This is a genomic window from Paenibacillus sp. NPDC058367, from assembly GCF_042723305.1.
Classification (GTDB): Bacteria; Bacillota; Bacilli; order Paenibacillales; family Paenibacillaceae; genus Paenibacillus_AQ.
Genome location: NZ_JBHXIZ010000001.1, coordinates 115,344 through 230,686 on the forward strand (window position 1 = coordinate 115,344; position 115,343 = coordinate 230,686).

Genomic DNA, 115,343 nt, shown 5'->3' on the forward strand with positions numbered 1-115,343 from the left:
GATCAGCATGTCCATATGGGCCGATTTATCTAGCATAGTCGTTGTAAACTTACGGACTTCCTCTTTCGACCAATCGTATTTTGGTTCTGCCAGTAAATGAGCATATCCTGTGATTGAGGATAATGGGGTTTTCAAATCATGAGTAACACCAGCGATCCATTCTTCGCGTAAGCTCTCCGTCTCCTCCCGCATGACTTGATCTCTCTTCAAGGTTGCCGATAATTTCTCAATTGAAACCATCACATCAGCAAAAACACGGTACCTTCTCCTCCATTTTAAGGCGGGTGTTCGACTGCGACGAAGTCCTTTACGATCCGTTGGCTCTGTATAAATGGCATTTCCGATGGAATCGAGCCATACGAGCATATGCAGCATTGGCGCACCAAAACGATGTGCTTGCCATAAGGAAAGCAACACAAACGCGATCAATAATGCGATAAGCATGGCAAATGAACCGATGATCACGACTTTAACTTCTTCTGGTACCCACATTTTTTTGCCTGGATCTGTCCCTTTGATATTGGGTTCTCCCACGATCCAAGTACGACCTGAGTCCTTATCAAAAGAAGAAAGAACATGGTACCCATATCGTTCACTGTACAGGGTGCGAAGTGCAAGCTCTTGAACGGAGTACTGAGTGGGTATCACATTAGGTCTATTATAAGAAACCACTTCATTGCCTGATGAATCTATAAGTTGAACAAAAGCTTGGGCCGATTTAATTTCTTTTTCAAGTTCATCAGGAAGTACTGGCTCCCCTTTCGCAGCAGCGAATGTCCCCTCACTCACTTTCTTTAATAGTGGACTTAATACATTAGGCGCACCATACACCAGTGCGAGCTGTTTACCATCCTTTTCTTGAATCCATAGTGCCAGATTATAAGGAAACGGCTGAGTGCCCGTCCAATAAGCAACTACTTCGCCAGGGCCATATTGAATGGGTACATCTTTAGGTGTATTATAGGCACTCTCAACTTGCCCATCTTCATTTAGACTTTGTAGCCAGCCATTATTTTTCTTCACTTGCTCCAGTAAACTCGGAGAAAAATGTATGCCATCCTTATCAATCTTAGAAGATTCTACCAATTGTTCAAGACCCACATTGGCAAAATCACGCGAGAGACTAATATCAAGAAACCGCAGCAAAATCCAAGTAAATGTTATGGCAGAAATAGCGAGTACTACCATGCCCGTAATTGCGAGCTGAAGAACAAACTTAAACGTTAACCGGCGCTTAATATTCATGGCGCAGACAACTCTTGACGTTCTACTTTAACCAGTTTGTACCCAAGACCTCTAACATTAACAATAAACTTCGGATCGGATGGGTCTGCTTCTATACGCTCTCTTATACGGTGAATATGCACCATGACCGTATTATCATCACTTAAGGCTTCTTCACCCCAAACCTTTTCATATAATTCACTTTTGCTGAATATTTGATTGGGGTGTTTACATAAGAACAGCAGCAATTGGAATACAAGTGCCGGACAAGAGACCGACTCACCCTCAACCAGCAGCTCCCCTGCCGTCTCATCCAGTTTAAATCTCCCGTAATCGTAAACGTTCGCAGATTTGCTGTGAACTGTCGCTGTGATCTTATCAGTATCTGATGGAGCAGGTGAACTTAAGTACCGCCGCAACTGCGCTCTTATTCGAGCGACAACTTCAAGTGGATTAAAGGGTTTAGTGATATAATCATCTCCACCTATAGCAAATCCGGTCAGCTTATCAAAATCAGAGGTTCGAGCCGTAAGAAACAGGATAGGTGCGTCCGTCGTCTGCCGGATAAAAGGACAGATTTCAATTCCACTGCGCCCTGGCAACATCACATCCAATACAATCAAATCATATTTTTTGGCTTCGCAGGCGCTTATCGCTTCTTCACCCGTCACCGCAGTATCAATATTTAAATAACCCTCTTTGCGTAATACAGTCTCCATAATCTCCAAAAGCGATTGTTCATCATCTACAAGTAAAATCGATGCTTCATTCATTGTGAAATTCCCTTTCCAAATAGCCCTTGTTTTTATCATCATAGCATGATTCTTGACGCTATCAATCGCACTTACCTTAACAGAAGCTTAATTCGTATTCGTCTACTACACCAAAAGTTAAGATCGTATTAATGCTGTGTTTCAGAAGAGCTAAGACTCATTTGCTATAATTTGACTAATGGGAGGCGATATTCTTGAAAAAAAGCTCTAAAAAAATAATCAGCATACCGGGAATGTCAGCAAAAACAGTTTTGGCAATAGGATCACTTGCCTTGCTATTAACAGCTTGTGGAGGAGGAAAAACGGATATGAACAATAATGCGAAAGTGGAGCAAACATCCAGTTCAGCTGTAGAATCAAACGAAACAATGTTCCTGCCTGATGATCTGCCAAATTTTCTGCTTAAAGGGAACTATAAAGAAATGTACGCCCACTTTAGTCAGCCTTTGAAAGATGAGGTTAGTGAAGCTGAATTAGCTGAGACCGCTAAGGAATTCACAAAGGATATCCAGACACTGAATAAAGCTTCTGATATGCAGCTTAATGGATTTGATCGACGTACTTGGGTGAGTGATGCAGGTAATAAAGGGCTTATCGGAATGTTTGATCCGGATGGAACCATTTCATTATTCCAGATTCAAGAACTGACATCCTCCCCTGAAACCGACTCGAAACTTAGCAAGCAGGAATACGCGTTGCCTTTCGAAGGTGACTGGTTTGTATTTTGGGGCGGAAAGAATATTCTCGTAAATTATCATTATGAAGTAGAGATCCAGCGATACGCTTATGATTTCATCAAAGCCAAGAATAACTATTCTTATAAAGGGGATCCGCTAAAAAACAAAAGCTATTATGCCTTTGGCGAAAAAATTCTCGCCCCTGCGGATGGTACAATCGTATCGGTTGTGAATGATATTAAAGATAATGAACCTGTCGGTGTCATGAATCCAAACCAGGCAACCGGCAATAACGTGATCATCGACCACGGTGGTGAATACAGCCATCTAGCTCATCTAAAGAAAGGCTCGATTACAGTTAAGGCGGGCGATATAGTTAAAAAAGGCGATGTCATTGGACTGACAGGTAACTCAGGCAACTCTAGTGAGCCCCATTTGCATTTCCAGATTTCTGACGGAGTAGATTTGTTCAACTCTCGTTCAATCCCTGTTAGGTGGGAGAACGGATTGAATCCAATCCAAGGCGAGACGATTACCGCCACTGAATAGCGATCATTTTGGGTTGATAAGGTTGTCTCTCCTAGGAGATATTCGGACGAGACAACCTATACCTAAGCTTGAATACATACAAATAGGTCGATTTACAAATATTAATAGGCCTATAGTGACTAAATACTGATCTCTTCTCTGAAGAAAGGAAGTGTTACACCAGATGACTTTACTCCTTGGGTCACATGTATCCATGACTGGACCAAAAATGCTCCTTCGAGCTAGTGAAGAGGCAGCATCTTATGGAGCGACCACCTTCCTAATATATACCGGAGCTCCTCATAATACTCGCCGTAAGCCCATTGAAGCTTTGAATATTGAAGCTGGACAAGCTCACATGAGAGATAATGGCATTTCAAATATCGTTGTACATGCTCCATTTATTGTTAACTTAGGGAATACGCTATCCGCTCAGGTCTTTGAACATAGTATTGAGTTTCTTCAATCAGAGATTATTAGAACGGAAGCTTTAGGCTCTACACAAATTGTCCTGCATCCCGGTTCCCATGTGGGTGCGGGTCCACAGGCCGGAATTTCTCGAATTGTAGAAGGCTTGAACGAAGTGCTGTCCGATAAACGAAATGTTCAGGTTTCATTAGAGACCATGGCGGGAAAAGGTAGTGAATGCGGAATTACATTTGAGGAATTAGCAGCGATCATTGATGGAGTTACTAATAACGAGCGCCTGTCTATTTGTCTGGACACTTGCCATATCCACGATGCTGGTTATAATGTGAAGGAAGATTTTGATGGCATATTGGATCAATTTGATCGCATAATTGGAATAGAACGCCTAAATGTCATTCACGTAAATGATTCAAAGAATATCATCGGCTCGCGAAAAGACAGGCACGAAAATATCGGACATGGATATATCGGCCTTCAGGCGCTTCGATATGTAGTCCACCATCCACAGCTAACAACCATTCCCAAGCTCCTGGAGACCCCCTCCATCGGTGAAAAGAAATATGTCAACCCGCCCTATAAGCATGAGATTTCATTGCTACGAGGAGAAACGGATGAGCCGATAAAACAAGCATAAACGCCTTCGGCGTCCTTATTAGGACGGTAAGCGTTTATGCTATAAACTATAATCAATTTATCCTTTTGCAGGATCATTCGTAACAGGTGCGGTTTCGTTCACTTGGAGTTTCTTTAGCGAGTTTTTCTTTGCGGTTAATTCTTTTGACAGATCAGCTTGCATACGATTTAAGGTTTTTATCTCATCATTCAGCTTTTTGATTCGCGACATTTTACTGCTCAAATCTGTGTGAGACTTGCTAAATTTCATATCCTGTTCTAATTGATTAATTTTAAATTTAGATTTTTCTTTTTTGTTCTGTGTGCTCTTGATTTTGTTTTCGAGCTCGGTAATTTCTTGTTGTAATTTAGTGATCATTGGTTTAGTAAAATTAATTGCCATTCTTACACCTCATATCATATTGTGTTGCTGAGAGACTATTCTACTATAAAAAGAGCAAAAAAGCACACTCATTAGAGTATGCTTCAAAGGTTCACATATTTTAAAAATAATCAGAGAAATAAGGATGCTCTGGTCTAATCAGTCCTTCCAGCAAATGAATCGTGGCTTCATCCGTCTGAATACGTCCGATGCGAGCCAGGTAGGTTGGCCGCTTATAGCCCATTAACAGGGTTGTTAAGGTAGGAATATCAATCGTAAGTGAAGGATTTAATCCCCCTTCTCGCAGGGTCCCCTTCCCTTCTTTATCTACAGTTAGTGAAAATGTCCCTCGATTCCATTCCAGCATCGGATCGCTTAAGTTGAAAATGAGCTCACAGTCTTTGTCCTGCCGTTTAAAAGGATACTGTTCGATAAATAAACGAACATCTACAATCCGTGCCATAAAGTATGGAGCGATCGTTTCCTTGATATCCCCATCATCTAATATGAATGACAACGGTTCTCCTTTATAAATATCCCCTTTAACCAGCTTAATCATTGAAAAGTGCGCACTAATAAAATTCCACAAGCCCGTTCGAGCCTCTTCAACAATGTATACCATCTCTTTGATATAAAATATTTCTTCGGCGACCCAATACAACAAGTACCCCATGGGTTCATCGTTGTTATTGTAATAAATACCTACCGTCATATCATCTAAATCCCACCGCAAATATTCTTCCCAAGCTAACTCATTACGAATCATCGCCCCATGATGCTGCACGGCAAACTGATCATAAATCACTTTGATATCTGGATGTTCAATGGATACACGTTCCACATTTCCTGGGACATTTCTCATTTTTGGCAACTGTGTATCCGGCACTTCAAATGAGATCTTATCAGTGATGATTTCCCAGCCTTTTCTTCTATAATAAGGGATTGAATACGGATAAAGATAAGATATCGATTGTTTACGATCCCGCATTTTAGTTAAAGCATGAAGCATCAGTTTATTCATTAAACCTAAATTGGCATATTCGGGATAGGTTCCAACACCCGTTAATCCACCCATCTCATAGATATGCCCAAAAATATTAACCTGAAATGGGTATACGGCTAACTGAGAGATGAGCTTGTCTCCATCAAACCAACCTACAACATCAGCATACTTAAGAACTGGCAACTTAGCCTGAGTGATTTCACGATTCTCCCAGCCAAAGATTTGCAGATCACGATTGGTCACTTGAAATACATAACGTAATAGATTATTAAATTGTTCTGCGTGCTTAGTCTCGACATTAGCTAATCTGATTCTATCCTGTAACTTACTGCGACTCACTGTTATTACCTCCGATAAATTGACCACTTTTTAAGCTTAGATCACTAGCTTGATCACATTGACTCAACGCATAGTATTCTTTATATACGTTGAATCAATGCATAAGGTGTCCTTTATCTTGAGATTTCTTGATCCTTACCCAATGAGTTCCTTTGTAATCTAGGGATCAACGCGTAAGCAAACGTGATGAATGGACTTAACCATAAGAAAGTTGCATAAGGCGCATATTCTATCACGGGCACACCCAGAGTCACTGCGAAGAAGGCACCACTGACACCCCATGGAATTAATGGATTAACGAGAGTGCCGCAATCTTCTAGCGTACGGGACAGTGTCTTCGCTGGAATACCACGGCGATTATATTCATCTTTGAACATTTGACCTGGCAAAAGAATCGAAAGATACTGTTCACCAGTCATGCCATTTACCGCTATGGATGACGCTCCGCTCATAAGTACAATGCTGCTTTTACGCTTGAGTGGTTGAATGAGTTTACGGAAAAAGGCCTCAATGACACCGCAATGCTGAATCAAACCACCTAAGGATAAGGCAATTAAGATTAGAGATACAGACCACATCATCGATTGCATTCCTCCGCGGTTCACGATAGAAGCAACCATTTCATTCGCGATATTACTGTTATATCCACTCTGCATTACACTAAACCAGACATCGATTTCAGTCTGCTGCTGAATCAAAGCCGTCACAAGAAGACCACTGACAATACCAACAACTAACGTAGGCAGGATCGGTATCCGCTTGATCGAACAAGCGATGACAGCTAGCGGAGATAGCAGCGTTAACCAATGAATATGGAATCCATCTTGTAACGCATGCTTAATGTCTTTAATCGAGGATAAGTCGATCGAATTCCCCTTTGGAGCGAACAGAAAAAAGAGAGTGGTGATAACAAGCGCCGGCACCGTAGTGTATGCCATATTACGAATATGTGTAAACAAGGATATACCCGCTACTGCAGGTGCAAAATTCGTTGTATCGGAAAGTGGCGACATTTTATCACCAAAACAAGCCCCACTGATAATTGCTCCAGCAGCCAAAGTTGGGGAAATCCCCGTAGTTACTGCAATTCCCATTAAAGCAACGCCGATGGTGCTAACTGTCGTGAAGGAGCTTCCAGTGAACATCGAGACGATGATCGTGACATATAATGCGCTCACCGCAAAATAATTCGGATTAATATAATCCATACCATAATATAAAAGCGACGGTACAGTACCGCTCATCATCCACACAGCGATCAGAATTCCAATCAGCATGAGGATAAGAATTGGCATTATGGCCGTTTGTATTCCTTGAATAATGGCTGATTCGATCTTCTTCCAAGAGAAACCAAACATTCCTAGTAAGACGGCCGTGCCTATTGTAGTTACGAGAAGCGGTAGATGCGGCTCCGCTTTCAATAGAAAGATGGATACAAATAGAAGTGCTAAAATAAAAACGATGATGATCATGCTTTTTGAGAAACTAAGCTGTCGTTCCATGAAAATAATGCTCCTTAACATTGTATTGGGTATAAAAATAATGATCGAACGCTTCCGCACTTTTAAGCTTTTTTGCTTTTTGGCATTGAAGCGCAGAGGTAATCTTAACGAAAAGACTGAGAACAGTCAATGTAAAGAACATACATTGAAGGAATTTCCATAAAAAGTTCATAAGTATAGGCGAGAAATAAAAAGAGTGCTGGCAATTATGCCAACACATTTGACTTGGTTCTTAACCCAGCTCACTACAATTTTAATTGCCAGTGTTTTTAGGTGTTCTCTGTTCTGATGAAACGTAATTTAACGGGTAAGACTGACTCCCTAGCAACATCCTATGACCCTGAAACTCATCATATAGATTTATACGAACGCTGCCTCCCCTTAATATTTTGTGGAAGTTACTATTAAATGAGGTTGAGTATGATTTATTCTTACCCATTGGCAAATCAGACCCCAGCTGCAAAGTCTTCTCCATGGATTGTCCGTAAGGGTCAATAATTTCTAAGACTAGCTTATGCTCATAGGCACCTGCTTCAAAAGCGTCTTTTTCGAATAAGCTATAATTCATAACAATATCTAATGTACCTTTCTCTTCAGTAATCGTACCCACTGCATTTGCAACCGAAAGGTTGTAAGGGAATAGATCGACACTTGTTAGATTATTCTGTGAGATTGCTGTCATAGGGGTAAGTGCTAATTTAACACTATTGATAAATCCAGTGGATGTTCCCCCTAAATCTGTAAGCTTACCGTCAGCAACCCCTTCCCCAATATAAAGCACAAGCTCAGACGTATTCACCCCTTGCGGAAGTTTACTCCAGATTGTAACCAGGTTTTTACCATTTGGGCTTGTTGGAGTTGTCGATTGGCTAACCACCGCCTTGAAAAATTGGTTGTCAGGTGTTTTGTAATAAGCCACAAGCTGTGCCTGTTTCGACTGACGTGGTTCTTCGTTAATCATTTCCAGTTCCGTATAGATCAAGCTAGAACTGTTTTCATTATAAGTGGTTGTCCAACGCTCGCGAACTTTTGCTTTTCTGCCTAACGAGCTCATTTGGTAAGATTCACCAGCAGCAATCGTATTGATCACATTATTTAGCGAATTTGTATTCATAGAGAGAAACTTCGTGATTTCATCACCAGAGGTATCTTGTAACACTATCTTTAGCTGATTGAAACTATAAGTATATGGAACTCTCGCTATCACATAGATCTCTGTCGCTTCATTGGGAGCAAGCATCAATTGCGTATTTGTGGTCACGATCTGGGCTGTACTGCTAAGATCACTCATTCCTGCTTTAACTATAGCTTTTAAAGAAGGTAGCTGTACTGAGGTTAAGCCGGTGTTACGGATGCTGATAGTAGTTACGATTTGATCACCATCATCCCAAGGCAAACGCTGATAGGATCCAAGTTTCACCATGAATTTCCCGTAGCTATTCTCGACCGAATACCCTTGTCCTATCAGATTATTGTTTTCTAGAGCATAAGGTATGTTATACAGCGCAGTTGGGAAAATAACTTTGTCGTCAACAGCAGGTTCCGTCCACTCTAGCTTTAACGTACCTTGATTAAGTATTAATGGCACATCCGCCCTGAGACTGACGATCTTCTCTTCAAGCGGTTTCAATGTTAAATTGGCAAGTGCTTTTGAGTCTACTGGAATACTAAGTCCTTCAGCTGCTTTAACCGTAAGCTCGTATGCAGGTAGAGTGATAGGTTTATTCCCAAGATTCTTAAGTCGGAATTGAAGATTCCATTTCGCGGAGTCATTCTCCGAATATACGGAAGCACTCTTCAATTGCGTTTCAACTGTATTATTCTTTACAGAAATCTTCTTAACAGCATAATTAGCCACAGCAAAGTCGACAGTTGTTAATGCAGGAAGCTTAAACGATTTAACAGGTAGCATTATTTTCAAAGTTTCATCTTCTTGCGCAAATTGCAATATCATATGTTCAGTCTTCATATAGGAAGGGACTTCTGTTAAATAGTAAACCGTCTTCTTCTCTTGGGACTGTACATTGATACTGCTTCTCGCATCCTCCTGCTTAAGTTCGAACACCGAGCCACCGGCTGATTTCAGGTAAGCAATATAAGTGGAGCCGCTTAGCAATTTTTTACCCAAATTCGTGAAACTAACGCCTACTCTCATATATACTTTTCCATTCCTTTTAAGCCTTTGTAGACTTTCCGCTTTGATGTTTACTAGCAGATTATCCATCGTGAGCTTCCTGCTCTGGCCTTGTGGAACGACAACTGAATAACTTGCCGGAATAGCGAATTCACCTAGCTTTTTCTGATAATCCTGGCTACTGAAATCCCACTTCAATAGGGACACTTTGGTGCCGTTTAATTTTGTAGACTCTCCAATATTCACGTAGTTAGTTACAATTTGACTACTCATTGAAGGAATATTTTTTTTAGTAACATCTCTCGTGACAGGTTTACCTTGTATGACTGTCCCCCCAGTTGTAGTAACCCTTGAGAAATAATCTACGTGAGCTACACTATTGGTACTACTATTGCTATAACTAAGTGTGTATATAAGTATATTACCGCTCGGTTGCTCTAAAATATCCATATCTATTAGCTTCACGTTGACATTGTTTTTTAAAGCGATCGACCCAAGTTTGTCAAGAGTGAATACCGCTGCAGTTGAAGCACTTGTCGGTGCTGCGTAAATGCTGTTTGCAAGAGGTTGGCTTAACATCATTGCGCTGAGCAGAACTACAGCATATGTCTTTAGTGATTTGTGCATGAGTCCCCCTCCTTATACAAAATCCTGTTTAATACATCTATTCATTTAGAACGATTGTTACTCGATTCTGGATCAGCTTTGCAACAGCTTCCGCAGATTTTTGTCCACTGAAGAATGATGAGGACTCCTCTCCAATAATAGAAAGCACTTTAGTATCCAGTTCCGCATATTGATCTACCGTATGAATGATTTCTTTAAACTTAGTAAATTCTTCATCAGAAACCTTAGCTACTTTTCCGGTTGGAAGCTTATATGCACCACTTTTCATCTTTTCCTGAATATCGTTTAAATTCTTATCGTTCACGGATTGGAGCAGTGAGAATCCTTCTCTATCTTGCAATGACTGTGCTTCTTCAGATAACAAGAAGGTCATAAACTTATAAGCTTCTTCTTTCACCGGAGTATTGGCTTGTATGGCGAGCGATGATGAAGGAATGATTCTCATACCACCAGTCTGACCTGCATGTGGCTTTTGAAGGTACACCGGATTTTCAAAGTAAGAATATGGACCATCGATAAAGTCTGTTGGTGACCATATAACGATGGAGTTAAAAAGCTGATTACCTATCTCCGCTGGCTCCGAAGTCATAACTTGTTCTTTATACATTTTCTTGACTTGTTCCAACAGCTCCACAAAATCAGGCGAGTCGAACTTCGCTTGTTTCGCTTCACTATCAACAAACAAATTATAATTATCAATAGCCATTTCTTGGAGTGTCATTTCCGCTGGGTACTCCGTTAGGGCATAAAGTTTGTTTTTAGCGTCCTTCCCAGTCAGTTGTATAATTTCCTTCGATTGCTCCCCAAACTCTTTCCAAGTCCAATTCTTATCGTCAATCTTCACATTTGAGTTCTTAATCATATTTCCATCACCTATGAACGCTCTAAAAGCGTACCCGGTAGGAATGAAGTATAGACCGTCGCTCACCTTCATTGCGTCCAACACATTCATTTCTAAATCGCTCTTATTTACCGTTTTATCGTGTTCAAATATATCATTCATGTTCACAAGCAACTTTTTACTCACATAATCATTGATTGAAAAGGCGCTTACATCAAAAATATCTGCACCTTTTCCAGAGAGTAGGGCTGTATTCGTTGTTTTTTTATATTCTACATAACCATTCTCCCCCCACTCGTTTCCCTCTTCTTTATATGCCTTAATTTGTAGGTCGATATCCGGGTATTTCGCTTCAAACTTTTTCTCTAGCGCCTGATAGAATGCACTCGATTCTGCTAGAGATAGAGTTAAGATTGTCTTCCCCTCTTCAGTTGTCGTTTTCCCCTTACTTTCCACTTTCTCATTACCTCCGGAATTACATGCCGTTGTCACTATCAAAGCACCCATTAATAGTACAAAAATAGATCTTTTAATCATTTGATTTCCTCCTCCTATTTTCTCGTTTATATGATTTCTTATTGCAGTCGAACTCGGTTCCCGTCTTCAAGAGGTTCATTACTTTCCAGAATAATTGAATCCTCCTCATAGAGAATATCCGATTGAATCATCGTTTCTTTCTCGTTCTTTTCACTAGAGTGAATACGGACTTTTTGAGCGACAAAAACATTGCCTAATGCCCCCCGCTGCTCGTCAACTTTATAGACAAACAAACCTTCGCGATCCTCATGAATAGCTTCATTGGATAGGAGTAATCCTTCTTGGAGTGAATGTTTTTCGATTTTGATCCGAGCCTGTTCACCTCCTTTAAGTTCTGGATCAACGACTTTTATTCTCAGATTCTTTTGAGGAATGGTTTGAATCTTCCCGGACTCATTACTAGAGGGGCTATCAGTACGTGACTCTGAATTCGCAACTTCTTCAATGGAGCCGTTTAGGGTCCGGGCTTCTTGTCCATGATTCATATCAACCTCAACCTCTATCTTTTCTCCAGCAGAAATCCCTAAACTGGACAAATGCACGGAATCCATAATAATATCCAATCTGTAACCCCGACTACTGTTGGATACAATTACATCCGGTTCTCCCATTGGAGCTAACCCTTCGACGGCATTTAGTTTTGAAATCAGACCATCGAAAGGAGAAAATAGTTGTTTTTCAGTTGTTAGACGATTTTTTAACCCGTTAATCTTATTTTCCTGAGCTAAGATATCTAATTTACCTTTTTCGATATCACGTCTTGCATTTCTGATTTTGAATTCATCCTCCTCCAGCGCGGATTGGATGTACTGATCTTGCCTATTCTGTTGATCAATTTTCTGCTTTTCTAAATTTGTTATTTCATCTTTCAATTCTTGCTCAGCCGTTTTGCTCTCATAGATAATAAGCTTTTGTCCCTTTTTTACACGTTGTCCTTCTTTCACTAGAATTTGTTCGACCTTTAGTCCGGAAGTACTCGAAAGTTTAACTTCAGCAAGTGGCTGCAATATCCCACTACCTTCAATCGTAAATAAAAGATTTCCCTTTGTTGGTTTTTCGGTTCTAACTTTCGGCAAGGTCAAAGTTTGTATCGTGTTACTGAACAATGTAAAAAACAACAATAATCCCATAAAAACCATGAAGACGATTTGAATATTTCGTTTACGTCTACGATCAGTCGGCTTTATACCTAACTCCATATCCCGTCATTCTCCTCCAATCAACCTTTGATACCAGACAATTGAACGCCTTCAATAAAATACGATTCCGCATACAGAAACAGCATCACCATCGGAGCCATATAAAGTATGGATGCAGCAAAAGCAATGCCTCGCTCGCCTTCATTGATCCTCGATAAAAAGACTGACAATGGCTGTTTAAACGGATCATCAAGAAAAATAAGCGGCTGCTCCACCATATTCCAATAATCCACAAACAATAATATGACTAGTGCTGCCAGACCAGGTTTAATCATCGGAATTATAATCTTGTAGAAAATCAGAAAATGTCCAGCACCATCCATTTTGCTTGCTTCGATATACGCATACGGTATATCTAGCATGAACTGTCTGAGCATGAACACACCAAAAGCTGCGAAAATTCCAGGCAATATAATTGCATATGAACTATTTAATATTCCTAGCCTATCCGCCATAATATAGTTCGGTACTAGCGTCACTTGGAAAGGCATAAGCATCGTTAGAACATAAATAAGAAACAAAGGATCTCGTCCCCGGAATTTCAGCTTCGAGAATGCATAGGCAGCGAGTGCTGCTACTAATGTTTGTCCTGCAATGATGGGCACAACCATGAATACTGAGTTCCAGAACATCGTCAGATATTTAGGGTTGTCTAGGAGAACCTTAGTATACTGGTCCAAGGACACTTGATCCGGCAGCAATTTTAAATTTACAAAAGGATCTTCTCTCCCTTCAATCACCTCATTCATCTGCCCGATAGGTCCATAATTGATCTCAATTTCTTTCTCTGTCATAAGCGAATTTGTGAATGTGATCACAATCGGGAATAATAACAAGACTGCAATAATAGCCATGACGAATGTTAATGTCCCTTTTCGCAACACTTTGACAACTGGCACAACCTTTTCACCCCTATTCCATGAATTGTCTATGCCTCCGTTCAAATGCAAACAATCCCAACACGATCAATAAAATACAACCAAACATTAAGGTCGCCGCGGCAGTCAGCTTCTGAACATCGAGCGACATGAACATATTGTTCATATAATGCTGCAGCATGTAGATACTGTCATGCGGATACTCGCCTGCGATCAAATACGTTTCTCGAAACACTTTGAATGAATTAATGATCGACATGATGATTACAAAAAACATCGAAGAGGTTAGATAGACAAGCGTAATACTGCGAAACTGCCGTAATCGTCCAGCACCTTCAATTTGAGCTGTTTCATAATAATCCTTTGGAATTTGCTGCAATCCCGCCAAGAATAAAATCACGTTATAACCAATGTTCTTCCATAAATAAACAACAATGATTACATTTCTAGCTGCATCCGTCTTCATCCAATCCACACGACCGATACCGAAGTTGTTCAGCCAGGCGTTAAGCGAGCCATTCCAATCGAAGAGCATCTGCCAGATCAGAATGATGGAGGCGACAGGTACGACAAGCGGCAACACGTATCCAGTCCTCAGCCAATTCCGAAGATATGTATTTTTATTCAATAGCATTGCTAATCCTAACGAGAGTACAAGCATTAGTGGAACACTTATCACGCTAAAATAAAATGTATTAGATGCTGCTTTACGGAAAGAATCGCTATCTAGCAGCTCTCGGTAATTATCAAACCCTACAAAATGGCCCTCGATCGTGCTGTCCATAAAAGAATAGAATACTCCCATAACAAACGGTATAAGGTAAAACATCGCGAAGCCGATACCGCTTGGTGACAGGAATATTATTGCCGCTGAAACATCCTTTCGGAGCCATTTCTTCATACTTGGGTTTATCATTCTTTCAATAACCTCCTTCCTGTACTTAGAATAGGTAAAACTTTTTAAAAAGAAGTACGGTATATATTAAGTATTTCTTAAATTTCAAAGAATGAATTCTCAGAGAACACAAAAAAACCGTTGATGAAATATCAACGGTTAATCGAGTACAGCTCCACAGCCTGCGTATCCATAATTGGATTTATATATCTCTCTAACGTAATCGTTAATGGCTGAGGATAGTTCTTCGCATCCGTGCCAAAATTATATCCAAACTCGTTCACGGCTGAGCCATCCTTAGAAGTCGTATAGCTGCTGAAGCTACTTGTGGAAGGTGCTCTATTATATACCTTCCCTTTTGCGTCAGTAAAAGTCTCAGCAAGTCTAGTAGAGCCTTCTAAATATTGAGCATTCTCAATATTACGAATTAAGAGGATTTCTCCTTCCTCTACGTTATTCTCTTGCTTTGGCGTGACTAACTCAAGTCCAGTTCCGGGCGCTTCAATAAGCTGATATTTGTTAAGATCCACGACAATTTTCATTTGATCCTTTTCGACTGCCGAAATTCCGAATGCTTTCAACGTCACAGAATCCGGCTGCTGGCTGCCCTTACTATTCTTGAACACTAACGTGAACTTGGAGTTGTCAGAGTAGACTTCGGAATTGTCAGAATTGATGATATCGGGGTAATACAACTTCTCAACTGCTTCCCCTTTTTTACTAATCAGTACTGGATTAATTAATTGAAAAATTTGTTTATCATTATTTTGATCATACTCCAGATCTACATAAGTGCTAAGCGGAGTATATTGAACTTGATTCACTTTAATCTTTTGCCCGTCCACTGTCAGTGTTCCGTCTGTATCCAGCATTCGTTCCTGTGCTTTAAGCATGTCAGGATCAAGCTCGAAAGCAACATCTAGGCTAGTCCGATACTTATTACTACTGGATAGGAGAGCCTTATCTGAAGTTTCGGTAAGAATTATATTATAGTTTACTTTATTTGGATATTTTACCAATGGTGAAAGTTTAGTGGAGTATATAAAATCCATAGACTGCCCAGGTTGAATTCGGCTCTCGTTAGCGAGCATACTTAATGATGCGCCTTTGTGAAGAGGCGACTCCTGTATCCCTTCAAATTTAAGCTCAAAATCCGCGTGTATAACTACTTCGTCCGTATTGTTCTGAACACTGTATAAAACATAAACCTTCCGCCCATCTGTAACGGCACCTGTCACATCTATCCGGTAACCCTTGTTTTCCGCACTTTGACCGACCGGCACAACGAGATTCTGCTCAAGAGCACTGGCTAGCGCAGGCTCTAACCTTGAGAACGAGCGATAAGCTTTGAAATTATCCGTGTTTTTAGTGCTTGCCGATTGTACTGAAGGTTGTGCCACTCCCTTATTCGGTAATCCGATTGTTGAGTATGTAAACAGTAACGCAACCGCTGCAGCTGCAACCACGCCCATACCTGTAGTATAGATGCGTCGTTTTTCTCGCTTCTTCCCTTCCACAATTCCCTTTTTCATAGCGTTGTAGATTTTCATCTCCTGTATTGTTTCGACATTCTGTTGCATATCATCGATGTTCTTACGTAGAATACGTTCTTCTTTTTCTGTCATTCCATTCACCTCCAATATCGCTATAGATAACTTCGAAGCTGTTTGAGTCCTTCGCGCAGCCAAGTCTTAATCGTACCTTCTGGCCTTTTTAGTACTTTGGCAATTTCAACAGTGGTCATGTCATGGTAGTATTTCAGCGTTACGACATGCCGGTATTTAGGTTTTATCCGATTCATCGCACGCTCCAGGTCAATTCGGTCATTACTCTTCATTTCCTGTGCCGCTTCCTCCACCAGCTTCTCCGCTACAATCACACGCTTTTTGCGCCGTAGCTCATCCATGCAACAATTGATCGTTATTCGGATCAGCCAAGGTGTGAAGGACTGTTCATCCTTTAATTTTTTACGTTTCATCCATGCCCTGCATGACGCTTCTTGGATCACCTCCAGCGTGTCTGCCTCTGTTCGTAAATAACTGTAGGCAATAGCGTACATTTTTCGATGCTCCACATACAATCGACTAAAAAAAGCTTCTTCATCCATTTGCGCAAAATCTACCATTCTGACTTCATCCATTGTGTTTTCCACCTTCCACCACCCCCTCTATCTTCTATCAGGAAGATGCATCCACCTCATATATCTATAAGTAAGACGGAGTTGAACGTAAAAACGATTGATTTTTTTCAAATTCATTTCATATGTAGTAAAATAGTAACGTTAAGTACAACCTTTAGAGCATTTTGTGAAAAGAGGTGGATCAGTGCTAAAAGCTGACAGACAGGCGTATATCCTAAAAAAAGTAGAGACCGAAGGCCGCGTCGTTGTCCAAGAATTAACACAGGAATTAAATGTAACAGAAGATACCATACGAAAAGATTTACAAAGCTTGTCGAAGCTGGGACTTCTCAAACGAATTCATGGTGGTGCTCATAGCCTTATTAGTGACATGAAAGATTTCAATTCACGTGTAGAATTTAATAGCCAGACCAAAGCTGACCTAGCTAAACGAGCTTGCACACTTATTGAGAATGCAAAGGTTATTTTTATTGATGGCGGGTCCACAAATTTAAAAGTAGCTGAGAACATCCCTGAGCATTTTGATGGAAGAATTATAACCAATTCCCCCTCAATTGCGTTATCGCTGTGCCGGCTGTCCAAAGCTAGTATAACCTTGTTAGGTGGCGACCTCGATAAAAAGAACCAAGTCTTATTCGGAGCCGCAACGCTTAGAGCGATACAACAAATTCATTTAGATCTAACAATCCTTGGCGTATCCACGCTGGATTCAAAGGTGGGCATAACTGTTCCCTCTTATGAGGAATCCATTATTAAGAATCAACTTTTTGAACAATCTTCCATGGTTATCGCCATAGCTACGAAAGAAAAGCTGGAGAAAATATCCACTTTTTTTGTAGCCAAGGTATCCGCGTTAGACTATTTAATCACTGAAGGTACAGTAGACAATAAAATTGTTGATACATATAACAAACTCGGCGTTAACGTAATTACAGTATAGATACTTTCTAAATTTGTACAAAAAAAGATGAACACCTTTGAAGCTTGTGCTCATCTTTCATTTAAAAAGCTCTCAATAGCCTCATAAGAATCTTGATTATGTTGCTTATTATTGATCGTTTTCGAAGTAATCTCAATAAATTTAGCGTTTGGGATATATTCTGAGAGTAATCTCCCGTAGGTGTATGGATGAATAGGGTCAAGTTGACTAGCAAGGATCAATGTGGGCAGCTTTAAGTTCTTCCAAGCCTCACGATCATGATTAGGACAATCCATTGGCAGCTTCACAAACTTCATCGAGGTTTCTTTTACATAAGGATATTTAAACTGCCCTAATAGGGATTCACCCGCATAAGTAGATAATGAATTTATGGATTTATAGACCTCTGAATTTTCGTATCTATTTTGGGCAGTCAGAGGATCTGTATCCTGCAGTACATCATGAATTCTTGCAAAAGCTTCACGAACCAACTTCTCTTGCGGTTTATCTTCCCAAGCTGGACGTGACAAAATAAGCTTCTTAACGCTATCCGGGTACCTCAATGCCAAATGAAGCGACACCCCAGCACCTGTGGAAATCCCCCCAATATTGAATTGACTGATATGAAGGTATTCCGCTAAAGCCATCACATCTTCGGCGAATTGTTTAAAAGAAAAATCATCCGCATGGCCGAACGCCACAGTCTTTCCATGACCTCGAAAATCTAGTGAAACCCTTCGGATGTGATTTGATTGCTTCATTAAACCGAAAGTTTGATTAACGTCACCGCCCAGACCATGAAGAAAAATAAACGGCTCTCCATCCTCTCCATCATCTTCATAATAAAATCGAATGTGCTCGTAGGTAAAGTAAGGCATATTCTCCCCTCCTTTACAAAGGACCAGAAACGTCACTTAGATAAATCGTATTTCCGGTCTTCACCGATTCTTCAACAGCGAGCATCGCTTTCATCGTAGCAATCCCGTCTTCAATCGTTGCACCTACACCTGGCTTATTATGCAGAATTGAATCTGCAAAACCTTCAATCTGCAATCTATAAAAATGACCATCTGCTCCAAGCGGTCTATGGTAGCTGTTATCACTAGCTTTGAAAATTTCTACATCGCTTGATTTTAATGTCCACGGGTTGTATGTCTTTCCTACTACTGATCCGAATTCACCATAAATTTGGAATCCTTCATGCCAATCCATCCGAACCGCAATGGTCAAATCCAATTGAGCTACAAAGCCGCTTTCAAACTCCGCAGTAATAAACCAACAATAGGCACCGAACTTTTGCGTATTCCATGCTTTCACACTTACAATATTTCCACCTAGATATCTTGCGGTATCGAACAAATGGCTTCCATGACCTAAAATATAATAGCGTTCCTTGTTCGCTTTTGGATCTCCAGCAGGTCTCTTTATATTTTTACCGGATATAATCACTGGCTGAACATTCTCGGTAACGGTATACCGATAGGTGGAATCACAATACCAAGCTTTTAGGCCAATAATCTCACCCATTTCATGATCTACAAACTCTTTAGCTGCTACTATACCGGGGTCAAATCTCTTCATATTCCCCACTTGCACTTTGAGATCGGTACGATCCACTAGCTCTTTTAATTCTTCCACTTCTTCGATGGATACACCTAGAGGCTTTTCTACCAAGACATGTTTACCTGCACGCACCGCTTGTTTAGCTGCCTCCACATGAAATTGATCGGCAATCCCAATAACTACAGCATCTACGCTAGGGTCCGACAGCATTTGATCATAATCCATATATACCTTGTCAGGTTCATAGATAGCATTCATTCTTCGAAGTAAGTATTCGTCTACATCGCATATTGCGTAAAGGTGAGCATTACGTGAACGCCTTATAGCGTCAAAATGCGCCGCTTGTGAAATCTGACCGCAACCTAATACGCCGATGTTCAACAATTGGTTTTCCTTTTTCATATTCATGTCCTCCTATTCTAGTTAAAGAAATTCAAAGCAAGTGCTACATCGTCCTCAGCTAACCCATGCATAATAACAGGACCGTCATAAACCTTACTTAATTCATTTAGATATTCCTTTAAGGGCAAGTTTCCTTTTCCCACCGGTGCAAAAGTGATCTTCTCTTCGGATACAAAAGCATCTTTGCAATGCGCAATGGCAATGTGCTTCTTCAGCGCTGTTAGCGTTTTTGAAATCTTACCTAAGAGGTCCTTATGATCCTGTGGGGTTACTAGATTTGCTGCATCATACAAAACCTTAAGATAAGGTGAATCTAGATCTTGTAATAGTCTCAAAGCATCTTCTGCCGTACTCACCACATTGGCTTGTTCAGGTTCAAATATTAGCGTTCTTTGGTTGTCTTCTGCAATTTTCAGCATCCACGCAAGACTTTCATGCAATAGTGACCATGCCCTCACTGTATGATTGTCAGGATGAGAACTCCAGAAATCTTCTTGGTTCAAACTACCCGTAGAAATCGAAACATACGGAACAGCTAATGCAGCTGCAGCCTCAACTACATTTTTAAAACGCTGCTGATTTTCAACTTTCTTCTCCTCATTTAGCTCTAGCGTATTAAACGTTCCTGAGATCACAGCAATGCTAACTCCACTGTTCATTACTGCTTCTCTGATTTGATGGATGGTCTCCTGACTAATCTCTTTAGGCAAGCTTTCCAGTCCTACATTAGCAAAATTGAATTGAACGCTACTCATGCCTTGCGCTTTGATTTTGTGTAAGGCGATCTCCAGTTCATAGTTCAAGTATACTTTCGAGAAAATTCCTAGCTTCACAAGTTACACCTCCTTTATCTATTTTCAACTTCATCATACACGTAATTTCGATTATAAACAATAAAATTCAATTATCAAAAAGATCTAATGATCTGCATAAAAATATAAAAAAGTGTTGGCAATAATGCCAACACTCTACAAACAATTATCGATTTCGATTAATCATGTAATTCAATAAATGCTTCAGAAAAGCAATATTACGAGGGATCTCCTTTAACGCTTCCATAGCGAGACAGTAGTGTTCCCACATCTCTTTTCTTGCGCCGTCAGCACCAAGAATAGATACAAACGTTGAATTGTTATTCTCCACATCCTGACCTATCGGCTTACCTAGTAAATGATGATCTCCTTCCAAATCGAGCAAATCATCTTTAATCTGAAAGGCAATCCCCGCATGATAGGCAAATTTTTTCAAAGCCAGAACTTCAGATTTCTTAACCTGAGCCAGAATCGCTGGCATCACTAGTGAAGCTTCAAATGCAATTCCGGTCTTATAAAAGCAAATCATATTTAATTGCTCTAGCGTCAATGCTTTTCCCTTAGAATTCAGATCCATTGCCTGACCCATACATGTATCTTCTGCTTTTTGGGCTGAATATTGCATCAAGGCTAGCACTGCTTTTGCATCAAAAGAATGAAGTGACGCCTGTTCCTCGATCGACTTCTGAATCAGAAATAGTCCGGTTAACTCCGCCGTTGAACTAGTATACATTTCGTGTAGAGTTGCACGACCTCTTCGGGTTGAGGCATTATCCTGGGATGGAAGATCATCAAAGATTAGAGAAGCGGTATGCATATATTCCAAAGATCTCAGAAGCGGCACAATTGCGGATGCATCTAGACCATATTCGTTAACACCCATGACCCAAGTCAATATAGGTCTTATCCGCTTGCCGTCGCCTGCTAGACTATAATTAGCCGCATCAATAAGCAACTCTTTCATTTCTGGCGTCCCGTCTGGCTTGGCTATCAGCAATTGTTTATTGATTTGATCGCGGACCTTTTGGATCGTATCTCGAAATTCCACTTTTTCCTTCTTGCTGTTTTTTAGATTCAAAAGCAACTGATCCCGAAGCAGTTTATCGAAAAAATCCACATCGTCCGCTTTCTGCACCATCTGCTGGACAAGCCGATTAAACGCTGGTTGACCAGAAGCAAAAATCTCCATGATCTCTTTATACTTCTCATTTCCTACACGTTCTTTACATCGCTTGAGTCCATTAATGGCGCGATCTAATATTACTTCACGGGTTTTAGGATCAGAGCGATACACAGTGTGTATTAAATGGGAAATGACCGTCCAGTATAATTCAAAAGGATTGATCAGATCTGTACGTTGACTACGGTATTTTAAATAATAAGTATAGGGGGTTACCGCTCCCGCTTTCATATCGTCAAACATATCCGCAAAATCATCAGCCAGCTGATTATATAACCCATAGAAAAAGGTATGTTGATCAAATCCGTCATCTGCTGGAGCACTAATTACGGATCGGACAATTAAACGGGAAGAAGAGGATTTTAAAATGATGGGTATGAAAAGCTCTTCATTGCTGTATTCAGAGTTAGAAAGATCCTTCATACGATCCAATTCCTGAGAATGGAAAAATACAAAAGACTGCTCGAAAAATGCATCCTGCATTTCTTCCCGCTGATACCCTCTAATATACTCAAAAGCCTCCTTGAGCTCCGAATGTACAAATCGAATGAACGGCATGTTCTCTCCGGACCATTCACCCAATTCCGGTACAACTCTATTAAGGATCGCAGTGCGTATCATATGAGAATACTGTTCTTTCTCTTGGTCGGTTAAGACACTGGAATCAAGGAGATCATCAATGAATGGATAAGTTAGGCCATATGAATAACCAAGTCTAATGGCTTCACCAATCCTCTTGGATCGCTCCACAGGTGGTACGTCATCGTCCATCTCTTCCATCACATGGAGAATCACCCCAATAATGATCTTGATTAATTTACGCTGTGCTTGCTCGGGATTCATTTCCTTCGGAAGATGTGCTGATACCCGCTTAAGTTTGTCTATCACCCAAATCGTGGCCGTTTCAACGCCTTCCTTCTGAGCCCAACGGTAAATCCCGGTGAAATTCATGAAATCTGACTGATCCTCCGAACTTGTGGAGCCTGGAAGAATCATCTGATTTCTAATATCGGCAACCATACGCTTAATCCGGAGCTGTGTATTCGGCGAATCCAAAGCTTGCCCCAGATCTCTCATGTAAAGATAGGAAACACTTCGATCCAAATAATCATCCAATTTACCGGTCTGATTCAGCCATCCTAGATATCTATGATAATCCTGAGAATCAGGTTTCCTCTTGCCTCTTGATAAAAAGGACAACCATGAACGGCGATGAATATGGTTCTTCTTCCACAATTGAAAATCTTCAATTAAGGTAGACACATAAGTTTTTTCTTTGAACTGTTCACGAAGAGATGCAAAATACTGAGCTGCCTTCTGCTCAGCAATCGAATATCCTGTATCGGCGTAATCTGTAAATTTTTCATTCATAGGTGATGACCTCAACTTCTCTTTTTGTTAACATGACCCATTAGGGAAGAACAGAATTTCTTCCTGAATGAAATGTTCATCAGTTAATACGGTCAAAACTCTTTTGGGTTACGAAAAAGAAGCTTGACTAATCAAGCTTCTTTCAAAATAACTATACACAAATTATTCTATTTAGATTAATCTGCATTATGCTACTTTACTTGGATCTTTAGCGAGAGCGTCGATCCTAATTCCTTTTGTATATATGCTAAATCTGTTATCTGCTCGATATGATAAACGCCGCCTGGAAATGAAGAATCATAGAGGAGCTTTGATACTGCTGCTGTCACTTTTGCAGTGATGATGGATTGATTCTTTCCTTGCAATATTAAATCAGCATGCATTGGCTTCCCCTCTCGATTTCTTCCACGAGCCTCAACCTTGATAGCGAACTGGTCGCTCCCAATATGCAGCCGCTCCATAGCACTAACCATCCACCTGTTCACCCAGCTTGTCTTTAACAAACGAACGGCTCCTGTTTTTTTGGCTATAGCCAGCATTTTAGTAACGAAAACTGAGTCCAGACAAAATCGTGTGGAGATGGACGATGCTTTGAGCGTTCGGGCAAGCGTCTGTTGATCTGAGAATGGGAAACGATAGGCATGGCGATTCCCTAAATCGTCACCAAAGTGATATGACTTTCTATCGGTGAAGCTCTCTACCTCTACCTGACGATTCTTCTGCTTAACTTCAAACTTTTCTCCTAAACTATTCACTGTCCATTCGATCGCCGCCTTACCATGAGAATCACCAAGTCCGAGCATAATCGCGATTTCGATGTCCTCCGTCTGTTCTATCAATCTTTCCGCTTCAAGAGCCATTAGATTGGTTATGCCGGGTGCAAGCCCTACACTAAGAACGGCACTAGATCCATGTCGTGCAGCCTCTTCGTATAACACCTCAATTTGAGATAAAAACGGACCGCTCGCTGATACATCCACATAATACGTACCGCTACGAAAGCAGGCTTTTACAAAATCCGTATTCGTTTGATCCAAACACATGATGATTAGCTTCACTTGATCTAGTAAATGTGGAGGTATCGGCTTATTAATATCTAACTGTAACGGCTTGATCCTGCCGTGGGTATATTGACAGAACCGCTCTGCTTTTTCAAGACTTCTCCCTGCAGCAAATACTTTACCTGGATACTTCTTCTCTAATATTTCGCATATGGTACGCCCTACATGTCCATAACCACCAACGACAACAATATCTTCTTTTCCCTGCATTTTTATCACCGCATCCTATATAATAGAGTTGATTAAGAATCATTCTCAATTATACGGATTTCGCTTCCGTTCACTATCCCACAAATGTGGGAGTTGATATAATCCATTAAGGACTAGAGGGCTACTCAATGAATACCAATAAACAATTCATTCTAATAAAGAAACAAATCGTTAAACTAGGTATGGTTACTGATTCATCTCACAACTACCGTACTTCCTTGCTGACTCTTTTACGTGAAGCAGTTCCCTTTGATGCTGCCTGCTGTACTCATGTTGATCCACAGACATTGCTTTCGACAGGTGCGGTTACTGAAGACAATGTAGAATCCATTCATCCCCACTTGTTCCAGATCGAATACGGTCAGGATGATGTTAACACCTATGAGCAAATGGTTCATAACAAACTCCTCGTCGCTACAATATATGAGGCGACCAAGCAGAAACCCGAGCGGTGTACACGCTATCGAAAGGTATTGTCTCCTGCAGGTTTTGGGGATGAACTACGTGCAGTCCTTATTCTTGGCGAATCTTGTTGGGGATATTTGACGCTGTACAGGAATACAGATCAATCGAAATTCTCACAAGAGGAATGTGATTGGATCACCTCGCTCATCCCTCTGATTGCAGCTAGAATGCGGGCTTTCAGTCTTGAGCTTCCAGAGAAAGATGAGACTTGGCTTGAAGATCATTACGGTTCCGGCATTGCAGTTTTATCTGATGACTTGGCTCTTCTCTCTTCCAATCCCACAGCGGATCGCTGGTTAGGCAAACTCCGCTCATTGGAAATGATTGAGGCTCATGTTCTACCTCGTCCAATCCGTGCTGTAAGCACGCAAGCGTTAAACAGCCCTTCCGAATCTATGGGGATAGCGAAGGCATGCATTCGTATGACTGAGGGGCCCTATTTAGTCGTTCGGGCAAGTCTTCTTAAGGCTTCCAACGGTCAGAACCAAATTGCCATTTCATTCGAACCCGCGCGTCCTGCTGACATGCTCCCCATCATTGCTGAAGCTTATGGTTTGACGGAACGTGAGCAACAGCTATTACACGGAGTAATTCGAGGATTATCCACTAAAGAATTGGCTTCTGCACTGCATATTTCTGCATACACCGTCCAGGATCATTTAAAGTCCATTTTTAGCAAAGCAAATGTCAGCAGCCGTAGAGAACTTATTTGGTATTTGCATTCACGCTACAATATTGCTCAAGCTTGAGTAATCCGAGATAAAGGATATACAAGTTGTATGTCCTTCTCTGTAATTAGTCCTTCATATAACGAATGATTATGGTCTGCACCTACAATACACAAGATTCTTTTCTCTGAGTGGCCTTTTATGGCATTTTTGATTCGTTGAATCATTATAAGATGTCTACACAACCACCTGAACTGATGCGCTTGAGGATTGATTCGTTCTAACCATTCATACTTCTGTCTTGTAATAGTGTCATATTCTAATGAATTAAAGGGAATTGCACTTGAATCCACTGTTGAAAGCTGTCTTTGAAACCATTGCTCTAACTCATATTCCAATTCTTTTCTCTGATCTTCTTTATAGCTATTAAAAGGATCAAAATCTGTCCAAACATCCAATTCAACCCAATCAATAGGGACAAATTCATAATTCTCTTCTTTACACAAAGGAAAAATGAGATCCCAATATTCACTTGCAGGTTCTCCCCAATATCCACGGTAATTACTGTCCTTCTTATAATGTTCCCAACTACTAGGAAGGACTTCTCCACAAATAATATCTGGATTAAACTCTAAAATTAAATCCTTTATGAACTCTAAAGAAAAATGATATTTTTGCCTAAGTTCATCATCGTGAACCACTCCCAAAATACCTACAATTGACACGAAAAATCCTCCTACCTTCAATTAATTCTAATATCATCTAATTTTACAATCGTCAAATTTGATAATATTACAATAGGAATATAATGTAAATAATTATTTAAAAAAATAGACTGAGCACCTATGAATAGAGGGCTCAATCTGTTTAAATGTAACATTTCACTAGTGCATTCGTTAATATTGCAAAGCAGCCATCCTTTAATGCGAAGCCGTATACTCTCCCAATTCAGAAGCCGGATCAAACTTTTCCTTACTCATCACAAATGCAGCCAGTAGAGCTATAACAGACGGAATAATTGCCCATGCAAAAGTGTGAACAAGCGATGAGGATAATCCCTCTGTAATCTTATCAAGAACTTCCGTAGGGATTTTCTCACGAGTATCCGGAGTCAAAATAGTACTTGGATCGCTTAAATTTACCCCTATAGGTGTTGCACCACTGCTACTGAACATGGATGCTAATTTATTCGAAAACACATGACTTTGGATAATACCGAATACTGTTATGCCGAGTGTCATTCCCAGCTCCCTTGTAAAACTAAGTGTCGAACTTGCGGACCCACGCTGCCTTGCTGTAAATCCATGAATGGCTGCGTTACTTAGAACAGAGAATGAAGAACCTATTCCAAGACCTACTAGAAACATAAATATGGTGACCATGAACCGTGAAGAATCTGGTGTTAATGTGGTTAGCAAGGCGATACCTAAAACAAGCAGTATTAACGTCGATATCATGATGGCGCGATAATTGAACTTCGAGAGCAGGAATCCGCCCCCCGCTGCAGTGATAACGGAGCCGAGCATCATAGGAAGTAGAACAAGACCCGAATTCGTTGCTGAGCCGCCAAGCACCCCTTGAATGTAGATTGGAATGTACACCGAGGCTGTAATAAATGCTGCTCCACTAAATATAGCCATAACATTACTCGTAGAATAAAGACGATTCTTGAACATGCCGAAAGTAATGATGGGTTCTTCTGCACGACGTTCGATAAAAATAAATCCCACGATAAACACTACAAAAGCTAAGAACAATCCTAAAATCATAGCAGAGTCCCAAGCATATTTTTTACCACCCAGCTCAATCGCAAACATGAGACATAGGATGGAAGCTACAAGTGTAAACGCACCTAGGTAATCGATCTTTTCCTTGGAATGCTCAACAGACTCTTTGTAGAAGAAAGCAATCAAAAAGAAGGCAATAACACCTATAGGTAAGTTGATGTAAAAGACCCAAGACCAATGAATGTAATCCGCTATGTAAGCGCCAATAAGGGGTCCGAAAATACTTGATATACCATAAGCTGCTCCGAATAATCCACCGATCTTCCCCCGTTTTTCCGGAGCAACCACATCGAACATGATGGTGAACGCAATTGGAACCAGTGCCCCTCCACCAATACCCTGAATCGCACGATAAATACTCAGCTGAACTATAGAGTTTGCGGTACCACATAAAGCAGATCCGATCATAAATACAATAATTCCGAAAATAAAGAAACGCTTGCGGCCATACATATCCGATAATTTTCCGAAAATCGGCATTCCTGCCATCTCAGCTATCATATAAGCAGAAGTCACCCACATCAGTTTGTCAAAACCGCCAAGTTCCCCTACGATTGTTCCCATTGCAGTTGCTAATATAGTGTTATCCATGGATGCCATAAGTGTGGCCAGTAATAGAGCCGCTATAATAATCCCTACATTATTTTTCTTCTCCAAGTTCTTTACCATTCTCTTTTGTTCCCTCCACTTTTCCTTAATTTCGAATTTAATCTTATCGTTATAAGATCGCACACCAACCTCTCTCTAAACTTCTTGATGCATTACCTTTTGCAAAACTTTAATAATTCCGATAAAATGAATTCAATTAATCGCACGTTTATCGAGTATCTTAATTGTCTAATATCTCGATTATCAAGATATAAATATTTTAAAAGGAGGGCTCTCTTTTGTCAAGAGATCGACACAATCAAGTGAAAAATCAGCAGGAAGACTTCACCTTGCGTATGCGGGGCCTAGGAAGTCGAACGATACTATATCAGCAAAATGTGGCAGCATCACTTGGGTTATATAATAATGATTATCTATCCATAGATATCCTCCATGAAAGAGGTCCCATCACCGCTGGTGAACTGTCCAAGCTAACCGGACTGGCTACAGGCAGTGTTACGGCATTAATTGATCGACTTGAAAATAACGGTTTTGTTCGCAGACAAAATGACCCCAGTGACCGTCGTAAGGTAATTATTGTCCCTTTGTATGAAAATAATGAGGTCGGGAATGCCTACCTTCCCCTGCATGCCGAGATGCTTAAATTAGCTTCCACCTACTCGGATGAAGAGCTTGAACTTATTACACAATTTGTTGGCAAAGCAAGTGCGGTTCTGGAAGAGCAAATTCATCGTCTAAGCTCCGCAACAAACAATAATTCTTCTACTTAAGCCTTAATTATTCATCAAAAAAGGACAATACCCATTGTCTAATTACAATGGGTATTGTCCTTTTTTTTCTCACATTATTCGAATGTTACTTCGTATCTATGGAAATAGACAGCTTTCCATTGGATTCAATTAAAGAAATTTTGGCATTATCCGTCTGCCATACCCTACGAAAGTTTGTACCTTCGCCTTCTTTTTCTATATCTGCTGTGTTACCTTCACTCTTAGTCGTAAGCTCTCCAAGCTGTTGCGTTATCTCTTGCGTTAATTTTTCCTTGGTAGCTTCTTCAAAATGAATCGTCTCTCCAATCACTTTTCCAGTGTGATCATAGGAGACCTGAAGATTTGCTTTGTGATTCACAATCTTCTCGTTATATTCGCGGGATAAAAGAGTAGAATTCGTACCTTCATTACGATTAGGTGCGCCTTTGCCGAGAGCTTGGACAACTTGAGCATCCTCTTTTCCAATCAAAGTGGCAAGTTCCTCAAGGCTAAATCTTTCCTCAGCTCCACTTGGCACAACCGTTGGAGGTGGTAGCTGGGATTTATCTGCTACTGGTCTTGAGCATGCACTAAGTGCAAGGACCGTAAGCAGTAGCAAACAAGTTTGTTTTAATATCTTCATGGGTTTCATTCCCTTCATTGCTAGCTCTTGATGTATTTTTCACTATTTATTGAATGATTATGTATTGATGGAGCCAAATTCGTCCAAAAAAGACGATATCCCATGAAGTCAAATGACTTTGAGATACCGTCCTACATCATGAATCTTGCAATTAAAGGGAAGCTGAGGATTGGCTAACCCAAGCCACTAATTGAGCCGTATCCACTGTATCCCCTTTTCGTAGTTTCAGTGTTTTTCTCTCCGGAGGGCCCTCGAATATCCCTTCTGGAAACTCAAGCTCATTCGTATTAAAAATAACAAAGCTTACCGCATCTTTTGAAGTTGAAATAGCTGCTGCGTATTTACCATTTTTCAAAAAATGAGGCTTCTTATACTGAATTCGTTCCTGTACATCTGGGATTGCTTGGTGAACAACCTCACGAAGATTAGTAGATAACTCCACCTGCCATGGTTCTTTTAATGCTTCAATAAAATCGATGACTTCTTGATTCATTTTTTTATCTCTCCTTTATGTACGTACCGGTTTAAAATAATATTGAATTAACTACGATGTTCCTAAGTTACACGCTGCCGCCCGATTCAGCAAAAGAATCCTTTCACGTTCATTCCCAGTCAAGGATGCGGCACGTTCAAACTCTGTACGAGCCTCATCATATCGACCCAGCTTCAGCAGAAGATCACCACGAACGCTGGGCAGCAGATGATATTCCCTCATAGATGGTTCAGTATTTAGCTCATCCACAATTTGCAGTCCAAAGGTTGGGCCGAACGCCATGGATATGGCGACCGCTCGGTTTAATTCGACAATCGGCGAAGGCATGACTCTCGAGAGCGCTTCGTACAGTGCAGAAATACGGATCCAGTCTGTCTCTGCTGCAGTAGTCGCCTGTGCATGACAAGCAGAAATCGCAGCCTGAAGCGAGTAAGGTCCCGGCGGACGACCAAGCTTTCGGCTACGCTCTAAAGCAGCCAGGCCACGACGGATCAGTAATTGATCCCACTGTGCCCGGTTTTGATCCATTAGTAGAATAGGTTCCCCTTTGCTATTAACCCTTGTCCTAAAACGCGAGGTTTGAATCTCCATAAGGGCGACCAGTCCATGAACCTCAGGTTCATAAGGGTTAATCTCAGCTAGTACCCGTCCTAATCTCAGCGCCTCCTGGCATAACAGCGGACGGATCCAATCCACTCCAGAGGTTGCAGAATATCCTTCATTAAACATTAGGTAAAGGACTTCAAGCACCGTAGACAAACGGTCTTTAAGCTCTTCTTGAACGGGTACCTCAAAAGGAACCTTGTTAGCACTTAGGGTTCTCTTCGCCCGAACAATTCGCTGAGCAATCGTTGATTCGGCGACTAGAAAAGAACGTGCGATTTCATCTGTCGTCAATCCACATAACAGTCGAAGGGTCAGGGCTACTCTGGCATCTTGTGACAACACCGGATGACAGGTCATAAAGATCAGACGAAGGAGGTCGTCACTGATCTCCTCATCTAACGCATCATCTATGTCTACCTCAGTGTATAAATCCATGCTATGTGCAACCTCTACGTATTTCTGATCTCGAAGCTTGGTCCTGCGAATAAGATCAATCGCACGCCGTTTCGCGGTGGTCATCAGCCAAGCACCTGGATGATCTGGAATCCCCGTCTCTGGCCATCGATTAAGGGCAATTACTAATGCGTCCTGAGCAAGATCTTCTGCGAGACCTACGTCCCGTACCATGCGCGTTAAACCCGCAATGATTTTTGCCGATTCCATTCGCCATATTGTATCAATCGTTCGATGCGTATGGGAGAAACTCACGTTTGCTTATGCTCCTCAACCTGTTTACGAAGTGCTACTTCTTTCGCCAATGTTTCGGGATCGTCCATTAATTCCCCCGGCTCGAATACCTGCCTTAACTCAATCTCTCCTTGGCCAAATCCATGAGGGTCCGGCATACGTAAAGCCCATTCAATGGCTTCTTCTCTTGATTTGACCTCAATCAGCGTATATCCAGCGATCATTTCTTTAGCTTCTGTAAACGGACCATCCATAACTTTCGGTTTGCCGCCAGCTTCCGGATATGAAATTCGAATACCACTGGAACTCGGTTGCAATCCATCGCCTGCCAGCAACACACCTGCTTTCACCAATTCCTCATTATACTTCTGCATAGCATCAATCAGTTCTTGACTAGGCATATTTCCCGCCTCTGAATCTGTGGTAGCTTTAACAATCATCATAAATCTCATAGGTGTATCCCTCCTATTTTTAATTTTCCATAAAGAATGCAGTAAGCTCAGTTGAAATGATCCTTGTATTGAGTTTCTTCGTATGACCTAGCCCCTTTTTACTTAATAGTTTCGCATTAGGTAGTACTTTAGCTATTGCCTGAGCACCATGCCGTAAGCCAACAGGACTCTCCGTACCTTCGAGGACCAGCGTTGGAATGGTAACTGTGCTCCACAAGGTGGCAGGAAGCGGCTTTCCGTCCATATACCCATCCAATAAAACAGCATCATAGGGAAGAGTGTGCGCTACAGCCATTAGGTTAGACCATACACTTGGCATTAAGCGCATCAATTTAACAACAAACGCAGGTGCTCCCATACCTTTAGTCATAAAATACTTAATTGCCTCAGATCGGCAATTTGTAGCAATAAGCTCAGTAACATTAATTACGAAATCTAGAGGCGGCTTGGGATCCGAAGCATTTACAACAACTGGAGGCTCATGCAGAGCTAATTTTGTAATATTTGCTCCATCCGCTGCTGCCTGTAGAGCAAGAACTGCTCCAGAAGACAATCCCCAGACATATGCCACTCCTCCGGCCGCATTAATTATAGCCTGCAGATCTTCGATCTCACGAGCTATTGCGTATGGCTGAGTGTCTCCGCTATCGCCACGACCTCGTCGATCGTAATTGAAGACTGTGAAATTCTCAGACAACAGATCAGCTAACTGTACCTGACTTGGGAATTTTCGGTAACTAAATGCACCTGTCACTAATATAAGTGCTGGCCCTTGACCCATTTTGTCATAGGCAATCTTAGTTCCATCCATTGAAGTTACTAAATGCATTTCATCTCTCCTTCGCTTTAACGTCTGATATCCGGACTTCTATTTAAACGACGAACGGAAGATGATGAAATCGACACATTCCTAAAAATTTATTTCTTATGAGATAAATACTATATCCTACCATTTATTTCTTGCTCATCAAGTCAATATCCTTCTCTGAAGTTTTAAATTTTCACTATCCACAATATAAGAAAAAAGGGAAAAGTTCCGAAGAACTCCTCCCTCACACTATCGCTTAATGAATCGTCAGATTAAAACCGCTCTGAATATAATTCAGGTTGGGGTTAGCGATATTCGTAGTCGTCAGGTTGTTAAACGTTGCTGAACCATTGCCTGTGTAAGTATAGATTGCCGAACCCTGATGTGGCCCTGAGAAACGTGAAGTAGTAATACCATCAAGCCCAGTACCATTAATATTGATGTTATTAAACACGATATTCTCAAATCCACCACCATAACCGAACTGGATTGCATCACGTTGTGTATTGATGATATCAATGTTGGTAAAGGTAACGTTCTTGATGGCATCATTCGATGCCTCTAAATCGATGGCTCCACGTTCTCCACCATACAGATCTTTACTGGTACCACTTGTGATAATCGTAGTATCTGAGAAAACAATGCCCGCATTATTCTGGAAATGGTAACCAGGGAAAACGGTGTTCATACGAATACCAGAACCACCTACAGTGTCGATGATGTAGTTGTGATCAGCCTTATGACCGCCGCCTCCAAAGAATGCTATGGCTGCTGCACGCCAGTTATTCTCAATCGTGTTGTAGGAGAATGTGTTATTTACACCCGCCGGAGCACCATTGGTGTTACTAGTCCATACTGCAAGACCATCGTCACCGTTATTTCTTACGTTGGTGTTTCGAACAATCGAATTGCTAGTGCCTTGGGAGTAGTTGATACCATCGGCAAGATTGTTCCGAATCCGGCTGTTTTCAACCACAAGCCCACTGGCATAAATAGCAGGTGTATGAGCATAGTCGCCTACCCACATGCCACATTCAAAATGTTCTACCCAGACATCATGGATAATTGAATTAGTACCAAAGTTATCCATAAATCCTTTGTAAATTGCATTTTGTCCATAACGGGATCTCAAATTCGAATTCATGTATACATTACTAAAATCTAGCTTGCCGCTAATACGGAGTGAAATACCGCCTCCCGCCGCATTAGGATTAGTAAACTGGAGGTTCGTATGCCAGATTCCAGCACCCGTCACCGTAAAGTTGTTAATCATATTGCTGGCAGAGCCAATTTCCCACATGCTGCTAAGATTAAATGTTCCGGCAGGAATATACATGCTCTTACCACCTGCAACAGCTGCATTCACCGTTGCTTTAAAAGCTGCAAGGTCATCCTGACCATCATTTGCTACAGCACCATAATCTGTCACTGACACGGAGTTCGCCGGACGAGCGACTACAGTAGGAACAGGTTCGATTTCGAGGAAATCAACACCATATTCCAAGCTATCTCCATTGTTCTTCTGAATACGGATGATATCTCCAGGCTGGAGAGGAGTATCCAATTTCCAGTGGACTTCGTCAAATCGGAAGAGCGGACGCCCAGCACTAGGAGTATCACCAGGCATATCGCCCGAAAAATACTGCCAGCTGTAGTAGGATGTCAACGATACCGTTTTGACTTTTACTCCATTCACATACACGTCAAGTGAACCATTCAGTCCCATACCATCCGAAGAGTCAGGCATAGTAAATCTCATAGTTACACCCGCGCCGCCTTGTCCTTGTCTGACTGTCCATCCCACGTTCGAGCCGTTTGAAGGAAGCGCTACATAACGCTGACCAGATGCTTCTGAAGCAATTAGTGCTTGATCAAACGTAGGTGCTGATTTCAACGTAGCTCCACCACCGAGAGTAGCATCTTCGGTATCATACCGACTATAAGGCATGCTTGCACCACGTAGAGCATAGACCACCAGATTAGTTGTGCTTATATTGTTTGATTGCTTCGCTGTTACCTCATTAGCATCCACTTCAACAGTAGTGGTTACAGTGTAATTACCGTTGACTGCTGTCCATGTCCCTGGAATCGTGACGTTAACGGAAGCTCCAGCAGCAAGGGTCCCGGAATAGGATCCATTAAATGTTTGAATCGTGGTACCCGCTGAGTTTTTAAGAGCTACAGTAACACCATGAGAACCGCTTGCAGAAGCAATGGTTCCTTGATTCTTGAGATTGACGGTAAAAGCTACTGTACTATTAGCCACTGGATTACTTGGTGTCCAGGTAGTCACACCAACTAAGTCAGAGCTGGAGACTGGAGCGATAACAAGAGATGCCCCGTTCGTATAGCTGTTATTCCCTTCGTTCTGCTCGAAAATCACATTGTTCTCATCTACTTTAGCGCTGAGAGCATAGGTCGCAGCGGTTTTGGCTCCAGCGTTTAATGTCATTGAGGCTGTTGTTGATGCGCCTGCAGTTAATAAACCTACTGGAGCAGATCCAACGAGCTCATTGTTTAAGTAAAAGTTGACAGTGGTTGCTGCGGAGCTAGCATTACCGTTGTTCTTAACAACTGCATTTAATGTAATTGCACTTGTCTCGACAGGAGTAGTAGGTGACCAGGACATACCCGTTATCATTAGATCAGGGTTCGCCCCTGGTGTACCGAATACTTGAAACTCCGCGATTTGCCCAGCAGGGGCACCAGAGTTCGAAGTGATATTCAACTGCAGACGTTTAACCGTTGCCGTAACCGGGATGGTTACTGTGTTGCCCGAAGCTGGATTAAACGTATACGATTGAGCCGATACCAAATTACCGAAGGTAGTCGTGTCTTGATTGTGACCGAGCACCTGAATCGTTTGTGTGCGAGTACTCCATGCAGAGGCTGGATTCAGCTTCAAAACGATTGACGTAATGTTGTGGTTCGCCCCTAAGTCGAGGGTGAGCGAACTTGGATTGCTGCCACCTTCCCAGTACGTGCTTGTGTCATTATCGTTCGCATTTGTTGCTACGAACGTTTGTGTACTGGAAGAAGCGGTAATCGTCTTGCCGACAGCAATATTACTCCCAGGAGCAGGTGTTGGTGTGACCGTCGGTGTTGGTGTTGCCGACGGTGTTGGTGTGGCTGTCGGTGTTGGTGTTGGTGTTGGTGTTGGTGTTGGTGTTGCTGACGGTGTTGGTGTTGCTGACGGTGTTGGTGTGGCTGTCGGTGTCGGAGTAGGTATTGCAGGTGGTGTTGTTGTCGTCGATGCTACAGTGATTTGGTCAAGGTTAACATTACCAGAATCACCAGCATCATATTTATATGCGATGGTGTTGTTACCCGCATTTAGATTAAGAACTTCTACTTTAGTGCTCCATAAATCCCAATTTGGTAAGTTAGATAATGAGGTCTGGCCAATTTTAGCACCATTGACATAGACACTTATTGTCTTTGCACTGCCACTTGCATTAGCGTATTTCAATGTCACCTCACGACTACCTGCTGCTGGCACGTTAACCGTGAATGTCGTTGTTGCACCTTGTGTCAAATATCCATCCACGAAGCCCGCGCCGGAGTAACCGGCATGATCCGTGTTCACTTTAGCTCCTCCAGACAGTGAAGCAGATTCAGCTTCATAAGTGCCGGAAGGCGATGGAGTTGGAGTAGCAATAGGGCCACTAGCGCCGTAAATCTCGAATTCAGAGAGCTGAGCTGCCGGCCAACCTGTGTTGCTCGTTACATTCAGACGAACATAACGCGTACTGATTGAGGCAAAGTCGATGGTAACACTGTTCCCTGCCACTGATGGATTGAATTCATAATTTGCAGAACCTACAATATTCGTGAATGTCGAACCGTTTGTGCTACCTTGAACAGCCAATGTTTGCGTCCGCGTCTCCCAGCCAGAAGGGAGCTTTAGAACGATTTGATCAATATTCGTATTTGCACCTAAATCGACTTGAATCCATTGCGGGAATGCATTATTCGTACCTTCCCAATACGTGCTTTGATTACTGTCTTTAACATTGTCAGGACTATAAGTTTGTGATTGACCGCTCGCAGTTACATTTTTGCCGAGTGTCAGGTTTGGTCCTCCGGAGGCTGAAACAAAATTAAGTGGGCCCGCAGCCAAGAATAAACTTGAAATCAGCATGGATACTACCAGCGACCATACAACATACTTGTTACGCATTTTAATTTTAATCCTCCTTAAATATGTTAGATTCTCAAAAATTCACGAACCTATCAGAGTGCTCAAATGGTAGCGTTTTCAATAGAGATCATCCAGAGCACATTAAAAAGAACCACACCCTCCCTTCACTTTCAGACACACTCATTATAGATAAATAGTAGCTCAAACTATAAGATGTAATTCTACGGAAAAGGTAAGTGATACCATTATCGCGAAACTATGCGATTTATGGAATCTATGACATCCGTTTAAAAATAAAAAAAGAGCCTGATTTATCAGGCCCGTACTTTGTCTTCACCTTTGGCAGGAGAGTTTAATAATACCACTCCTCCTACTATTAATACTATTCCGGCAAAAGTAAGAATACCAAATAGATCTCCCCACACAACAATACCCACAATTGCAGTTAGAACAGTACCTACACCCGACCAAATCGCATAAGCTAAGCTTAACGGTAATTCTCTAAGGCTTATGGATAAACTATAAAAAGCAATAATAAAACCAATAATAACCCCTATAGAAGGGAGTAATTGCGTGAATCCTTCTGACATTTTCAACATAGTAGTACCTACGACTTCGCTAGCAATCGCTATACTTAGAGCAATATATCCTACATTTCTTTTCATGCTGCAGCCTCCAAATTCTAATGAGCCCCACCTGAGAGCTTCATAATGATTACACCACCAATAATAAGTAGTAGACCTAGTAATTTCTTACGATTAAAATTCTCCTTATAAATAACTACGCCAATTATAGCTGTCAAAGCTGTGCCCACCCCTGACCAAATCGCATAAGCTGTACCTAATGGAATTGTTTTTAACGCTAAAGAAAGACTGTAAAATGCTAAGCCCATACCAAGGATCACGCCAATGGATGGGAATACCCTTTTAAACCCGTTAGACACTTTTAGCATTGAACTGCCAAATACCTCACAGATGATCGCTGTTGCAAGTAATACATATGAATTCAAAGATAACCTCTCCTTACTTCGTCATATTTATCAATTCTTGAATGACTTTCGTGCGTAATTCATCATCTAACACACCTAATCCGAACATTTCGGAATACCATAACCCATCTGCTGCCAACCTAATGATAGTGGAACGTACAGGATCAATGCCATCGTTCTCTATGTTTTGTTGCCATGTTGCATATTGACTTTGAAATTTGTTAAGAATATCTGGATTTGTGAAAAGAGCAGCGAGAAGCGCGGTACCAATCTCTTTGCCCTCTTTAATATCATCATCCATGGCTTTAGTAATAGTACGACTCCACTTCCCTTTTTCAACCGTTTCGCTCATTGCTCTATCTTGAACATTGGTAAAAAAATGGTTCGTTAGATCTTCGACCATCCCTATGATCAAAGCTTCTTTATTTGGAAAATGGTGCAGTAGCCCGCCCTTACTGACCCCGGCTTCTTTAGCCACAGCTTCAAGCGTAAGCTTCTCTACTCCATTATTTTTAACAACTGTGGAAGCCGCCAATAAAATAGTTTTACGTTTAGAATTACTGTTCACATTGATCACCCCTGATATTTACTATACCGTCTGGACGGTTTTATTGTCAAATAAAAAATAAGCCTGCTAATCCAGGCTTACTAAACCATAATTAAATTAACTCTTTAATATACCAAGCATCACATGCGAAATGCTCTGAGCCAGCTAATGGGGCATCTAAAAGTTCGAAGCCGTTTTTCATATAAAAACGGTTAGCCGCATGCATGTTCTGTAATGTCTCCAAATAACATTTGTTGTAATATAGCTTGGCAAAATCCAGAGCCGTATTTAAGAGTTCGGAAGATATCCCTCTACCTCTAACAGACTGAGATAAGTACATTTTTTGCAACTCACATATGTCGCCCTCATTGCCGAAAGGCGCAATGCCACACCCGCCCAATATATTTCCATCTTCTTCTACAACCCAATAGGCCTGATTATCACTATGATTGTAATACTCATATAAATGATGCAGGCTGTCATCTTCCCACGCAAGCCCTGCCCTATTCCCGCCAAACTCAATCAGGCAGTTCCTAATAATCTGTTCGATTGCATAATTATCCTTCATTTGTATTCTTCTGATGTTCATGATCAATCTGTCCCCTAACTTTTGAATATCAATCTATTGTTATACTATTGTACCACTTCAATGAAAGGATAATTATAAAGGATTTCATACATAATATAGGTGAATTTATAAAAGGAGGGACTTTAATGAAAGTGGCAGCTAAGCAGCTCTGGATTGCAGCATTAGGCGGTGTGAATGAAATTGGTAAGAATATGTATTTCCTGCAATATGCAGATGATATTATTGTCATTGATTGCGGTTCTAAATTTCCGGACGAAAGTCTACTGGGGATTGACCTCATTATTCCTGATGTTACGTATTTATTAAGTAATCTTGATAAGATTCGAGCATTAGTAGTTACACATGGACATGAGGATCATATTGGAGGAATTCCGTATCTACTCAAACAATTAAATCTTCCGATCTACGCATCTCGGTTAACCTTAGGTCTAATTGAAAATAAACTGAGGGAACACGGAATATTACGTCAGACCAAGCTTCATGTCATTGATTCTGAGTCTACTTTACAGCTAGGAGCGATTACTACAACGTTCTTTAATACCAATCATAGTATTCCGGATTGCCTTGGTGTTGTATTCGACACCCCAGAAGGGACCGTTGTTCATACAGGGGATTTCAAATTTGACATGACCCCTGTTAATAAGCAGTATCCAGACATACATAAAATGGCTGACATCGGTAAAAATGGTGTAAAGTTCCTGCTCTCAGAGAGTACCAATGCAGAACGCCCAGGCTTCACCCCCTCTGAAAAACTCGTTGGCGCTCATATAGAAGAAGCATTCATGAAAGCTGACCGTAGAATCTTTATCTCTACCTTTGCTTCAAATGTACACCGTCTACAACAGATCATTGAAGCTGCTCGTTTAACCGATCGTAGATTAACCTTACTTGGCAGAAGTATGGTTAATGTTGTCCGAGTAGCCCAGGAACTCGGGTACTTGAGCATTCCAGATAACATGCTGATCGAGCCTACAGAAGCTGCCAAACTCCCTCCAGAGCAAGTAACTGTATTATGTACAGGCAGTCAAGGAGAGCCCATGGCTGCGTTATCGCGACTGGCTAACGCAAGTCATAGGCAGATGGAAATCCAGGCAGGAGATACCGTTCTGATAGCAGCTAATCCCATTCCCGGGAATGAACGCAATGTATCTAGAATCGTCGATAATTTATACGTGCTGGGCGCTAAAGTCATCTATGGATCACGCAGCGAGCTTCATGTATCTGGGCATGCAAGCCAAGAAGAGCTTAAGTTAATGTTAACCTTGATGAAACCTGAATATTTCATACCGATTCATGGTGAATACCGTATGCTACATCATCACAGCTTGTTAGCAGAGGCAGTTGGTGTTAACCCCAATAATATCTTTATTCTAAAAAATGGAGATATCGTCGAGTCATCATCAGGTGTCGTCCGCCAATCTGGCCGAGTGGCAGCTGGACAAACCCTAGTGGATGGCCTTGGGATTGGAGATATTGGTAATGTCGTTCTTCGCGATCGTCGCCAGCTGTCAGCAGACGGTATTTTGATTACAGTGATTACATTAAGCCAAGAAGATGGACGTTTATTAAACGAGCCGGATACCATATCCAGAGGATTCATCTATGTCCGTAACTCAGAAACTTTAATGGAGGAGATCAACAAGCTTGTAACCTCCACCCTTCAAAAGATGAGTGAGGCTGACCTAGGCGAGTGGAATATCATCAAGCAGACCATCAAGGAGACCCTAAGTAGATTCCTGTACGAAAAAACGAAACGACGTCCAATGATTCTCCCCATCATTATTGAGGTGTAGCAAAAAGGAGCTCCTTTAATAGGGGCTCCTTTTTCATATCTAATGAGAATTAAGAACTATGTTATCCATAATTTCAATGTCTCTGCTTCTAGCGTCATTTTTTGATGAATAATAATGATTTGCTCTAGCCGATTAACCCGCTCCTGAAGATTAGCGTTTAACAGGTCAGATTGTAGCTGAGCATTTAGAGAAAAGTATTGTGGCACTTCCCAGACACTACGTAAAGCAGTGCTTAAACAATAACCATATCTTGCAAGGGATTCGTCCCCTTGCCATCCGCTAGCCTTTAATCCTTTGATATACGAATGGAATAAAGACTCTTTAAATTCCTCGTAACGATGGATAGGAATTACACCAAGACTCATATTTACGCCAAACATTTTACCAAGATCTTCACCTAAACCTGATAAGCTCATAAATTGCCAGTCTATCAAGACTAACTCTCCGTTTTGAGTTAACAGCATATTCATTTGACTGAGGTCCTGATGGGCTAATACTCGCGGCAAGCGATGGAGAGCATTCAAGTTACTGTCTATCCGCTTCGTGAAGTCTTGGAACCAAGCCCAAAGGCTTCGGTCATTGTCTCTATGTAATTGATGAATATATTCTTCAGGGTTAGGTGCATACATTTTACTTGCGGTAGTCCATGATCTAAGCCAGCTTCTACATATCCATTGGTTATTAGGAGTGTTCTTTCCTGAAAGATAAGCTCCATTAAATCGGCCTAACCGTTCAGCGATAATATCAAACTGCTCCTTCGTATGTGCAAATTCCCCTTCAATTCGTTCCATCCATAACCATACGGTACCATCTACTTGCTCCTCAACAAGATAACACTTAGGAGCTTGGATTGAGCCCGGAAGCTCATCCAGAATCTTAGATTCAAAGACTAGGGCTTCTCGTCGCCAGTAATTGTGATGTGCTGGATCCTCTTTTTCTACACTATCAGACTTAATGATTTTTAATATGATTGACCATGGAAGCTGCTCGTTATTAATTAGTGCGATACCCTGAAGATGAAAGATACCCGCTGTTGTAAAGTTAGGTGTTTTATAATCTAAATCCTCACATGTGAAATCGACTATTTCTATTTCTTGTTCTCCAAAAATTCTTTGAACACTGATGTTAAGCTGATCCATTTTATTCTCTAACACATAGACCCTCCCCACTATCCATAAAAAAGCCTATAAAGCGTAACTGATTCGTTAACACCTCATAGGCTTGTTCAATAAAGATTTGCTTATTAGAATACTTTTGTTGTCCAATCTTCGCAATTCCAGATATCGGTGACAATGTCTTGATAAAAATCTGGTTCGTGAGAGATCATGAGAATGCTTCCCTTATATGCTTTCAGCGCACGTTTCAGTTCATCTTTGGCATCGATATCCAAGTGGTTCGTCGGCTCATCTAATACGAGAATGTTCGTCTCGCTGTTAATGAGTTTACATAGACGCACTTTAGCTTTTTCTCCACCACTTAGAACAGCAATCTTACTTTCGATATGTTTCGTGGTCAGTCCACATTTGGCAAGGGCAGCACGTACTTCGAATTGTGACAGGGATGGGAATGTATCCCAGATCTCCTCGATACAAGTCTTGTAATTGCCTTCTTTCATTTCTTGCTCAAAGTATCCAATCTCTTGATGGTATCCACGTTCTACCGAACCGGACAATGCTTGGATTTCACCTAAGATGCTGCGAAGCAAGGTGGTTTTACCGATCCCGTTCGCACCGACCAACGCGATCTTTTGTCCACGCTCCATTAACAAATTAAGCGGTCTGGACAACGGTGTGTCATATCCGATAACCAATTCTTTTGCTTCGAAAATCATCTTGCCCGCAGTTTTACCTTCTTTAAAGTTAAACTGTGGTTTTGGCTTCTCTTTTGCAATCTCGATAATTTCCATCTTGTCGAGCTTCTTCTGTCTGGACATTGCCATGTTACGGGTAGCTACGCTTGCTTTGTTACGTGCAACGAAGTCTTTCAGCTCTGCGATTTCTTGTTTTTGACGGTTATAAGCAGATTCAAGCTGTTGTTTTCTCATTTCGTAGACCTGCTGGAATTGCTCATAGTCACCCACATAACGAGTCAGCTTTTGATTTTCCATATGGTAGATCAGGTTGATAACGCTGTTCAAGAAAGGCATATCATGTGAGATCAGAATAAATGCATTATCATACTCTTGAAGATAACGTCTCAGCCATTCAATATGCTGCTCATCCAGATAGTTCGTAGGCTCATCTAGGAGCAAAATATCTGGTTTTTCAAGCAACAGCTTCGCAAGCAAGATTTTGGTACGCTGACCACCACTAAGATCAGCTACATCACGATCCAATCCAATATCTGTGATGCCTAGACCGCGCGCGGTTTCTTGTATCTTCGCATCGATCATGTAGAAATCTTGATTTGTAAGCGTATCTTGGATCGTACCAACTTCTTCAAGCAGCTTTTCCAACTCTTCAGGCGACACGTCACCCATTCTGCCGTACATATCATTCATCTCTTGCTCAAGATCAAAGAGGTATTGAAAAGCGCCTCTGAGTACATCTTGAATGGTCATGCCTTTGGTCAACACTGCATGCTGATCGAGGTAGCCAACACGCACCCGTTTGGACCATTCGACTTTACCTTCATCCGGTTGCAGCTTTCCTGTAACAATATTCATAAAAGTGGATTTACCTTCGCCGTTAGCGCCGAATAATCCGATATGCTCGCCTTTTAGAAGACGGAATGAAACATCCTTGAAGATCGCACGATCTCCAAAACCATGACTTAATCCTTCTACATTTAATATGCTCATTTATGGACACCTTTTTCTTATTTTTCTCGCTATATTATAAGCAGGATTACACAAAAACTCAATGGAGAAGCAAAAAAATATCATATTATGGACCGTAACGCGAAATATCTCAGGTTCTCAAAACCTACGGTAGATGAGGATTTTACGCTGGCGATTACTCATCTTCTTTTATATGATAATATTTAGAGATAGACTGTAGCAATGAATTGAGGTTCTAAGGAGAGACAATGATGAACAAACTTGTATTTTTTCTGGGGCCAGCTGGGGCAGGAAAAACGACATTAGCTAAAGCGATCGCTTCCCGGCGTAAAGTGCCCTTCTTTGATATGGATATTCTATTACGTCCAGCGGCTGACGCCATTATGACCTTTCACGGATTGGACCCGGCAGACAGAGACTCTGCCGATTACAAAAGATTATGCCGTGATTTGGGCTACCGGATTACGATGGATGCAGCGCTAGACAATATAGGCCTGAATGTAGATGCATTTGTGGTTGGGCCATTTACTAAAGAAGCTGCCAACCCTGACTGGATCAGCAGTGAGTTATCTCGAATCGGACGTTCGCTGCAAGATGTTGAGGTTAAAGTTGTCTTGGTCGAACTAGCCAATGAGGAATTGTATCGGGCACGAATTCACGATCGACAATCACCATTAGATGAATGGAAGTTCCAGCATTGGGATGAATTTCGCAAATCATTTGGAAACCGCAGTGTGAAGTGGCCGCTTCCAAGTTCTAATGTGAAGGTGATCGACAATTCTAATCCTGACATAACGAAGACTGTGGCTGTGGTGGAGCATTTTATCTACGACTAGGAATTAATTAGCTCTTCAAAGATCATTCGTTTACGAAAAATAAAGACCGGCAAAGAGAGAACTCTCTTGCCGGTCTATTAAAATATAATATCAAAAAGTTTGGAGATTCAATTAATTCTTACTTACTTTCCAAGGCTTTCGCAAGAAGTGAGGCGTAACACTTGGAGCCCTCTGGTTTAAGATGCACACCATCTTGGTAGAAATAATCGTCTTTTCCTTCACTTGCAGAGTACCAGTCTACTACGGTCGTATTACTATATTCACTGGAAACTTTTGAAATATTGTGATTCACATTATTCTCCCATTTTCTTGGGACCCGTGTATTGACCAAAAAAATCTGCTCAGCATCACTTAATGAATCCAGTAAATTACGTAATTGCTTTGAACTAAAGGATCCGTTAGTCCCAAGCTCGATAATAACCTTTTTGCCCAGCCGGCCTTGAGCTTTCAGCTGATCCACTACCTCCTGAGCTTTAGCCATCTGCCGACCGATCTTTCCCTCGATGACAATGCCAGGTAATTCCTCTGAAAGGTATGGTGCTGCATCCAAAATGACAGAATCTCCAATGGCCGTAACATCCGTTCCAGCTTGACTCTTCTCAGCCACAGGTTTCTTTTCTTCAGGAACAGATTTTTTCACTTCTGATTCAGGCTTTGCTACTTCTGTATTTGTAGTTCCCACCTTAGTATCAGCTTTTTTCACTTCAGGTTCAGTTGTAGCTGTTGCCAAGGCTGGTATTGATGGTTTATCAGTTACATTTTCGTCTATCGCTTTATGATCTGCGGGATCATTCTTTCTTCCCATATCTTGTCGTTCTTGCTGCTGCAGTCGTTGTTCTTGCTGTTGAAGTTGTTGTTGTTCATACTGCAAATCTGCCGATTCGATCGCAGACGTATCCGATCCAGCGTTTAACAAATAACCTTTGCATGCGATTGGGATAAGAATCACAGCAATAATAGCCATTAAGAAGCCTGGACGAAGACCACCCCGTCGTTTTACACTGATGTTCTTCCAAGTTGCCTTAAATGAACCTCGACGAATGGGTTCCTCCACATACTTATATGACAATGCAGCTAGAAGAAAACTTACTGCTACCTGAATGATGATCCGAAGCATGCTGCTTTCTTCAGTACTCACATTCGGACTGCTAAGGATAATGACTGGAAAATGCCATATGTACAAGCTATATGATCGCAGCCCGATCCAACGCAAAGGTTTACAGCCTACGAACGATCCCAGACGGCTAGCAGGATGAGCGAGTACGGCAATAACTACAGCTGCAATCAAAGAAATCACTAAAAACCCACCACGGTAAAGCAAATCATCGAACTCATTAACCTGATTAAAAAGTACCAATAATAGAATGAGTCCTAATCCCCCTACAATATCAAGCACACGCCGAGCCGGTTCTGAGACGTTATCATTAAGTTTCTGACTTGGCCAAGCAACTGCAAGTGCTGCTCCAATGAGAAGCGCAAATAAGCGGGTATCTGTTCCATAATACACTCTACTTGGATCAGTCCCCGGTACGTAGATCAATGCCATTGCTAAAGCAGAGACTGCTGCGCAAGCCATAATCCATGCAATAAGCTTACCTCGCCGACGAGCGATTTTCATCACGATGATGAGAACTATTGGCCATAGAATATAAAACTGCCCTTCAATAGAAAGCGACCATAAATGTCCAATTGGAGATGTTGGGCCAAAGCTTTCAAAATAGGAAACATTATGAAATATTAGCCACCAGTTATTGAAATAAAATAAGGAAGACATAAAGTCACCCTTGAGCCCAAACAATCTTGATGGTTCTATAATTAAAAGCCATATGGCAACCACAAAAAGCATAACGGCCATCGCAGGCAACAGCCTCCGCGCCCTACGAACCCAAAAGTCTACAAGGTTCAGCCTTCGGTGCCGCTCCCACTGGCTAATGATTTGGTCAGTAATGAGATATCCGGAGATTACAAAAAATATTCCAACGCCGAGAAGTCCACCCTCAGCCCAATTCAGATTCAAATGATATGCGATTACAGCGAGTACTGATAAAGCCCTTAGACCATCAATTCCTGGCACATAACGCCTGCCGCCTACAGATTGTATAGAAGACTGGCTCCTCATATTATTTCTGAAAAGCTTCGTGTTGTCTTTCATAATGTTTCAGTCCTTACCGTCGATTTATCGTTCATAAGTAAGACGCTGTAAACATATGAAAAGTTCTGTAATCAAATGAAAATGTTATAAAATAAAAAAAATATGAATGGTTGATCGTAACATTTGTCCGTTGTGCTCCCAACATTAACTCAGATGTGTAATAATAATTTTTTCAACTTCTGTGCCCCGTAATTCTACGTAAAACGGCTGCGCATCATCATTTAGACAATACTCCAGCCGCAATCTGAGGTTTTTCCATGTGAGCATATCCATCGCTTGTTCTATTGAAAAAAAACCCACTTCCAAGCTTTCGGAACTAGTAGCAGGCTCACCACCGATAGCTTTACCCAGAAATAATGTAGTGCAAATAGATCGATCTACATTTTGAAAGACGCCGCAGAACTTATTAATCTCTATATCAATACCCGATTCTTCTTTGGTTTCCCTGATCGCCGCCTCTTTAAGTGACTCCCCTTCTTCGACCTGTCCGCCTGGCATCTCCCATCCTCTGCGTGGACCTTTTATTAATAAAATCTCTCTTTGATCATTGAATACAACGGTAGCTGCGGAAAGAATATGTTTTGGGGTTGTCATATCGGTTACCTCCCTCATTAAAGCTCTAAACAAGCTTTGTCATTTAAGGCATCCTGAATATTACGGGCAAGCCACTCTCTATCCTGCTCACGCTGTGTCTCCGAAAACTCTTGAAATAACAAAAGCACTAATTCCAGTCGACGTTTCTCGATAAAGAGTGGGAGCTCTTTTAGCCACTTATTGTCGAGTGAGTACTTTCGATTATATCCCTTCATAAAAGACGTCAGCATGGCTGCCGCAAGACTAGAAGTTCTACTCTGCTCTACCTCCGGTTTTCGCCAATCCCCAAAGATGGTCGAATAATAAACGGCAATGGCAATATCATGCACCATATAGTCGTATCCGCAATCATCAAAATCAAACACGGTGATCTGCCCCTCATGCACGAAGAAATTACCCGGATGCAAATCACGGTGACATAGTCCATAGCCTTCTCGATTCCGCGGCAACTGGTTAATCCGATCATTTATTTGAAGCAACTTTTCAAAAAGCTGCTGTTCAACAGTACCAAAGTTAGCAAAGTCAAAATCTAGCTTGCCCTGATGTGGTCTTGCCAGAACAGTCTCCGGATTGTATTGCAGAGTTAAAGCATGCATTCTTCCTGTTACCTCACCCCATTGCTCAAAAAGCTCCGTTCCCCAATTGGGATCGGAAGCATTAACATGACCACCTGGTGCTTTCTCCATTACACAGATCATAAATCTTTCCTCATCTTTGACTAACGTTTGTACCAAGCTGCCATCCTGAAAGGGAATGGGACGAGCCAGTTGCACGCCATGTTTTGCAAGATGGTCCATAAAGTCAAGTTCAGAGATAACCATCTCCAGCTCCTGATGAGACTGATGAGATACACGTAAAATAAATTCATGATCATCTTTTGGAAAGCTATAGACAACATTTTCAAAACCACCAATATACTTTATCGCTGTCCAATCGACTTGAATCTGTTGTGCAGCTTGCTTAAGCATCTCTTCATCGAATTTCACCTGCCAGTTAGGCATTTCAATCACGCTCCTACCTTCTAAGAAAACATCAATTAAAATGGTATATTTTGTATATCGGTATTTTATAAAGATATCTTAACACTTCTCTACCAATAAAAGAAGCAATCAAAAAGGTAGGAGCAGCCTAGAACTTTAACAAAGTCCATGACTGCCCCTACCTTAATCATCTTTCATTACTTTTGAGCTTATATTTCTATTGGTTACTTTATTGCTGAAAGCTCATCTTCCGTTACCCATTTATGATTTTTCACTTTATCTCCACCCGTAGTAGGTGTGTAATCAATCATATATACCGTGGTTTGTTCCGCTGCGTTAATCTGAGCCGTTGCACCTTTCATATCTTTCATATGGTCAGCTTCCATCACGACTTCCGAGCCGGATTCATAGGGTTTATCGGCTGCTTTTTTGATTTCTTCATGAATAATCCACTTATGATTTGTAACTGGAAATCCGCCAGTTGCGGGCCTATAAGAAACGATATACGCAGTGGTATCAAAAGCTCCAACTATCGTTGCTGTTGCCTCTTTCATACCTTCCATATGGTCCGCTTGGATAATCGCTTTACTTCCTATTTTAAAAGTAGGATTCTCTGCCACTTTCAAATTTTCAGGTACGTCGCTTGAACTGGAATGTGAGGTATCTTCCATTATCTTATTGCCATAGCTATTATCATTACCACATGCGCTTAGAGTGAGTGCAGCTGCGATTATGAATAGATATAATTGCTTTTTCATATATAAAACCTCCGAAGTTGATGTGCCTCTGATTATTCATTTACCCATTTCATAGGATCACAAACCTAATGAAGTTTTTTCGAAAATGTAAAATGGATTATTAGATTACCAATAAATGAGTGTTGTCTCAGTTATTGAAGGTTATTTATAATGTTTTCTGAAAGGAGGCTACTACAATGAAGACTAAAATATTCACTTTGTTGCTTCTTTTGGGTCTGGTAAGTATGGCTACTATGATTGGTTCTGCTAGTGCTGCTCCGGTATTAACCGTAGGGAGTTCTTCTGGAGATGTGTGGGATCTTCAGTATCGATTAAAAACTCTGAATTTCTATACCCAGCCTTTAGATGGTGTATATGGAGCACAAACGAAAGCTGCCGTTGCTAAATTTCAAAAGGCCTACGGATTAAGTGTCGATGGAGTTACTGGTACAAAAACTTGGAATGCTCTAAAAAAATACACGCTTAATATTGAGGAAATGGATATTTTGGCGAAAGTAATCTACAGTGAATCGCGCGGTGAGCCTTATAAAGGACAAGTCGCAGTTGGTGCTGTAGTTATGAATCGCATACAATCTAGTCAATTTCCAAACAATATAAAAAACGTTGTATTTCAAAAAGGCGCATTTACAGCCGTATCTGACGGCCAGTATTGGCTTACTCCAAACCGGACTGCCTATTTAGCTGCTCTTGATGCTGTCCGAGGTTGGGACCCAACAAACAATTCGATCTATTATTTCAATCCAGATACAGCTACTAGTGCATGGATCTGGACTCGTCCTCAGAACTTAAAAATTGGTAAGCATATATTTGCGAGTTAACGCTTCAAATAAATGTAATAGCCGGTCAACCCTACGGTTGACCGGCTATTTTTTAGTATAAACAATTTTCTTAATACTATCTTTAGAAAGACAGTATTCACCTGAGAGCTGTTCGACGGTTGCACCAGCAGCAAACCTCAGGCAGATCTCAATATTTCTTGATTCCAAATATTTTCTACTCCCTGACTTCTCACCCCATTTTACATGTAATTCTTCAGGCTTTGGAACGTAGACCATACCACCGTTTATATATTTCTGTATTTCTTGTAGTAACTCTTTAGGGAAGACTGTATCTGCATTTACATATTTCATAATTAATCTACTCCTTAAACTTTTCAAATTAAGATGAAATAACAAACAACCTGTCTAACCATAATGGTCGGACAGGCTGTTTTTATAGAAAGCTTGCTATTAAAGTTAAGATGGCTCGGAACGGGATCGAACCGCCGACACTAGGATTTTCAGTCCTATGCTCTACCAACTGAGCTACCGAGCCTTGCAGGGATACAAATATTTCTTCTAAATGGAAACAAAAAGACCCCTCGTCCGAAAAGGGACGAGGAGCCGCGGTACCACCCTAAATTAGAACTATTCTGTACAACAAACAGAAATGTTCTCACTTAAATATTTTACGGTTAACACCGGTACACCTCTACTTGCCAACAATGGTTTCAAGGGACTGCTCCGGAGTGAACTTCGATCAACCCTTTTCTCTAGAAACGCTCTCAATCTCCGGCGTTTCCTCCCTGTAAAGAGGTATTGAACTACTTTTCTCCATCAAAGCATTTGTTTTGATATATAATTTTTCTAATTGTAAGCCCTAATCCACTATAAGTCAATAGAAGAAATAATTCCCTCATTTCGTTTTGATTAGCTTTATCCATTACAAAAATTAAAAATCATCTTTAATTCATCATCAAAAGACTTCTTACATTCTTCTTGAAAGCTATTACCAGTATATTCTTTTAGTGTCTTTTTCCAAAAATGCTGGGCTCTCCTATTTGTAGCTGTGGGATTGGTTTGTAGCTCCCATTTTCCAATATGAAGATTAAATACCTCCTTAGCCGCACGTTCAGCGATTCCCGTACCTCGAAAGGGCCGGAGGATAAAGAATTCGTTTAAATAAAATTCACAACCTGGTGGTGTATGAGGTGGTGTGGCTACTAATGCAAAGCCAGCAGGAATTCCATCCTCTTTTATTAAATAAGGATATAAAATCCCCGGCTTCTCCCACCATATGTCGAACACTTTATTCTGTTCATTCAGCGTCTGTGTTTCATTATCCTCGTATACCCCATATTGATTAGGAAGGTTCCCCCATATCTCTGATAGATCGTGTAAGTATAGTGGGTAGAGATTGTTAATCTTAAACTTCGTTGTGCTGTCAGTTAATGTTACGGTGATATTCATTTCGTTCTCCCCCTTCTATCGAATGCTTGAATATATTTTTGGAGATCACTCAAATAACGTTCTGTATAGTTGTCTTTTGTATAATCCTGAAGAACTTTTCGCCAGAAAGCTATGGCAGGTTTATTATTTTCCATTTGAGCTAGTTTCCATTTAGCTTCTTTAAATAGATCAAGTGTTTTTATTGCGGCAGCAGTACCTATTCCATTTCTTCTATATTTCTGTAAAATCATAAAGTCATAGATCACATGAGTTGGATCTGGGTCTGTATCTAAGTTTTCAAAAAGAACAACCACAAATCCAGCTATGTTTCCTGAAACCTCAATCAAATATGGATTCCATCGATGATCCCCTTCCCAAAAATAATCAATATTCACCTCGAATTCCCCATGCTGGTTTACGTCTTGATCTGTAAATAAACTGAAATCATAATTGTAAAATTGATATAGATTAGACAATACCTCTTTATCTTCAAACGTTACTGGAACAAGATTAATTTCCATCATACCTCCACGTTTTTTCTCTAATTTCACTTCTATACTCAGTATAATTACGACCACACACTTGTAATATGCCATGTTCAATTAGAATTAAATTTTATATAACGTCATTATTCTTCTAAAATAAAAAGAGTTCACCTGAGTTTTACACTCAAATGAACTCCAATATAATTACCTGATGATTAAGTTAGATCTACAATAACCTTGATCGTTTCTTTTGCTGCAATGGCTTTATCGAAGGCGGCTTGAATATCCTCTAATTTATAAGTCTGTGTCACCATTGTAGAGATATTCGTTTTCTTGTCGTTTATATGTTCAATTACCTTTACAATATCTTCATGTGTGTATCCACTAGCTCCAACTATGTTAACTTCTTTACTCATCACTTGAGCAAGGCTTATAGGTACTTCATTTTTATAAACGGCAATGATTGCTATTCTTGCTTGTGGCTTTACAATCTGCATCACTTGTTCAAATAATATTGGAGCGCCCGCTGCGTCCACAAAAGCATCTACATTGGGTACCCTCACACCGTATACGTTCACTTCGCCGAAGTGTTTGATTAAACCCTCTGCTAATGTTTCAGTCGACGTATTAACTGTTAATGCGCCTAATTCTTTTGCTTTATCCAAACGCCAGTTGTCAATATCCACTACGCAAACATCTTTAATGCCTTCACCAATTAATCCTGCAGCTGCAGATAGACCAATTGGACCAGCACCAAGAACTACGATTTTTTCACCTAGTTTGGGCAGTACGCTAAAAGCGCCATGGAAGCCTACGCTCATGGGTTCCATTAATACGGCCTCTGTTGCCGAAACGGAATCATCAAATTCATAAAGGTTATAATTAAGTGCTGCATCTTCAATTAAGACATATTGTGAAAAGGCTCCTACCTCCAACGAATAACGACGACCTGCACGTTTTGCAGTAATTGGATTCACACCTACACGCATGCCAACTGCCAAATCGGTTTCCGCATCAGAACCTAATTCGACGATTTCACCAAACATTTCATGTCCAAACTCTGAGCCGAAACGGATACCCATTTCTGAGCCTGCTTTTACTATATTGATATCTGTACCACAAATTCCACCAGCTAAAATCCGAACCAACGCATCTTTTGCTCCTACTTGAGGCATCGGACGCTCTTCTATCCCCACACAATTTTGACCGTGATAAATGCCGACTTTCATCATTCATTAACACTCCTTATTACTATCTATTACTTTCATGGTAGTAGTTATTAAGGAGCTAAGCAATCTACAATAATACTGAAAGCGTTAATAAAGCAACAGTTGATAAATATGTGTTAATTAAAATTTAAATAGTGAAACAATTCACTATATCTTTTTATTATTTGCAGGTATAAATGGATTTAACTGTATGATTCGTTCTGATAAATATTTAGGTGTATAAGGCATATCATTGCCTAGCCACATGGAAATTGTACCAATGATAGCCGATGTTCCATACCAAGCTGCAATATCAGATGGAGTATCGACGGTTAAGAAATCCTCTGTTTTTTGAATCGATTGTTGTTCTGTTGTTGTTAATATCAATTCATATAACAGATCCATCAATTTCGGTGTGAAATAAGGAATATTTTTGGTTACAAGCAACACCTTATACATATGAGAATTCTCTGCAATATGCTCAAGCAATAAAATCAGCGAGGTAAGTTCATCCCCTGGTTTATAGGATTCTTCAAATTTATCAATGAGTATTTTCTTTAAATCTGCTAATAAATCATCCAAGATACTATCAATCAAATCATTAATATCTTTGTAATGTAAATAAAATGTGGCTCGATTGATTTCAGCCTTTAGCGTAATAGCGTTGATCGAGATCTTATTCAGTTCTTTCTCTGCTAATAAATCTATAAAAGCATTCCGGATTGCTTTTCTTGTCTTTCTTATCCGTAAATCTAAGTATGTTTTGTCTGCCATGTATCTTCCACCTCGTAGTTAATGAACATACTGTAATTATAATACAAAAAGCCACGTCAGAGCTTCCTCTAACGTGGCTTTTTGGGATTATAGCTATTTTTTTGTGTAAACAATCTTCTTAATACTGTCCCTTGATAGGCAGTATTCATCCGAAAGCTGGTCAACCGTTGCTCCAACGGCAAACCTTAAACAAATCTCAATATTTCTAGATCTTAAGTATTTTCTGCTCCCTGACTTCTCGCCCCATTTTACATGTGCTTCTTCAGGCTTAGGGATATACACCAAACCACCGTTAATATATTTCTGAATTTCCTCTAATAATTCTTTTGGAAAAATCGTATCTGCATTTACATATTTCATAGTCGCTCTGCTCCTTAAACTTTTTTTGAGTTTGAAGGTAGCAAAGTCTATTCTAAAAACAACCCTGCACAGTGCACTGGCGGTAAATCAATTTTTATTCGCTCTATACAAACAACCGCCGTTGTTTATAGTCTAGACTTTGCATAGAGCTTATCGCTAATTTTCTCACTATTGTCCGCCCTCCTTTGTTTAATGTGTAATTACTTGTTCCAAAATGCGTTCCGCTGTCTTCTCTCCATTTGCAATACAATCAGGAATACCCACACCATAATAAGAACATCCAGCAAGGATTACATTCGGATAATGATCTGCAATCTTCTTCTCTAAGGATACTACAATCTCGTGATGGCGTTTGTGGTAATTTGGCATAACATCATGCCATTTGGTCACATCGTGGGTAACTGGATGTCCAGTAATTCCAAGACTGGTCTGTATATCATTCAACGCCACCTTTAATAATTCCTCTTCTGAAAGCTTAATCAAGGACTCATAATGCGGTCCTGAGCTTTTATAAAAGAGTCTGACAAGCAGACGTTGTTGACCAGACGTGTGCTCCCACTTGCGACTTGTCCACGTACAAGCATTACAAAGAACATCGTCACTGTTGGCTGTTATAAACCCTGTACCGTTCGCTGGCAGTTGACTGTCAGGGATATCAAATCCTATATACACACTAATCATAGAGCTGTTAAACAACTGTTTGAAATCTTCATTCAGCGCTTCGTCTTGAAGTAATGCTTGTGCAGTAGAATGCATCGTTCCTAGTACGGCAAAATCGCTCTCCAAGATTCGTCCATCTGCCAGTGTTACCCGGTACCGTTCTCCATCCTTTGCAATGCGCTCTGCCCGAATCCCTTTGATGATCTCAACATCGGACAGCTGTTCTTCCATGGCATCAATCAGAGCAGATACGCCACCCTTAAAAGACATAAACTTCTTATCGCCGTTCCCCTGGAATTTAGCCTTATTCGCGGACAATCCCTGAATAATACTTCCATATTCATTTTTATAATCAATCAAATAAGGAAGGGTCGAGGCAATGGTAAGTTCGCTCAATTTCCCGGAATATACACCTGATAGGACAGGTGATATTTGCTTCTCGACAAGTTCTTTTCCAAAGAAAGCTTCCAGAAAGTCACCTACAGAATCGTTTTTCGTAAAACGATCATTCGGAGTATAGAAATCTTTAAGTGCTTCAACTTTACCTTCAGCAGAGATCAAATCTGTAGTAGCAAGCGATTCAATACTGAGAGGGATGCCAAAGACTGCATCTTTAGGAATTTGCTTCAGCTTACCTTCTGTGTAGATGTATGATATTCCTGTCGCGTTATATACAACCTCATCCTGAATGCCTAATTCTTCAATCAATGGTGCTACATTTGTCTTGCGAGTGACAATTGAATCAGCACCAGACTCCATGATGAAGTCATCATGCTGAAGTGTTCTGATTTTGCCGCCCAGTCTATCGCTGGCTTCAACCAAAATGATTTTTACATCCAACTTATTATGCTGTATAGATTTCTGTAGATAGTAAGCGGTAGACAATCCAGTAATTCCCCCGCCAATCACGACGACCGTTCTCAAGCGTTGACACCTGCCTCTAAAGTTATAATCTGTTAAATTCAATTGAATACATTATATCATAGGGATTTATATGTAATAACATACCGTTCGTGTCATATATGACACAAAACACCCCCAAAAAATATAAACCTTCAGAAAAGTCAAAAAAGCCGCGATTATCGCGGCTAATCCTTATATATTCTCCTGTTTTAAAGCATCAATAATATTTTCCTTCTTCACTTTTGAACTGGAGTACAGCATAGCTGAGCTAACGATGATAAATACAGCGACTATGACATACAAGATACTCATCCACGGAAGTGCGAATCCATAGGAGAAACTACTCATCATGGATCTAAAGATCAAGTACATCACGACTATGCTAATCGGAAGCCCGTAAAGTAGTGATTTTATCCCATAGAAGATACTTTCATAATTAATCATTTTATTAAAACCGTTTGGCGTCATCCCTACAGACTTCAACATCGCAAACTCTCTTTTACGAAGTGATATGCTAGTTGATATCGTATTGAAAATATTCGCAATCGATATTAATGTAATCAAAGCAATAAAACCATAGGTAAAAATAGACATTAACATGATCATCTGCTCACTATTTTGTCTATTTTGAAACACATTTTGAACATAGACATTCCGCTCTTTCATCTCTTCAATGGCTTGTTGTGTCGCTAATGGATCAGAGCTGTTCAGGTTTAGTCGGCTTTGTATATCGTTACTCATCGTATCATTTGTTAATTGATCGAAGACTTGGTCAGAGACAATGATGTTTAATCCACCAACTTGTGCTGAATGAACACCCATAGGGCGTTTATCAGTTAATGCGACGATTTCTACTGGTGGTAATTTCGTCTCTTTCTCTGTGTTCCAATCCGTATAAATTAAATCAAGTTTCTGGCCGATTTCCGAATGAAGAGCTTTGGTCTCAATAATCTTTTTGGCGCTCTCATCCTCAAAGGTGACGGTATCATTCACAATAGCTGACATCTGATTGAGATCCGTTAATTGTTCATAACTTACACCGACCGATTCTGCATAGGTTCTCAAACTCTGTTCATTTAGGGCATGGATCTGAATGTAGTAAGGATATTTCCCATTCTTTAAAATACTGCTATCCTTCTCCACGATCTCTTGCAATTCTTTTGCCATATCTTTTTCATCAATCCATGAACTCAAGCTTAGTTCCCTGACCACATTATATTCCTTTATATTAGGTAAGGCAGATATCGATTTCGTCAGCCGATCTACTTTTTGAGCGTCCTCAGTCCCCATATAAACTTGGATATCATAGTTCAAACCATCCTGTGAGAGTTCTACCGACTTTCTCATATTAGTAGTAAACGAAGATACGGATAAAAACAGAACAATACTAATGACAAGTGAGAACACGGTTGCTTGGTACCTGCGTTTATTTCTCTTTAAATTCTTCAAACCAATTTCTGCTTCAATTCCAAACAAATTGCGAACGAACTTGGAAGTTTTCACCGCTTTACCAGAGAGCTTAACATCGGTTGTTTGTCTGATTGCATCAATCGCCGAAATCTTGGAAGCTTTTCTGGCTGGAAGATAGGTGGATATACAAATCGTCAGTATCGAAACTACACAAGCGGTGAATAGGGACAGAGGTGTAACAACCAATGTTAATTTTTCAGTTATCCCTAGTACATCTTGAATCATCGAATTGATAAACATAAAAGTGATCCCGATTCCTGTAATTCCGCAAAGGATCCCAATAGGTATACTAATTAAACCGATGATCATCCCTTCAAAAAACACTGAATTCTGCTTCTGCCTCTTTGTAGCACCTACGCTGGAGAGCATTCCTAAATGGCGTGCACGTTCCGAGACAGAAATTGCGAAAGCATTATAGATTAAAGAAACGGAACCAATGATAATCACAGTCATAACGATGACTGACAATGAAAGAAGTGTATTACGTAAGCCATCGTTATTCGTCACACCATAATAGCGGAGCAAACTATTATTATAAGAGATCGACTCGATATTGTATTCTTGTGCCAATTCCTCTGCATGCTTGTATATGGAGCTATCCACCTTATTTAATACAACCGTCGCTGTGGTTTTTTCAGCTGCTCCAATCAAGCTTTCATCCACATAACTTAGAGCAGTATAACCCGGGGACCATGTTGGTTCCCAAGTAGGGCGCTTTATCACTCCCACAATCGTGTAGTTCATTGGTTTTTTATGAATGATCTCTTCATTCAGGGTATCCTCTTCAGTCCGTAATCGTTCGTTCTGAGATAAGGGCTGCCCACTATTTTTATCATCCCTAGTGACTCGCTCTCCGACATCGAGAGTTAAAGTTTCACCAATCTTGTATGTTACTTTAGCGTTTTTTGCAATTTCCTCAGAAATGACTACTTCATAGTTAGTCTTCGGGAGTCTTCCTTCCAGAAGTTCAATCGGAAATTGTTTAAAACCAGCTAAATTATATTCCTTAATATACCAATAGGGCTTGTTCTCATTCTGTCCCCCCTCTAAAGGGGCATAGCCACGATCATTTGAGATGACAAGTGTTTTCGTTGCATCATCCGCTTCTATCGCTTTAAGCTGAGCTTTAGTAACATTTCTATATTGGACATGCCATTCTCCATTTGTTGAGATACTCTGCTGCCTCATTAATTCCATAAATGAAAAACCAAGCGTTGCCACAGCCGTCACCATAGCCACAGAAATGATGACTCCAATGATAGTAACCAATGTTCTTCGTTTATTTTGCTTCAAATGTCTAAGCGTTAATTTATTTACGATATTCACGGACGAATCACCTCATCTTTGGCGATCCTTCCATCTTCAATGGTAATCACTCTATCCGCTTGTAATGCAATCCGTTCATCATGAGTAATGACAATCAGTGTTTGATTATAGGTTTTATTAAACATTTTTAATAAATCTATAATTTCACCACTGTTCTTACTATCCAGATTACCGGTTGGCTCATCTGCCAGCATGATTGCAGGATTACTAATTAACGCTCTACCAATAGAGACCCGCTGTTGTTGCCCGCCTGAGAGCTGATTTGGGAGATGGTTTAAGCGATTCTCCAAATTTAACGCCTTTACAGTATCCGCAAATTGTTTCTTATCTACCTTGTGCTGATCAAGGAGTAAAGGAAGTGTGATGTTCTCTTCGACTGTTAAGACCGGTATAAGATTATAGAATTGATAAATCAGCCCAATTTGTCTGCGTCTAAAGATCGCCAGTTGTGTTTCATTCAATTCATAAATATCCGTGTTATCTACGAATACTTTGCCCCTTGTCGGTCTATCCACTCCGCCTAATAAGTGCAGAATGGTCGATTTCCCGGAGCCAGATGGCCCGATAATCGCTACGAATTCCCCTTTTTTAATCGAAAAAGATACATCATCCAGTGCATTTACCGCTGTTTCGCCTTTTCCATATGTTTTAGACAGATGTTCAATCTTTAAAATGTCCATTGTTAGACCTCCATTTGTTGATGAGATCAGTATATCTGTCTACAATGACTATCAAGTGACTCTAAAGTGACATTCTAGTCACTAAGCTACAAGTGCTAAATGACTTGCTTATAAAATTTAATCTGAAATTGTGTACCCTTTCCCACTTCACTCTTCACATCGATCGTTCCGTTTTGTCCTGTGATAATGCTTTGTGCCAAGGCAAGTCCAATCCCTACACTATCTTCGCTTGCATTCTTACCTTTATAGAATCGTTTGAAGATATAGGGGAGCTCTGCCTTTGGGATTCCTTTGCCGTTATCTGTAATGATAATTTCCGTAAACAGTGCATTTTCTGCAAAAGAAATCGAAATTTCTCCCCCAGTAGGTGTGTGTTCTACACAATTTTTCAGAATATTAATGATCGCCTCAGTTGTCCAATTGAGATCGCCCATAAATGTGGTGCTATCAACTCCATCAATCAAGACCCGTTGTTCTTTAATATCCATTGGAATTAACATGGGCTCCAAAGATTTTTGAACTAGCTTGTTCACCAGAACAAGATCTTTTTTAAAATGAATGGTTCCAGCATCGATCTTGGAGAATTTTAATAAAGAGGAGACTAGCCAGCCAATTCGTTCGAGTTGAACAGTAATCTTCCGTGTGAATTCCGTTCTCTTCTCCACATGCAGCTCAGGATCACTTAATAAATCTGCCATCACAGTCATGGAAGTAAGCGGGGTTTTGAGCTGATGAGAGATATCCGAAATCGCATTGGTAAGCTTCATTTTATCTTCTTGTAATTGCGCACTCTGCTCGGATAACATCAGCGTCACTTTATAAATGTCATTCTTCAGGATACTAAGCTCACCTTCCTGATTATCACGAACATCGAGCGAATAATTCCCACTACTGATTTGACGTAGATACCCTGAGAGCTTTTCAATTTCACCATATCTCCAGCGGGTAAACAATACACTGCAAGCTATAAGCAAAGCTGAAGTCCCAGCTATGAGCCCTACCGCCTCTAACGATATAAAAGTCGCCACCGCTGTTGCCACAAGACTGATCACGCACATCGTAAACAATAACCATCTAAATTCTCTATTACGAAGCATCCTAATCACCAACCTTGTAACCCAACCCTCGAACTGTTTTGATCAGTGTGGGTTCTTGGGGGTTATCTTCTAACTTTTCCCTAAGTCTTTTTATGTAAACCGATAATGTATTGTCGTTCACGAATTCACCTGCCACATCCCAAATCCGTTCTAACAATTGATTTCTTGAGAGAACCTGACCAACATGGTTAGCAAAGATCAGTAATAATCGATATTCTAATGCGGTCAATAGCACTTCATTGCCGTTCTTATAAACCTTTCCTTCAAGTGTGTTAATCCGTATATTCTCTAATTCGATATTGGATTGGGTCTGAGCCTGCTTGTTATATCTCCTTAAGACGGATTTAATCCGCGATAGCAGCTCCCGAATCCGAAAAGGCTTAGTTATGTAATCATCTGCCCCCATATCGAGTCCCATCACCACGTTGACCTCATCATCAATCGCCGTTAAAAAAATTACCGGTATATCACTTTGCGCTTTCACGATCTTGCACAATTCATAACCGCTGCCATCCGGCAGTGAGAGATCAAAGATGCATAAGGTGAGCTCTGATAACTGCTCAGATAACACCGCTTTGGCTGAGGTGGCGTCATAACATAGAAGGGTTTCAAAATGATCCTGCTGTAATGAATATTCAAGTCCTGATGCTATCGTTCTATCGTCCTCGACAAGAAAAATTTTCATGAATGATCATCCTAACCTTTTAATATATTCAATCGTTCCATTCGTTCCGATGATCATTCTCTCATAATTACAGAGTTATACCAAATTACAATTCATATTAAAGTATTTACAACTCCACGGTAAATATAATAAAAACGTCTACTCCATGGAATAGACGTCTCTAAAAGGATTATATTGCAAAAGCACCACACTTATATTGATGTATCTGTTGAAACCCTAGCCGTAGTGCCGATTTTTTCGAAGCTTCATTATCTAGTGAACAATCCCAGTAAGGAATAAAGCCATCGGCGAGCACATCTTCAACAACTAGCGTTGCTAAATGTGTCCCCACTCCTTGTTTCTGATATTTAGGAAGGGTTTCAATTCCGATTGCGTGTGTATCCTGTGTAACAAAACTAGAATAACACACCCCCATAATTTCAGATCCCTCAACTGCAGCATATCCGTAGCCTTTTTCGGCAAAGTCTGCTTTCGATGACCAGAATAAATCAATATTTTCATGTACAAATTCTATATTCTTTAGATCTGAGTTCTCCCAATCCAGCATTTTAAGATTTATAGTTCTAGTCCCATTAGTCTGCGTCGTAGGCGGCTTGTGAAGTAACTTGAACACCATCTGTTCAAACGGATATAGCTTCCTAGAAGGAAACATCAATTCCAGATTCCATTCATCATGTTGACCAGAAACTTCGAAATGTTCCATCCCGAGTTCCTTCATTCTAGGTACAATATGATCTGTTACATAACTGTCCAGTGCATGGATAAAGGCTTGATTAGTGTGATCACCGATAAGATAAAACCCTTCAATCCCCTGACTCCATACTAACGCACTCTTTGGTGCTGTAAGGTGATCGACAAAGATCCAACCAGGATTATTGCCTTCAATCACAGAGAGAGTTTCGGGATGGATATGCTCGCCTTGAAGTAGTGGCTTCACTTTATAATAATCCTCATGAGGTATTTCATGCATACAAACACTCCCCTTATTTTCCTTACAGATGCTGTATACATAAGTATAAAGTAATCGTCCTTCATCGGCTGGTAAAGTTCATTCATAACTGAAAATTACTGTCCACGTATAACTGTTTTTCTAGCCTTAATTATTAAAAATGAAGGTTTCCTTCTTTCATTTATTAATTTGGGCATCTTCTCAAGACCCTCAAGGCTGGATTCAGGTTCAACAATTCCTTCAATAGTCAGTCCATTTTGGATCAAAGTATTAAGTAATGTTGAAAGTTTTCTATGATATTTTATGACACCATCGATTCCCCAAAACTGTGATCTGAGACCTTCTTCTCCATAATTATCAATGGGCCAATGTAGGATATTTTGATCGGAATCTTTAACCCACCCACTTTGAATCTTATTTGATAAAACAACAGGATGCTCTGTTGAGAATACCAAGTAACCATTGGGTTTAATCCATTCTGAAATCCTACTAATGAGTGTTTTATAATCCTCGACATAATGAAAAGCTAACGAACTTACAACCAAATCAAATTCATTTCGATTAAATTCGATTTCTTCCATTGAGCCCTGTATATAACGGATCTCAGGTCGTTTCCTTGCCATAGCTAACATCTTCTCTGATATATCTACACCTGTTACCTGTGAAGCATTGTTATCAATCATATAGTTTGCCATTTCACCAAAACCACAACCCAGATCGAGAACATTTAAATCCTGTAGGTCTGGAAGTAACCCTCTTATTGCAGGTTGTTCAATAAAGTCATTGTATGTAATTCTTGACTCCCTTAAGTTCTTATACATTTGGAAAAACTCAGGGTTGTCATAAATGTTCTGTTGCATCATACACCTCCACGATATTATTGATGATGTTTACGAAGTCGGTTGTAATATAGCCAAGTCCGACTAACATATGATCCAAACATTAGAATTAAGATGGCGTACAAGATCATATTTATGATCTGCAATCGATCCAGGTTAGAATAAGTCGATAATCTTACATTTAAACCAATGATATACATATATAAAATAGTGAGGGGTAAGAACATAGCAGAATACGTTAAAGCTATACGTCTAGCTAGTTTCAACTGATTTAACTTATCGCTGTATATTTGCGGTTTGGCTTTACCTGGTACATATTCTTGGCCCCATAAAACCCATTTCTGACTCCATGAACTCGAATGATACAGGCATATCCAGCCAGAATCCGTATGAATGTTGAAGTAATTGGTATCAGCAGTATTTTGTAAGTCCGCACAATAACACATCTTACGAGGCTTCCCTTTTTTAAAATAAAAGGCAGTTCCTGTTTTGCCAACGCTGTACAGATTATATCCCTTTTCTTCCATTCCCTCTAGCCACTCTTCAAGCCGATCCGGCGAATACATCCATCCAATCTTCCACTTCAAAACAAGTTGACCTGAACTTTTCAAACGCTTCTCTTCATTCTTACTTAGCCTGTCTTTCAGAGGGGATGTCCCCTGACCATTTTGCTTGTTTGGTTGTATGAATTCCCCTGTTAATCTTTGGTTCGTCTTGTTTAATGTGATCAGCGAATATACGGTGAAAATGCATAAGATAATGCTAAGCCCTAATGCAGTAGCGGGAATAAAACCATAAGGTCCGTTGAAGACATTAAAATGACCAGACTTGGAAACACTCAATGCTATCGTACTTATTAAAATTACATTGAGTAATGCAACCATTAAATAAATCAATATCCCCATAAAAATATACATGATCTTCTTGTTATGCTTTACGATTCCCTCTCGATCAGGGAGAGCTCTAATCTGTTCTAAAGGCAGCCGATTCATCGTCACAACCCATTTGCCGCTCTGTAACACCTTCGTCCATCCGAAATTTAATAGCCCCTTAGAGAGGGATTGGTTGGGAACTTTATCGAATACGATTCGATAGTTTGCTGCTTTCGGTTCGCCCTGCTGAAAGTAAAAATATCTATTTAAACGGTTGATTCGGATAAGTTCGTAGCCTTTTTGGGCCATAGAAGCTAACCATTCTTCAGTTTTCTGAACATCATAACTCCAAAGGGGTCTAAATATTTTGATAATCATCTATGTCACCTCCATATTTTGTAGCATTCTCATGTAGCTCTTTAAGTCTATTAATCTCCGTAGCAAGAATTAGCATCCCTATGTCTGTTCTTTCATAAACTGTTTTTCTCTCCTCATCAGCAAAAACAGTAATCATCCCATCTTTTTGCATCTTCGTTAACGTGCCATAAACTGTACCTGAACCTAACAAAAGACGTGCTTTCGTGATTTTCTCCACATGCTTCACTATTCCATATCCATGACGTGGTTCATCTAAGGATAAAAGAATATAGAATGCTGTTTCAGTCATGGGTACGTATTTCTTCAATACTTTCTCAGGGTTCAACATGCCCAGCTCCCTTTATTTATACGTCGCATTTAAATATGTCTTAACGTGACTATATCACGTCGTGACATAGTCTACAATATTAATGCTCGAAAAAAATAAAAAAAGTGTGTAGAATCGCTTCATCAGCCATTCTACACACTCTACATTTAACTGCTCCAACCTGCCTAACGAATATCTTTTACACGAATATTACTTCCTAACAGACTCGAATCACTACTTAATCGGAATGACGGGTAATTCTCATCTGCTTCAAGTCGCATTTGTTCATCAAATAAAGACTCCTGTTGCCGGTCAACAAAAAAAGTAAAAGGCTCTTTCTGAACTTCAATATCTGTAGCATGAGGTTCACTAATGACCTGAATTACGATCACGCCATTACAACCACAGCCCTCTGTATCGAAGAATAATTTAAAATATCCTGGTCGTTCACCAAGGCTTTTTTCTAACTTTTCAATAGTGTGGGAGTTCAATTGTATGAACATAGGATGATCTACTCCGTATTTATAATTGAGCTATTACTTTCCCAAAGTATAATTTGCTTTTCTTCCATCCTCGTGTGACTGCCATCACTTCTATTTTGACAGACATGCGACTGAGGGGAAGGCTAAACCGCCTTCTGCGTCTCCCGTTCACCACCTAGCTTAAACACGAGAATACCTCCAACAATAACAATCACTCCGACCAACTGCTTCCAAGTAAAAGGAACCTTCTCTAAACCTAACCAGCCTAGTGAATCCCAGAGCAGTGCGAACCCAAGCTGAGAGATTAATACGATCGAAATCGCATACGTAGGGCCCAATCGCTTAGTTCCTTGCACAAGGCATATTACTACCCCAACCCCGATCAAACCACTGATCCAATACCAAGGCTCCATATTTCTCAAAGTAAATATACGGTTTCCTTCAACGATAAGACTCATGATAAATGAAGCTAGGAATCCCATCCCTAACACTAAAGTTGTCGTGGCCCAAGATCCAACCTTTTCATTAACTTTTGTATTAAATATATTTTGCAGACTCACTAGTGATCCCGCGATAAGCGCTAATATCAAACCAATAATCATAACTTAACTCCTCCATTTATCGACTTTACGCAAGGCCATTAGAATTTCAGTATCACTACGCCAACGATCATCAACCCGATGCCGATGAACTGCGGCAGTCTCATTTTTCTCTTTTCCATTCCAAACCAGCCTTTAATATCAATTAAGAACGTCAGACATAGCTGAGCAATCAACAATGAGGATATCGTAAACGTAACACCAATTTGCTGAATGGCCGTTACTTCACTGAAAATAATAACAGCCGCAAAAGCGCCACCGATCAAATATAAGGGTTTTACTTGCTTAAAGCCTCCCCTTTTCCCATCTCTAACGAACAAAAGAATGAGAAAGGACATGATGAACCCTGTTAATTGTGTAATTGTAGCCGCCTGCCAAGTCCCGATATCTTGACTAATTCGAGCATTTGACACGCCCTGTAGCGTAATACAAGCCCCCGCTAAAAATGCAAATATAATTCCTCTCATTTCTCTCTCTCCTCAACTTCGATCTCTTCCATATTAAATAGCATATCGGGGGTTTAAAAAAGGACATCTGTCCTTAATGAGAAGAAACGTTGCTAACGCCCAACAATGACCTTTGGCTCATAGAAATAAAAAGACCGTCTCAAGCCAACTTGCTGGCTTAAAACGGACTTCAAATGCTGTATATGGTTGATTATGAGAGCAAATTCTTCTCATACAATTGATCAAAAATAATTTGGGTAACAACCGACACGCGATCCCGATCCTTATAGCTTAACCAAGATAATTCCTCGATTTCGGACGCTGGCGTTAATGTCCCTTCATAATCCGCAATATAACAGGTCATTTTGACTGTAACACCCTCTGCTTTCCCATGAGCTTCTGCCTCAAACGTTCCAAAATAAGAGACAGTCTCTTTCTTGATCTGAACAGAAATCTCTTCCTCGATTTCGCGCACGAGTGTCTCTTCGTCTGTTTCTCCGGGTTCTCTTTTTCCTCCAGGTAAATAATACATATCTTTCCCTTTGGAACGCGCACATAAGACTTGTCCATTCTCGATATGAATCCAGGCGATTTTATCAATAATTGTAGTCATATTGTTCTCCCCATGCCTTTTTTTCAACAATTATATCATACAGCTGAACGTATACATTTATGCAACGTCAGCTTTAGATTTTTGAACGCGAAGCTTAGATTGAGGAAGGTGATGAAGCAAATAGTATACAGCAACTGAGATAAGCGTCACCAACCCTGCAACTTCGTACATCATACGGTAATCTGTATAAGAAGCAACTACACCCATAATATAAGAACCCGCTCCATACCCCAAATCAAATAACAAGAAAAAGGTTCCATTGGCGCTTCCTCTACGTTCTTTATCGGCTAATTTAAGTGCAAGCGTCTGAAAGCATGGCATAAGTGCGCCATACCCAACCCCCATGATGATGCCTGAGAACATCAGCATGAATCCGGATTTAGCTTGACTTAAGCTAAGCAGACCTACAGCGAAGATCAGAATTCCGGGATAAATGAGAATATGTTCATTATATTTATCGAATACTTTACCGATTAGCGGTCGAAACAGCACAATCATAATCGCAAAGGCCACAAAAAAATAACCTGTAAGCTGTGATTGGTTAATTTCTTTTGTAAAAGAAGCGATAAAACCAGATAAAGAACTATAGGAGAACGCAAGCGTAAATCCAACAAGCGAGATGGGCAGTGCTTTGGGTTCAATGACGTCACTCCAGCGAAGACCCTTTCGGATCTTCACAGGTTCCTTAACGGCTTCTTTAACCGTATCCTTCTCTTCTTTGGGCATACGAACGCCTAATGTGAATAACAGCGAAAGCGCAGCAATCACACATACACCTAACAGCAATACATGAATGTTCTCATCTTTCCATAGAAAAAGACCCAAAGCTGGTCCAATGACCATCGCAATGCTCATAAACATACTGAAATAACCGATACCTTCTCCTTGGCGTGAGAAAGGGATTAACGTGGAAGCTATTGTACTTGTCGCTGTCGAGGCAACCGCATAACTCATACCGTGAATGAAACGAATCACCAGAAACAATACAATTCCATTAGCTCCGAAGTATCCTATACAGGCGAGTAGAAATAAGACTAGCCCAATAACCGCCATTTTCTTTTTACCGAATTTATCAACCCATTGTCCTGAAAAAGGACGGATCAATACACCTCCGAGGACATAGATGGTAATGGCTAACCCCATTTGCTGCTGATTCCCGTGCAAGCTTTCCTTCACGTATAACGGGAATGCAGTCGCCAGAATGTAAAAGGTCAGAAACATAAAAAAACTACTCAAACAAACAACAATAAAATTCCGGGTCCATATCTTCTCTCTAATCACAGCAGACTCTCTCCATCCTACCTAAATCTTTTTATATGTTACAATAGTATAGGACCGAAAATTAATTAAGTAAAATACATATTATATGATGGATATATCACATTAGAGTTATGAATAAAGAGAGGTCAATGTTATGGAATTCCTTCAGCTTCAATATTTCCGTGTAGTTGCTCGTCTTGAGCACATGACTAATGCCGCCAAAGAATTAAATGTATCTCAACCCTCACTTAGCAATTCCATCCAACGTTTAGAGAAAACCTTAGGTGTTCCCTTATTCGAACGCCAAGGCAGAAATTTAAAATTGAACGAATTCGGAAAAACATATCTTCGTCGTGTGGAGCAAGCATTTCTGGAACTGGATGAAGGTCAGCATGAGCTCACGGATATGGCTGGACTTGAACATGGAGTAATATCTATAGCAGTAACACTACCGTATGTATTGCCAACTTTACTAAAAGAGTTTCTTACCCTTCACCCGCACGTTCGGATCATTCAGCGTCAGCTTGGCTCAGCATTAGAAATGAGAAACGATCTGGAGAGTGCGGTGATTGATTTTTGCATATCTTCGACACCTGTCACCGGACCAGACATCGAATGGTTTACCTTAGCAGAAGAGGAATTATGTTTAAGTGTGCCTAAGAATCATCGTTTTGCCAATCGCGAAAGTATTTCTTTGATTGAAGCTGCTGGTGAGAATTTCATTTCTTTGTCTTCTAGATCTAATTTCCGTGAAATTACAGATGCATTTTGCCGTCAAGCTGGATTTGAACCGCTAATTGCTTTCGAACTCGAAGAAGTAAGTGCCGTTCAAACCTTAGTTGAGATGGGGCTGGGTATCACCTTTACTCTCCCTTTAGCCTTAAGCAGGAGAAGTAAAAACACAGAAATCGTTCAATTGAAAATAACCGATCCGTTTTGTCAGCGCACTTTTGGCATCGCTTGGAGCAGAAAACACTTTTTATCACAAGCGGCTATACAATTTCAAAAATTTGTTGTGGATTTTTTTAGTAAACCTCATGAGTATAGTTAAGGAGAATATGCCATCTTATATCAACCGCAATCACATCTAATAAGCTACTTATACCAAGAGGATTGTAAAACGTACATGTTTGCATAAATCCCATTGTGATGTACTAAATCTTGATGGTCTCCTACTTCAGCAATTTCTCCATGATACATAACATAGATCGTATCAACATTCTTCGCCCAACCCAAGCGATGTGAAATAAAAATAGCTGCTTTATCTTGGCAGATTTCTAATAATTTCGAATAGATCTCCATCTCGGCATTCGGGTCAATTGCAGAAGTAGGTTCATCGAATACTATAAGTTCCGCATCATTGTATAACGCGCGCGCAATCGCCAGCTTTTGCCATTGTCCCCCTGATAGCTGCCTGCTTCCTTCTACTATTTGCCCCAAATTCACATCTAATCCGCCTAATTCATGGAGCAAATCTATCAGCTCACATTGTTCTAGAACCCTTAGTATTTTAGCATCATCTGAAGGTGTATTCGCATCGCCCAATAGGATGTTTTCTCTTAGTGTCAGTTCAAACTTCACAGCATTCTGAAATACAACGGACACCTTACCGTGAGGTTCTAAATGATCCTTCCAGCAAATCGTTCCGGAGCTTGGTCTATATTGACCTAATAACATTTTAATCAACGTAGATTTCCCTGCTCCATTTTCCCCGACGATCGCTATTTTCTCACCCGGCTTTATGGTCATATTGATGTTAGATAAGACATTCTTGTTCGATTTGGCGTATTTAAAATAGACATTTGAAACGGTAATTGGGAGCATAGAATCAGTCGAATTATTTATGTTATTTTTGCGAAAATCCCTGTTCTTATATGTAAGTACTTCATTTAAGTCATATAATTTGCTACTGCTGATGTAAAGCTTGCTTAACGGCCAGGTCAAACTCATAATTTTACCACCACTCGATAACAGCGCCAGAAACAACACCGAAATTGTTCCAATTGTAACTGTATTAGACTCCCCCATTTTGTTTAACAGGTACACTAGAACTACAAAGATAGCACTCGTCTGGACCATAGCCACGACCATCCCTGTTTTGATCTCGAATTTTCTGGCGCTAAATCTTTTAATATGCTGCTTCTTCATAATCATTGCCCAGAGATTTGTAAAATAAGAGATGGAGTTATAAATTCGCATTTCTCGAATCGCATTAGGGTCTTCCAAAGTGTTAGCAACATAGTCTCCCATTCTTCCATCGAAGGTGAGTTCTCTTCCTGTTCTTCTCACTTTAATTTCCGTAAATAATCGAATGGTTAAGGTAGTCACGATCATTAGTGTTACTACGAATGTGACCAAAAAATAACCACTTGTCGCAGACAACCAGATGATGCTTATTAGTCCTGAAATAATTCCTACACTCGATACCAAAAAACCTGTAATCCCCTCTAAATCTTCTCCAACTACCTTTTTAGCTCTTTGCAGTTTATTTCCAAACTCTTCATCATCAAAATCCTCAAAATCAACCCGGTTTGCAATATCTATCAATTCGGATTGAAAAGCGAGGGTTAGTTCCGCATTCATTCGATTCTTCATTATGTTGGTTATGCTTAATGAACAAGCTTGTACGCCATGAATCACAACAAACCATAGAATAGGGAGCAGCGTCATAACACCGCGAGCCACACCGTTAATGATATTCACTTGGACAGCGTAAGAATAAAAAGTTAATAAACCACTGATTATAGGGACTATGTTAGTAATTGTTGATATCATCGGACTTTTTCTAAACATTCTCACGAGTATCATTACAAGATTAGTGATGTCAGACTTCAGCATGGATTTCTCCTTTCTTATACATATAAAGAGGACTGGCGATTAAACATCTTTTTGTATTTACCATCCACCCTCATTAATTCTTCATGCGTTCCACTTTCCACGATTTCTCCATGCTCAAACAGAAAAATTCTATCGACGAATTTGGACATATACAGCCGGTGAGTCACAATAATGGAGGTCCGCTGCTCTCCTAATTTCATAAAGGTATCGAACGCCTGTTGTTCCGCATAAGGATCCAGGGCAGCAGTCGGCTCATCAAAAATCATAAGAGCGCCGTCATTGAGATAGGCTCGAGCAATCGCCAGTCTTTGCCATTGTCCCCCAGACAAATCTATCCCTCCAAACTGTGGACCTACTAAAGTATCCAATTGAACACCATAATTATCGGCTTCTGCTTTTTTCATCGCGGCTAATAATCTTGAATCGTCATGAATAGTAGCCATATTACCTAATGCAATGTTTTCTCTAATTGGTCTTTGTAACTTAATGAAATCCTGAAAAACAACTCTGGTATCCTGTGTCACGTTATGCGCTAAGACTTCATTCTCACCTTTAAACCACTGGATGTTTCCAGCTGTTGCAGGATACAGCCCTAAGATCAACTTAACAAGCGTAGATTTACCCGAGCCATTCTCACCTACAAAAGCAATTCGTTCACCTGGATGAATAGTCATGTTTACATTACTCAGGGTATTCTTAGCGTTGATAGGATATCTAAAAAACAGCTGATGAACTTGGACCTTCATCGGATCGGTGTTCCTATTGGAATTCACCTCCTGATCTCTAAGCACCTGCTCTTCCAAATCTAAATAAGACGTATAATCCTCGTACCGTAAACGACTCTTCACTAAGTCAGCGTAAACTCTTGTTAATGCAGGAATAACGATAAATAATTGACTGGATATCTGAAGTAATAACACAAAAAGCCCAGCACTCTGTCTGCTACTTCCGATCGTAATCGCTAGAATGGCAATCGTAGTCCCATTTAATAAGATCATGATTAAGCTTTGGGAGAAGTTGAGGGTTTCAGAATAAATAACCTTACGGTGCATTTGTTTGAAGTTATTCGTAAAGCTCTCTTTCATTGAGGAAAACAAAAAGGAGGACATTCTGTACATTCTTACTTCCGGAATGGAATTTCTGTTTATCAACAAATCGACTAAATAGTTGATCATTCGCACAGAGGAGGTTTGATTCGCTGAAATGGACTCTACTTTCTGTGACATTCGCTTCATAAGATAAAGCTGTAGAATCTGCACCCCTAAAATAATCAAAGCCAGAATATAGAAGCCATAAACAGATAAGACAACCATTAACACAACTAATGTTATTAGGTGAACTGTCACACCTGTCCATTGGTCTAACAGATCAATCAAGGAAAGTCGTTTTGCTTTTTCTCTTTTAGTTTTTGTAGCGGGGGCCTCAATAAGTGCCGTAGATAATTTGGAAGTCTTTTCCAAAATTCTATGTTCCAGTTCATATATACTGGTGGATGTTAAATTGGTGATAGCAATGGCTCGAAGAGAACTATTAAGGCCCGCGAGATATAACATTACCATAAGCAAACTTACTAATAACAAGATATGTTGGTAGGTGTTAGGATTGAAGTTCTGAATGAGGTCAACCACATATTTCGTTGTGAATAATTCTGCAAAAAGGATTGGGGCACTCAGTAAGTTAGTGATAAAATATAAAAGTGAGTTTCTTCTGTCTTTCACATATAATAGTTTTACAACATAGAGAAAGTCAGGCAGGCAGCATCTCTCCTTATAAGTGTATTCCATTCTGTAAACACTTTCATTGTTTAGACGTGGAAACCGATTATAACGTTTAATGTTTATAATTGGAAGAGGTAATTTTCGAAATGACCAAATGAACAGGAGTGTACATTCATGAAACTTCAATTTAACTTATTCCCGGGCGGATTGCCCAAGGCGCTCACCATGAGCTATGATGACGGACAGAAACACGATATTCGCTTGGCGGAGATTTTTGATCAATATGGGATTAAAGGTACTTTCCATTTAAATAGCGCAATGATAAACACACCCGGATTCTTATCATCTGCTGATGTTAAACATTCGCTCAGAAACCATGAGGTATCTGCCCATTCCGTTACCCATCCACATCTAGAGCGTCTACCTTTACCTATGGTAATCGAAGAGCTGTTTGAAGACCGTAAGCGACTAGAGAAACTAGTGGATTATCCGGTACGAGGCATGTCCTATCCATACGGTACATACTCTCAGGAAATCATTGCTCCTCTACAGTCTGTTGGGATTGAATACAGCCGAACTGTCCATTCTACCAAACAGTTTGATATGCCTTTGAATTTCATGGAGTGGCATCCAACATGTCATCATATAGAAGATCTGCATCACGTATGGGAGCGATTTACAACGGAAGGGCCATCCCAAAAACTGAGACTCTGTTATGTTTGGGGTCATAGTTATGAATTTGCACAGCAGAACAATTGGGAGCTTATCGAATCCTTTTGCCAACAAGCAGGTGGACATTCGGATATTTGGTACGCTACCAATATAGAGATTTATGATTATGTTGATGCGCTATATTCACTGAAGATGAGTGCTGACAAAACGGTCATCCGTAACAACTCAGCTATTGATGTTTGGGTATCCGTAAATGATCAACCTGTTCATATTAAAGGTGGAAGTACGATGATGATGAAATAATCCAAAATGCAAAAAAGAGCGATTTTAAGCATCGCTCTCTTTTTGCTTATTACATAAAAGTGATTGAAATTATTTGGATTGAAGTGTAAATGTCACTGTTTTTGCTTTTTCCTCAAGGATTGGAGTATAGGTGAATGTCATTACATTCCCTTTGCGACTCTTCAACACTAACATTCTGGTCAATACATATGGATCTCTGCCATCATTTACTCTATCCCATTCCTTACGATCCTCACTAGTAATTAGTTTTTCATAGAGATTGATGATTTTACCGGTGTTGCTATAAACTAAATATAAGTGTGTCGTATCTAATAAACGAACGAGCACAACGTCTTCCGCAGCATACTCCACTATGAAATCTCCGGTTGCTCCTGTTAACTTTTCCATCTCAAATAACTTGCCCAAACCGCCATCCTTAGTAATATATTGAACGTTCTTCCCATCGGTCATATACACCTGAGTGGAAGGCACTTGTGGTGCATGGATATAAGCCGAGTTATTGTAATGATAGTCCATTTGCTTGAGAATAGTGCCCGCTTTGACCAATACTTGATAACTGCTATTAAAATCGGTGAACATGGCATAATGATTGTCCGTTAACTGGAGTAAGTCCGTACCATTGCCCATTTTTTCAATCTCAAAAGCGTAGTTGTACGCAGATTCCTTAAAAGGTAGTCGACCAATAATTACTGGTTTCCCAGTTTCCGTTGCACGGTAATACAAATCGCCGTTTTTTTGAGATATCCAATAGGATCTTCCATCTACAGAAGCAGAAACCAATCTAGCTTCATCTATAATTTGGATAACCCCATCCGTTTTATTAAGCCCCGCTTTACCTCCAAGTACACTGACCGCTGAGACCAATGGAACGTACACCGAGCCTTTTATAATACGTGGGGATTTTGTTAAAGTCACCACGGCCTCATTCACTTTTGACTTTACAGTACCAGCCGTGAAGTTAACCTCACGCTCAGGACGAACCAGTTTGGCCGTTTTGGATGGTTGATCCCAAGATAATGTATACCCCATAGCATCTGCGAGTGATTTCAGGGGTACAAAAGTTATATTCTCCGTGATCACCTGTTTACTGCTGATTCCGATTTCTTTATAGTTGAATTGAATTTGGTTTTCTGCTTGGGCTGATACCGATCCATACCCCGTACTTAAAATCAAAACAGTCAAGATTCCTAGCGTTACCTTCCATTTGTTCATTTCTTTTCGTCTCCCTTGACTCTATAGTCATATGTAATTAGACGACAGAATTTGGAAAAAGTTTCTTGTTTCCGTTTTACGTATAAAAAAGACCTGATCCACGGTAGACTACCGCAGTCAGGTCTTCTGTCTTTTATAAAGTAATCTTAACTTCTAGCAAACTCATAAAACGCCAAAGCGTCTCCCCATGTCGGAAATCCTGCTTGCGCTAGTTTATCACTGCCTCCGCCTTTTCCATTGTAGGTACTAAGATGCTCTTTGAAAAAAGCTCCACAGGAGATCTCCGCGCTGCCATTCTGTGCAAATACAACCTTATTCTCAGCAGAACTAGCCAATAAAACCGGAACATCGCATTTCGCGGTAAGCTTGTTAGCTAAACTTTGTAAATCTTTCAGCGATTTATCCTCGAACACTTTTGCGATCAGCTTTCCTTCTTGCTGTGCTAAAAGCTCCTGTACGACATAATCATCATTCTTCTCTTTAAGTAGGGTAATTTCAGCTTGCAGCTGCTTTTGTTCATTCTCCCATTTTTCAATGCGATCGATAATTTCATCTTTTCCCGTATTGAATTTGGAAGATAGTGCTCCAACAATTTGCAGACTGCTATTAAACTCCTCCAAAGCACGGTATCCACATTTAAAATAGATTCGCGTATTGCCTTTTTGTTTCTCCGCTTTCAGAAGCTTAATTATACCAATCTCACCTGTTGAAGATACATGCGTACCACCGCAAGCGTTATATTCAACATCTTTAATTTCTACAATCCGGATGTTTTCCGTCACTTTAGGTTGTTTGACCAATTTAAGCTGTGAAGCCTCTTCCCCTGTTACAAAATAGCTCAGGATACTATGGTTCTGGTAAATCTGCCGATTAACCTCCCACTCTATGGAATGAAGTTGTTTAGGCGACAGTTCTGACGCTTCTATATCAATGGTGCAATAATCCTCACCCAAGTGAAAGCTTAGAGTCATAAACTGGTACAAATTGAGACAGATGGCTGAGAGCAAGTGTTGTCCACTATGCTGCTGCATATGATCAAATCTTCTCTTCCAATCGATTTGACAAGTGACGGATAAATCATCAGGCAGACGTTCCAGCTTATGCAAGACAAGATCTTCCTCACTAATTACATCAAGTACCGGAATATCCCCAATAGTCCCTAAATCACAAGGTTGTCCACCGCCATGCGGATAAAAAGCGGTCTCCTCCAAAACAACATAGAGTCCATCTTCTCGTTCTATGGTTTCAGTAATACAGGTCTCCCAGTCAGTAAGGTATGTAGAATTGTAGTACAGTTTGTTGGTCATATATGTATCCCTCTCTTTTATACGTTTTCGGCACATTAAGCTTATAGTATCATATCGGATTTCTAAGACAAACTGCACAATGAAAAACGCCTTGCGGCGCTTTTGGAAGGAATTCACTCTGTTGTTCTACTTTCAGTTGTCTTCTACCTTGTACATCAGTAATCCTGTACTCTCATCCAAGAATTCCGCTGTCATACTCTAGAACCATTACCCCTGTTCAAGGAAAATAATGCCCTAGCCGAGCAAGCGCTTCACAGTGTCATTTGGACTTTATGGCACCACCGTAGACATGGTTTGAATTTCCACAACGTGGTTCGCGAGCCAAGGACCCACCTGTGGGGGTATGGTTGGTTTAGTGCGAATGATATTGAACTGCTCTTATTAATCAGGACGAGTGGGATCAATTATGGAATAGTGATGATTATCTATGTAAGCATCAAAAGCATCTATGCCTTCATATAAAATTATACGCGATTCTTTTGGGGTAATTGGTACTACCCACAAGACATTAATTATTTCTTCACCTATTTTTATTTGTTCTAAATCCTCACTTTCTCCTCTTAGTTCATCAATCAAAAGGGCTTTTGTAGTCCAATTTTCTGGTATGAGTGCGCTCTCAGTCATTACTCGTGGTACTTCCGAAGATTGGATATGTTCAATATTATGGGCAATTATGTCACAGAAATATGAGAATATGCGATCAATGTTTTCTTGTCCCAAATCGGGTTTTAAAGCTATCATCCATTCATTCTCAATAGGTTTTCCAGTTTTCCGAATGGAATTAGATAGGCCGACTGTTGCGAATCTTGCAGGATTATTAACGTCAATTGATGGAAAATAATATAACTCAATATATACGCCAATCTCCGGTTTTGTCATTATGACTCTATATTCTGGCATAGACCATTCTTTAATATATAAATTGAGAATAATTGTTCTCCTAATGTCGAATTCCAGAATGATCCCTCGGCATGACTCTTTATTGATTTGCACATCCATCACCTTTTTTCAATATTGGTTTTTTGGTTTAGAATTTGGGCTGGTATCATTGTCCTCCTTCATCGTTCGCGGCCTGCCATTTCAGTAATTGAAAGGGCAAATCTCTCCAATTAAGAAGTTATTAATCTCTTTTCGATGAATGGTGCTTCATGACTGCTTCTTGAGCTTTAAGGACAATATCATCTACTTCGGAAAGCTGACGCTCAATAGAGGCTAGAGCCTTTAGTAAAAATAAGCCAAGACTTTCATCCCCTAAGGATAATTCCAATTCGGCGAAACATTCGATGTCTTGGAGTTTTTCTATATTTTTTTTGCTATTGATTTTTTTAGGGTATTCGATGTATTTATAGAGGGTTAAGACTGCTTCTTCCCCCTTGGTTTTAAAGTTGTGAACAGTTCCTTTGAATAGGGTGTCTTTGAATCCTTCCTTAAGCCTACTTTGTTCATTCAAGGCATCCAGATGAAAGGTTGCTAAATATTTTTCGTTTCTTACGGCATGATCATTAATGCTGTAGGATACATTCTCTTCGTCAAGAATCTTTATTATTTCATCAATTGACTTGAACTTCAGTCTTGCAAATCTCGCCGGAGAAAATTGCTTGCGCAAAGAATCTTCATTATTTGAAAGGTATGCCTTAAAAGAAATTTCAGCATTTCCTTCCAGGAGTTCTTTGAAATAAACAAGATGCCTTTCATCTACCATATCTGCCTCCTGCAACTCTTGAGCTTTTGGGTATATTATAATTACGCGTTATTTTTTTGACTCAGGATCAGGATTGGAGATCATATTGAAAAATGTGGCCCAGAGATAGTGTATGATGCCAGAGAACTGATATTTTGAAGCGATTAATCCAGATCTCTAGCCCAGCTAACTAACTCTTCATCGTCGAAGTTATATGGATATTCGTAAATATTAGAGTAATAGTACTCCGATTCTAATAAATCTCTAATTATATTGAAAACCTTATTGGTGGCATGAAATCCATTCCTGATGGGCGCGGTGAAGGCAAGCGAGCCATTATGAAATCCATCTAAAGAACCGGAAAGCTCTCGTTTGACTATAGATTCAGCTGTCTCTATCTTTTCTTTAATAAGCTCCTCTTTGTAAATTTGAATGCAGAAATTTCCACCATGTTTTATTAATTCAAATTCTCCATTGGGATGGAGTTTTATTGTATCTCCTTTCGCAAGCCCTAGAGCCAGCCCAGGAGATGCACATAATTTGAATATTTTATCGCTTATGCATTCTGCAGGAAGCTCTTCAAAGACTGCTTCCTCTGAATTTATGCCGGCAAAAACATTAATTAAGGTTAATTTATGTTCCATACGAATACTCCTCAAAACTGTCTTTTTAATGTATGAGATTTGAGATTACATCCTTCATGTATCCGCTATCGCTTGTAATTCAACGGGTCGATAATAAAGGAGGGTCCTCTTTTTTTTGAAAAGGGTTACTTCAAGATGCTTTCAAGGCGGCAATGTCATGTACCTTGTTAATAATTGGGGCGTTGCTGGCCCTGCTTTCTCAAATCTAGGAAAGATATTCAAGAAATCATAGCAGGTACTAAAACGCCTCGTCAAGTGCTGGAAGCGGTAGACAAGTCTTCGACGCCGGATATACTCGGATAACGAGATTCCGGTAATGAACGGAAACCCAACAAATCCGATGTATAGTAACATTGAGCTTTACTGCCAGTATGTAGATTGAGAATCACCAAGGATTGTGCAAGTAATTCAACAAAAGAAAAGTTCAAGTGGTATCTCTGCTTGAACTTTAAATGGTTATATTGAGGTGAATCTGGCGTTAAATCAATTCTTTCTCACTATTTCGTAACTCTACTTTCCGCTGTACCAAACCAAATACGCTATACGCATTTTACCAATAAAGCGAACGAATAAAATACTTATTTTCGGAGCGAGGCATTATATAGGTGAGTGTATACAAACCATGTAATGCTTGCTGTTAATAATGCCGACGAAATCAAAGCTGTAAGAATACTATATGTTTGCCAAATAAGTATCGTTGGCCAATCTAATGCACAGCACATTATACATAGGGCAATCGTAGCAATCAGCAAAATAGCTGTTACGATTATTCGCTTTTTTGTAATTGGCTGCCGCTCATTCGTTTTCCTTCTGCGTAATCCTAAGATAAAGAACAGAACAGCCAATAGGCAAAGAATAATTGTGATAGACGATAAAATGATGTCCAAAAGCTGTGTGCCGCTTATTTCATATGACTGCGTTAGATTGCCGTCTAATATATCTTTAACTTTTAGTACCATGCTTCTATTGATATTTGCGCCGTTGGTCAGCAAGCAGACGGCTGTTCGTTCATTTGGCAGTATGATCACTTCGGTTCCAAAATTGGGATTTCCCCCGGGGTGCTCTATAATCGTTTGGTTGGCGTTTACCGTCCAGCCCGCCGCATAGTACATTTCGTTGACAGCCGGAACAGACATATCGCCCTGATGTGACTTTTCGATAACCGTATGGAATATTTCGGGTATGTCCTGCACAATACCCATCTGTATGCCCATCCAACGCGCCATATCTTTTGTACAAGAAATGATGTAGCCTGCGGGTTTATTCCCGGAATAATCCGGTGCGTTATATGGAGTTGTCATAAAAAAGGAAGAACGGTAGCCCTGCGCCAACTGTCCGGTGGCTTGAGCATCTTCTTTATAAACATACGTCTGGTGAAGACCTAACGGCTGAAATACCTGTTCGCTCATAAAGTCTTCATAGCTTTGTCCCGACACAATCTCAATAACCAAACCCAATACGTCATAATTAACGGTTCCATAGCTATACTGTTCACCGGGAGGGAACGCCAACTCAGCATCTACCAGCATTTCCACAGTCTTTTGCAGCAAATCTGGTGTATTACCTTGTGGAATATTTTGAGAATGCCTACTATTTGTTAGGCCGCTAGTATGGTGAAGAAAGTTATTGAGTGTAAGGCTTTGCATATCAACAGGTTCGCCTTGATATTTTAACGTAAACCAAGGTAAATATTTTTGGACAGTGTCAGTCATTGACAGCAGCCCTTGCTCCTCCAACAGCAGAATACCCATGCCGGTAAAAGCTTTACTGACCGAGGCCAACTCATATAGTGTATTTTCACTTGCAGACAATCCACTTTCACGGTCTGCATACCCGGAAGAATAGTAGAACACTTCATCATCAGCAAGTATTGAGATTGACATTCCCGGCACACCTGATATGCGATGGGCATCATCCAACAACGCCTGTATTGCCACAGATTGCGTATCTGACAACGACGCATAACTTTGTGTTGCGAATCCTGAGAATAATATAAGTATTGATAATACAAAAACAATAGTCTTTTTCATAAACTCTCCATTTCGAAAAAATATAAACAACGGAGACTAACCAATATGGCTAGTCTCCTTTCTTTTTTAAAAATTTCGCCCTATTATGAGAAAGCTCAATGTAGGCAAGTTTCATTAATCATTCCATGTTACCTGCCATCTATATGACTGAAGTTTAAAGTATTTATTAAACTCCGCGACTACGGACTTTGCGTTCTCTTTCGATATTGCATGAAATATAGTTATATCGACTATATTACAGTCTGAAATTTCCTCCAACCCTTTAAGTCTTGATGCATCTACTCCAATCTGCTTTAGACTCATACAATTTTTGAGTATTGTTAAATCTCCGACCGGATAAGTGAATTGCTTTAATTTCTTCAATTCTCCTATAACCTCTATATGTGATTCATCTATTGCACAGCTATCCGTCTCAAAAAACGTTAGATTCTTTAAACCTTTTAAGAATGATAAATGTGGTATAGTCACTTGTTTGAGCTCTAGTTTTATTAACTTACTAAGGTTTGAAATATAAAGCAGGTCGCCAACCTCCATTTCTTCTAAACTTAGTTCCTTCAAATTTTTTATAGTTCCTATTAATTCCATATCAATTGAGTTCATTCTATATAGTCTCAAACTCTTTAATTTCTTTATATCTTTCAGTTTATGTATATCTTTTAATGGAAGTCCTATTAATGTTAGCTGCCTTAGCCCATCTAAAGAAACTAAGTACTCCAAATCAGACTCTTTAAAGGCTTCTGATCCTATCACAAGTTCTGCTAAAGAAGGCAACCGTTTAAGTACATCGAAATTAGTAATTTCATCCGCATGTATGATAAGTTCTTTAAGATTAACCATATGGGTTAAAATATCCAAAGATATTGCTCCGTATTTTTGAGCTTGATCAGCTCTAATAAATACCATTCTCTTTTTTTTCAATGTTTTTGAAGATACAAAACCACTCTCAACATCGTCTTTAAAATACTCTTCCCAAAATCCACTTACAGGGATAAGGCTGTTCTCTTCGATATCCATTTTAGTCAAAGCCAAAATATCATCCAACAAACTTCCACTTTCACGGGATAATATGATTACATCATCTTCTTCACGAATACCAATACTACTATTTCTGAGGCTCGAATCGATAAATTCAAAGAAATGTCCCAAACTTTCCGCAATAACATATGAAAAACTAGAATTGTGATCTATCGTTATAATTTGCCCATAAACGCCCTTTTCTCCGGGGTCTAAATCAATTGCCAAATATGAGCCTCCACCATCTTCGGCAAAAGGAATCCAACCTTCTCTGTAGTTCCCATCTTTTATTATATCTGGTTTGCTGGATATAATATCGTATGCTGATTCCAAAAGGGACTTCCAGTTGCTTACTATCGATTCAATGTTCATCCAACCAAGACCAGCCATAACGCCAAAAATCTGCTCTCCTTCTCCATTAGAATTCATGTATAACTTTCTAAAATCTTCTGGAAATTTGCAGTTCATCATGCTCTCAAAAAGGTTTAATTCTGATTCCTCAACTGCTGGATTCAGTAATTCCTCTACATTTGGTATATGCGATTTTAATGTCTCGATAAGTAAACACTCTTCTTTTTCATTAACTAATGACATATAGTGGCCCCCATTTCTACAGAATCATAATAGTTTCAGTAAACATCCTTGGTTGATCATCAATCATTTTGTTATGAATCATCTTCAACAGTTCCATCAATAATTAATTCTATCTTACATATGGAGCATCTATTTCCTGATTTAGCAATACCGTATCATGAATTTGTAAATATTGTTGTATTAAGTCATATAAAAAAACTAAGAGTCATCTTAGGGGTTAAACCCTATTTATTATACGTTTTCCCGCGTTTGAACTTCAACTATCCTGCCCGTTTGCTGAATAAAGGCAGCCGATCACATTGACTGACCGGCTGCCTTATCGTGTTTATTGAGCTATCGTTACCCATCAGATCAATAAGAAAGAAAAACAGTATCCTCCTAATGTGACAGGAAAAAGCTTTACTTTGATCGTTGATACAAGGATCAGAAGGTTCAGAAGTTCAACGAATTAACAAGCACAAGTAACGTCTTTTAAATTTCGTATAGCAATAGCATTGAGTCGGAGCGCTTCTACGATTGAATCTCTTACTGCTAACAATTCAAATCTTTCGCGACTGCCAATAGGCAATCTGCAAAGCAATGCTTCAATTCTTTTAAGGCTTTCCTTCAGAACCACTCTTTGCTTACGCAAAGCATTCAAAGCTCTTTGAATTCTTCTCTTCTCTGCAGCAGTCATAAACTACCACCTCTTTTCGATTGTGATAGTATATGAGATGCGACAGAGCTCCTATCTGCTTGTACATTCCGGAAGGTAAATGAATGATTTTACTGCTTTTTGCTAGCTTCCATGATAGGAACGGACCAATCTACATTGGTGTACAATCGGTTGACTATCGTGCGTATTAATTGAAGCTGATCAGGGATCGTAGTAAGGCCAATTGCACGGAACTCAAAAAAATTCTTTTTGTTATTTGACTGCGATTCAACGATTACGATATAACCATCTTTCCATCCGGACCCATCAGTAGAATAAGCTCCTCGTCCTGAGAGAGGATACTCTTTACCCTCAAGATCCTTAAATATCCACTCACTGTTCATAAATTCATTTCTCAATCTTCCGCTAAAATGTAATGAACCTTCCTTCGTTGATCCATTGGTATCAGGCGGTGATTCCACAGTAAAATCATTTAACATCAGCTCATCTCCATCAAATGCAAAGGGGATCGGATGCTCCTTCAACTCGGATGGCTCAAACTGTACCATCGAACCATCCTTTTCTAGAATGAAATACCCATCGAACACAAAAGTATACGGCGTATCCTGAGGCAAATATTTAAACGTATAGCTCCAATGCATAAGTCCAGGTTTATCACCGGGGGTCGAAGATCGTGACATTACACTATCCTTACTCGGCAATTTCCTCGCATTAACACTGTGAATCTCTTCACCCGCGCTATCCTCAAAATGGAACTTCACCCCTTGCTGCTTCCATAATTCACCTGGAGAACGGTTTAGCGCCTCATCACTCAACTCCGTATCAAATTCAAAACGAACACCTTGTACCATATGAGTTAATTTTTTCAAGGTGACTGTTATACCATCCGGAGAAGTGTAGCTACCCGTTAGGGGAGTTGAGGTTGTTTGTTCATTCGCTTTTGTCATATCCATCGAAAAACTAAAGTTCCAATCGCCTTGAAGTGCAGGAATATTTCTGTCCTTGCTTCCCAACTCAGTAATATGACCTTCGACTGTAATTTGATCGGTTTGCAGTGGCTCCGAGAAATTAGCGATCATATAGTAAAAATCGTTGGTAAATCCAATATCGTATAATTCTCCTACGATCTTTCCTTGATCATCTTTAACTTCAATCTTATTTCCTTCACCAAAACCCAAGCGATGTCTGTCATGCTTTCCATCCGGTCCGAACAACTGTAGAGCGACAATCACACGAGTAGGATCCGCTACAGCTTCATCTATTTTTATCGTATAGCCTTTATCCTTCACCTTAATATTAGGATGTTCTACTAACCCAAATTCTTGTGCACGTAGAAGGCCAATGTCCACATTATCTTTTACAAAAAGAGAACGTAAAGTCTCTGCCAATGTGGGCACAGAATATAAAATCACGGCACTCAGAACAACAAGTAACAAAGCCGCTCCCATGGCTATTCTTAGTGACTTAAGTATCTTCGGATTCTTTCGCTTCCTGTCAGGTACCGTTACTTTCTCTAGTTCTACGAATTCTATTGAAGCCATAACTTGAGCAGTAAAAGAATCTGGCAGCTTCTCTTCAAACAACGCTTGCGACCACTCCTCTTGTTCTTCTAATAGTGTATGATAGATTAAATTGCAATGGGCACAAGCAGCGATATGATCAACATTTTCAAATGGTCGGGAGGTGGGTGTACTTAGGATGTATTGCTCGATCTCAAATGGACTTAAGCACTTCATCGCTCTTCACCTCCTGGTGTGTCATGATATGTTTCAATCGTTGTTTTGCACGATAAAGGTCATTTTGGATTTTACTTAAAGGGACCTCTAAGAGCGTACACATTTCTTCATAGCTTAAATCATTGGTATAACGAAGCAGCAAAGTCGTACGATAATTAGGTGGTAGCTTCTGCATTAACTGATGCAGCTCTGTGCGATGCTCCGATCGAATGAATTCTTCTTCTGGATTATCTGAAAGAGATAGTTCAGCAAGATCGTCTGGTAAGCTCGCAATAGGACGAGTTTTTTTCCACAAATCCTTCAGTAAATTAGTCGCGATGGTATACAGCCAAGCCGCAAAGTTTTTATCCAAATCATGTGAGGCTAGCTTACGATAAGCTTTTATAAAAGTCTCCTGAGTGATGTCTTGCGCGTCTTGGTGATCGGCCCCCATTCCTCTCAATAGGCCATAGATTTTATTCTTATATCGATTCACAAGATACGAATAGTCTTCCTTATGCCCATCCAGAACGTTTAGGATCCATTGCCTTTCTTCCTCTTTTTCAACTTTCGGTACATGTCCCTTCACCCTTAAGCCTCCTTGAAGCACGATACTCTATAGACGATCCCTAACAAAAAAACTCTCACTTTATACAAAAAAAGTAGATCTTCAATTGTATTGAAGACCCACTCTGTTATCTAACCTCGAACATGCCCCATCTGCAGCCAAATAGGCTCACCCCAGTGCTAGTGATACAAGTCTACTCCAATATATAAGCTCTTCATCCTGACCGTAAGCCCCAATACATTGAAATCCTAAAGGCATGTTATGAATAGTGGCTGAAGGAATGCTCACAGTTGGCGCTCCTGCGTATGACCAAATGGCCGTCATTCCAGCCCATCCTGTCCGTGTTCCCCACAATGGAGCAGTTCCTGCTTGAGCGGGCGAGACCCAAATATCAATCCCCTCTGTCTTTTGAACATCCAGTAGATCATATCTCAATTTGATTTGTCCTCTACGATATCGCTCCAGTTCTTCCTCTTTGATGGTTTGACCTGATTCAATACCAGTACGCATCGCCGAACCATAGTAATCTTTATATTTTTCAAATCGTACGGCATGCACTTGAGCCATTTCCCCTTGTACTAATCTCAACATTGCATCCCCATAGATGAAACTATCTTCCCATGGCATCTTAACCGTTTTTATGATGAAGCCCGCCTCTTCCAACTTCTTAATCTGGCTCCAAAAAGTATGTTTAGCGTCCTCTTCCAATAAAGTCATGAATACCCCTTCTGGAATACCAAGCACTGGTTTACGGTTAGATTCGAAAGGCCTCCATTCCGAGATGAGTTCTGAAGAGATCCGCTCCATGCTAACCATATCCTGTGTGAAAAATCCCATCGTATCAAATGAAGGGGACATCAACTGAACACCATCCAAAGGGATACGTCCATAGCTTGGCTTAAATCCAACAACACCACAGAAAGAAGCAGGTGCCATAACAGAACGCAAACTTTGTGTGCCTATCGCAAATGGACACATACCCGTGGCAACTGCCGCTGCAGACCCTGCACTAGAGCCGCCTGGTGTATGATCCAAATGATGAGGATTACGAGTTGGGAGATGCCCGGCATATGCGAACTCTTCGGTCACCGTTTTGCCTGTGAACCATACTCCTTTTTGCCGCAGCTTTTTAATAAAACTACCTTCTGAACGCGTTAATTCCTGTGGAGGAAGATTTGAACCGGCACGAGTGGGCAAGCCGTCTATATGAATTAGATCCTTAACTCCTACTGGAACTCCGTATAATGATGGTTTTGGGAGCTCATGATAGGTTTGTCTTAGCAGCGCTACTTCACTCATGATTCTATCTGTTCTTTTCTCTTCCGATACAAAAGCATGGATGTAAGGCTCCAACTTATCATAACGATCTAAATGCTGATTAAGGAATAGCTCGAGTGATGAGTCAATTGGCTCTAATCCTTGGAACTGTGTTAAAGAAGATGTATGGATATACATACCTAACCCCTCCACAATTTACCGAACTAAGATCCCTTGGACTATGATTGTATTTTTTTGGAATAACTTCATGTTAATCGTAGTCCTTTGCTAAGGCAAGAAGTTTAATCATTGCATACAAGGCGCACATAATCACTGTAATACCAGCGAGTAAAAGAATTGTCTCCACTTGGATACTATCAGCTAGCGGACCAAACAGCACCATCCCGAGTGGCAAAGCACATGAATTCGTTACTTGAACAAGACTAAATATCCTACCTTGCATATCCGGATCCACATTCTGCTGCAACAACACTGTCAAAGGAGCGTTAAAGCAAGGCATCGTTATACCAATCAACAAGTTAAACAATAGGTACATTGCAAACATAGGAGCGACGCCAAGTCCAACCATCAGCAAACCGTAGAGAACACATGCTAGAATGTTGGTATGCATACGAGACTTAAAGCCGCCCCAAGATGCGATCAGAGTCCCCCCAACTAACGCCCCAGCACTAAAAGTCATCTCACTTGCGGTCAATCTCCATACTTCTGGACCAAAGGATCGACTCACCATTAGAGGGGTTAAGAAGGCGGCTGGACTAATCAGTATCATTACGACAAATAAATAGATTAGTAATTGCTTAATAAAAGCATGATCCTTTAGATACTTAAATCCTTCCTTAATGTCTTGTACATTCGATTTCTGACCATCCTCCACTTTAGCGTGAGCTGGAATAACGATTATACACATCATACCGATCCCTATGATTGCAGTGATCACATCGATAAAAAAGGCAGTTTCAATGGTACTAATCGACAGGATCACACCACCTGCAGCTGGAGCCAGAAACATCATCAAGGATGAAATACTGCTGTTTACTCCGTTTACCTTCATAAGCTGATCTTTTGGAACAATTTGAGGTATAAGTGCGTTCACAGCAGGAACCTGTATGCCCGTACCTGCTGCTCGGATCAGCAAAATTAAATATAGCAACCAAATATTGTGATAACCCAACAAAAACATCAAAGCGAGAATAAGTGTAGCGATCGCAATCATACCGTCTGCTAGCATGATCATTTTTTTACGACTATAACGGTCGATCCATACCCCAGCAAACAGCGAGATGGCCATCTGCGGGAGAAATCCACAGACGGTTGATATCGTCATCATCACCCCTGAGGTAGTTGTTAGAGTGATATACCAAATAATCGCATATTGAACAAGCGAAGATCCAAATAAAGATATGGTTTGAGCCGTTAGAAATAGGGTTATTTTTCTTTTCCAATGGTCATTCATGGTTTGCATTAGTACTTAACTCCTTTATTGCTGGTTTCATCTCCTATGTTGAGCACACGATCAACCCATCCCTTATAAAATTGTTCTTCATGAGAAACAAGTATCACAGTTCCACTAAATTGGATTAGAGCTTTCTGTAAAGCATCTTTCGTTTCAGCATCTAAGTGATTGGTCGGCTCATCCATAATTAGAAAGTTATATTCTGAAAGCAGTAATAGGCACAGCTTAACTTTAGATTGCTCCCCGCCGCTGAGTGTACGTATTGACTGTGTTACAAGGTTATCTTTAACAACACACTGCGCTAGATAGCGACGTATTTCCTTTACTGTCAGTTTGGGATTATAAGCTGAAATCACCTGAATAGGTGTCATTGTATCGTCTTCCCAAGTTAAATCTTGCTCGAAATAACCCACTTTAACTTGTTCTGCGAACTGAAACCTGCCGGTAATCCCTTGGATCTCTCCAACCAATGTCTTTAGCAATGTTGATTTCCCGATTCCGTTGAACCCCGTAATCACGAGCTTTTGTCCACCGCGAATGGAGAACTTCAATTTAGGCAACAAAGGCTTATCGTAACCTACGACTAAGTGATCCACTTTAAGGACTACTTGTGACATGCACGGAAGCTCCTTAAAGCGAATAGACGCTTTGGAGACAAATGTCGGAGCAGCGATTCGTTCCATTCTATCCAGCTGTTTTTGGCGACCACGGGCAATTTTGGAATTAACACCTGCACCGTTTTTTCGAATGAATTGCTCAGTGGTTTCGATTTTTTTCTGCTGTGCATGATATTGCCGGATATGACTCTCTCGTAAATGTTCCTTCTGCTTCACAAAATCCGAGTATTTCCCGTGGTATTTTTTAATCGTTTCGCCCTCAATATCGCAAATACTAGTGGATATTTTATCGAGAAAGGCATAGTTGTGAGACACTACAATGAACGCTTGATTGAATGCAATCAGATACTCAGCGAGCCAGTTAACATGTTCCTTATCCAGATAATTGGTTGGTTCATCGAGTAATAACACATCAGGTTGTTCAAGTAAAAGCTTGGCCAGAATGACTTTCGTCCGTTGCCCCCCGCTTAACTGCTCGATGGGACGGTCGATTCCAATCGCGTTGATTCCTAGGCCGGTAACCATCTTACTGATGTTGCTCTCCATTGAATAATAGTCTAGCGCTTCTAATCGTTCCTGGTAGTCTGCTGCCTTTTGTAATAACGTTTCGTTGCCAGTTACAGCGCACTCTTCATAGAGCTCATTTATTTTTCGTTCTAGTTCATATAATTCTGAGAAAGCCTGTCTTAAATAATTATGAACCGTACGGTTTCCATCCATGACAGCATATTGATCGAGATGACCGATTGTAATATTGGGCTGCCACTTTATCATTCCAACATCCGGGATCACTTCGCCTGTCAAAATGCTAATAAACGTACTTTTCCCCGTTCCATTCTGGCCAACCACACCGACATGCTCACCCTTGTATAATTCCATAGAAACATTCTTGTATAGAACCTTATCGCCAAAAGCATGTGATAAATTAGAAACCTCAAGTAAACTCATTTCCTATTCCTCTTTTCTAAAATTAATTAAGAACGCAAAAAAAGCAGAAGACACTGCACCCTTAGGTGCAAGCCTTCTGCTTGTCAGTACACGAATGAACGGCACAAACATATAAATGTCAGTGTAGAAACTGAGCAATATAACACAAAAGGCTGTAGACGAAAATTGTCTACAGCCTCTTAATCATTAACATCGGAAGATGGCGCAATCAAATAAGCATGAATAATCACACTAAAATGACCTAGCTATCTTTCGATGATATAAAAAGCGATTCGCTTTTCGATTAAGCTCCGGACAACGTTTCATCGTTTGTATCCGATTGTTCGGAGCAGCCTCTGGTATATAACTTTACAGTTTCTACATGAATCATGTTAAACCATCCCCTCGTTTGGTAACAGTTTAAAACGCATGCCGTTACTTGTCAACTTAGAACGGGAAATGTTGTTATTTTTTGCGAGGTCGTTTAACATTACTTATTCTAGTCCCTTGAGGAATTGAAATGAACTGGCTCTTCGATACACCAATAAGCTGTGAAGTATAAATACTACTATGTCCGGAGAATAAATAACTCACTACACAAGCGATGAACATGTATACAGCCCCCTCTGACCCGAACAGCTCAATCCCCATTAAAAAGCAAGCGATAGGCGTACTGGTAGCTCCACAGAAGACAGCAATGAATCCGAGAGCTGCCAGAAACGGTCCATATACATGTAAAATTCCAGCCAAAGCATTACCTAATGTGGCTCCAATCGCAAATAGCGGAGTAACCTCACCACCCTGAAATCCTGTTCCTAAGGTAAAGGCGGTAAAGATCAGCTTCCATAAAAAAGCGAAAGGAGAGACATCTCCCTCAAAAGAATCCTTGATTAATGGAATTCCGAGGCCTAAGTAATCACGGGACCCTACAAGGAATACTAACGCTATGATAATCAAACCACCCACTGCACCTTTTATCATAGGATTGCTTATCATGGCGGTGAAGATTCTTTTTAGTAAATGAGTCAGTTCACTGAAAAGCATACTCACGAGACCAAAAATTACAGAGGCCAATACCACTTTTAGAATAATCATTAAACTTAAGGTTGGAAATTCATTCACGACATAGTGAGTATGATGAACGCCCCACAATCGAGTGGTGACCAGATCACCAACAAAGCTAGCCACAAAACATGGAAGTAATGCCTGTTGGCTAATAAGTCCAATGGTTACTACCTCTAGACCAAATAAGGTTCCAGCCAGCGGTGTTCCGAAAATAGAACCGAAGCCACCGCTAATCCCGCACATTAACAGTATTTTGCGATCTAACGGGCTGATTTTGATTAATTTCCCAAACCACTCCGCGAGGCTTCCTCCCATTTGTACAGCTGTTCCCTCCCGTCCGGCAGATCCACCAAACAAGTGAGTGACCAGTGTTCCTAACAATACTAAGGGTGCCATGCGTAATGGAATGGTCTCTGTACCATCCTGAATTTGTTCTATAATAAGGTTATTTCCTTTAGCGCTGTTTTTTCCGTAACGCATATATAAGAAACTAACAAATACTCCCCCAAGAGGCAGCAAATAAAGTAGCCATGGATGCTCTAAACGTACATCTGTTACATAGTCTAAGCTTTTCAGAAAGAAAGCCGAGGCAGTTCCCGATAAGAGTCCAACCACACTTCCGAGTACAATCCATTTGATAAATGTACTCCAAAGTGCAAAATGACTTCTTTTCTTCACGAATTCATGCCATCGTGCAGACCATTGATTCATAACAGCAACTCCCAAAGTCAGTATAAATTAGTCTCTAGCAACAAAACAGACTCCTACCAGTGAAGCTCACTCTGGTAGGAGTCATTAGTCTGAAGAGACGGTTGTGGCGAACTCCATCGCCTTGTTATATGTTATTCTTAGTCCTCAGAATCTACGTTATGATACACTTGTTGAACATCTTCTAAATCTTCTAAGGCATCAATCAATTTTTCGAATTGAGCTTGTGCATCTTCAGGAAGTGTTACATAGTTCTGTGGAAGCATGTTCAGCTCAGCAACCGTAAACTCAGTGATTCCTGCATTCCTGAACACTTCTTGTACAGCATGGAACTGATCAGGTTCAGCGTACACGATAACCGCTTCATCCTCTTCTAGAACATCACGTACATCAAGTTCTGCATCGAACATCATCTCAATCACTTCATCGGCAGTTTTACCTTCTACACCGATAACAGCCGTTGAGTCAAACATGTAGGCTACAGATCCGCTGACACCCATATTCCCGCCATTCTTACTGAATGTAGAACGGATCAAAGGCGCTGTACGGTTAACGTTATTCGTAAGTGCATCGACGATGATCATCGAACCGTTAGGTCCAAATCCTTCGTAACGAAGCTCTTCATAATTCTCATCACCGCTGCCTTTGGCTTTATCCATTGCGCGGTCAATAATGGCTTTTGGTACATTGTAAGTTTTTGCACGTTCTAATACAACCTTCAAGGCCCGGTTTGCTTCTGGATCGGGTTCACCTTTCTTGGCTGCTACATAAATCTCAACACCAAACTTTGCATAGACGCGACTTGTGTTGGCGTCTTTGGAGGCTTTCTTTTCCTTAATATTATTCCACTTACGACCCATATTGTTCCCGCTCTCTTTCAACATGAATTAAAAACAATTGTTACTTATTATACCCTTGATTAATAGCTCTAGTAAAGTGCGCTGGTAGGTTAATCCTCTAAGCTGTTACAATACACGCATAAAAAAGGCCCCTAAATCAAACAGGAGCCTTCTAAAAACTTATTTTATTTATACCCAAACCTCTTGGGCTGTTTCAATTACGAGGCGCATTTTATCCCACTGCTCTTCTTCGGTTAGGATATTTCCTTCCTCGGTGGAAGCAAACCCACATTGAGGACTTAAGCAAAGCTTCTCAATATCTACATATTGTGCCGCTTCTTCAATACGCGCTTTGAGCTGCTCTTTGCTCTCAAGACCACCATGTTTCGTAGTAACTAGTCCCAATACCACAAATTGATCTTTAATAAATCGTAAGGGCTCAAAATCGCCCGCCCGCTCATTATCATACTCCAAGAAAAAAGCATCCACTTTAGTATTCGAAAAAAGTTCTTCGGCCACAGGCTCATAACCACCAGCTGCGAACCATGTGGAACGGAAATTACCTCGGCATACGTGAAGCGCGATCGTCATATCACCTGGACGATTGGCAATGCTCTCGTTAATCAGCCTAACATAATCCTTAGCCAACTGATCTGGATCTGTACCTCTGCTTCGTAAATGCGCCCGATGTCTACCACTACACAGCGTTCCCCAAGTTGTATCGTCTAACTGGAGGTAACGGCAGCCTGCATCATAGAATGCTTGGATTGCAGTTCGGTAAACAGCAATAATATCTTGGAATAGGGTTTCTTGATCCGGGTAAACTTCATTCCCGTTAAAGTCCTCCACAAAGTGAAATAAAGCAGGTGAAGGGATCGTCATTTTCGGAATTCGGTCTCCGGCCATTTGTTTCAAAGCGATAAATTGGTCGATCATTGGATGATCTATAAAGGCAATCCGGTCCACGATTCGAAAAGATTCCGCGCGCTGAACCGCTTCCGCTCTTCCTTGATTTAAGTTAATCTTCTCAGTTCCTTTAATCCCTACAAAGAAATCGAGATGCCACCAGGAACGGCGAAATTCCCCGTCTGTGACCGCCAATAAACCCACTTCTTTTTGCAGTTCCAGTAGTTTGGCGATTTCAATATTCTCAATTTCATGAAGCTGACTGCCCGTGATTTCACCATTGTCATATTGGAGGCGGGCTGTTTTTATCTCATCCGTTCGTAAGAAGCTGCCAACGATATCGTAGCGAAAGGGTGGAGCATTTCTCTGGGTGCCAATTACGGGTCTAATCATACCGATCCTCCTACTGCTATAGTAAAAAATGATTTAGATCAAAATAACTTCCTGAAACCAGGTCATTCAAAATCTCGATATACTTAGATGCCATTACACTCGGTCTGCGATCTTTATGCGCTATCCAGCCAACCGTAAATACTTCATTGCTCTCAAAAGGAATCGTCTTCAGTCCATCACCATTTAGATCAGACGCCAGAATTCCTGTGCCTACCGTATAGCAATCCGTACCCATTAATAAATTGGTCAGTGTCGCTCGGTCATTCACCTTAATATTCTTCTCAATTTGTGAAAAGCTTAACATTTCCTCTGAGAAGTGCAGTGAATTGTTCTCACCCTGTTCAAAAGTGATATAAGGGAACGGCACAATATCATCCTGTGTAATGACGTCCTTATGAGCCAGCGGGTGTCCGGTTCGAACATAAAGATGCGGATCGGTATTAAAAAGTGGTGTGAATTTCAGATTGCCTTCACTAAACAGTTTATTCATATGCTTATAGTTACTCTCGTTAATATAAAGAATTCCTAAATCACTACGCAAGGTACGTACATCTTCGATAATCTCGTAGGTTTGCGTCTCTCTCAAGCTAAAGTTGTATTCTGAGACGTCATTGTGCTTCATGAGATTTACAAAGGCGTCAACCACAAAGGCGTAGTGCTGCGTAGAGATGGAAAAATAGATCGGACTACGCTTTTTCCCCGTATAACGATTCTCCATAAGCTCTGTCTGTTCAATAATTTGGCGGGCATAACCCAGGAATTCCATTCCCTCAACGGAAATACTGATTCCACGGTTGGTCCGCTCAAAAATCGTAATCCCCAGTTCACTTTCTAACTCTTTAATGGCATTGGACAGGCTCGGTTGAGAAACAAAGAGCTTCTTTGCCGCCTCATTCATGGAGCCACTATTTGCAATTTCGATAGCGTAGCGGAGTTGTTGCAACGTCACTCCTATTCCCCCTGTTCCAGACCTGTTAGTTCTGTATTCTGTTTCATGCTAGGTGATATCGTAGCATATTTTCATATGGCTATCCAAGATAATCCTTATCTTATTTACGTATTAAGAGTGCTTTAGCGTGTACGCTTCTTAGCAGCATCAATTTTGGAGGGGTCAAGTCCCTTCCAAATATTCGGCATATCGACTTGCTCAGGGTGCTCAAACACAAGAAAAGCCGTAGGTAAATATCGTTCCCCATATTGAGAAGATGGCTTGTTCATAATCTCGTTGTCTTTTACCAGTACGGTAGAAGAACCCCCATCCAAATTGGCAGCAATCACTGCTCCATGCTTAAGAAGGATTTGCTGCACATCGTATAGATTTGCACCAATACTATAAGTAGGTTGTCTTCCATCAATAACAACAAATATAATCGCTCCGTCAGCTCGCTGGCCCATCGCTGTTCTTGGTGCAATTCCCCAACCTTCAGCCGCGTTCTTAATCAATCCTTTTCCATTGACGATTAAACGAGGGCTAAAAGTCACTGCCTCCTGAACACCCATTTTACTAATCTCGTCTAAAGAATAATTTCCAGCAACCATCTTCCCTTGTTTATCAAGACCTACGATTTGCGTGGATTTCTTGCCACCGAGACCGTTGTAATATAACTTACCTTGTGATATCACAATACCGATAGGTTTAAATCCGTTACCTTTCCAGTTGGGGTCAGCGAATCCACCACCGTTAACTCCAGCGATAGCACCTGTGCGCTTCACCATACTAGTTACTTTCTCACCTGACCCTACTTTATCCGGAATTCCCAAACGAACTTTAGTAGGATCATTAACGATCATGACATATCCGGAATATCCAGTACCTGATACATTTTCTATCTCGACCAGTGGTTTCTCTTTTACTTCAGGTTCAGGAGTGATGGTATGTGTGTCCTTTTCGACCCCCATCTCTTCAAATTGGGCGCTATATTCAGTCACTCTGTTCTTTAATCCGTCCTCACCAATAATATATTTAGCCATGTAGCGGTGCTGTGTTGTAATCAGTGTATCAGCGATTGAATAGCGCAGATTTTTAGCCGAAGGTGCAAAGTAAAACCAACCGCCTCCAGCAATCAACAAAATTAAGCAGAATAAAAACACTTTGGATAGTGTTCGGAAAAAACTCCGTTTCTTACGTTTTTTTGTTGGCTTCTTTTTACGTACGGTGGAACGTTGAGGTAATGATGAAGTGCTCACTTCTTTTTCCTCCCTGACTATTACGGAATTTGAAAATAAATGTCTAACTTTATCATAGACGATAAATTTTATGAAAAGTTACTATTAAGTAACAACCTAAAACAAATAAGTAACCTCCTAAAACAAAAGAAGCAGGTTTCGGATAACCCGGAAACCTGCTCATCTTCAACCTTTTTAGTGTCTACCCGCTCCGCCACCACTGCTGGCGCTACCCCCACCACCTGATGAGCCACCACCGCCGGAATAACCTCCTCCACCGGAAGAGCCACTATCATTGTTAGAGTAGCTGCTGCTGGAAGAGCTGGAGGAGCTGGAAGAATGTCTACCTGCACCTCCGCCACTACTCGAGCCTCCGCCCCCACGATTCTCGTTGCTTGAGGAATATCGTCCTGCTCCGCCACCTCTAGTAGATCCGCCTCCACCACTGTTTCCCCAGAAGCTTGACTGTGAGTTATTGGATGGTGTGTTTCTATGATGATGGTGGTGATTATGATGGTGATTATTATAACGTCTGTGCCAACGTCTACCATAACCGTAATCCGCTTGACCGTACCAATTCCCATACCGACGAATATTTCTTGGGCTATACGGATTAAATGGCAAACCGTACATTTCAATATATTTATTGCGTCGTGAAAGACCATATCCGAACAGTATGAGCGGAGCAAATATCAATAAGTAAATTAGAAGGCCTTTTCCTACACTAACACTGGTCTCCTTTGCTGAAGTGGTTGTTGAGAAAGAATTGGCGGCTGTAGTGCCTCCACTGTTTCCCGTCGCTCCAACGGATTGATCCGCTCTAGCCAATAAGAAGCTGTACAAAGCATTAGAAGTTGCCGTAGCTCCCGTTCCGTAATCTTTTTTCACAAATTGGGGCTCAAGTACAGTATCCAAAATATTGCTGATTGCATCATTAGTTAGAACCTTGTCGATGTCCTTCCCTTGAAGAACATGATAGTTGTCTCCACCTATGTCTAGCACGAGCATAACATCCTTAGGGCCAGCAGCAACGGAGGCAAACTTCATGTAGGTATAATCCTGAAGTGTTTTATCTCCTGCGTTCTTTACAGTAACCACATAAATTCCGCTGCCAGTTGTAGTTTTATATCTGTTGCTAGATTCGTTCAAATAATCCTTTGTTACTTTTTTGAGTACACCGGCATTATCGGATACATAGTTTTTGGTGCTGACATTTTCCACCCAGGTCCCACCCATGGCTTGAATAAAAGCGCCATAAGTTTTACGTGCACCGTTACTATAAGTTTTAGCTGCAAAATCCGGCTCAAGATATTGAGAGAGAATATCTTTAATCTTACTGTTAGGCAACGTGTCCTCAATACCCTTACCTTGTACCGCCCAGTAGTCATCATCTTTTATAGAAAGCAGTAGCAAAAGCCCGTTATTCTTATCCGCAGAGCCTACACCCCAGCTATTGAATAGCGAAGTTGCATACTCTTCCATCGAAACTCCATTTGTAGAATCGACTGTCACCACTACGACTTGAGCACCCGTATCCTGATGTAATCGAATTCCATAGTTCACCATGTAATTCTCAGCTTTCTCGTCGATCACATTCGCAAAATCATTCACATAAAATGACCCAGTATGCTTAGGTACAGCTGTCTTGGCTGAAGTTAAAACCGGAAGAAGCAAAACACTTAACATCAGGGTGGCAAGTGTGGTAAGAAGCATCTTTCTAAAAATTCTGTAGTTCATATGTACCTCCTGCTCTATCATAATCTCTTTTATTTATCGGTTACGCATGGCTTAAGCAATAGTTCCATTTTATTCTATTCTGTGTATTACACAGCGAAGAATGAACTGAGAAACTTTAGTCCCAATTAATCTATTCATATTCTTTCTCCTCTATCTTCCTAATCCAAAAAAGACAATCCACTTCTTAATTCTACCAATCCATATGTACTTATTTCACTATCGTAAAATCTTTCTCACTCTCATTAAGAGGCAGATCACTCATAGTTACTTTCTTTACAGATGCCCGTTTCAATGATTTCATGCAATGGACTAGAAAAGAGATTCGCTGCTCTTCTCCTTGTACTTCTACCTCTACACTTCCGTCGTTTAAATTTTGTACCCTACCCGTTAATTTCATTCTTTCAGCAATCGTATATATTTCCAAACGGAATCCTACGTTTTGAACTCTACCTGAGAAAACCACTTTCTTTCTAACGACAGGACTTGAAGGAAAATCCAGTAACTGAATACGATTTGCATGCCAAATCACATAATTATTTCTAACTTTTTTGAACACATTCACACGTTTCATACTCCTTTTTTAGAGCTACTACGATTTATGCTATATTGTACCATAGCCATTGGTAAAATAAGGGGCTGAATTGATCACTCTTTAATTACTAAATACACAAAAAGACTCAGCATTCCGCTGAGCCTCCTTGTTTGTATTAACCTCAGTGCTAGAAATTAAAATACTCCTGATTTGCACCCATCCGATGGGTTTGATTCAATTCGTTAATTCTAGCCACTTCTTCTGTATTATCTTAGGTCAAACCAATCTATTCGTTAAAATCAAACAGAGTAGTTGTTAAATAACGTTCACCAGTATCCGGCAAAATCACCACAATCGTCTTCCCTTTATTTTCTGAACGTTTAGCAATTTCTGTAGCTGTGTATACCGCCGCACCAGACGAGATCCCTACAAGTAACCCCTCGGTCTTGGCAATTTCACGCGCTACATTAAATGCGTCTTTATTCTTCACCTGAAAAATCTCATCGACAACCTCTTTATTGTAAATCTCCGGAATGAAGTTAGCCCCAATCCCCTGAATTCCATGCGCACTAGGCCGGCCACCAGATAATACCGGTGAATCAAACGGTTCGATAGCTACGATCTGTACCGAAGGGTTCTTAGCCTTCAAAGCTTCCCCAACCCCTGATATGGTGCCTCCAGAACCAACACCCGCAATAAAAATATCTACATTTCCATCAGTATCCCGCCAAATTTCCTCTGCAGTTGTCGTTCTGTGAATTTCAGGGTTAGCTGGGTTGCTGAACTGTTGTGGAATGAATGCATGTGGAATTTCCGCTGCCAATTCCTCTGCCTTTTTCAGAGCACCGCTCATTCCTTCAGCTCCAGGTGTTAATACAAGCTTAGCACCAAGTGCAGCCATCACCTTACGGCGTTCAATACTGAATGTATCCGGAAGTACGATAATCAACGGATAGCCAAGGCTAGTAGCAGCCATTGCAAGGCCAATGCCGGTATTGCCACTTGTTGGCTCAATAATTACAGAATCTTTGTGAATTAAGCCATTATCCTCAGCATCTTTGATCATCGCATACCCTATACGATCCTTGACGCTACCTCCAGGATTAAAAGACTCTAACTTGGCAAGGATTTTTGCTTCAACGTTCTGAGATTTACTATATTTCGAAATTTCCAATAACGGTGTATTACCAATCAAATCTGTTACGCTTTTATATATATTAGCCATAATAATCTCCTCATTTCATATTCCCCCATCAACTTACTTAGTATTAAGTCTAACAGGATTTAGAGGATTTTCAACCTGTCGTACTACGCTTAACCGAAACACTAGACTCTCGCACAATTAAACGCGGATCAAGCTGTACTCTTTGGTAGTCGCCCGTAATATTATCCTGAATGCGTTGCAACAGAAGCTGAGTAGCCAATCGGGCGACTTCATTGCCCATGATCGAGACCGAACTAATCTGCGGACTTGTAATGGTTGTCCATGCGTTATTATCCACCCCTACCACTGCCACATCCTCAGGAACACGAACGCCTAACTCTTTAAATCGGTTTACAATCCCTATAGCAACCATGTCATTTACAGCATATATTGCATCTGGCATATGGGTCAGGCTATAGAAATAATCTGCAGCTTGTACCCCCGTTTGCAAGGAGAAATCCTCTCCAAAATAAACCAAAGAAATATCCACTTGATTTAACGCCTGCTGATAGGCAAGATAACGATCTTCAATGAGATCCTTCTGAGCTCCTGCGTAAGCAATTCTAGTTCGGCCAATATTGCTTAGATGTTCCATGATTAGCTGGCCCTCAAAACGTGACAGGCTTACGATATCCGCTTTCACATTCTCTGTAATGCGTTTCCCGTAGTTAATGATCGAGACAGGAACACTCGATTTATTAATTAGCTCTACCATAGTCTTGGGATAAGCAAGAGGCATGATAATGAGTCCATCAACATGTAATTTCTTGATCTCACGAATCGTTTCGAGCTCTGTCCGCGGATTTCCGGAAGTATTAATCTGAATGACTCGATAGCCGTCCTGTTTAGCTGCTTGCTCCACGGACCAGGCGATATCTGGAATAATGGCATTTCGAATGTCGGGAACGGCCAGAGCGATTTGCTTCGTTTGGCGAATCTTCAGACTTTGTGCAGAGGTATTAGGTGTAAAACCCATCTCCTCAATCACTTGCAGTACTAATGCCTTAGTCTTGGAACTAATTCCCTCCGAATTATTAATCGCTCTTGAAACAGTAGCAATACCTACTCCCGCTCGTTTCGCTACATCCTCTATGGTTACTTTGTTTTTATTAGCCAAGTTGATAGTCCCCTCATTTTCGGAATCGTTTCCGTAATCATAGCTATTATTAAATCTATCCGTCTCATTCAAGCCGTTTTTCCAATGTATTTATTATAACATATATGTACTTATAAAAGCACTTATAGCAAGTACGACACAGTCTATATACCCCTGCTATTGCTAAGTTCAGGTGAATTTTTTCACTAATTTTCGATATTAATATTTTAGTATTTAAATTTGACAATATGAAAATTATGTGACATATTTGTTGTCGGAAACGTTTCCTCTTTTCCAGGAGAAAAACACTATTTATTATCAATTAATTAATCTAGGAGATGAATGATATGCAAGCATTAAGATGGCATAACGTCAAAGATCTACGGTTAGAAACGATTGAAGAACCAGCAGCACTTGAAGGAAAAGTGAAAATCAAAATAGAATGGTGCGGGATTTGTGGCAGTGATCTTCACGAATATGTAGCCGGTCCTATTTTTATTCCCCAAGGTACAGATCATCCCCTTACTGGTGAAAAAGCGCCAGTCGTAATGGGACATGAATTCTCTGGACAAATCGTTGAAGTAGGTCAAGGCGTTAGCAAGTTTAATGTTGGTGATCGAGTTGTCGTTGAACCAGTTTTTGCATGTGGTGAATGTGTAGCTTGTCGACAAGGCAAATACAATCTTTGTGAAAAAATGGGCTTCCTAGGTTTGGCTGGAGGCGGCGGTGGATTCTCAGAATACGTTGCAGCAGACCAACATATGGTGCACAAAATTCCTGAAAGCTTGTCCTATGAGCAAGGCGCTCTAGTAGAACCTTCTGCAGTTGCTCTGCATGCTGTTCGTTCCAGTCAATTGAAGGTCGGAGATAAAGCTGTAGTATTTGGCGCTGGCCCTATCGGTTTGCTTGTGATTGAAGCTTTGAAAGCTTCCGGTGCAGCTGAAATTTATGTTGTTGAGCTCTCAGAAGAACGTAAGAGCAAAGCTGAGGAACTTGGTGGTATTGTAATCGATCCTAAACAATATGATGTGGTTGAAGAAATTCAAAAACGTACCGATGGCGGCGTGGATGTTGCTTTTGAAGTCACAGGTGTCCCTCCCGTTCTAACACAAGCTATCAATTCCACTAAATTAAGTGGTCAAATCATGATCGTTAGTATTTTTGAAAAAGATGCTACCATTACTCCAAACAACATCGTACTTAAAGAACGTAATTTAACTGGTATCATCGGATACCGTGATGTATTCCCAGCAGTAATTAGTCTCATGGAACAAGGTTACTTCCCTGCGGACAAATTGGTGACTAAAAGAATCAAATTGAACGAAGTAATTGAACATGGGTTCGAGGCGCTTTTGAAGGAAAAAAATCAAGTGAAAATTCTTGTAAGTCCTAAACAATAACCATAAACAGCCAAGTGGCTGATCTATAGAGCAAGAGTCCTTCTCCATAAGAGAGGGACTCTTGGCTTCTTTTATATAATTATGAGTACTTCTCATTTAATAAATAGTGCAGATTCTCTTTTACCGATGGCCATTCGTTATCCAAAATACTAAAGACAACATTATCATGAATCGAACCATCAGATCTAATTCTATGCTGGCGTAGAACCCCTTCTTTTACAGCCCCTAATCGTTCTACCGCTCTTTGCGACCTCAAGTTAGTCTTCACCACTGTAAATTCTACACGAATCAGCTTTAGCTCTTCAAAACAATAATGAAGCAGTAATGACTTAGCCTCGGTGTTCACACTCGTTCTCCAATATTCAGGTGAGATCCACGTACATCCGATTTCAGCATTGCGATGAACCAAATCCGGATGCATGATTCGAGTGGTACCGACGATTTGTCCAGTAGCTTTTTCAATGATGACGAAGGGAATTTGCGATTCATTGTTTTGATTTGCGAATGCGGTTGTGATTAAATCCTGTACCTGCTCGTCCGACGTTATTTTTCGCCAAGTAAATTCCCAGATGTTTGGATTTCTTAATACTCTCGCTAGCCCTTCTACATGGCTGTCATCCATTGGAACCAGCTTGACTGTATTGCCCTCCAAGATTGAATTACGAGGTTGGATCATTTCGCACACCGCTCTCTTAATGATATATGTTGGATGATATCCGCAATTTCTTCTACTCGATAAGCGATATGATCTGCCCCAGCATTCTCCAGTTCTTCTTTAGGTCCGTAACCAAACGTCACACCAATAGATTCTACTCCACAACCTATAGCACCAATAATATCATGCTCTCGGTCCCCAATCATCACAGCTTCCTCCGGAAGAATAGCATTCTGATCGAGTACGTACTGTATCACATCTTTCTTTTTAGAACGGGTGCCATCCAGATTACTACCACCGATATGCTCAAAATAATGATCTAGTTTATAATGCTTAAGAATTTGTTCAGCAAAAACAGTAGGCTTGGAGGTAGCTACATACAATGAAAATCCTTTATTCTTGAGGTCTTCCAGTAGTTGCGATATACCTTCAATCACCATGTTCTCAAGCATTCCAACGGTGCTGTAACGCTCACGGTAGAATACAACTGCTTGTTGCGCTTGTTCCTCTGAGAACTGATGCAGCTCGATAAATGAATCATAAAGAGGTGGGCCTATGTAAGGAAGAAGTTTATCCAAATGCTCGATCTGTATATCAAATTTGTTCAATGCGTATTCTACGCTTTTTGTTATGCCTTCTTTAGGGTCCGTTAATGTACCATCCAAATCAAATAAAATACTTTGTAGTCCTCTTCCCACTGCTGTCTTGCTCCCCTCAATTGATATTAATGGATGTATTTATAATACCTTCGTTTCAAGATACTTTCCACATACTTCTCACATATAAAAACATGAAAAAAGCAGATCAAGGCTAAGTCCTTGGTCTGCTTTTCTAATGTGATGCGAAGGTTATCCCGCACTTTGAACAGAAATTACACTACGCTTCTTGCGCAATAAAAACATAAGTGGTAATCCAAACAACACGATGATAGAGCCGACTACGAATACATCATTCACACCCATAGTGAACGATAATAATCTTATCGAATCTGCATTACCTGCACCTGAACTGATCAATTCTTTAGAGTGCAGTATGGATCTTGTGGACAAAATAGAAGTGAACACCGCAATCCCAAGTGAGCTTAACACATTCCGAACCCAGTTGTTGATCGATGTGGCATGACCTGACCATTCGACTGGAATTTCCTCCATAGACGCTGTGCTACTCGGAACGTTAGCTAATCCAATACCTAAATTCCGAACAACCATGGCCCACATAATGAAGCTGTAAGAAACATTTGTATGCAGCCGACTCATCATGAATAAACCGATGAAAATAAATAAAATACCAGCAGAAATTAACTTCACAGGCCCAAACTTTGGATACATCTTACCTACGATTGGACTAAGTAAAGCCAGAAGAATCGAAGATGGCAATAAGATAAGCCCCGTTTTAAGTGTTGTTGCTCCTTCTACCGTTTGTAAGAACAATGGAGTTAAGTAAGTTCCAGCATACATTGCTATCGTCACCAAACTATAGATACTAAGCATGGCAGTAAAGCGCCGATTTCGAAAGACACGCAGATTCAGCAGTGGTACTTCCGCCTTCAGCTCGTGCAAGACGAAGAAAACTAAAAGTACGATCCCCACAAGTATTAAGGATAGGGTCTTCCATGAGCTCCATCCCCAGCTATTGCCTTGGCTAAATGCGGTTAATAAAGATAAGCTGCCCAGTACAACAGTTAGGAAGCCAGGAATATCAAATGATTTCGGAACATTCATTCGATAGTATGGAATTAACGTTACGGTTAGAATAATAGCAATGATCCCAATGGGAATGTTAATTAAAAATAACCAGTGCCAGCTAGCATACTGAAGTAACCATCCGCTAAATGTCGGACCTATGGCTGGGGCTACCATCGCGGATAGCGACCATAGGCTCACGGCGAAAGGTCTGCGTTCAGCTGGAATCACTTGGAATATAATCGTCATCGTACAAGCCATAATCAGCCCGCTGCAAGAGCCCTGAAGCATTCGAAATACAATCAGAGAGGTTGGATTCCAAGCTACTGCACAGAGTAAGGAGAACATGGTGAATCCCATCAAAGCGAATAGATACAGTCGCTTATAGCTAAATCTGCCTCCCAGATATCCGGCAAGTGGTGCAGTTACTCCCGTTGCTAGCATAAAACCTGTAACCATCCATTGCATAGTGTTCAGGTTCGAATGGAAATGATTCATTAAAAGAGGAACAGCTATGTTGATGGTCGTTGTACTTAAGACAGAGACGAAGTTTCCGAAGAATATGGCAATCATAATAGGCCAAAAATGAATTTTACTTTCTTGTTTAACGTCCACGCTACCCCTCCTTATCTTTTTATATGTCTACTTTTACATATATAATTCAACTTAAATAATGTTATAATCGTATGGATAATATGTCAATGATGACATATCGCCAAAAATCACAATGAAAACGGATTTATAATAACTGGAGGGCTTCATAGTAATGAATACACTGTCTTATGGACTTCTTGCTTTACTAAGTGCTAACTCGTTGTCTGGATATGAATTAACACAGAATATAAAACCCTTATGGCGAGCAGGACATAGTCAAATCTACCCTCTTCTTATGAGCATGGAGCAGCAAGGTTACATTTCATATCAGCTCATTGAGCAATCGGATAAGCCGGATAAAAAGGAATACTCCATTACGGAAGCAGGACTTGAGCAATTGCGGAATTGGGTGGAAACTCCAGCTGAGCCTCCAGTCCTACGGGACGAGCTACATTTTAAGCTGTATAGTCTATGGCTCTCCAAACCCGAGGAGGCAAAAGAACTTCTACAAAAACGAGCGGAGTTTTGTAAAAGTGAGCTAGAACGATACAAGGTCTTGCTGAAAGCTAACGAAGTCTTACGTGATGAACGAAGTGAGAGTCGTGAATTAAAAGCAACGACTTTTGGACGCTATTTACTCATTCGGAAACGTGTGCTCGATATGGAGAGCTCTATACAATTTTGCGAGTGGGCACTTGAAGAGCTTGAGCCAGCAAAATAGCGTTAGCTGACAACAATTAAAAAGAGACTTCGCGTACATACGCAAAGTCTCTTTTGGCTCTTACTTTTCGGATTTTGTTAATCTAGGCAGCCGTACCTCGCATCGGGTTCCAACTCCAGGCTGACTTGTAATTCGAATCTTACCGCCGTGTAATTCTACAAGCTTTTTAACAATGGATAGTCCAAGACCTGTACCACCATATTGCCTGGATCGTGATTTCTCAACTCTGTAGAAGCGTTCAAAGACATAGGGCAGTTCTTCCTCAGGAATACCTATTCCGGTATCCTCTACAATAAATAAAACGGTATCTCCGTCGACATCCTCATCTACATGGACGGTAATCTCACCTTCATCCGTATAACGGATCGCATTCTCCAGAAGATTCATCATAATCTGTTCCATACGCTTTTCATCTCCACGAACCCTATACGAAACTCCATGATACATAATCTTCAGCTGAAGTCCCTTTTCTTTGGCTTTCAATTCCACTCTGCGTACCGCTTGTTCTGCCATGTGCTTAAGATCTATCCAGTCCAGCGTAAGTGAGATTTTACCTTCTTCCATCTTTGCCAGTTCAAATAAATCTTCTACCAGATGCTCAAGCCGATGCGCTTCCTCGTGAATAATATCCAAATACAGATCTCGTTCCCCTTCGGTCTCATAAAGCCCATCCTTTACGACCTTAGTATACCCCTTCAAATAAGTGATGGGTGTTCGTAGTTCATGAGAAATGTTGGCTAAAAATTCCTGACGCGTGTCCCTATATCTTTGCAGATCTATAGCAAGGTCGTTAATAGCTCCTGCCAAAAATCCGATTTCATCGTTACTCCGTATGGAAAGTCTCGTTTCCAATTCACCGGCAGCAATTTTTCTAGTCGCCTTCTGCATCTTGATCAGCGGCCTGGATAACAACAAACTAATTATTCCCGTGATCCCTAGTGCCAATATAAAGGCCCCAATTCCTGCGAGCAACAATAGATTACGGATAGAAGCCAAGGATTGCTTCATATTCTCTGTAGAGGACATTACATATAGTGCAGACTGGATGGTTTGACCATTTGAAATTGGTTTCCCAGTGATGAAATATCTGTGTCCAGTAGGATCTGTATACTCAAAATTCACACTTTTTCCGGCAAATATCCGACTAATATCCGAAGCATTTATGAATGAACGATCTGCGCGGTCATGAATACCCGAATGCAGAATGACACTACCGTCTTTTGAAATATTAAATATACTCACGTCCGAAAACTCTGCAAAAGTACTCATCATCTGCTCATTTGAACTATCCGGTGATTCAGCCATTACGATAAAATGCGAGGTTAGCTCCTCAGTTTCTTTTTGCATCTCGTTGTAATAAAAACTGGTAAACATTCGGTCTATCGTTATCCCAAGAATAAACAAAACAACTAAAAAAACAGACATAATAACTGACCCGAGCTTCAGTCCGATCATATTATTCTTCATAGATGATTACCTGGGATCTCAAATTTATAGCCTAACCCCCATACCGTTTGAACAGGATTATAAGACAGACCCGCCTTATGTAATTTCTCGCGAATATTCTTAATATGTGTGTCGATGACACGGTTCTCACCCTCATAATCATTACCCCATAAACGCTCCACTAGTTCTTCTCTCGTAAAGACACGGTGCGCATTTTGCGCCAAGGCCGTTAGCAGATCAAATTCCTTGAGTGTAAACTCAACTGCTGTATCCAGAATATGTACCTCACGAGCATCCGGGTAAATCGCTAGCTCAGGGTAGCTCAGAACTTTTTTCAGAGGTTGTTGGGTCGATGTAAGCATTGAACGCCGTACCAAAGAATAAATTCTTGCCACTAATTCCTCTGGCTCGAACGGTTTGGTGAGATAGTCATCCGCTCCTATTCCGAGGCCACGAACCTTGTCCTTAGTTTCTGAGCGAGCTGTTAGCATTAGAACGGGGACAGAGCTTACCTCTCTAACGGCTTTACAGACCTGCCAGCCATCCATATCTGGCATCATCACATCCAGCAGGATTAGATCAAAGTTCTGTTACGTTGATGTCCCCAGTTAACCAAGCATGATTATAGGGGCCTTCTGCTGGTGAATCTTGAAATTTAGGTTGAAGGGTCATCATATATTCCATCACGGAATCTGGCAACCCGTCTTTTTCCGTAAAGATAAGCGGTGCATGTTTCCCTAAATGCGAAAAAGGTGCAGCGGCGATCGCCAGCATCGTTGAATCGGTAGTCAACAAAGACAAGTTATGTCCAGGTGTCGTTATGCCCCAGCCGAAACCGTTGCTGGCGTCCTTAAAAGTAGCAAAAGCAATGGCATTCTCATAAATGTCTTTTCCAGCTATACGGGTTACTGTGCCGAATTCCTGTAATTGCTTTTCTACTGCTGTAGATACAACTTTTTCAGGTCCTAAGATATAAATCGTAGCCGAACCTCCACGCTCTTTCAAAGCATCAACCGTAGGGTCTGGAATTTCATCTTTTGTTACATAGAGAAGCGGCTCTGGCATATGGGCGATCCAATTCACCGCAGGCAGTGTGTACTCAGGACTATCCATAGAACCTACAATGACTGCCTTTGGAAGATCACCGGAAGCTTTTGCATAATAAGTATCAATAGCTTGTGCTACAGCTGCCGGCTCGTCCCCTTCAATTCGGTCTACTTTCAGATCCAGTGTCTTTAATTGTTCTTCGACATTGGAAGCCATGGGTCCGACGAGCACTACTTGTACACCATTATTACCTTCTGCGCCTAAAGGATTCAACCGCTTAAGCTCTGCTAACGTTGCCTCAGGGACACCCTCTTTAGTTGTAAAAAGAATAGGGCCATTATTCGGATGATGGATCAAATCCGCACTAACCGCGGCAATCTGCCAATTGCTTACATCCGTCAATACTACACTTGAAGGTCTGTTGTTCTTCGTCTGTGCAGTCCAAAGGGTTTGTGAAACGATAACTGCTGCCTCAGTAGGGTCAGAAGTGTTTATACGAGTTGTGTTTTTTGTTGCGATCCATGGTTGATCCACTGAAGATATAGAAGCTTGCTTATCTGATCCAGATGGGGCATTATTGCTCGATTGACAGCCAGCTAACACTGAACTTAGAAGCAATGTTACAGCAACTATGGGTATGATTTTTTTCATCCTAAACCCTCCATTTTAAATTTCTCGCTTAATTTAGAGTAGTTTAGTCTTTAAATGTGTAGAAAGTATGTAGAATTTAAAATATATAAAATTTGTATATGATGTAAAAAGAGCACCTGTAAGCCATAAACGACTTAGGATGCTCTTTTACTTTAGGAATTCCGTTTCTGCAATTACCAGTGTTTAGCGATAAAGGAATCCCGTCCGGATTGCTCACGATCCTCTTTATAATGCTTGGGATTCTTGTGATGATAGTCCTGATGATATTCTTCCGCTCGATAAAAGGTTGGCGCTGGAAGGATTTCCGTCACAACGGGTCCTGAGAATCTGCCACTCACAGCAACCTGCTCCTTCGAGGCAAGGGCTGCTAAACGTTGTTCTTCGTTATAGTAAAAGATGGCTGTCCGGTATTGTGTTCCTCTATCCTGAAATTGTCCACCATCATCCGTGGGATCAATCTGAGGCCAATATAATTCAAGCAGCTTCTCGTATGAAAAAAGCGATGGATCAAACGTAATTTGTACCACCTCGTAATGTCCTGTTGTTCCTGTTTTGACTTCTTCGTAAGTTGGGTTCTCAGTTAATCCTCCAGCATATCCCGATACAATCCCTTGGATACCTGGTAACTCCTCGAACGGTGTAACCATGCACCAAAAGCAACCACCTGCAAACATTGCTTGTTCCATATGTTCAAGTCTCTCCCTATCCATCATCATCTAGTAAATAACATATGCTATGACGATAATGCTTCTAGGTTATAATGTCAAAGGAAATCATTCATTTACATTCGAATTCGATGCTTTAAGGCGTTATAATATAACAAGCAACGGAATTAGAAAGGAACAACCTATGAATAAAAATCGTTTGGGTCAGTCCGATTTATATGTAAGTGAAGTAGGACTCGGATGCATGTCCTTAGGTACGGATGAGGCACAAGCCATTTCCATCGTCCATGAAGCGCTCGATCAAGGCATTAACTTTTTAGATACAGCCGATCTGTATGATGAGGGTCGTAATGAAGAGATCATTGGTAAGGCGATTCGCCACCGCCGCGGTGAGGTGATATTGAGTACAAAAGTGGGTAACCGCAGAATTCCAGGTCAAGAAGGCTGGAGCTGGGATCCATCAAAATCCTATATTAAATCCGCAGTCAAAGACAGCCTAAGACGCCTCCAAACGGATTATATCGATCTGTATCAGCTGCATGGCGGAACGATTGATGATCCGATAGATGAAACTATTGAAGCCTTTGAAGAACTTAAGCAAGAGGGGCTAATCCGATATTATGGGATCTCTTCTATTCGACCTAATGTCATTAGAGAATATGTAAAAAAATCAAATATTGTCAGTGTAATGAGCCAATACAGCATTTTAGATCGACGTCCTGAGGAGGAAATCCTCCCTCTGCTGGCCGAGCATGGGATCAGTCTTATTGCCCGGGGTCCTTTGGCGGGTGGCATCCTTTCGGAGAACGGCCGCAGCAAAGCAGAGAAGAAGTACTTAGATTACAGCAGTGAGGAGCTTCTGAAGATGCATGATCAGCTTGTGCAGGAAATGGGTCACTCTCGCCCCCTAACACAAACGGCGCTTCATTATCCGCTAGGTCATCCGTCTGTGGCAGTTATTATCCCTGGAGCGAGTAGTATGGAGCAGCTGAAGAATAATGTAACGGCTGCTAAGTCAGCTCCACTGTCTTCGGAGGAAATCGAAATGATCCGCGGGTTGAGTAAAACGAACCGCTACACACTACATCTGTAAAGTAGTCTGTCATTTATAAAATTAAGAGCGCCAGTTAAGAAACTGACGCTCTTAATTTTATTTTCTTTTACCGATGTATAACAAATGGGATGAGATGCCCAAGATTGAGGGATCATTTGCTTTGGATATGAGAAAGTTAATCAAGCTCTCTTCCCCCTCTTGGTGAGTCCAATACTGTTGCTGCTCTGCAGATAACATGGCTGCAATACTTGATGAACCAATTAAATCTATCGACTTAAATCCATTCCTTTCCATAAAAGGCTGAATCTCATCAATGTTAAAATAATATGCACCTGTAAATCGGCCCTTGTCACTATGATTAAAGATTCCTCTCTCATAGAATTCATTGATGGTGTTCATATTATCGTTCGGTTTCCACTGCTGCGGGGATTGTAACGAATTAATGGTCATTCTCATTCGACTTTGAAAAGCCACGAATACTAAGCCATCTTGCTTGGTCACGCGGTGCAACTCTTTTACTGCTAAAATTCGTTCCTCTTCCTTCTGCAAATGATACAAAGGACCGAGCATCAATGAAACATCATAATTCTCATTAGGTATGCCTTCTAAATCAATAGCATTTAAGTTATGAAACCCGTCAAATCGCTCAGTTAATTCTAGTTCAGCTGCCTTTTCCGTTGCTACTTCAACTAATTTAGGTGTGATATCTGAAAGGGTTACTGTATATCCGAGCTTAGCCAGTTCGATCGCGTATTTACCGGGTCCCGCGCCATTATCCAGCACCTTCCCAGCTGATGGCATATATTTCTTGATATAATGGAGATTAATAATGAACTCTAAGGGTTCTCTATCCAGCCTGCCCCACTCATCAAAGCTAGAGTAATAATCAATAATATTGCTCATCAACATAACACCTGCCTTCTTTTGAAATATATTATCTTCGATATGTCGAAATTTTTCTATAGTTCTTTCTTACATTTTACCATTAAAAAGTTTATCGACGGTTTATTGATCATGTCCTTGTGCGGCTCATCAATTTCAGAGAACTCAACTAGTCCATAGGTTTCAAACTCTTGTGTAATGGATTCAGCATCATAAAAAAATATTTTTACGCCATAATCTGTCTCGTAGTAATTTTTATCCAATAGAATACCTTTTCCAAACATAGGAGCTTTTTTCGAAACTGTTGTAAAAATCATATAACCACCTGGCTTTAACTGGTTGTAGCAATCCTTAATGAACTTTTCTCTTTCACTTTTATTCAACAGATGAATAAGACCATGGCAAAATATTCCTTCATAGAGGTTATTATCATACGGCATGTCATTCACTGAACCATGAAAAATGCTAATATCAATTCCATTTTGCCTCGCCAAATCAATTGCTGTTTGAGAAATCTCAATACCCGTTACATTTATCCCACTCTCTATAAAAACCTTTGCATTCCTGCCATATCCAATCCCTGGTACCAATATGTCTTTAACATTCCTCTCAAGGAAAAAGTCCTTAGTGGCGATCGCAGAGTCTGTAGGTTCAAATCCCCACATCGTTTGTTTTTCTATAAAGCTTGATTCCCAGAATTCCGTCATATTTCATTCTCCTTTATATTAAAGTCATTACGGACTTATATTATCTTTAATTATATTCAAAAAAGAACGGATCTTTACTCCGTCTTCATTGTTTTCGCCAAATCTGCAATTTTCTTGTTTTCCAAGTACTGCTCCATCTGTCTTTCAGCGTCAATCACAACCTGTTGAATCAGGCACTCGCTACCGTGATCCAGGCTACATTCGAACAAAGATGCAGTCCCTTCGATCGCATGGATAATATCCAGAAAAGAGATCTCTTCGGACTTCCGTCTGAGACGATACCCACCGTTTGCTCCGGGTGCAGATTGAATCAATCCAGCCTTGACTAGCTTGGTCATCATTTTGGACAGATAGGTTTGCGAAACACCCAGCTTCTCAGCAAGTAATTGAACACCTACAGGCTTATCGGACGCCGCCGTCACCAGATAAAGCATTGCATGAAGCGCATAGTCTGTCGCTTGGGAATATTTCATTCAGCACCTCCATTAACGACTTTGAAAATCCATAATAACTCTAATCGTTAAAAAAGACAAGCATGTGCAATCAGCTGCTTTCTTCTATCCTCTGGAAAGAAATTCAGATCTATATAATTTCCCTTACAACTGGTTCCGATGTTGAAATAATATCAACGACATGGTCAATACAACAGATCCCATAGTGTTTATATGGTTTTGGAAAATCCTTTGATGCAAATATTCCATTAGAAATAAAATCAAGATACCTTGATTTTTTATAAATCCTAAATGTTCTTCCGTCAAATTCCTCGTAATCATCCCAAGAAGTAAAGAATTCATTTCTAATCGAATATGCAATATAGGAGTGAAAATCAACTTGTATTATGGGAGAGCTTTTCTCACCATCCATAAGAGGCTCAGCTATATCACTAGCTTTGCTTTTACAAAAAGATAACCTTAGTTGATTTACCTCTGGCTCTATTAGACCAAAGAAAAACACATCCTGCAATTCTTTTAAATCTGTATATTCCATCTCATCTCCCCCTCATCACTAATTTGTTCTTACTCCATGTACTACTATTTCCTTTGAAGACAATACTCTACTCTTTCACGTTACGGTTAGCTTTAACATGTTTAAGCTGAGCAACTATAATGACACTAATAATGACCAGAAGGAACCATGAACTGATCTTACTGACACTAACCACATGCCATACCTGATTCTGATCAGGATATTTCCAAGCATTAAAGAATGTAGCGATATTCTCAGCTAACCAGATAAAAAAACCTACTAAGAAAAAAGCCAGTGTCAAGGGCATCCGATAAGTAGTGTTTCGTACCCGATAAATGATCCAAGTTTTCCAAAAAACAATGAGTACAAGCCCCTTTAGCCACCAGCGAAAATCAGGAATGAAGTGATGCGTGAAAAAGTTCAGATAGATAGCTGCTCCGAGCGATCCAGCAGCAGCAAGTCCCGGCCAGCCCGTCATATCCATTTTCAGTCTACGCCAAATTTGACACATATAGCTCGCGACGCTCGCGTACATAAACCCGCTATACAGTGGCACTCCAAACACCTTGGTTAGCCCGGGTTCAGGGTATGACCATGACCCCATTCTTATCTTATAAATTTCCAGCAGCAAACCAATAATGTGAAATACACAAATGACTTTAATTTCATCTAGCGTCTCTAATCCAGTACGGTACATAAGGTATTGAACGGTAAGCAATATAATAAGAATGGCATCATATCGGTAAATGTAAGGCAGATCTATTACGTTAGAGAGAGCTAAAGTCCCAAAGATCGCAATAGGAAATATGCAACTCATCGCCTGATGATAGCCAAAATGCAGAAGCTGCGTTGTTGATTTCAATGATGATCTCTCCTTTCCAGGCAATGCTGTTCTTTTCAATCTGCGGAGTCGATTACTCATTACGATTTAAGCATCTTCGTCCATTAGGTATTCTAAAATATCTCCAGGCTGACATTCTAAAGCTTTACAAATCGCATCAAACGTTGATAATCGAATCGCTTTTGCTTTTCCATTTTTCAATATAGAAAGATTGGCCATTGTTATTCCAACCCTATCTGTAAGCTCAGTAACGCTCATTTTTCTTTTAGCTAACATCACGTCAATATTCACTATAATCGCCATTATCTTCACCTCAGACTGTTAAGTCATTTTCTGATTTTATTTCTATGGCATTTTTCAAGAGCTTTTGAAGAACAGCAGCAAAGACCGCAATAACGATTGGAGCACAAGTCATGACAAGTCCGAGTACGACTAGACCTGGTGCATCGGCTTCCTGTGCCATTTCGTAAATAAGTGGCATACCTGCCGCATATAAGATACTGATGATAATTGCACAGTAAATTATATTTTTTAAAGCCTTAATGGATCGTTGTGAGAACGCTTTGTTCTTGTCAATGTAGCTTAGAAGTCTTAACGCCTGATATAAAGCTACGAAATAGGCTATCACCGTTACATACACCCCTATAAGAACGGGATAAACCAAATACACCGGATAATCTCCAGCTGCCTTGTTAGGTATCGTAGGTAACCAAAAAATACACAAAGCAAGAACCGGAAGTCCAATAAGAATTACAACTATCTTTAAAAAGAGTGTTTCTCGTTTCATAAACTACACCTCACAAAGTTAATAATCTGGATTCAATTTATCACATAATTTATCGTTATTCAATATATATTGATTGTATTACAATTATTTTTTATCATTAATATATCCCCTATTATTTTTTACCTCCAATTATTACACATCAAAAAGGCCCCCTCCTCATCAAGATTGAGAAAAGAGCCCTGCCTCTACTATTCATTTATTTCTTAAGTCTCCTCGTCACTTTTGTATTCTAAAATATCTCCAGGCTGACAATCTAAAGCTTTGCAGATCGCCTCTAATGTTGATAATCGAACCGCTTTCGCCTTTCCATTTTTCAATATAGACAGGTTAGCCATTGTTATTCCAACCCGCTCCGAAAGCTCGGTTACGCTCATTTTTCTTTTAGCCAGCATCACGTCAATATTAATAATAATCGCCATTGTTTTCTCCTCAGACCGTTAAGTCATTTTCTGATTTTATATCAATAGCTTCCTTCAAAAGCTTTTGGAGCACCGCAGCAAACACTGCAATCACCATGGAAGCAAAAATCACAACCACCCCAATGACAATGAACCCTGGGGCATCATCTCTCTCCGCGACGAGATAGAAAAGTGGCAATCCCACTACATAAATTCCACTGATTGCAATTGCACAGTTCCTGATATTTTTTAATACCTTTACAGATAATTCTGAGAAAGCGTTGTTGTTGTCAATATACCCTAACAATTTGATCGCTTGATACAATGCAAAGTAAAAAGGTATCGCCGATGCATACAAATCAATGTACAAGAGATATTTAATATAGGTTTGATCAGGGTATAATTCTGCTGCATAATTCGAAATCGCAGGCACAAAAATTATACACAAGGCAAGAACTGGAAGTCCAATAAGAACAACAGCTATCCTTAAAAAAAGCGTTGATCCAAGTTTCATAAAACACACCTCACAAAGTTATTTTCAAAATTGAATCTAACATATAGTTTATCGTTTTACAATATATTTTAATCGAAAAATAGTGTTTAATGACTGTTTTATATTTCACGACTAAAAAGGCCGAGCTAATCGACTATTAAAAGTCATTAGCCCGGCCTTTGTCACCTTTTTATATCTCTTTATGTCTCTTTATATCTAATTTTCTATTCTAAAAATAATTCTAGAACTGACCGAGATCGATAAAATTCAAATCCATGTTAGCTTCATCTTCAGCCTGCTTGGCGGCCTCTGTTGATATTACTTTTCCTTCGTACTCAAGGTTACCGCTTGTCAAATTGAATACATATAGACGATTACCTTTGAAATTCTTATACCCCATAATATAGAGATGGTCTTGTTTAAAAGCATAGGTAATGTTTTCACTTAAATCTATATTTGTATTCTTCAGAGTAGTCTCATATTCTTTACTCACGAGATCGTAAGAAATAACAGTGAATCCTATATTTTCCTTACTCGATACAGCTTTTTGCAGGAAATAAATTTTCTGTCCATAGACATTCATAATATTATTCAATAACATTTCATGCCCTTGGAATGTGAGTGGAGAGATTTGTCCTGTCTTAACATCCACTTGATATGCCTTTCTATGATTATCTCTACTAATCCTTAAAATCCATTGCTCCGTGTGCTCCAGATTTTGATTGGCTAGCCATGCATATTGAGTATCCCCGTCTGCCGCTACAGATTTACCGCCTGGTAACGCGAGCGGCTCATTCTTAATCTCTTTTGTGGTTAGATTGACACGGAGGATCTGCGGTTCAGATACATAACCTTTGGCACTGTGATTCATAAACACCATAGCAACAAGCTGCTGATCAATAAGCTGTACATTTTGTACATACATATCTGAAATATCATGATCTACATTGATATCGGATGTGATTTCCAGCGTATTGTTCTTTTCCTTGTTAAGCACAGAAATACTGAGCTTAGCATTCTTCTTCACTGATGAATCATTTGTCCGCTTCGTATCTACTGTCGCATTAACATAAGCAAGCATTTCCTCATTCTCATAGAAACCAGATGTGTTTGTCTTACCGCGCATGAACTGACGATGCTCTTCAATCCACTGATCCAATTGCGTTTTCATTGGTCTTCGATTTAAGCTTTGGCTAATCGCAGACTTTTCATCTGGATAATCTGTACCATTTGTCGTGATATAAGCTCGTTTGATGCCAAAAGTACTATCCTTAATCATGTAGTTTCCGTATACAGCTATACCTTCAACGAGGGAAGCATCCCCTTGAACCGTCGTCAGCTTATAATTAGGTGGTGTCTCTTGTGAAGCTTGTACATAATACGTCCCGATTGTAACAACAGCGAACACTACAAGAACGGCGGTAACCATATATTTTCTCATTCCTTAACTTCCATCCCCTTCAATTATACCGATATTTTCTTACGCAATAGATACAAGCTGTACCAAAGCGAACCTCCAA

110 protein-coding genes, 1 tRNA gene, 1 riboswitch and 1 other annotated feature (2 of these 113 cut by a window edge) are annotated in these 115,343 nt (G+C 40.5%); of the genes, 13 read left to right on the forward strand and 98 right to left on the reverse strand.

Annotation, left to right across the window (positions count from 1 at the left end; all coding sequences use genetic code 11):
- Together ACFWMP_RS00375 and ACFWMP_RS00380 are read right to left on the reverse strand one after the other, a co-directional pair.
- Positions 1–1,245: the 5' portion of a sensor histidine kinase gene (locus ACFWMP_RS00375; protein ID WP_379421640.1), read on the reverse strand. 507 nt of this gene lie to the left of the window's left edge; only the first 1,245 of its 1,752 coding nucleotides appear in the window; its start codon is at positions 1,243–1,245; its stop codon lies beyond the left edge, outside the window.
- Complete coding sequence (locus ACFWMP_RS00380) at positions 1,242–1,997, reverse strand: response regulator transcription factor (protein WP_042188104.1); 756 nt, start codon at positions 1,995–1,997, stop codon at positions 1,242–1,244. The genes ACFWMP_RS00375 and ACFWMP_RS00380 overlap by 4 nt, the downstream gene beginning before the upstream one ends.
- A 308-nt stretch (positions 1,998–2,305) precedes the next feature.
- Between ACFWMP_RS00380 and ACFWMP_RS00385 the strand changes: the two genes are divergently transcribed.
- Positions 2,306–3,223: a M23 family metallopeptidase gene (locus ACFWMP_RS00385; protein ID WP_379421641.1), complete on the forward strand. Its 918-nt coding sequence runs from the start codon at positions 2,306–2,308 to the stop codon at positions 3,221–3,223.
- A gap of 163 nt (positions 3,224–3,386) precedes the next feature.
- Positions 3,387–4,265 (forward strand): deoxyribonuclease IV, encoded by an 879-nt coding sequence (locus ACFWMP_RS00390; RefSeq protein WP_379421642.1) that lies wholly within the window; start codon positions 3,387–3,389, stop codon positions 4,263–4,265.
- 57 nt (positions 4,266–4,322) lie between these two features.
- Here ACFWMP_RS00390 and ACFWMP_RS00395 read toward each other — a convergent pair whose 3' ends face one another.
- The 10 genes from ACFWMP_RS00395 to ACFWMP_RS00440 form a co-directional block, all read right to left on the reverse strand.
- Positions 4,323–4,646 carry a coiled-coil domain-containing protein gene (locus ACFWMP_RS00395; protein ID WP_042188099.1) on the reverse strand — a complete coding sequence of 108 codons (324 nt, stop codon included), beginning with the start codon at positions 4,644–4,646 and terminating at the stop codon, positions 4,323–4,325.
- Between the two features lie 100 nt (positions 4,647–4,746).
- Positions 4,747–5,967, reverse strand: a complete 1,221-nt coding sequence (locus ACFWMP_RS00400; RefSeq protein WP_042188097.1) for a GNAT family N-acetyltransferase — start codon at positions 5,965–5,967, stop codon at positions 4,747–4,749.
- Positions 5,968–6,080: 113 nt separating this feature from the next.
- Positions 6,081–7,469 carry a Na+/H+ antiporter NhaC gene (gene nhaC / locus ACFWMP_RS00405; RefSeq protein WP_379421643.1) on the reverse strand — a complete coding sequence of 463 codons (1,389 nt, stop codon included), beginning with the start codon at positions 7,467–7,469 and terminating at the stop codon, positions 6,081–6,083.
- A gap of 253 nt (positions 7,470–7,722) precedes the next feature.
- Positions 7,723–10,230 (reverse strand): hypothetical protein, encoded by a 2,508-nt coding sequence (locus ACFWMP_RS00410; protein ID WP_379421644.1) that lies wholly within the window; start codon positions 10,228–10,230, stop codon positions 7,723–7,725.
- Between the two features lie 37 nt (positions 10,231–10,267).
- The gene (locus ACFWMP_RS00415) at positions 10,268–11,608 is read right to left on the reverse strand and encodes an ABC transporter substrate-binding protein (protein ID WP_379421645.1); all 1,341 of its coding nucleotides are present in this window, start codon (positions 11,606–11,608) and stop codon (positions 10,268–10,270) included.
- Between the two features lie 38 nt (positions 11,609–11,646).
- Positions 11,647–12,807 carry an efflux RND transporter periplasmic adaptor subunit gene (locus tag ACFWMP_RS00420; RefSeq protein ID WP_379421646.1) on the reverse strand — a complete coding sequence of 387 codons (1,161 nt, stop codon included), beginning with the start codon at positions 12,805–12,807 and terminating at the stop codon, positions 11,647–11,649.
- A 20-nt stretch (positions 12,808–12,827) separates the two neighbouring features.
- Positions 12,828–13,661, reverse strand: coding sequence for a carbohydrate ABC transporter permease (locus ACFWMP_RS00425; protein WP_379423450.1), 834 nt, complete (start codon positions 13,659–13,661; stop codon positions 12,828–12,830).
- Between the two features lie 58 nt (positions 13,662–13,719).
- The gene (locus tag ACFWMP_RS00430; RefSeq protein ID WP_379423452.1) at positions 13,720–14,586 is read right to left on the reverse strand and encodes a carbohydrate ABC transporter permease; all 867 of its coding nucleotides are present in this window, start codon (positions 14,584–14,586) and stop codon (positions 13,720–13,722) included.
- A 146-nt stretch (positions 14,587–14,732) separates the two neighbouring features.
- Positions 14,733–16,205: a DUF4179 domain-containing protein gene (locus ACFWMP_RS00435; RefSeq protein ID WP_379421647.1), complete on the reverse strand. Its 1,473-nt coding sequence runs from the start codon at positions 16,203–16,205 to the stop codon at positions 14,733–14,735.
- A 20-nt stretch (positions 16,206–16,225) separates the two neighbouring features.
- Positions 16,226–16,720 carry an RNA polymerase sigma factor gene (locus tag ACFWMP_RS00440; protein WP_042188081.1) on the reverse strand — a complete coding sequence of 165 codons (495 nt, stop codon included), beginning with the start codon at positions 16,718–16,720 and terminating at the stop codon, positions 16,226–16,228.
- A 184-nt stretch (positions 16,721–16,904) separates the two neighbouring features.
- On the opposite strand from ACFWMP_RS00440, the gene ACFWMP_RS00445 reads away from it, so the two are divergent.
- A complete protein-coding gene (locus ACFWMP_RS00445) occupies positions 16,905–17,660 on the forward strand; it encodes a DeoR/GlpR family DNA-binding transcription regulator (protein ID WP_379421648.1) in 756 nt (251 codons plus the stop codon).
- A 50-nt stretch (positions 17,661–17,710) separates the two neighbouring features.
- Here ACFWMP_RS00445 and ACFWMP_RS00450 read toward each other — a convergent pair whose 3' ends face one another.
- The 5 genes from ACFWMP_RS00450 to ACFWMP_RS00470 all read right to left on the reverse strand — a co-directional run bounded on the left by ACFWMP_RS00450 (position 17,711) and on the right by ACFWMP_RS00470 (position 24,238).
- A complete protein-coding gene (locus tag ACFWMP_RS00450) occupies positions 17,711–18,517 on the reverse strand; it encodes an alpha/beta fold hydrolase (RefSeq protein ID WP_379421649.1) in 807 nt (268 codons plus the stop codon).
- A gap of 13 nt (positions 18,518–18,530) precedes the next feature.
- Positions 18,531–19,604: a Gfo/Idh/MocA family protein gene (locus ACFWMP_RS00455; RefSeq protein ID WP_379421650.1), complete on the reverse strand. Its 1,074-nt coding sequence runs from the start codon at positions 19,602–19,604 to the stop codon at positions 18,531–18,533.
- A gap of 17 nt (positions 19,605–19,621) precedes the next feature.
- Positions 19,622–20,437 (reverse strand): sugar phosphate isomerase/epimerase family protein, encoded by an 816-nt coding sequence (locus ACFWMP_RS00460; RefSeq protein ID WP_379421651.1) that lies wholly within the window; start codon positions 20,435–20,437, stop codon positions 19,622–19,624.
- A 145-nt stretch (positions 20,438–20,582) separates the two neighbouring features.
- Positions 20,583–22,967, reverse strand: a complete 2,385-nt coding sequence (locus ACFWMP_RS00465; RefSeq protein ID WP_379421652.1) for a polyprenyl synthetase family protein — start codon at positions 22,965–22,967, stop codon at positions 20,583–20,585.
- A gap of 191 nt (positions 22,968–23,158) precedes the next feature.
- Entirely contained in the window at positions 23,159–24,238 is a 1,080-nt protein-coding gene (locus tag ACFWMP_RS00470) for a saccharopine dehydrogenase family protein (protein WP_379421653.1), read from the reverse strand.
- 128 nt (positions 24,239–24,366) lie between these two features.
- Between ACFWMP_RS00470 and ACFWMP_RS00475 the strand changes: the two genes are divergently transcribed.
- On the forward strand, positions 24,367–25,452 hold the full coding sequence (locus ACFWMP_RS00475; RefSeq protein WP_042188064.1) for a helix-turn-helix transcriptional regulator: 1,086 nt from the start codon (positions 24,367–24,369) through the stop codon (positions 25,450–25,452).
- Here the strand turns inward: ACFWMP_RS00475 and ACFWMP_RS00480 are convergent.
- Complete coding sequence (locus ACFWMP_RS00480) at positions 25,443–26,096, reverse strand: hypothetical protein (protein ID WP_339248053.1); 654 nt, start codon at positions 26,094–26,096, stop codon at positions 25,443–25,445. The genes ACFWMP_RS00475 and ACFWMP_RS00480 overlap by 10 nt on opposite strands.
- A 195-nt stretch (positions 26,097–26,291) precedes the next feature.
- The gene (locus ACFWMP_RS00485; protein WP_076285763.1) at positions 26,292–27,827 is read right to left on the reverse strand and encodes an MDR family MFS transporter; all 1,536 of its coding nucleotides are present in this window, start codon (positions 27,825–27,827) and stop codon (positions 26,292–26,294) included.
- Positions 27,828–28,102: 275 nt separating this feature from the next.
- Between ACFWMP_RS00485 and ACFWMP_RS00490 the strand changes: the two genes are divergently transcribed.
- Positions 28,103–28,537 carry a MarR family winged helix-turn-helix transcriptional regulator gene (locus ACFWMP_RS00490; protein ID WP_341147681.1) on the forward strand — a complete coding sequence of 145 codons (435 nt, stop codon included), beginning with the start codon at positions 28,103–28,105 and terminating at the stop codon, positions 28,535–28,537.
- 85 nt (positions 28,538–28,622) lie between these two features.
- Here the strand turns inward: ACFWMP_RS00490 and ACFWMP_RS00495 are convergent, their stop codons facing one another.
- From ACFWMP_RS00495 to ACFWMP_RS00540, 10 genes are all read right to left on the reverse strand, one after another.
- Complete coding sequence (locus ACFWMP_RS00495; protein WP_379421654.1) at positions 28,623–29,159, reverse strand: hypothetical protein; 537 nt, start codon at positions 29,157–29,159, stop codon at positions 28,623–28,625.
- Positions 29,160–29,310: 151 nt separating this feature from the next.
- Complete coding sequence (locus ACFWMP_RS00500) at positions 29,311–29,652, reverse strand: DUF1801 domain-containing protein (RefSeq protein ID WP_076285765.1); 342 nt, start codon at positions 29,650–29,652, stop codon at positions 29,311–29,313.
- A gap of 51 nt (positions 29,653–29,703) precedes the next feature.
- Complete coding sequence (locus ACFWMP_RS00505) at positions 29,704–30,966, reverse strand: RNA polymerase sigma factor (RefSeq protein WP_379421655.1); 1,263 nt, start codon at positions 30,964–30,966, stop codon at positions 29,704–29,706.
- Positions 30,963–31,397, reverse strand: a complete 435-nt coding sequence (locus ACFWMP_RS00510; RefSeq protein WP_379421656.1) for a YciI family protein — start codon at positions 31,395–31,397, stop codon at positions 30,963–30,965. Before ACFWMP_RS00510 ends, ACFWMP_RS00505 begins: the two co-directional genes overlap by 4 nt.
- Before the next feature lie 19 nt (positions 31,398–31,416).
- Entirely contained in the window at positions 31,417–32,226 is an 810-nt protein-coding gene (locus ACFWMP_RS00515; protein WP_379421657.1) for an alpha/beta fold hydrolase, read from the reverse strand.
- 235 nt (positions 32,227–32,461) lie between these two features.
- Positions 32,462–36,385 (reverse strand): discoidin domain-containing protein, encoded by a 3,924-nt coding sequence (locus tag ACFWMP_RS00520; protein WP_379421658.1) that lies wholly within the window; start codon positions 36,383–36,385, stop codon positions 32,462–32,464.
- A 275-nt stretch (positions 36,386–36,660) separates the two neighbouring features.
- Positions 36,661–37,011 carry a DMT family transporter gene (locus ACFWMP_RS00525; RefSeq protein ID WP_379421659.1) on the reverse strand — a complete coding sequence of 117 codons (351 nt, stop codon included), beginning with the start codon at positions 37,009–37,011 and terminating at the stop codon, positions 36,661–36,663.
- Between the two features lie 17 nt (positions 37,012–37,028).
- The gene (locus tag ACFWMP_RS00530) at positions 37,029–37,355 is read right to left on the reverse strand and encodes a DMT family transporter (RefSeq protein ID WP_042188043.1); all 327 of its coding nucleotides are present in this window, start codon (positions 37,353–37,355) and stop codon (positions 37,029–37,031) included.
- Positions 37,356–37,368: 13 nt separating this feature from the next.
- Entirely contained in the window at positions 37,369–37,902 is a 534-nt protein-coding gene (locus ACFWMP_RS00535; protein ID WP_379421660.1) for a TetR/AcrR family transcriptional regulator, read from the reverse strand.
- Positions 37,903–37,993: 91 nt separating this feature from the next.
- Entirely contained in the window at positions 37,994–38,470 is a 477-nt protein-coding gene (locus ACFWMP_RS00540) for a GNAT family N-acetyltransferase (RefSeq protein WP_042188041.1), read from the reverse strand.
- 125 nt (positions 38,471–38,595) lie between these two features.
- On the opposite strand from ACFWMP_RS00540, the gene ACFWMP_RS00545 reads away from it, so the two are divergent.
- Positions 38,596–40,263 (forward strand): ribonuclease J, encoded by a 1,668-nt coding sequence (locus ACFWMP_RS00545; RefSeq protein ID WP_042188039.1) that lies wholly within the window; start codon positions 38,596–38,598, stop codon positions 40,261–40,263.
- A 56-nt stretch (positions 40,264–40,319) separates the two neighbouring features.
- Here the strand turns inward: ACFWMP_RS00545 and ACFWMP_RS00550 are convergent, their stop codons facing one another.
- Together ACFWMP_RS00550 and ACFWMP_RS00555 are read right to left on the reverse strand one after the other, a co-directional pair.
- Positions 40,320–41,417: a phosphotransferase gene (locus ACFWMP_RS00550; RefSeq protein ID WP_379421661.1), complete on the reverse strand. Its 1,098-nt coding sequence runs from the start codon at positions 41,415–41,417 to the stop codon at positions 40,320–40,322.
- Positions 41,418–41,506: 89 nt separating this feature from the next.
- Positions 41,507–43,063 carry an ABC-F family ATP-binding cassette domain-containing protein gene (locus tag ACFWMP_RS00555; RefSeq protein WP_042188035.1) on the reverse strand — a complete coding sequence of 519 codons (1,557 nt, stop codon included), beginning with the start codon at positions 43,061–43,063 and terminating at the stop codon, positions 41,507–41,509.
- A gap of 230 nt (positions 43,064–43,293) precedes the next feature.
- Between ACFWMP_RS00555 and ACFWMP_RS00560 the strand changes: the two genes are divergently transcribed.
- Entirely contained in the window at positions 43,294–43,878 is a 585-nt protein-coding gene (locus ACFWMP_RS00560; RefSeq protein ID WP_379423455.1) for a P-loop nucleotide/nucleoside kinase family protein, read from the forward strand.
- Positions 43,879–43,996: 118 nt separating this feature from the next.
- Here the strand turns inward: ACFWMP_RS00560 and ACFWMP_RS00565 are convergent, their stop codons facing one another.
- The 4 genes from ACFWMP_RS00565 to ACFWMP_RS00580 all read right to left on the reverse strand — a co-directional run bounded on the left by ACFWMP_RS00565 (position 43,997) and on the right by ACFWMP_RS00580 (position 48,362).
- Positions 43,997–45,997: an acyltransferase family protein gene (locus ACFWMP_RS00565; protein ID WP_379421662.1), complete on the reverse strand. Its 2,001-nt coding sequence runs from the start codon at positions 45,995–45,997 to the stop codon at positions 43,997–43,999.
- A 177-nt stretch (positions 45,998–46,174) separates the two neighbouring features.
- Positions 46,175–46,624: an NUDIX hydrolase gene (locus ACFWMP_RS00570; protein ID WP_379421663.1), complete on the reverse strand. Its 450-nt coding sequence runs from the start codon at positions 46,622–46,624 to the stop codon at positions 46,175–46,177.
- A gap of 17 nt (positions 46,625–46,641) precedes the next feature.
- Entirely contained in the window at positions 46,642–47,625 is a 984-nt protein-coding gene (locus ACFWMP_RS00575) for a phosphotransferase enzyme family protein (RefSeq protein ID WP_379421664.1), read from the reverse strand.
- A 203-nt stretch (positions 47,626–47,828) separates the two neighbouring features.
- Positions 47,829–48,362 (reverse strand): YdhK family protein, encoded by a 534-nt coding sequence (locus ACFWMP_RS00580; protein ID WP_076285773.1) that lies wholly within the window; start codon positions 48,360–48,362, stop codon positions 47,829–47,831.
- Between the two features lie 176 nt (positions 48,363–48,538).
- Here ACFWMP_RS00580 and sleB point away from each other — a divergent pair, with 176 nt between their 5' ends.
- Positions 48,539–49,180 carry a spore cortex-lytic enzyme gene (gene sleB, locus ACFWMP_RS00585; RefSeq protein ID WP_076285774.1) on the forward strand — a complete coding sequence of 214 codons (642 nt, stop codon included), beginning with the start codon at positions 48,539–48,541 and terminating at the stop codon, positions 49,178–49,180.
- A 45-nt stretch (positions 49,181–49,225) separates the two neighbouring features.
- On the opposite strand, the gene ACFWMP_RS00590 is transcribed toward sleB, so the two are convergent.
- The 21 genes from ACFWMP_RS00590 to ACFWMP_RS00690 all read right to left on the reverse strand — a co-directional run bounded on the left by ACFWMP_RS00590 (position 49,226) and on the right by ACFWMP_RS00690 (position 66,938).
- Positions 49,226–49,492: a CD3324 family protein gene (locus ACFWMP_RS00590; protein ID WP_076285775.1), complete on the reverse strand. Its 267-nt coding sequence runs from the start codon at positions 49,490–49,492 to the stop codon at positions 49,226–49,228.
- 111 nt (positions 49,493–49,603) lie between these two features.
- Positions 49,604–49,676: transfer RNA gene (locus ACFWMP_RS00595), tRNA-Phe, on the reverse strand.
- A 53-nt stretch (positions 49,677–49,729) separates the two neighbouring features.
- Positions 49,730–49,970 (reverse strand) — a binding site (T-box leader).
- Between the two features lie 86 nt (positions 49,971–50,056).
- On the reverse strand, positions 50,057–50,590 hold the full coding sequence (locus ACFWMP_RS00600) for a GNAT family N-acetyltransferase (RefSeq protein ID WP_379421665.1): 534 nt from the start codon (positions 50,588–50,590) through the stop codon (positions 50,057–50,059).
- Entirely contained in the window at positions 50,587–51,120 is a 534-nt protein-coding gene (locus ACFWMP_RS00605) for a GNAT family N-acetyltransferase (RefSeq protein WP_379421666.1), read from the reverse strand. The genes ACFWMP_RS00600 and ACFWMP_RS00605 overlap by 4 nt, the downstream gene beginning before the upstream one ends.
- A gap of 149 nt (positions 51,121–51,269) precedes the next feature.
- On the reverse strand, positions 51,270–52,286 hold the full coding sequence (locus tag ACFWMP_RS00610) for a zinc-dependent alcohol dehydrogenase (RefSeq protein ID WP_256721727.1): 1,017 nt from the start codon (positions 52,284–52,286) through the stop codon (positions 51,270–51,272).
- 144 nt (positions 52,287–52,430) lie between these two features.
- Positions 52,431–53,036 (reverse strand): TetR/AcrR family transcriptional regulator, encoded by a 606-nt coding sequence (locus tag ACFWMP_RS00615; protein ID WP_379421667.1) that lies wholly within the window; start codon positions 53,034–53,036, stop codon positions 52,431–52,433.
- Between the two features lie 93 nt (positions 53,037–53,129).
- Positions 53,130–53,396, reverse strand: a complete 267-nt coding sequence (locus ACFWMP_RS00620) for a CD3324 family protein (RefSeq protein ID WP_042127555.1) — start codon at positions 53,394–53,396, stop codon at positions 53,130–53,132.
- Between the two features lie 189 nt (positions 53,397–53,585).
- Positions 53,586–54,980 carry a protoporphyrinogen oxidase gene (locus ACFWMP_RS00625; RefSeq protein WP_042188016.1) on the reverse strand — a complete coding sequence of 465 codons (1,395 nt, stop codon included), beginning with the start codon at positions 54,978–54,980 and terminating at the stop codon, positions 53,586–53,588.
- Between the two features lie 171 nt (positions 54,981–55,151).
- Positions 55,152–57,755 carry an ABC transporter permease gene (locus tag ACFWMP_RS00630; RefSeq protein WP_379421668.1) on the reverse strand — a complete coding sequence of 868 codons (2,604 nt, stop codon included), beginning with the start codon at positions 57,753–57,755 and terminating at the stop codon, positions 55,152–55,154.
- Entirely contained in the window at positions 57,752–58,435 is a 684-nt protein-coding gene (locus tag ACFWMP_RS00635; RefSeq protein ID WP_379421669.1) for an ABC transporter ATP-binding protein, read from the reverse strand. Before ACFWMP_RS00635 ends, ACFWMP_RS00630 begins: the two co-directional genes overlap by 4 nt.
- Before the next feature lie 95 nt (positions 58,436–58,530).
- Entirely contained in the window at positions 58,531–59,532 is a 1,002-nt protein-coding gene (locus ACFWMP_RS00640; protein WP_379421670.1) for a sensor histidine kinase, read from the reverse strand.
- Position 59,533: 1 nt separating this feature from the next.
- On the reverse strand, positions 59,534–60,217 hold the full coding sequence (locus ACFWMP_RS00645) for a response regulator transcription factor (RefSeq protein ID WP_341145209.1): 684 nt from the start codon (positions 60,215–60,217) through the stop codon (positions 59,534–59,536).
- 169 nt (positions 60,218–60,386) lie between these two features.
- A complete protein-coding gene (locus tag ACFWMP_RS00650; protein ID WP_379421671.1) occupies positions 60,387–61,187 on the reverse strand; it encodes a GNAT family N-acetyltransferase in 801 nt (266 codons plus the stop codon).
- Between the two features lie 95 nt (positions 61,188–61,282).
- Positions 61,283–62,026: a class I SAM-dependent methyltransferase gene (locus tag ACFWMP_RS00655; RefSeq protein WP_379423457.1), complete on the reverse strand. Its 744-nt coding sequence runs from the start codon at positions 62,024–62,026 to the stop codon at positions 61,283–61,285.
- 17 nt (positions 62,027–62,043) lie between these two features.
- Positions 62,044–63,255, reverse strand: coding sequence for a DUF2812 domain-containing protein (locus tag ACFWMP_RS00660; RefSeq protein ID WP_379421672.1), 1,212 nt, complete (start codon positions 63,253–63,255; stop codon positions 62,044–62,046).
- The gene (locus tag ACFWMP_RS00665) at positions 63,236–63,583 is read right to left on the reverse strand and encodes a PadR family transcriptional regulator (protein WP_371916540.1); all 348 of its coding nucleotides are present in this window, start codon (positions 63,581–63,583) and stop codon (positions 63,236–63,238) included. Before ACFWMP_RS00665 ends, ACFWMP_RS00660 begins: the two co-directional genes overlap by 20 nt.
- A gap of 164 nt (positions 63,584–63,747) precedes the next feature.
- Positions 63,748–64,065, reverse strand: coding sequence for an iron-sulfur cluster biosynthesis family protein (locus tag ACFWMP_RS00670; protein WP_339271137.1), 318 nt, complete (start codon positions 64,063–64,065; stop codon positions 63,748–63,750).
- Positions 64,066–64,187: 122 nt separating this feature from the next.
- Entirely contained in the window at positions 64,188–64,646 is a 459-nt protein-coding gene (locus tag ACFWMP_RS00675) for a DMT family transporter (RefSeq protein WP_042187996.1), read from the reverse strand.
- A 38-nt stretch (positions 64,647–64,684) separates the two neighbouring features.
- The gene (locus tag ACFWMP_RS00680) at positions 64,685–65,110 is read right to left on the reverse strand and encodes a DMT family transporter (protein ID WP_076285787.1); all 426 of its coding nucleotides are present in this window, start codon (positions 65,108–65,110) and stop codon (positions 64,685–64,687) included.
- Between the two features lie 190 nt (positions 65,111–65,300).
- Entirely contained in the window at positions 65,301–65,702 is a 402-nt protein-coding gene (locus tag ACFWMP_RS00685; protein ID WP_076298984.1) for an NUDIX hydrolase, read from the reverse strand.
- A gap of 57 nt (positions 65,703–65,759) precedes the next feature.
- Positions 65,760–66,938: an MFS transporter gene (locus tag ACFWMP_RS00690; protein ID WP_379421673.1), complete on the reverse strand. Its 1,179-nt coding sequence runs from the start codon at positions 66,936–66,938 to the stop codon at positions 65,760–65,762.
- A 178-nt stretch (positions 66,939–67,116) separates the two neighbouring features.
- On the opposite strand from ACFWMP_RS00690, the gene ACFWMP_RS00695 reads away from it, so the two are divergent.
- Positions 67,117–68,013, forward strand: a complete 897-nt coding sequence (locus ACFWMP_RS00695; RefSeq protein ID WP_042187990.1) for a LysR family transcriptional regulator — start codon at positions 67,117–67,119, stop codon at positions 68,011–68,013.
- A 44-nt stretch (positions 68,014–68,057) separates the two neighbouring features.
- On the opposite strand, the gene ACFWMP_RS00700 is transcribed toward ACFWMP_RS00695, so the two are convergent.
- Positions 68,058–69,665 (reverse strand): ATP-binding cassette domain-containing protein, encoded by a 1,608-nt coding sequence (locus tag ACFWMP_RS00700; protein ID WP_379421674.1) that lies wholly within the window; start codon positions 69,663–69,665, stop codon positions 68,058–68,060.
- Between the two features lie 149 nt (positions 69,666–69,814).
- The gene (locus ACFWMP_RS00705; RefSeq protein WP_379421675.1) at positions 69,815–71,359 is read right to left on the reverse strand and encodes an ATP-binding cassette domain-containing protein; all 1,545 of its coding nucleotides are present in this window, start codon (positions 71,357–71,359) and stop codon (positions 69,815–69,817) included.
- A 333-nt stretch (positions 71,360–71,692) separates the two neighbouring features.
- Here ACFWMP_RS00705 and ACFWMP_RS00710 point away from each other — a divergent pair, with 333 nt between their 5' ends.
- On the forward strand, positions 71,693–72,493 hold the full coding sequence (locus ACFWMP_RS00710; RefSeq protein WP_379421676.1) for a polysaccharide deacetylase family protein: 801 nt from the start codon (positions 71,693–71,695) through the stop codon (positions 72,491–72,493).
- Positions 72,494–72,562: 69 nt separating this feature from the next.
- On the opposite strand, the gene ACFWMP_RS00715 is transcribed toward ACFWMP_RS00710, so the two are convergent.
- The 22 genes from ACFWMP_RS00715 to ACFWMP_RS00820 form a co-directional block, all read right to left on the reverse strand.
- A complete protein-coding gene (locus ACFWMP_RS00715; protein WP_379421677.1) occupies positions 72,563–73,705 on the reverse strand; it encodes a copper amine oxidase N-terminal domain-containing protein in 1,143 nt (380 codons plus the stop codon).
- Positions 73,706–73,851: 146 nt separating this feature from the next.
- The gene (locus ACFWMP_RS00720) at positions 73,852–75,012 is read right to left on the reverse strand and encodes an alanyl-tRNA editing protein (RefSeq protein ID WP_042187982.1); all 1,161 of its coding nucleotides are present in this window, start codon (positions 75,010–75,012) and stop codon (positions 73,852–73,854) included.
- A 381-nt stretch (positions 75,013–75,393) separates the two neighbouring features.
- Positions 75,394–75,891 carry a suppressor of fused domain protein gene (locus tag ACFWMP_RS00725; RefSeq protein WP_379421678.1) on the reverse strand — a complete coding sequence of 166 codons (498 nt, stop codon included), beginning with the start codon at positions 75,889–75,891 and terminating at the stop codon, positions 75,394–75,396.
- A gap of 241 nt (positions 75,892–76,132) precedes the next feature.
- Positions 76,133–76,714 (reverse strand): hypothetical protein, encoded by a 582-nt coding sequence (locus tag ACFWMP_RS00730; RefSeq protein ID WP_379421679.1) that lies wholly within the window; start codon positions 76,712–76,714, stop codon positions 76,133–76,135.
- A gap of 143 nt (positions 76,715–76,857) precedes the next feature.
- The gene (locus ACFWMP_RS00735) at positions 76,858–77,337 is read right to left on the reverse strand and encodes a DUF4265 domain-containing protein (RefSeq protein ID WP_339247977.1); all 480 of its coding nucleotides are present in this window, start codon (positions 77,335–77,337) and stop codon (positions 76,858–76,860) included.
- A gap of 578 nt (positions 77,338–77,915) precedes the next feature.
- Positions 77,916–79,367 (reverse strand): serine hydrolase domain-containing protein, encoded by a 1,452-nt coding sequence (locus ACFWMP_RS00740; RefSeq protein WP_379421680.1) that lies wholly within the window; start codon positions 79,365–79,367, stop codon positions 77,916–77,918.
- A gap of 114 nt (positions 79,368–79,481) precedes the next feature.
- The gene (locus tag ACFWMP_RS00745; protein WP_379421681.1) at positions 79,482–80,975 is read right to left on the reverse strand and encodes an SMI1/KNR4 family protein; all 1,494 of its coding nucleotides are present in this window, start codon (positions 80,973–80,975) and stop codon (positions 79,482–79,484) included.
- A 448-nt stretch (positions 80,976–81,423) separates the two neighbouring features.
- Positions 81,424–81,651, reverse strand: coding sequence for a hypothetical protein (locus ACFWMP_RS00750; RefSeq protein ID WP_042187971.1), 228 nt, complete (start codon positions 81,649–81,651; stop codon positions 81,424–81,426).
- A gap of 89 nt (positions 81,652–81,740) precedes the next feature.
- Positions 81,741–83,366: a DUF4179 domain-containing protein gene (locus ACFWMP_RS00755; protein ID WP_379421682.1), complete on the reverse strand. Its 1,626-nt coding sequence runs from the start codon at positions 83,364–83,366 to the stop codon at positions 81,741–81,743.
- On the reverse strand, positions 83,344–83,934 hold the full coding sequence (locus tag ACFWMP_RS00760; RefSeq protein ID WP_379421683.1) for an RNA polymerase sigma factor: 591 nt from the start codon (positions 83,932–83,934) through the stop codon (positions 83,344–83,346). The genes ACFWMP_RS00755 and ACFWMP_RS00760 overlap by 23 nt, the downstream gene beginning before the upstream one ends.
- A 147-nt stretch (positions 83,935–84,081) precedes the next feature.
- Positions 84,082–85,368 (reverse strand): amidase, encoded by a 1,287-nt coding sequence (locus ACFWMP_RS00765; RefSeq protein ID WP_379421684.1) that lies wholly within the window; start codon positions 85,366–85,368, stop codon positions 84,082–84,084.
- Positions 85,369–85,441: 73 nt separating this feature from the next.
- Positions 85,442–86,644 carry an MFS transporter gene (locus ACFWMP_RS00770; RefSeq protein WP_379423459.1) on the reverse strand — a complete coding sequence of 401 codons (1,203 nt, stop codon included), beginning with the start codon at positions 86,642–86,644 and terminating at the stop codon, positions 85,442–85,444.
- An 8-nt stretch (positions 86,645–86,652) separates the two neighbouring features.
- On the reverse strand, positions 86,653–88,209 hold the full coding sequence (locus tag ACFWMP_RS00775) for an ABC-F family ATP-binding cassette domain-containing protein (protein ID WP_042187966.1): 1,557 nt from the start codon (positions 88,207–88,209) through the stop codon (positions 86,653–86,655).
- A 444-nt stretch (positions 88,210–88,653) separates the two neighbouring features.
- The gene (locus ACFWMP_RS00780) at positions 88,654–89,964 is read right to left on the reverse strand and encodes a voltage-gated chloride channel family protein (RefSeq protein ID WP_042187964.1); all 1,311 of its coding nucleotides are present in this window, start codon (positions 89,962–89,964) and stop codon (positions 88,654–88,656) included.
- Between the two features lie 68 nt (positions 89,965–90,032).
- Positions 90,033–90,094, reverse strand: a riboswitch (Fluoride riboswitch).
- Between the two features lie 7 nt (positions 90,095–90,101).
- Positions 90,102–90,821 (reverse strand): YebC/PmpR family DNA-binding transcriptional regulator, encoded by a 720-nt coding sequence (locus ACFWMP_RS00785; RefSeq protein WP_042187963.1) that lies wholly within the window; start codon positions 90,819–90,821, stop codon positions 90,102–90,104.
- A gap of 168 nt (positions 90,822–90,989) precedes the next feature.
- Complete coding sequence (locus ACFWMP_RS00790) at positions 90,990–92,099, reverse strand: 5-methyltetrahydropteroyltriglutamate--homocysteine S-methyltransferase (RefSeq protein ID WP_379421685.1); 1,110 nt, start codon at positions 92,097–92,099, stop codon at positions 90,990–90,992.
- A gap of 16 nt (positions 92,100–92,115) precedes the next feature.
- Complete coding sequence (locus tag ACFWMP_RS00795) at positions 92,116–93,048, reverse strand: LysR family transcriptional regulator (RefSeq protein WP_379421686.1); 933 nt, start codon at positions 93,046–93,048, stop codon at positions 92,116–92,118.
- 122 nt (positions 93,049–93,170) lie between these two features.
- Positions 93,171–94,286 carry a phosphodiester glycosidase family protein gene (locus ACFWMP_RS00800; protein WP_340969287.1) on the reverse strand — a complete coding sequence of 372 codons (1,116 nt, stop codon included), beginning with the start codon at positions 94,284–94,286 and terminating at the stop codon, positions 93,171–93,173.
- A gap of 174 nt (positions 94,287–94,460) precedes the next feature.
- Complete coding sequence (locus ACFWMP_RS00805; RefSeq protein ID WP_379421687.1) at positions 94,461–96,002, reverse strand: TPM domain-containing protein; 1,542 nt, start codon at positions 96,000–96,002, stop codon at positions 94,461–94,463.
- A 208-nt stretch (positions 96,003–96,210) separates the two neighbouring features.
- Positions 96,211–96,564, reverse strand: coding sequence for an acylphosphatase (locus ACFWMP_RS00810; protein WP_149644596.1), 354 nt, complete (start codon positions 96,562–96,564; stop codon positions 96,211–96,213).
- Positions 96,565–96,820: 256 nt separating this feature from the next.
- Entirely contained in the window at positions 96,821–97,759 is a 939-nt protein-coding gene (cysK, locus tag ACFWMP_RS00815) for a cysteine synthase A (RefSeq protein WP_379421688.1), read from the reverse strand.
- Positions 97,760–97,829: 70 nt separating this feature from the next.
- Entirely contained in the window at positions 97,830–98,855 is a 1,026-nt protein-coding gene (locus ACFWMP_RS00820; RefSeq protein WP_042193856.1) for a LacI family DNA-binding transcriptional regulator, read from the reverse strand.
- A gap of 326 nt (positions 98,856–99,181) precedes the next feature.
- On the opposite strand from ACFWMP_RS00820, the gene ACFWMP_RS00825 reads away from it, so the two are divergent.
- A complete protein-coding gene (locus ACFWMP_RS00825; protein ID WP_379421689.1) occupies positions 99,182–100,234 on the forward strand; it encodes a 2,3-butanediol dehydrogenase in 1,053 nt (350 codons plus the stop codon).
- Positions 100,235–100,313: 79 nt separating this feature from the next.
- Here the strand turns inward: ACFWMP_RS00825 and ACFWMP_RS00830 are convergent, their stop codons facing one another.
- The 3 genes from ACFWMP_RS00830 to ACFWMP_RS00840 form a co-directional block, all read right to left on the reverse strand.
- Positions 100,314–100,886, reverse strand: coding sequence for a GNAT family N-acetyltransferase (locus ACFWMP_RS00830; RefSeq protein WP_379421690.1), 573 nt, complete (start codon positions 100,884–100,886; stop codon positions 100,314–100,316).
- Positions 100,887–100,906: 20 nt separating this feature from the next.
- The gene (locus tag ACFWMP_RS00835) at positions 100,907–101,587 is read right to left on the reverse strand and encodes an HAD family hydrolase (RefSeq protein ID WP_076285811.1); all 681 of its coding nucleotides are present in this window, start codon (positions 101,585–101,587) and stop codon (positions 100,907–100,909) included.
- A 150-nt stretch (positions 101,588–101,737) separates the two neighbouring features.
- Positions 101,738–103,186: an MDR family MFS transporter gene (locus ACFWMP_RS00840; protein WP_256721729.1), complete on the reverse strand. Its 1,449-nt coding sequence runs from the start codon at positions 103,184–103,186 to the stop codon at positions 101,738–101,740.
- A 151-nt stretch (positions 103,187–103,337) separates the two neighbouring features.
- Here ACFWMP_RS00840 and ACFWMP_RS00845 point away from each other — a divergent pair, with 151 nt between their 5' ends.
- Positions 103,338–103,886 carry a PadR family transcriptional regulator gene (locus ACFWMP_RS00845; protein WP_076285812.1) on the forward strand — a complete coding sequence of 183 codons (549 nt, stop codon included), beginning with the start codon at positions 103,338–103,340 and terminating at the stop codon, positions 103,884–103,886.
- Between the two features lie 60 nt (positions 103,887–103,946).
- Here ACFWMP_RS00845 and ACFWMP_RS00850 read toward each other — a convergent pair whose 3' ends face one another.
- From ACFWMP_RS00850 to msrA, 4 genes are all read right to left on the reverse strand, one after another.
- A complete protein-coding gene (locus ACFWMP_RS00850) occupies positions 103,947–105,353 on the reverse strand; it encodes a sensor histidine kinase (protein WP_339247916.1) in 1,407 nt (468 codons plus the stop codon).
- Positions 105,350–105,892 (reverse strand): response regulator transcription factor, encoded by a 543-nt coding sequence (locus tag ACFWMP_RS00855; protein ID WP_379421691.1) that lies wholly within the window; start codon positions 105,890–105,892, stop codon positions 105,350–105,352. Before ACFWMP_RS00855 ends, ACFWMP_RS00850 begins: the two co-directional genes overlap by 4 nt.
- 19 nt (positions 105,893–105,911) lie before the next feature.
- Positions 105,912–107,030, reverse strand: a complete 1,119-nt coding sequence (locus ACFWMP_RS00860) for a cell wall-binding repeat-containing protein (protein WP_379421692.1) — start codon at positions 107,028–107,030, stop codon at positions 105,912–105,914.
- Between the two features lie 173 nt (positions 107,031–107,203).
- Positions 107,204–107,716 (reverse strand): peptide-methionine (S)-S-oxide reductase MsrA, encoded by a 513-nt coding sequence (msrA, locus tag ACFWMP_RS00865; protein ID WP_341125287.1) that lies wholly within the window; start codon positions 107,714–107,716, stop codon positions 107,204–107,206.
- 163 nt (positions 107,717–107,879) lie between these two features.
- On the opposite strand from msrA, the gene ACFWMP_RS00870 reads away from it, so the two are divergent.
- On the forward strand, positions 107,880–108,788 hold the full coding sequence (locus ACFWMP_RS00870; protein ID WP_379421693.1) for an aldo/keto reductase: 909 nt from the start codon (positions 107,880–107,882) through the stop codon (positions 108,786–108,788).
- 57 nt (positions 108,789–108,845) lie between these two features.
- Here the strand turns inward: ACFWMP_RS00870 and ACFWMP_RS00875 are convergent, their stop codons facing one another.
- From ACFWMP_RS00875 to ACFWMP_RS00925, 11 genes are all read right to left on the reverse strand, one after another.
- Positions 108,846–109,652 (reverse strand): class I SAM-dependent methyltransferase, encoded by an 807-nt coding sequence (locus ACFWMP_RS00875; RefSeq protein ID WP_379421694.1) that lies wholly within the window; start codon positions 109,650–109,652, stop codon positions 108,846–108,848.
- Between the two features lie 56 nt (positions 109,653–109,708).
- Positions 109,709–110,338 (reverse strand): class I SAM-dependent methyltransferase, encoded by a 630-nt coding sequence (locus tag ACFWMP_RS00880; protein ID WP_339271078.1) that lies wholly within the window; start codon positions 110,336–110,338, stop codon positions 109,709–109,711.
- Between the two features lie 74 nt (positions 110,339–110,412).
- A complete protein-coding gene (locus tag ACFWMP_RS00885) occupies positions 110,413–110,811 on the reverse strand; it encodes an RrF2 family transcriptional regulator (RefSeq protein WP_042127470.1) in 399 nt (132 codons plus the stop codon).
- A 109-nt stretch (positions 110,812–110,920) separates the two neighbouring features.
- Positions 110,921–111,325 (reverse strand): hypothetical protein, encoded by a 405-nt coding sequence (locus ACFWMP_RS00890; protein ID WP_042187936.1) that lies wholly within the window; start codon positions 111,323–111,325, stop codon positions 110,921–110,923.
- 67 nt (positions 111,326–111,392) lie between these two features.
- Positions 111,393–112,166: a DUF817 domain-containing protein gene (locus ACFWMP_RS00895; protein WP_379421695.1), complete on the reverse strand. Its 774-nt coding sequence runs from the start codon at positions 112,164–112,166 to the stop codon at positions 111,393–111,395.
- A 66-nt stretch (positions 112,167–112,232) separates the two neighbouring features.
- Positions 112,233–112,448: a helix-turn-helix domain-containing protein gene (locus ACFWMP_RS00900; protein ID WP_379421696.1), complete on the reverse strand. Its 216-nt coding sequence runs from the start codon at positions 112,446–112,448 to the stop codon at positions 112,233–112,235.
- Positions 112,449–112,458: 10 nt separating this feature from the next.
- Positions 112,459–112,932: a DUF2975 domain-containing protein gene (locus ACFWMP_RS00905; RefSeq protein ID WP_379421697.1), complete on the reverse strand. Its 474-nt coding sequence runs from the start codon at positions 112,930–112,932 to the stop codon at positions 112,459–112,461.
- 203 nt (positions 112,933–113,135) lie between these two features.
- The gene (locus tag ACFWMP_RS00910) at positions 113,136–113,351 is read right to left on the reverse strand and encodes a helix-turn-helix domain-containing protein (RefSeq protein WP_042127458.1); all 216 of its coding nucleotides are present in this window, start codon (positions 113,349–113,351) and stop codon (positions 113,136–113,138) included.
- A gap of 10 nt (positions 113,352–113,361) precedes the next feature.
- Positions 113,362–113,844, reverse strand: a complete 483-nt coding sequence (locus tag ACFWMP_RS00915) for a DUF2975 domain-containing protein (protein WP_076298949.1) — start codon at positions 113,842–113,844, stop codon at positions 113,362–113,364.
- A gap of 220 nt (positions 113,845–114,064) precedes the next feature.
- A complete protein-coding gene (locus ACFWMP_RS00920) occupies positions 114,065–115,264 on the reverse strand; it encodes a hypothetical protein (protein ID WP_379421698.1) in 1,200 nt (399 codons plus the stop codon).
- 23 nt (positions 115,265–115,287) lie between these two features.
- On the reverse strand, positions 115,288–115,343 hold the end of the coding sequence (locus ACFWMP_RS00925) for a hypothetical protein (RefSeq protein ID WP_379421699.1). Its footprint extends 790 nt past the window's final position; 56 of the gene's 846 nt are visible here — the last part of the coding sequence; its start codon lies off the right edge, out of view; its stop codon occupies positions 115,288–115,290.

Coding starts and splice junctions, on each gene's coding strand:
- ACFWMP_RS00380 (WP_042188104.1), bottom strand. CDS start 1,997: ATGAATGAAGCATCGATTTTACTTGTAGATGATGAACAATCGCTTTTG.
- ACFWMP_RS00385 (WP_379421641.1), top strand. CDS start 2,306: ATGAACAATAATGCGAAAGTGGAGCAAACATCCAGTTCAGCTGTAGAA.
- ACFWMP_RS00390 (WP_379421642.1), top strand. CDS start 3,387: ATGACTTTACTCCTTGGGTCACATGTATCCATGACTGGACCAAAAATG.
- ACFWMP_RS00395 (WP_042188099.1), bottom strand. CDS start 4,646: ATGGCAATTAATTTTACTAAACCAATGATCACTAAATTACAACAAGAA.
- nhaC (WP_379421643.1), bottom strand. CDS start 7,469: ATGGAACGACAGCTTAGTTTCTCAAAAAGCATGATCATCATCGTTTTT.
- ACFWMP_RS00410 (WP_379421644.1), bottom strand. CDS start 10,230: ATGCACAAATCACTAAAGACATATGCTGTAGTTCTGCTCAGCGCAATG.
- ACFWMP_RS00415 (WP_379421645.1), bottom strand. CDS start 11,608: ATGATTAAAAGATCTATTTTTGTACTATTAATGGGTGCTTTGATAGTG.
- ACFWMP_RS00420 (WP_379421646.1), bottom strand. CDS start 12,807: ATGGAGTTAGGTATAAAGCCGACTGATCGTAGACGTAAACGAAATATT.
- ACFWMP_RS00425 (WP_379423450.1), bottom strand. CDS start 13,661: ATGGCTATTATTGCAGTCTTGTTATTATTCCCGATTGTGATCACATTC.
- ACFWMP_RS00430 (WP_379423452.1), bottom strand. CDS start 14,586: ATGAAGAAATGGCTCCGAAAGGATGTTTCAGCGGCAATAATATTCCTG.
- ACFWMP_RS00435 (WP_379421647.1), bottom strand. CDS start 16,205: ATGACAGAAAAAGAAGAACGTATTCTACGTAAGAACATCGATGATATG.
- ACFWMP_RS00440 (WP_042188081.1), bottom strand. CDS start 16,720: ATGGATGAAGTCAGAATGGTAGATTTTGCGCAAATGGATGAAGAAGCT.
- ACFWMP_RS00450 (WP_379421649.1), bottom strand. CDS start 18,517: ATGCCTTACTTTACCTACGAGCACATTCGATTTTATTATGAAGATGAT.
- ACFWMP_RS00455 (WP_379421650.1), bottom strand. CDS start 19,604: ATGAAAAAGGAAAACCAATTGTTGAACATCGGCGTATTAGGTTGCGGT.
- ACFWMP_RS00465 (WP_379421652.1), bottom strand. CDS start 22,967: ATGAATGAAAAATTTACAGATTACGCCGATACAGGATATTCGATTGCT.
- ACFWMP_RS00470 (WP_379421653.1), bottom strand. CDS start 24,238: ATGCAGGGAAAAGAAGATATTGTTGTCGTTGGTGGTTATGGACATGTA.
- ACFWMP_RS00475 (WP_042188064.1), top strand. CDS start 24,367: ATGAATACCAATAAACAATTCATTCTAATAAAGAAACAAATCGTTAAA.
- ACFWMP_RS00485 (WP_076285763.1), bottom strand. CDS start 27,827: ATGGTAAAGAACTTGGAGAAGAAAAATAATGTAGGGATTATTATAGCG.
- ACFWMP_RS00490 (WP_341147681.1), top strand. CDS start 28,103: ATGCGGGGCCTAGGAAGTCGAACGATACTATATCAGCAAAATGTGGCA.
- ACFWMP_RS00495 (WP_379421654.1), bottom strand. CDS start 29,159: ATGAAGATATTAAAACAAACTTGTTTGCTACTGCTTACGGTCCTTGCA.
- ACFWMP_RS00500 (WP_076285765.1), bottom strand. CDS start 29,652: ATGAATCAAGAAGTCATCGATTTTATTGAAGCATTAAAAGAACCATGG.
- ACFWMP_RS00510 (WP_379421656.1), bottom strand. CDS start 31,397: ATGAGATTTATGATGATTGTTAAAGCTACCACAGATTCAGAGGCGGGA.
- ACFWMP_RS00515 (WP_379421657.1), bottom strand. CDS start 32,226: ATGCATTTAGTAACTTCAATGGATGGAACTAAGATTGCCTATGACAAA.
- ACFWMP_RS00520 (WP_379421658.1), bottom strand. CDS start 36,385: ATGCGTAACAAGTATGTTGTATGGTCGCTGGTAGTATCCATGCTGATT.
- ACFWMP_RS00525 (WP_379421659.1), bottom strand. CDS start 37,011: ATGAAAAGAAATGTAGGATATATTGCTCTAAGTATAGCGATTGCTAGC.
- ACFWMP_RS00540 (WP_042188041.1), bottom strand. CDS start 38,470: ATGAACATCAGAAGAATACAAATGAAGGATAATTATGCAATCGAACAG.
- ACFWMP_RS00545 (WP_042188039.1), top strand. CDS start 38,596: ATGAAAGTGGCAGCTAAGCAGCTCTGGATTGCAGCATTAGGCGGTGTG.
- ACFWMP_RS00555 (WP_042188035.1), bottom strand. CDS start 43,063: ATGAGCATATTAAATGTAGAAGGATTAAGTCATGGTTTTGGAGATCGT.
- ACFWMP_RS00560 (WP_379423455.1), top strand. CDS start 43,294: ATGAACAAACTTGTATTTTTTCTGGGGCCAGCTGGGGCAGGAAAAACG.
- ACFWMP_RS00565 (WP_379421662.1), bottom strand. CDS start 45,997: ATGAGGAGCCAGTCTTCTATACAATCTGTAGGCGGCAGGCGTTATGTG.
- ACFWMP_RS00570 (WP_379421663.1), bottom strand. CDS start 46,624: ATGACAACCCCAAAACATATTCTTTCCGCAGCTACCGTTGTATTCAAT.
- ACFWMP_RS00575 (WP_379421664.1), bottom strand. CDS start 47,625: ATGCCTAACTGGCAGGTGAAATTCGATGAAGAGATGCTTAAGCAAGCT.
- ACFWMP_RS00580 (WP_076285773.1), bottom strand. CDS start 48,362: ATGAAAAAGCAATTATATCTATTCATAATCGCAGCTGCACTCACTCTA.
- sleB (WP_076285774.1), top strand. CDS start 48,539: ATGAAGACTAAAATATTCACTTTGTTGCTTCTTTTGGGTCTGGTAAGT.
- ACFWMP_RS00590 (WP_076285775.1), bottom strand. CDS start 49,492: ATGAAATATGTAAATGCAGATACAGTCTTCCCTAAAGAGTTACTACAA.
- ACFWMP_RS00600 (WP_379421665.1), bottom strand. CDS start 50,590: ATGAATATCACCGTAACATTAACTGACAGCACAACGAAGTTTAAGATT.
- ACFWMP_RS00610 (WP_256721727.1), bottom strand. CDS start 52,286: ATGATGAAAGTCGGCATTTATCACGGTCAAAATTGTGTGGGGATAGAA.
- ACFWMP_RS00615 (WP_379421667.1), bottom strand. CDS start 53,036: ATGGCAGACAAAACATACTTAGATTTACGGATAAGAAAGACAAGAAAA.
- ACFWMP_RS00620 (WP_042127555.1), bottom strand. CDS start 53,396: ATGAAATATGTAAATGCAGATACGATTTTTCCAAAAGAATTATTAGAG.
- ACFWMP_RS00635 (WP_379421669.1), bottom strand. CDS start 58,435: ATGGACATTTTAAAGATTGAACATCTGTCTAAAACATATGGAAAAGGC.
- ACFWMP_RS00640 (WP_379421670.1), bottom strand. CDS start 59,532: ATGCTTCGTAATAGAGAATTTAGATGGTTATTGTTTACGATGTGCGTG.
- ACFWMP_RS00645 (WP_341145209.1), bottom strand. CDS start 60,217: ATGAAAATTTTTCTTGTCGAGGACGATAGAACGATAGCATCAGGACTT.
- ACFWMP_RS00650 (WP_379421671.1), bottom strand. CDS start 61,187: ATGCATGAAATACCTCATGAGGATTATTATAAAGTGAAGCCACTACTT.
- ACFWMP_RS00655 (WP_379423457.1), bottom strand. CDS start 62,026: ATGCAACAGAACATTTATGACAACCCTGAGTTTTTCCAAATGTATAAG.
- ACFWMP_RS00660 (WP_379421672.1), bottom strand. CDS start 63,255: ATGATTATCAAAATATTTAGACCCCTTTGGAGTTATGATGTTCAGAAA.
- ACFWMP_RS00665 (WP_371916540.1), bottom strand. CDS start 63,583: ATGTTGAACCCTGAGAAAGTATTGAAGAAATACGTACCCATGACTGAA.
- ACFWMP_RS00670 (WP_339271137.1), bottom strand. CDS start 64,065: ATGTTCATACAATTGAACTCCCACACTATTGAAAAGTTAGAAAAAAGC.
- ACFWMP_RS00675 (WP_042187996.1), bottom strand. CDS start 64,646: ATGATTATTGGTTTGATATTAGCGCTTATCGCGGGATCACTAGTGAGT.
- ACFWMP_RS00680 (WP_076285787.1), bottom strand. CDS start 65,110: ATGAGAGGAATTATATTTGCATTTTTAGCGGGGGCTTGTATTACGCTA.
- ACFWMP_RS00685 (WP_076298984.1), bottom strand. CDS start 65,702: ATGACTACAATTATTGATAAAATCGCCTGGATTCATATCGAGAATGGA.
- ACFWMP_RS00695 (WP_042187990.1), top strand. CDS start 67,117: ATGGAATTCCTTCAGCTTCAATATTTCCGTGTAGTTGCTCGTCTTGAG.
- ACFWMP_RS00705 (WP_379421675.1), bottom strand. CDS start 71,359: ATGGTAATGTTATATCTCGCGGGCCTTAATAGTTCTCTTCGAGCCATT.
- ACFWMP_RS00710 (WP_379421676.1), top strand. CDS start 71,693: ATGAAACTTCAATTTAACTTATTCCCGGGCGGATTGCCCAAGGCGCTC.
- ACFWMP_RS00715 (WP_379421677.1), bottom strand. CDS start 73,705: ATGAACAAATGGAAGGTAACGCTAGGAATCTTGACTGTTTTGATTTTA.
- ACFWMP_RS00720 (WP_042187982.1), bottom strand. CDS start 75,012: ATGACCAACAAACTGTACTACAATTCTACATACCTTACTGACTGGGAG.
- ACFWMP_RS00725 (WP_379421678.1), bottom strand. CDS start 75,891: ATGACAAAACCGGAGATTGGCGTATATATTGAGTTATATTATTTTCCA.
- ACFWMP_RS00730 (WP_379421679.1), bottom strand. CDS start 76,714: ATGGTAGATGAAAGGCATCTTGTTTATTTCAAAGAACTCCTGGAAGGA.
- ACFWMP_RS00735 (WP_339247977.1), bottom strand. CDS start 77,337: ATGGAACATAAATTAACCTTAATTAATGTTTTTGCCGGCATAAATTCA.
- ACFWMP_RS00740 (WP_379421680.1), bottom strand. CDS start 79,367: ATGAAAAAGACTATTGTTTTTGTATTATCAATACTTATATTATTCTCA.
- ACFWMP_RS00745 (WP_379421681.1), bottom strand. CDS start 80,975: ATGTCATTAGTTAATGAAAAAGAAGAGTGTTTACTTATCGAGACATTA.
- ACFWMP_RS00750 (WP_042187971.1), bottom strand. CDS start 81,651: ATGACTGCTGCAGAGAAGAGAAGAATTCAAAGAGCTTTGAATGCTTTG.
- ACFWMP_RS00755 (WP_379421682.1), bottom strand. CDS start 83,366: ATGAAGTGCTTAAGTCCATTTGAGATCGAGCAATACATCCTAAGTACA.
- ACFWMP_RS00765 (WP_379421684.1), bottom strand. CDS start 85,368: ATGTATATCCATACATCTTCTTTAACACAGTTCCAAGGATTAGAGCCA.
- ACFWMP_RS00770 (WP_379423459.1), bottom strand. CDS start 86,644: ATGAATGACCATTGGAAAAGAAAAATAACCCTATTTCTAACGGCTCAA.
- ACFWMP_RS00775 (WP_042187966.1), bottom strand. CDS start 88,209: ATGAGTTTACTTGAGGTTTCTAATTTATCACATGCTTTTGGCGATAAG.
- ACFWMP_RS00780 (WP_042187964.1), bottom strand. CDS start 89,964: ATGAATCAATGGTCTGCACGATGGCATGAATTCGTGAAGAAAAGAAGT.
- ACFWMP_RS00785 (WP_042187963.1), bottom strand. CDS start 90,821: ATGGGTCGTAAGTGGAATAATATTAAGGAAAAGAAAGCCTCCAAAGAC.
- ACFWMP_RS00790 (WP_379421685.1), bottom strand. CDS start 92,099: ATGATTAGACCCGTAATTGGCACCCAGAGAAATGCTCCACCCTTTCGC.
- ACFWMP_RS00805 (WP_379421687.1), bottom strand. CDS start 96,002: ATGAACTACAGAATTTTTAGAAAGATGCTTCTTACCACACTTGCCACC.
- cysK (WP_379421688.1), bottom strand. CDS start 97,759: ATGGCTAATATATATAAAAGCGTAACAGATTTGATTGGTAATACACCG.
- ACFWMP_RS00825 (WP_379421689.1), top strand. CDS start 99,182: ATGCAAGCATTAAGATGGCATAACGTCAAAGATCTACGGTTAGAAACG.
- ACFWMP_RS00845 (WP_076285812.1), top strand. CDS start 103,338: ATGAATACACTGTCTTATGGACTTCTTGCTTTACTAAGTGCTAACTCG.
- ACFWMP_RS00850 (WP_339247916.1), bottom strand. CDS start 105,353: ATGAAGAATAATATGATCGGACTGAAGCTCGGGTCAGTTATTATGTCT.
- ACFWMP_RS00855 (WP_379421691.1), bottom strand. CDS start 105,892: ATGATGCCAGATATGGATGGCTGGCAGGTCTGTAAAGCCGTTAGAGAG.
- ACFWMP_RS00860 (WP_379421692.1), bottom strand. CDS start 107,030: ATGAAAAAAATCATACCCATAGTTGCTGTAACATTGCTTCTAAGTTCA.
- msrA (WP_341125287.1), bottom strand. CDS start 107,716: ATGGAACAAGCAATGTTTGCAGGTGGTTGCTTTTGGTGCATGGTTACA.
- ACFWMP_RS00870 (WP_379421693.1), top strand. CDS start 107,880: ATGAATAAAAATCGTTTGGGTCAGTCCGATTTATATGTAAGTGAAGTA.
- ACFWMP_RS00875 (WP_379421694.1), bottom strand. CDS start 109,652: ATGAGCAATATTATTGATTATTACTCTAGCTTTGATGAGTGGGGCAGG.
- ACFWMP_RS00880 (WP_339271078.1), bottom strand. CDS start 110,338: ATGACGGAATTCTGGGAATCAAGCTTTATAGAAAAACAAACGATGTGG.
- ACFWMP_RS00885 (WP_042127470.1), bottom strand. CDS start 110,811: ATGAAATATTCCCAAGCGACAGACTATGCGCTTCATGCAATGCTTTAT.
- ACFWMP_RS00890 (WP_042187936.1), bottom strand. CDS start 111,325: ATGGAATATACAGATTTAAAAGAATTGCAGGATGTGTTTTTCTTTGGT.
- ACFWMP_RS00900 (WP_379421696.1), bottom strand. CDS start 112,448: ATGGCGATTATAGTGAATATTGACGTGATGTTAGCTAAAAGAAAAATG.
- ACFWMP_RS00905 (WP_379421697.1), bottom strand. CDS start 112,932: ATGAAACGAGAAACACTCTTTTTAAAGATAGTTGTAATTCTTATTGGA.
- ACFWMP_RS00910 (WP_042127458.1), bottom strand. CDS start 113,351: ATGGCGATTATTATTAATATTGACGTGATGCTGGCTAAAAGAAAAATG.
- ACFWMP_RS00915 (WP_076298949.1), bottom strand. CDS start 113,844: ATGAAACTTGGATCAACGCTTTTTTTAAGGATAGCTGTTGTTCTTATT.
- ACFWMP_RS00920 (WP_379421698.1), bottom strand. CDS start 115,264: ATGAGAAAATATATGGTTACCGCCGTTCTTGTAGTGTTCGCTGTTGTT.